The sequence below is a fragment of the Sphingomonas sp. Leaf21 genome (genome assembly GCF_916858675.1).
GTDB lineage: Bacteria > Pseudomonadota > Alphaproteobacteria > Sphingomonadales > Sphingomonadaceae > Sphingomonas.
In genome coordinates, this window is the sequence record NZ_CAKASM010000007.1 from 1 (window position 1) to 115,343 (window position 115,343).

Consider the following 115,343-nt stretch of genomic DNA (forward strand, 5'->3'; position numbering starts at 1 on the left):
CTGTTCGGCAGCCATGCTGGCCGCCTTCAGGCAGAAACTCCACTTAGCAGCCTGTCCAGATTTGCCGAGCCACCTCTGACATTCATGTCCTTCTCGTCACTCCGGACCTGTTCCGGGGGTCTACCCGGCCGCGAACGCTGTCGATAGAAACTCGAACTGCGCCGTTTGCACGACCCGTGCACCCCGGGAACAACACTGGATAGCTTAATGTCGATCCGGTCTAGGCATTGTCTGCATTCAAGCGATTCCGTTTGAATGGAAGATCTGATTCAAGGTTGGCGAAGGGAGCCATGCCTTGAGCAGACGGACATTGACGGACGAACAGTGGCAGCGGATCAGAGGGCATCTGCCTGGGAGGGCAGGGCTGCGTGGGCGCAGCGGGGTGGACAACCGGCTGTTCATGGATGCGATTCCGTGGATGGCGGGCAATGCCGCGCACTGGCGTGATCTACCTGAGGTGTTCGGCAAATGGACGGCGGTGCATGCCCGGTTTCGACGTTGGTGGCATGCTGGAGTCTGGGAGCGGCTGCGATGGCCAACACGCCGGACTTTGAATATGACCTGATCGATAGCACGACTTCGAAAGTCCAGGCCGATGCGACCGGCGCAAAAGGGGGCTGAAGCTGCCGCGAGTGGTCGATGTCGCGGTGGCCCGACGACCAAACTACATGCCGCGTCGATGCCATCGGCCTGCCGATCCGCATCCATCCGACGCCGAGCCAATGGGGCAATCGTCCGCAAGCCGAAGCCCTGCTGGCAGGTGACGTGCTCCCCATTTTCAGGCCGCTGATAAGTTAGCTTCCGTGTCCTCATGCCCGTGGCTGGGGCGGTTCGTAAACTCGGCGGGTGCCATGCCGCCAAGGCTGCTGTGCGGACGCACGGTGTTGTAGTCCGTCCGCCATGCCTCGATGATCCGTCTCGCCGCAGCCAGCGAGGGGAACAGGTGCTCGTTCAGACATTCGTCGCGCAAGCGACCATTGAACGATTCCACGAAGCCGTTCTGCTGCGGCTTGCCGGGCGCAATGTAATGCCACTCGACGCCGGTGTCCTGACACCAGGCGAGCACGGCATGACTGGTCAGTTCGGTGCCGTTGTCGCTGACCACCATGCACGGCAGCCCGCGACGCTCGGCGATGGCGGTGAGCTCGCGCACGACACGCCGGCCTGACAACGAGGTGTCGACGATGCATGCCAGGCATTCCCGGCTGTAGTCGTCGATGACGTTGAGCACGCGGAACCGCCGGCCGCAGGCCAATGCATCCGATACGAAGTCGAGCGACCAGCGCTGGTTGGGACCCTGCGGAATCGCCATCGGCGCCCGCGTGCCCAACGCCCGTTTCCGGCCGCCACGCTTGCGCACCGTCAGCCGCTCCTCACGATACAGCCGGTACACCTTCTTCAGGTTCATCCCCTTGCCTTCGCGCCTGAGCAGGATCGCAAGCCGGCGATAACCGAACCGGCGACGCTCGTTGGCGAGTTCGCGCATCCGCTCGCGGACAGCATCATCCTTTCCGCGAAGCGGCTCATATTGCCACGCCGACCGGTTGACCCCCACCAGCCTGCAGGCGCGACGCTCGGAAAAGCCGTGGTCGGTCATCAGCTTCTCCACCGCAGCGTAGCGATCCACAGACCGGGTCAGTTTTTTCCCAGCAGATCCTTCAGCGCCGACACGTCCAGCATCGATTCCGCCAGCAGCTTCTTCAGCCGCCGGTTCTCGTCCTCCAGCGTTCGTAACCTCGCCGCTTCCGACACGGTCATCCCGCCGTACTTCGACTTCCAGTTGTAGAACGTCGCATCGCTGATGCCGTGCTTCCGGCACAGCTCGGCGGTCTTCACGCCAGCCTCGTGCTCACGCAGCACGCCTATGATCTGATCCTCGGTAAAACGGCCTCGCCGCATCGCTCGTCTCCATCTGACGAGCTAACTTATCAATGGCATGTTTTCCGGGGAGCACGTCAGCGTGGAAGGCGAAGTACGGCGGCATGGATGTGTCGCAGGCACGCAAGCTGAAGGTGCTCGAGGAGGAGAACGGCCGGCTCAAACGGCTGTTGGCGGATGCGATGCTCGACAATGCCGTGCTGAAGGAGGTGGCGGGAAAAAGCTGGTGAAGCCCACCGCTCAGCGGGAGGCTGTCGAGCATGCTCGGCAGCTGTTCGGCATCAGCGAGCGTCGGGCGTGTACCATCTTTGGCGTGGACAGGACGTCGGTACGCTACGCGCCCCGGCGTAGTGATGATAGCGACCTGCGGTCGCGGCTGCGCGAGATCGCGGCCGAACGTCGTCGCTTCGGCTACCGTCGGCTTGGGATCATGCTGGCCCGAGAAGGTCTGGTCATGAACCACAAGAAGCTGCTGCGGCTGTACAGCGAGGAGAACTTGCGGGTCAGGCGCCGGCGTGGCCGCAAGCGAGCGATGGGCACCCGAGCGCCTATGGCGCTGCCGCAGGGTCCGAACCAGCGCTGGAGCCTGGACTTCGTCAGCGACACGCTGATCAGCGGCCGTCGCATCCGCATCCTGGCAGTGGTCGACGACTTCACGCGGGAATGCCTGGCGCTGGTGGCGGGCACCTCGCTGTCAGGCGCACGTGTCGCTCGTGAGCTCGACGCCATCATCGCCGTCGGAGGCGTACCGCCGTTGATGATCGTCAGCGACAACGGCATCGAGCTGACCAGCCTGGCGATCCTCAGGTGGACGCAGGAGCGCCCTGTCGAGTGGCACTACATCGCGCCGGGCAAGCCGCAACAGAACGGCTACGTCGAGAGCTTCAACGGCCGCCTGCGCGACGAATGCCTCAACGAGACGCTGTTCGTGTCGCTCGGCCATGCCCGCGCAGTGCTGCGCCTCTGGCGCGACGACTATAACCATGTGCGCCCGCACAGTGGTGTTGGCGGGCTGACGCCCGCCGATGCTGCCAAGCGGGTTGTGCAACACCGCCCCGAGGGGCACCATACCAACCCCGGACTCCAGTTATGACTCGTAGAGCTTTGGGGAGCACGTCACAGGGCTCAAAGGCGTCGGCCACGTTATCACCGATACCGCTTATGACGGCGATCCGCTACGCAGCTTCATCGCCGATGACCTTGGCGGCACTGCCCATGTCAAGGCCAATCCCAGCCGCACCGCCAGGTCTGCCATCGACTGGTGCCTCCTACAAGGAACGCCATCAGGTCGAGTGCTTCTTCAACAGGCTCAAACGATTCCGTCGCATCGCGCTGCGCTGTGAAAAAACGATCTCCGCCTTCACGGGCTTCGTCCACCTCGCATGCGCCTTGATCTGGCTAAGGTGAATGCAGACAAACCCTAGCGCGATCCAAATCCAGTCAACATCGTCCTGACTGTACGAACAACGACAATCACATCAATCCATAGCGAAAAGTTTTTGATATAATAAAAATCGAAATGAAGTTTTTCACGTACCTGATCAACGTCTGCGACATGCCCCTGATGGACCTGTGCCCATCCCGTTATACCAGGCCGCACAATATGTCGGTAGCGATAGAACGGAATCTCGTTCTCATACCACCGAGACAATATCTCGGCTTCCGGCCTAGGCCCAATCCAGCTCATTTCTCCTTTGATTACATTCAGCAACTGGGGAAGCTCGTCCAGTCTGCTATGACGAAGAAATCGTCCAATGTTGGTAATCCGGTTATCGCCGCTTTTGGTAATCGCGTCGTCGCGGGCCACCTGATCTGTTTCAAGTTGAGCGACGGTCATAGTGCGAAATTTGTAAACCCAAAAGGGTTTTCCCTGGTAGCCAATTCTAATCTGTTTGAATATCACCGGGCCGGTACTATCAATTCTTATTATTAAAGCTATGACAATAAATAAAGGCATCAGCGTTAAAATTGCCAGAAACGCAAATATCCAGTCAATGACGTGCTTGACATTCATGTATGCGTATAAGGGACTTAAAGTACCAAAGCTATTCTCAGAAATTTTTTCAATTTCTACTTTTCCAGTTAAAGACTCTCTTAAATGTTTCGTATGGTATACCGGCACTCCCATCAACGCCAGAGAGGCTAAAAATCTCTCCCACTCGTCGGACAAGTCGCTTCGCAGATCGACACTTACCGAGTCGAGGTCATCAAGGGAATCGGAAGGATTATTCAGAAGCTTCCAATCAACGCCAGATATTTCGATGAGCCTTGCATACTCGCCTGTCGATACTACGCCAATGCGATGTTTCATGTACTTGTGAAGTATAGCACGTATTGAAAAAGACGCAGTTATATTAACAAAAAACACAGTTGTTAACAGTGATCTACTATATGGTATTCTAAATAGAACCAATATGAGCAGCAATAACCCATAAGATACGCAAAATGCTGGAACCTTATAGAAGGACTCTTCGACACCCGGATAGTTTCTTACATTTCGAAGGATATAGACAGCTATGGTTGATGCTATAATGCATCCAATTCCCGTGTAAGCGACTAGATTTAGACTATCAATCATAGGTGGAATAAAGAGAGACAGCATTAGGGAAGTTAGGGCGGTTGTTATCGCCAAATATAGAAATTCAAACCTAGCAATAAAGAAGACGGATTTTCTCCGCGCTCGATCTGTTCTCAGTGCATCCTTATACATCAAGTTTTTCATGTGTTTAACGCCGCAATACAGATGTTAAGCGCAGATGGCCGTTTACCGCTGGCATCAAGCCAAAAATAGCCGACCACGTATTCCGGGCGACGGCAGGATCTTTCCCGACCTGTCGATACTTTTATGGTTTCTTGCCGTCCCGTTATCCCCTATGTGCGAGCAATGTTGCTGCGTCATGGTTCCGCCCGTTGCGAACGCCCTAGCCTTTTCTTTGGCGTGCTGTCGATATTGATGGTCGTCCTTTGTGTCGCCGGGGGGGCGTCGAGGCCGGATGTTCTGGGCCAGGCCCCGGTCCGCATGGCCGCCGGACTTGCATTGTGCGTGGCATTCCTGTTTGGCGACCATCGCCAGATCGACGTTCCCAAACCGGTACTTTTTCTGCTGTTGGCCGCAATCGCTCTTCCGTTGCTGCAACTGCTGCCCCTGTCTCCCGCATTATGGAGCGGTCTTGCAGGACGTGAGCCTTTTCGACAGGCGGTAACCGGCGATCAGCCATGGCGGTCCTTGTCGATCGAACCCGGTGCAACCGTGAACGCGGCCGCATCGCTGTTGATACCGGCTGCCGTGCTCGCCCTGATTTCCGGCGTCCGGCCAACTGAAATGCCGCGCGTGATCGTGATCGTCCTGACCGTCATCGCTATCTCGGCGATCATTGGCCTTATGCAACTGTCCGGAATGGACGTGACCAATCCGTTCGTAAACGATACGCCGGGTGCGGTCAGCGGCCTATTCGCCAATCGTAATCATTTCGCGCTTTTCCTGGCGCTGGGTTGTCTGATCGCTCCGGTCTGGGCATCGCAGAACCGACGGCAGGCATCCTGGCGCATTGCGTTCGCACTGGGATTAGCGGTATTCTTCCTCATGTTGATCCTGGCCAGCGGATCGCGGGCAGGCTTGCTGGCTGGCGTGATCGGAACGTTGATCGGCCTGGGGATGATTCGAAAGGAAGTGTATCGGATATTGCGCCAAGTGCCGCCTTGGGTCGCAGGGGCGATCGTCGCAGCCGTACTGATCGGGGTAGCGACGCTGATCTGGCTGGCCATTGCTTCCGATCGTGCCGCGTCCGTGGACCGGGCGGTTGCCTTGAGTTCCAGTGAGGACATGCGCACCCGCGCCCTCCCCACCGTGATGTCGATGATTGGCACCTATCTTCCATTCGGGACCGGCTTTGGGAGTTTCGATACGGCGTTCAGGATTCATGAGCCGTTCGCTCTCTTGAAGCTAACCTATTTCAATCACGCACATAACGACTTTCTCGAGATCGTTCTCGATGGTGGTGTTCCAGGAGCGATCCTGCTGGCGGCCGGACTTGGCTGGTGGATGTTTGCTAGCGCCCGCGTGTGGCGTGGTCCGCGCGACGACGGCGCAATGCTGGGCCGCCTGGGCTCAGCCGTTTTGTTGCTCATCATCATCGCAAGCGCGTTTGACTATCCGGCGCGTACGCCCTTGATGATGTCGATCATCGTCCTTGCCGCTTTCTGGTTGGGCAGGCGTCCGACCGGTCGGGCATAGGCTGCTTTACCCGGGACTTTCCTGCTTCTATAGCGTCACTGTTTCACGTCGGGATTATCATGCGCTTCTGCGAGATTTGCATCGCCATCAGCCTAGCGGTCGTCATGGGCGGGTGCGCCAAACGCGCTCCACTTCAGTCAACCGCAAGCTTGACCGTCGTACCGGACGCTTCGTCCCTGCCGGCGCCGAAGCGTACCGATCTGGTCGCTGCGGACCGGCCTGCGCTGATTGGCCCGCTCGACACGATCGAGGTCGAGGTCATCAACATCCCGGAATCCAGTCGCGAGATGCAGGTTGATGCGAGTGGTCGCATCGCGATGCCGCTTGCCGGCACCATCTACGCTGGCGGAAAAACAGCCGAGGAACTGGCTCGCGCAATCGAAGAGAGCCTGCGGCGCCACTATGTTCGCGCACCCCAAGTGGTGGTCAACATCAAAAGCTCGGTAAGTCAGGTCGCGACGGTTGATGGACAGGTCCAGGAGCCCGGACTTTACCCCGTCACGAATCAGATGACATTGATGCGTGTAATCGCGTCCGCCAAGGGGCTGACCGAATTCGCACGACAGGACGACGTAGTCATCCTTCGAACCGTCGATGGCCACCGCATGGCTGGCCTTTATAACCTGACCGCTATCCAACGGGGTATGTACACCGACCCGCCGATCTACGCCAATGATGTGATTGTCGTGGGTGACTCACCGCAGCGACGCCTCTTCCGCGATCTTGTCTCGCTTTCGCCGTTGCTCGCCGCGCCATTGATCACGATTTTGCAAAAATAAGGTTCTACAGTGAACGTGATATCCCCGGCCCCGACCGACAATAATGCCCCCTTGGGCGTGCTGAATCCTGCGCGCACGCCATCGGAGTCGGAAACCACTCCACTGCTGCGCTATTATCTTCGTATCGCGATACGTTGGCGTTACGTCATACTTGGCGCAACGGTTGTTTGTGGTCTGCTGGGCCTGATCGTCACGTTGCTGATGACGCCGCAATATACGGCATCGGCGACGATCGAGATTTCGCGTGAGTCGGAAAGAGTAACCAATTTCCAGGGCGTGAACCCGGACACAAGCGTTGCGGATCAGGAATTCTATCAAACGCAATACGGCCTGTTAAAGTCACGGTCGCTTTCCGAGCGCGTAGCACAGCAATTGCGTCTTTCGGAAAGCGCGAACTTTTTCGATACATTTAAGTTTAAAAGCGATAGCCCGGCGTTTGAACAAGTAAATGGCCGTTACAATGCCCAAGGCCGTGCGACTCGCCTGCGAATTGCTGGTGAGATTTTGCGTGGGCACCTGAGGGTGGATCCGGCTCAATTGTCACGATTGGTCGAAATTCAGATCACAAGCCCCAATCCAGCACTATCCGCGCAAGTTGCGAACGCATATGCGGATAACTTCATCCAGACCAATCTAGAGCGGAAGGTCCAGGCTACATCCTACGGCCGCAACCTGTTGCAGCGCCAGATCGCCCAAGCTAAGGAGCGGCTGGACGAATCTCAGCGCCAGCTCGTCGGCTACGCCTCGGCACAACGCATCATCAACCTGCCCGGTCAGTCGAATGCGCAGGGTGCGACATCGGAACGTCCGATCGTAGCCGACGAATTACAGGCTTTGAACAGCGCGCTTTCCCAAGCGATCGCCGACCGGGTCCAAGCAGAAGCTCAATACCGCGAACAGGGGGCCAATGGCGCGTCCAGCGATGCGCTGCGCAACCAGGCGATAAATTCGTTACGTCAGCGTCGCGCCGAACTGGCAGGCGATTATCAGCGGCTGATGGTTCAGTTCGAACCGGAGTATCCGCCAGCTCGAGCTATCAAGGCGCAGATGGACCAGCTCGATCGCAGCATTGCTCGCGAGGAAGCTCGCGTTTCGGGATCGGCTCAGGCCGAGTTCCGATCCGCCGAACGCCGCGAGACAGAATTGCGCGCGCAGGTGGAGCGCTTGAAATCAAACTACCTAGACCTGCGCAATCGCAGTATCCAGTATAATATCTATCAGCAGGAGGTTGATACGAACCGTGCGCTTTACGATGCGCTTTTGCAGCGGTTCAAGGAAATCGGCGTGGCTGGCGGTGTCGGCATCAATAACATCGCCGTCGTGGATTCGGCGAACGTGCCGGAAGTGCCATCCAGTCCCCGGTTATTGCTGAATCTCGCGCTCGCTATCTTGGCTGGCTTAAGCCTCGGTGCGCTGCTCGCATTTGCGCTCGAACAGCTCGACGAAGCCATTGCTGATCCGCAAGAGGTGGAACAGCGGCTTGGCCTGCCCCTGCTCGGCACTGTTCCAAAGATCGAAGGTGTGGCTCCGCGCGAGGCGTTGCTCGATCGCAAGTCGGAACTGGTCGAGGCGTATCTGGCCATCCAAACCAGCCTTACCTTTGCGACCGAACACGGTGTCCCACGTTCGCTTGCCGTCACGTCGACCCGTCCTGCCGAAGGCAAATCCACCACGGCTCTCGCGCTTGCGACGATGATGGCGCGGTCACAGCGGTCGGTCGTTCTGGTGGACGGCGATATGCGATCACCTTCGTTACATGCGCTGGCCAGCATTGGTCACGAAGTCGGCCTGAGTAATTTCCTGGCCGGGCGGGATAATGTCGACGATCTGCTGGTGCGGCTCGATGACCTCGGTTTCACCATCATGACCGCCGGGCCTCTGCCGCCAAACGCGGCAGAGCTTCTGACCGGAAACAGGCTGAATCTGCTGCTCGAACAGTTGCTGGAACGCTTCGATCACGTCATCATCGACTCTCCGCCAGTCATGGGGCTGGCGGACGCGCCTTTGATCGCTAGCCGTGTTGAAGGCGTGATCTATGCGGTCGAGTCCCACCAAATCCGCTCCAGCCTCGTCAAAACAGCGTTGACTCGGCTGCAGACAGCTCATGCGCGGATATTCGGCGGCGTGCTGACAAAGTTCGAAGCGAAAAAGGCGTCATATGGCTACGGCTATGAATATGGTTATGGCTATGGTCGCGACAAGCGCAGCGAGGGGCAGGGCGGTTGAAACGCAGGTCGCGGCGTATTTTTGAATCCGGCAGGTCACGGGTTGAATGGACGGTTCGCGGTACGCTTGCGGCCGTCGCGTTGCTGGCCGGATGCGCGACCGCGAGCTGGAGCTTCGCCGACGCGGTCAGCAGGCAAAATCCAAAGCTGGCAAACATATTATCGCCCTGGGATGGCAGGATCACCGCATGGCACGCGAGTGAGTTGTTCAAGGCGGCACCATCGCCTGACCCGCAGTCGCCAGCGGCACGCCTGGCGCAAACGGCATTGCGACAGGATCCGACAGCAGTAGCCGCGATCAACGTCCTTGGACTTCAGGCACAGTTGCAGGGGAATGTCGACAAGGCGCGGCGCCTGTTCGCCTATTCCCAATTTCTCTCGCGTCGAGATCTGGCTACCCAACTTTGGGCGGTCGAGGACGCGGTTTCGCGCGGTAACGTTGCCAGCGCGCTGCGCCATTATGATACCGCCTTGCGAACATCGAAGTCGGCGTCCGCGCTGCTGTTCCCGGTCCTCTCATCAGCCATGACTGATCCCGCGATCCGGGGCAGCCTGATCGCGACGCTGGCAAAAAAGCCTGCCTGGACCGGCAATTTCATCGCTTATCTCGTCGATAACAACACCAATGCAGAGGCCACCGCGCACCTTTTTGCCGGACTTCGCAGCGCTCAGGTTCCGATATCGGCGGAAGCGGACGCCGCGGTTGTAAAAGGATTGATCGACAGTAACGCCATCGATGATGCATGGCGCTATTACGCGACAGCGCGGAAAGGCGCCGATCGACGTCGATCGAGAGATGCGGGGTTCGACGCCAATCTCTCGACCCCGTCACTGTTTGACTGGACGGCGGGCAGGGATCCCACCTTGGCCGCGTCGCTTCAGCGAAGTGAAAAGGGTGGAATATTCGCCTTTGCCACAACACCGGGCGCGGGGGGCGTTTTGCTGCAACAGACTCAGCTGTTACCGCCGGGCGACTATCGTCTCGACGGGCATAGCAGCTTCCTCGAGCAGCCTGAGCAGACATCGCCCTATTGGGTGCTGAGCTGTCAGGACGGACGCGAGCTCGGTAAGGTCGTGGTCACGAACTCTAGAGAGTCCAACGGCCATTTCAGTGGACGGTTGCGAGTGCCTGCGGAGTGTCCTGTACAGACATTGTATTTGATCGCCCGCCCTTCCGAAGCGGCGGCCGGGGTGGTCGGACAAATCGACCATGTGCTTTTGTCGCCAACTGACGGTGCGATCGCCAGCAAGGGTTGGTCCACGATGACGAACCCGCCCGAGAAGACCCGATGAAGTCGATGTCCGCACGGTTTGTCGTTCTGATCGCTATGGCGTTCGGATCGGCCTCTCCGCTTTCGGCCCAGCAGGCGACGACGTCACGAGATACGCGCACAGCTTATGGCAGACGACTGGATCAACAATCGACTCCTGAACTACAGCGACCGGCTGCCCGACGTCTGGACACGCGAGTCGAAAGTCGGATCAACAATCGATTGGAAACCCGCGTCGAACGCTATTCGGCATTGGCCGATCCGGTAGCATCACTTCGCAAAAGCGAGGCTGACGGTCGGCGACCCATGATCGTTCAGGCTCCGCTGCCTATTCCCGAGTGACTATAGGCGCTGGGCACGGCCCGTGCCCCGCCAAGAAGATACTTCAGGGCGCTCATCGTATGATAACGCATGTGACGGAGGCTTCGCCTGCTTGCGCGCGATGCGTCGTGGATGACAGCCGTCGTTCCGACCCAGATCGATTTGAAGCCGCACCGCTTCAGGTGGCGTGAGATTTCCACGTCCTCGAGATACATGAAGTAACGTTCGTCAAATCCGCCGATCGTGCAATAGATTTGGCTGGGGAAGAGTAGGAACATTCCAGCCAGCCAATCTACGGGCAGCATCGCTTCGTCGAGCCGATAATCGGCGCCGTTGCGGGAAGACAATCGGCGCTTTGCCAATCTCAACATGGTTGGGAAGCGCCGTGCGCTATCCTCAAGGCCACCATCAGGTGCAAGGACCCTTGGTCCGCAAACGCCAGCTTCAGGGTCGGCGAATGCCGCGATTAGACTTCCGGCGTGAAAATTTGCAAGGCGGATGTCAGGGTTGACGACGGCGAAGAATCTGCCTTTGGCGGCCCGGAATGCAGAATTGTGATTGGCGCCGAATCCCTTGGCCGCCTCGTTTCTGATGACCGTGAGTGGATAGACGGGAGATGAGGGCAGCCAGCGCTCGTCCTCGGGAATGTTGATCGTTACAATTACCTCGAACGACAACCCGTCACGCCATTCGTCCCGAGCAAGGTCGTCCAGCAGATTGGCGATGAGCGCGCCTTGCCCGTGACTGACGACCGAAACCGAAATATCGAAATCCAAATCTGGGGTACCCATACGCCTAGAGTCAGCCAAATATCATGAATAACAAAATCCGGGAAAAGCCGATCCTCGGTCTATACCTCGAGATGAACCAAAGTCGACCTATCGCCGAATGTCGGCCCTTCAGGAACCGCTTCAGAATAGTGAGATGATTTTGCGACAGTCTCCCCTGTCCAGTGAGCAGCAATTGATGCGCATGATCGAAACGACTGACTTTAGGCGAATTGAATATCAGTTTATTGATCTTCACGAAAGCCATCGCCAGACCGGTCTTGATCCCGACATGATTGGCCGAATGTTGACGGTATTGAATATGCGGCGTCCGATCATATGCGATCTTGTGGCCGGTAGCGGCCAGGCTGGCCAGCCACCAGTCGTGCATGAGGACCTTACGGCCGTCCTCCGGAAAGAAAATCTGCTGCAGGAATGACCGGTTCATCACGCAGGTGCAACCGGTCGCGAAGTTGCACAGTAGCGTAGCAACGAAAGAACGGTCGCCCGGGTGCGTGTAGCGGCCGATGGACCGAAGATGCTCGTCCACCAACTGCAAACTGGATGTGTAGAGACCCGGTTGGTCGATATCCAGCATCGAGATGGCGCGCGCCAGTTTTTCGGGAAGCCAGACATCGTCCTGATCGCATAACGCAATGAAATCCGCCTCTTCGCGTTGCGCCATCTGCATCAGCGCAAAAAAACTCCCCTGCGCACCCAGATTCTCACCCTGAATGACGCGGATTCGCGGATCATGTCGGCTGTGGAGATACTCCACCGTTCCGTCCGACGAACCGTCATCGCGAACGAGAATGTGCAGGTCGCCGTCGAGCCGTTGCGCCAGCACTGAATCGATCTGCGCTGGCAGGTATTTGGCGCCGTTCCAGGTCGAAAGGAGAACAAGGACCTTCGTCATGCCAGGGTCCGGTCCCTGGCGATCATATCGACCTGCCCGTTACGCTGGCTGTCGACCATCGCACCGAGCGCGATGATGAACGCTAGGATGGTCATGCCGACCAGATTGATGAGATAAGGATTGGTGGATGTCATCATGAATATGGCGGCGATTAGGGTCAGGATGTTCGCCCACTTCCCGGTCGCTTTCATGAGGCGCGTCGACCAGACGACGATTGCTGTCAATACGATGCAGCTGCCCACGATGCCGATTTTGGCCAAGAGCGCCACATAGGTAAGTTCATAGCTGTATGGAGCGTCGATAGATCGGATGACGATGGCGTTGGCACCTAGACCTGCCCCGAAAATCGGATGTTGCCAGAACAGCTGCATGAGTGAGAAATATTGCATGTAGCGTGCCGACGTCGAGGAAAGCTCGCTGCTCAATTCGAACACGCGCAGCTGTTGCATACTACCCATATAAGCAAAGGCTACACCCGAGACGATCGCCAACAGCGGAACGGCCAGAGCGGGGCGTTTTCGAAGCATCGACACGCCTATGATCAACGCCCCTACCCCTAAGAACGCGCGCGTACCGGTCGCAAAGATCGCCAACGCATAAAAGGCCGACCACCTGAAGTCGGTCTTATCCTTGTTGTGATAACACAACATTAGCGGGAACATAATGAAGTTTATCAACATAACGCGAAACGTACCATCCGGCATAGGACCAATATATACGCCAAGATCTGTATCATTCATCGATATGTAGAATGACCGCATGGCCAATCCGACACCTATATTTCCGAACAGGTTCGATGCGGCCCATACCATGATAACAATGGTAGCCATTGGCACCATAGACCATTTTATAATCTTAAAGTAATATTCATAACCATCATAACGAAAAAGTTGATAAAATGGAAGTATTAGTAAAATTGCAACAATAGGCTGAACTTCAGCCATCGACATATTGAGAGAAACGCCATTTAATTGGGGAACAATCCCTCCCCAGACGATGAGAAATAGACCGGCACTCAAAAGGAATACGATCTGCCAAGTTTCGGCGCGTCGTTGTACCAAGGTCGGCACGATCGACATGACGATCAGCGACGCTATCAGTACGCGGCGTACCGGAATATTGGAGACCCGAATGCCCAGTGGTCCCAGGAAAATGATATCGACGATCAACGCGATCGCCACGAACGACATCAGCCGGATCATGTTTATCCCTTCGGACCTCGACATATCGAGAGCGTCCTACCCTGTAGTCGCTTGATACCGTCCCGCAAAGACCGGTATGGAACTCGCTCAGGCATGATTGCCAACGGTCGACGAAAGAAAATCGGCAGGTTGGGTTATTCCCAGCACGTCCAGTGCCCAGGCGCGCAGGCTGTACTGCTGAACGATTTCAGACGGTAGCTTGATCATCGGGCCGGTGAGGAACGCGGGATCAATTGTCGGTTCGAGAGGATCGAGAATGTGGACGTTCGCAGGCCGATAGAAGTTGTATTTCGCAATATCCGCCCCCGTCGTTAGAAGCTTTCTGTTCGCACCGACGGTTTCGATCGCCCGCATGGTCAGGCCCGTCTGGCTGGGATGTGGAAGGTCTAGGATCGCCCGCGAGGCCAAGGTTCTTCCGACATATTCCGCAAAAGGTTGAGGACGTGAGAACACATCGCGTCCACCGTGACCTAGCCTGAGCTTGAGCCGAGTCCATCCGCCGGTTGAAAGATAGAGAAACGTAGACAGGCCGAGCGCCTTTGCTTGCTCGCGAATCCTGTCCACCTGTCGCAACCGTTCGTGATGGAGCCAGCCCACAAAACAAAGGTCGATCGTTGTTTCGACCGGCTGAGCTAGATGCAGTTCCGGCCGATAGAATAGCGGGCGAAGCGTGAAGCCCGGTTGGCTCGCGGCGTCCGCATGATCGAAGGTGAATACCCGGTCGAACAGCGCCTGACGGCGGATGAGATCGGGAAAGCGCGCCATGGAATCCCAATGATACGCCGTAAAACGGGCGTGGGGCTGGATGTCGCGCAAGGCATGGAGGAAGTCGTCGTCGAGTAGAGTCCCCTTGATGACGACGACATGATCGAGCCGCCCAAGCAAGCGTGCGCGTTCCAGCATCGCCGCGCGGTGCCGACGCAACGCGCCCTCTGTATCAGGAGAAAGCCGACGCCGCAGCGGCGCGAGGCGACCGCGCAGTTCGGGCGGCTGCTCGTTTTCAGCCCACACCTCCGCACCCAGCGATCGGAACTCGGCCGCGATCGCTGCTTCATAGTCATAGAAACCTATACCGATCAGCAGAATTTTCTGACTTTGAAGCAATGTCACCGATACAAGCCTTTGGACTTCAGCTCCTCGATCGAACGTTCAAAACCGTCCGCAGTCGGCGCTTGTTGCCGGACCCAGTCGACGAACCGTGCGATGCCGGTTTCGAAATCCACTTCAGGTCGATATCCGAGCACGCGTTCGGCTAGTGTCAAGTCGGCGTAATTGTCTCGGATATCGCCGATCCTGAAATTGCCCGTAATCTCGATCGCGCCGTCCGCGCCCAGCAATGCCTTGATCGTCCGCGCGACCGTTTCAACATCGGTACGTGCCCCGCTGCCAATATTGAGCGCAAGACCCGCCGCGGCGGGGGATTCGAGCGCCTGTACGGTCGCGGCGACGACATCGTTGATATAGACGAAGTCTCGGCTTTCCCGCCCGTCTTCGAAAACCGAAAGACCATGGCCGTTGCGCAATCGCGTCGAGAAGATCGAGAGGATGCCCGTATAGGGATTCTGTAGCGACTGGCCCGGACCATAGACGTTCTGATACCGTAGCGCGACGGCGTGAAGGCCTAGGCTCTTGCCGACCGTCAGGACCAGCTGTTCCTGCACTTGCTTGGTGATACCATAGACCGAAGTCGGATGGATGCGACTTTCCTCATCGGTTGGCAGGCAATCGGTAGACTGGCCGCAAACCGGGCATTTCGCCGCAAAGTCGCCGGCTGCCATGTCGGCTTCGCGTCGCGCCAGCGGATAGACGATCCCGTGTTCGGCGCACCGATGCCTTCCTTCCCCATAGATCGCCCTCGACGAGGCCACAACGATGCGCTCGACGCTGTGCGAGGTGTTGGTCAGCAGATCCAGCAGCTCGGCGGTGCCGCTGATGTTGACGTCGCTGTAGCGCGAGATCTCATACATCGATTGGCCGGTGCCGGTTTCCGCCGCGAGATGGACGATGGCCGTCTGTCCTTCGAGCGCACGCGCTAGGTCCGCGCGCGAGCGGACGTCGCCGGTCAGAACCTTAACTTCCGGTGGCAATATGCTCAGATCCGGCTTGCCGCCATGAATCTGGGGCGAGAAGTTATCCAGTATCGTCACCTGCTGCCCCTTGGCGGTCAGCGCGGCGGCAAGGCGCGAACCGATGAAGCCGGCCCCGCCGGTGATGAGCGTGTGTTGGGTTGTCATCAGAGAAACTCGCCTTCCGCATTTGTCTTGAGCCACTGCCCGCAGCGCACATCGAACCGTTTGATTATCCGGGCTGGCATTCCCGCGACGACGCACGCATCCGGGAACGATCCGCGGACGACGGCATTGGCACCTACAATGCAGTGATCGCCCAGGATCGTTCCAGCGAGGATACGAGCCCCCGCCCCGATGAAGCAGTTGCGCCCTATGCTGGTTTTGCGAACTGTAATGGCCTGATGCTGTACGTTGATACCGAGCGTTTCGTACCGATGATCAATATCGGTAATCATCGCGCCGTAGAGGATCGTCGTATCGTCGCCGATCGTCAGCGTGTCCGCAGCGGTGATGTGGCAGCTTTGCTGGAGGCTGACCCCATCGCCCAATCGGATCGTCGGCTGATATCGGGTGCCGGCATATTCGTCGACCGCTTCGATACGCGAACCGCGCCAGATCAGTACCCGCGCACCCAGCTCGATGAACTCGGGTGTCCAGAACAGCGGTGTCTGGACAATCGTGTCGCCGCCGCATTGCCGCAGCCGCCAGCTTCGAAATGTTGCCGTGATCAGTCGGTCCCGATTGAGCGCCAGCCATTGGAGGCGCCGCGACGGCGACATCCTCATCAGGCTCCGCAATATACGCGCGAGGTTCATCGTGTAGCGGCCGGCGCCAATTTTTCAGCCGAGATCGCGGTGAAGAAGGGCGGACGCATCATCCCCTCAATCCTGTCGAACGGCAACGAACACGTCCCCGTCCATGACAAGATTGCCCGGAGTTTCGAGACGCCGGAAATCAACCTTGAAACCGAGCGCTTCCAACTTGCCGAACAACGATCGACCGAAAACACGATAGGCAAGGATACCTCGGGTCAGCGGATCGCCGTGATAATGCGGCTCGCACAGAAAAACGTCGTCCGCTGTCGTTGTGTCGACCAGTTGCAGATCTTCCGCTCGGTTCTCGTCATAAGGAACGGTGAAGATATATGCGCCGCCGGTCCGCAGCACACGGTGGATTTCGGCATGGGCCGCGTCGCTGTCGCGCACATGCTCCATCACGTCGGACGTGAGCACGATGTCGAAGGACGAATCCTCGAAATCGATCCGCTCCAAATTGATGTTATGGTAATTTGGCTCGATAACGGCACCCCATGGGCGGTCCGGCAGATAGCTGCAGCGGACATATGATCTGTCCCCGCGCAACATGCGACTGATCGCGCTGAAGTTGTCGCTGTCGAGGACGCGCACGTCGCCCAGACCGTCCGCTGCAAGCGCCGCAACCGAATCATGACGGATCGAGGTCCGCCGATGCCAGTCGTCGAGCAGGGCAAGCGCAAGCGTGCGTTCCCGCATCGATGCGAAGCATTCCCGACATTGCAGTGTCTCTCTCATCTCTCCGATCTTGTGCTCGCGCCGAAGCGCCAGATCGGGGAAATCGTACAGGGGCGTCGTTTTTGCACCGCAGACCGGACAGTCAAAGTGCCGTCGGCGATAGCGCAGGAAATTGCCGAGATTGGTGGAGTTCACGCGCTTGGGGATCGTCGTTGGCGATTGGATCACCTGCTTGATGGTGCGCCCAACCAGACGCCGATTGCTCTTCATCGGCATCGCCCATCGGAGCAGGGCGTTGAGGGTCGACTTAGCGGTCATGGTGCTTCTCTGACGTGAGTGGCGCATGGTGCGAGATCGGGTTCTCGGCCATACCCGATTCCGTTCGTTCGGGGCGACAAATGATGCTTCGCAACCAAGGCATTGGGTGAAGCCTGTAACTGATCGCGAAGGTAAGGCACATCACAATAAATGCGGTCATGGCGAATGCCATCGCCGCGCCGTTCGCCCCCCGGATACCGATCAGGAGGTAGGCGATCGCTATATTCATAACCAGATTGAAAACAGTTATCATGGCGAGAATATGTGTTTTCTTCAAATAGAAGAGATAGTCGACCACCGTCATGTAGATGCCGTTGAACAAGAAGCCGAGGCTTAGCCAGAATACGGCGTTCATTGAGCTGTGATACCGTGAGTCGACTAGGAGACGATAGCCAATCGGAGTGACCAAGTTGAACAGTATAAAAAAGCCGAACAACCCCGCCCAGACGAAATAGGTGCTACGGACCACGTTTTCCTGGGAACCAGGTGCCGCGCTCGATAATCTGGAAAATAGGAACGGGACCCACGCTCTATTGAACGCGGTGAGCACCGTCAGCATGATGGTGGTCCACTGGACCGCAACGGCGTAGGTGCCGACTGCCGCCTGACCGATCAGTGTCACGATCAATAGCCGATCGCCTAGTCGAAGCGCATTGCTGGCGAGGTCGTGCGCCACCCCGCCGCCGCCGAAGCGGAATGCCCCGCGGAACTCCTCCGCCCTGAAGCGCCATACGATAAAGCCGCGCCGACGAAACCACATTACCGCGACCACTGACAGGACCGAACTCGAAACGGCAGCGGCAATGATGCGACCTTCCCAGCTCATTCCGAGCATCAGCACCAGCACGATGGTGCCGACGAAGTTGATCAACGCGCCCGAAAGTTCGATTGCGGCAAAACCCAGCGCCCTGTCGCGCATCGCTAGGATGGTTTGCGCCATCTGCGGCAGAAACAGGAGCAATGCCATCAGCGGGATCGCGATTACCCACCTCCTTGGTATGTCCAGCCAATGAGACAGCAAGACGTTCGCCAGCAAAAATAACATCGTCAAAAGGGTAACGTTGATCGCTGGCAGAAGAAGGACCGAAGAAAACATTTCTGAAAATTCGTCAGGCGAAACCTTGAAATACTGAACGCCGACATAGGATGTTGTGGCCCAGTTCAATATCGGCCCGATGAGGGCCACTACTGTGGTGATCGTCACCATGACACCATATTCACTCGGCGCCAGACTGTGCGTCAGGAACGGCATGAGCGCTAGCGGTAGTGCCCCGGCGGCAATGCTCGAACCGAGATAGATGACGAAGTTGCGACCCAGCTTCATGTTTTCCGCCCCAATAACGGATCCAAGAGTTCCCGCACGCGCTCTTGGTCGAAGCGTTGGAAAAAAGCACTGCCTTGAACGCCCGTGGCCGGACGTTCCAACTCGGCGGAGAGCGTATCCGCCGTGCCGACGACAGCAACCCCGGGCAACCCGAAGATGTCAGCGTGAATTTCATGGTCGTATCGAGGTACGATGCAGATTCGCCGCCCATGCTGCAGCGCTTCGTACACAACCGTGCTCTGTATCGCGACCAGATGCGACACGTCCTTCATAAGGCGCGATGCCGGCGTCATCGCGTCGCCGACCTCGACGTTCGGTTGGTCCGCGAAAGCGGCGACGATCGTGGAGGCGTCGGCCGCCTGGTTCGGATGCAGCTTGTAGATAACACGCCGGTGAGACAGCTTTGCCGCGACCTGTCGAGTCAGCTCCAACAGTTCCGTGTGATAGATGTTTGCGGTGATGACCATAATTGCGCCGAGCGGATGTTCAACCGCACCGAAGCCCGTGGCGAAATGATCGGTCCCCACCACCGCCTGTCGGCGAGCTGGATAATGACTGGTCGTTCCCCAGTATGGCGAAAAGGTTAGGAACAGGTCGGGCATCCCCGTTTGCCGACTATAATCGATTTCGCGCGAGTATGAATATGCCGGGTGTCCATGCCCGATCAATCCATGTTGAGCCTCGACGCTGGGCACGCCGGCTTCGCGTGCGACATGGAATAGCGCCTTTTCGATCCCGTTCTGCACCATCAGCAGCCCACGAGGATGCGCGACGTCGAAAAGCCGGCGATAGCCAGCTACCTGCCATGCGTACTGGCTGCGGATGCGGCGGATCAGCTCTTCCAGCATCGGCGCGCGCTGAGCATCCAAGCCAAAGGTGTCGATCAGAGTGGCAACCAGGGCGGATAGCGATCTTGGCACGGTACCAGCCCAACGAGCCGGATCATATTCGGGCAGGTGATAGCGCCGAGGCAAAGTATCGACGACCAGCATCCTTTCCGAGAACGCGGTGGCGATCGGATCGAACACCACGTCGTGCGACCGCCCCGCGACGATATTTCTCGGCACCCGGATCGCCAGCACGCTGCCAGGGTCGAACCTCGCCTTTGCCAAAAGTCCTTGTCGCAGCGCCCATCGGCGCAAGACCCCTAACTTTCGTCCGCGCGCCGGTGGAAGATGCGCAGACGAATATGTCAGGCCGGTGAGGCAACCGTAGAGATAGTAACAAGCTTCGAACCGAACAGAATCCCACCACAGTTCGTCGCCGACATTGTCTTCGAAAAGACCCGCGTCATGCTCGATCGCGTGGAAACGATCCATGAACACATTGATGTTCGTCCAGTTCATGAAAAGTTTTGTCCGAGTAAATTTCGGCGTACCGGTGAGTGGGATTCGCGTAACAATCTTGGGTCGGGTCAGTGGCGCTCTATCACACTGTCCTCAGCTCACGGTTTCACGTAGTTCCCAGCCATTACCCGACTTTTTCCACAAATGAGGCGAGCGGAACGAATCCACCGTTTCCCAGAATTGTGCATCCGTAAGCCCGATATATTCGAGGAATTCAGGATAATACCGCGAAGGAAATTCCTGATCGTACTTTCTAACGAGATGGACCGCCTCTTGACGCGTGATCTTTCCGTTACGCACTTCCTGCGCTGCATCATAAGTCGCACGACCGATACCGAATTTTATGAGCGTCGTAAAATAATGGAACATGTCGATCTTGTCGTCGATGCTCGAATATTTCGAATATGTACCAGGTGTGCGTTCGGGGTTGGCCTGGAAGCCGGTATGCTCGACCGCATAATAATAGCACTCCTGCGGATCCCACGGCAGATAGAAGCCCAGGTAATGAACCTCGACGCCAGCCTCTTCCAGGCTTTCCGCCGTCGGCGGGATATAGGGTGCGAAGTCGTTCAGCTTGTAGTCGTAATCCTTGATGATATTGCCGATGCTGACACCGCCGAGCATCATTTCCAAGGGGTCCTGAGCAGAGAAGAACTTGCGATCCATGGTCGGCTTGTAGTTCTCATTCGGATCATTGCCGTACTCGGCTTGATTCTCACCGTACATCACCAGCTGCACGCCGTATTTTAGCGCGATTGACGGACCGATAATCCGCTGTCCCACGATGAACGGTTGAAAAGGGTGTAGCAAATTCTCGAAGGCAAGCTTCGTCAGAAGCCGGTGCAGACGCCCGTTCGGCGTGAACAGGAGGTTATCGTGACCCCCTTCATGAATCCAGTTGGTAAAGTTCTGCCAACCTATATCAGTATACAGATGCGGCGCCCATGTAACGGTCAGCGGGTTCATGCCATATCGGTACTTCAGCACGTGCGAGGTGTAAGCGCTGTCTTTGCCGCCGCTTCCTGGAACGACCATGTCATAGCTTCCGTCGTTGCGACGAAATTTGTCTAGCGTTGCAACCAGTTGATCTTCGCGATGTTTCCAGTCGATACCCTGCGCCTTGACCTGATGGTAACGACAGGCGTCGCAGATGCCGTCATCGCCGAAGCCAATGGTCTTTTTCTGATCGCTCTTACTATGCTTGAACTCTACGGTCGAACTCGGCCGTTGGTTCGAAATTACGCAGCTGCGGCAGAACTGAACCTTTGGCGAAAGACCAAAAAAAGCTTCGAGCTCTTGGTTGTCGGCCATGATCTTATCGTCCTTTCGATACGAAGTTGCTGAGGAGCTTCAGACCGGCAGGTCCGCTCTTCTCAGGATGAAATTGGGTGCCGATCACGTTGCCATGCGTCATGACGGCAGCGAAAGCCAAGCCGTCATGATCGGCCAACGCCGCGACACCGACCTTTGCGTTCTGCACCGCAAAGGAGTGGATGAAGTAGAAGCGGTCGTCATCTCCGATCCCGTCGAAGAACCAGTCTAGCACGCCGCTCACCCGACGTAGCGGCTTCCATGCGACATGCGGCAGGCGGAGTCGTTCGCCGCCATCCGACCGTTCGAGCCTGGTGACCGTGCCGGCCGTCAAGCCGAGGCCGGGCGTATCGCCGAATTCGAAGCTGCGCGTCGTCAGCATCTGCATGCCAAGGCAGATACCAAGAAGCGGGGTACCGGCCGCCACTGCCTGGTGTACTACCGCAGACAAGCCTCGCGCTTCGAGTTCGGCCATTCCATGCCCGAACGCGCCAACCCCCGGGAGGATCAGTCGGGGACAATCAAGCAACTGAGCCGGGTCGGAGGTGATGAGCGGAATGCCGCCGACCCGTTCAACCGCGCTCTGGACGCTGCGCAGGTTGCCGACCCCATAGTCGATGATTCCGGTAAGCGCATTCGCGGTCATACTGTCATTCCTGGTAAGCGCGGGCGGCCTGACGTAGATCGTCCACGGTGGCGCGCTCATAATGAAGAACCGAGGCAAAGGCGATTGCTGATGGACGGGTACGTGACAACAGGGCATCCAGATGCGCCTGCTTCCCATAGCCGCCGGACACGATCAGCGGTCGGGAAATCGCGACATTCATCTGTTCGATCAAGTCGACATCGAAACCGCGACCCGTTCCTTCCTGATCGACGGAGGTCAGAAGGATTTCGCCGACGCCAGCCCGTTCCAGTTCGTTAGCCCAGCTGATGACGTCGCGATCCGTCGGTTCACGTCCATTGTCGACATATGCCTTCCATGTGCCGTCTCGCTTCTTCGCTTCGATCGAGCCGACCAAACACTGCGAGCCGAACTTTCGCGCGATCTCCTCGATCATGTGGATGTTGCGGAACGCGCCCGTATTGATGACGACCTTGTCGGCGCCAGCGCCCAAGGCCTTCGACACATCCTCTACCGTGCGAAGCCCGCCGCCGACCGCGATTGGGACGAACACGTCGCGACATGCCGCCTCAATGATATGATACAGGTTGTTGCGGTCGTAGAGGCTGGCGACGGCGTCCATGAAGACAATCTCGTCGATCCCCTGTTCGTAATATGCCTTAGCTAGGCGATTGGGATCGCCGACCTTGCGCAAACCTTCAAGGTGAATGCCCTTGATGACGTGCTCGTTCTTGATGTCGAGCCTTGCAATAAGTCTCATCTTATAGGTCAATCCTGGTAGCGGCAGATGATCGTTCCTTGATCATCTGTCCTTCGACGCTTTGAAAATCGGCCTCATTATCAATGTCGAACGACCGGCTCGCTGGCATTTCGAACGCGCCGACGCATTCGCTCGGAAACCCGCCTGTCGCCATGAAACGGGCTGCGGAAAAGATATAGACCGCGCCGTTGGGGCCATATACCGGCGGCAGCGACTGCCGGTTCTGAAAACCATATGCGGTGTTACGGAGCCCGGTGAACCGATCGCCCTCCATCATTCCGTATTTCAGCACGCCTCGGTCGCGCTCGACCACACTCATCACCAGATCGTGCCGACCCTGTTCGAACAGCGCGATCGCGGAATGGACATCCGCATCCGTCCGTAGCGGAGATGTCGCCTGCAGCAGCAAGATATCCTGATGGAAAAGCTTCTGCGATCTGATCAGGTGCGTGATCACCGATGCGATCGGCGTGTCGTCCGCCGCCAGCTCCGAAGGGCGCCGACAAAGGATGCAGCCATCCGGCAGATCGTCTTGGCGGATTTCCGCGATATCCGTCGTCAACAGCACGCGACCGGCGGTACGTAGCCCCTGCCGTACCGCATGCATGTAAAGCGGCATCCCTGCCAGCGGACGAATATTCTTACCCGGCAGCCCCTTGGACCCGGCCCGTACCGGCACGACGGCAATGAGCACATCATTCGCGTCGGAATAGCTCATTCCGCGAAATATTTCTGCAGCGGACGCGACCAGAACGCCTCGCTATCAAGAAGCTCGACGAACCGTTCGGCCGCATTGCCGGACCCGAAACTCTGGCTGCGCGGCAAGCGCCTTCCCCAAGCCTCGGCGAGGAAGCGATTGATGGTCGCGCGATCGGTTGCCGCGGCATTCCATAGCGACGGCGCTTCCCCGCGATTTGCCTGGCGGGTGCCAACGTCAAGTGAGGGGACGCCCAGGAACGGCGCTTCGCGCACACCCATGCTCGAATTGCCGATGATCGCATTCGCATTGCGCATCAGTTCGGAGAAAAAGGCGAAACGCATCGACGGCAGGACACGGAACCGGTCCGTCGGCAGCGTCTCAATCACGCGCAGGATAGCGTCCGATCCCGGATCGTTGTTAGGAAGGATCACGACGAAGTACCGGGACGAGGCGATCAGTGCGTCGAACAACGCTTCGGCCTGGGCGCCGATCGTACTTCGTTCGGACGTTACCGGATGGAAGACGCATATGCCGTAATCGGAGCTTCGTATCTCGTAACGGTCGAGCACTTGGTCGATCGTTACGCCCGACGGCTGATCATGGATATCGAGCTCCGGCGAACCGATTACATGAATCGTCTCCGCCATTTCCCCAAGCCGGGCCACTCGTGCACCGGCTTCGTCGGAACTGACCAGATGCACCGATGCCAGCTTGGTATTGCAATGCCGGAACTGCTCGTCGATTGTGCCCGAAACCTCTCCGCCCTCGACATGCGCGCAGCGGATATAGTTGGTGGCACATACTAGCGAACAGGCCAGCGCCTCCACCCGGTCGCCATGAATGACGACCAGGTCGGGGACGTATTCCTGCAGGAAGTCGGAGAAACCGACGACCGTCTTAGCCAAGATGATGTCTTGGGGATCGCCGTCGCGCTGGTTGGTGAACTCGACGACGTTGAAACGCGACTGACTGTGAACCTCCGCCTTTGTCAGTCCGTATTTCTCCATCATATGCATACCCGTGACGAAAAACGTCACGCTGTGCCCCGCCTCCAGCGATGCCAGCGCCAGCGGCTCAAGCTTGCCGTAATCGGCACGTGTGCCGGTCACGAACAGAAGGTTCCGTCGGGCGGAAGGCGGCCTTTGCACGTCGCTCATCTTGTCTCAGTCCAGATCCGACCAGCGAAGCTGAGTGTTGCGGGACAGGTCGCGGTTGACGCGACGGCCGATCAACTCGTCGAAATGATAGGCCGCGATCTCGCCACTGCCGGGACGCCGCGCCCAAATATGGGCTTCGGTCAATACGGTGCCCGCGCGAAGTTCGCGATCCGCGACGATCGAACCGCGGGCGAACCGGTACACCGCTTCTTCGGGCGCGGTGCGCTGCTTGGGATTGTGGAGAGCCGTATGGATTTCTCGCGAACGATCGATCAGATGGCGCAACTCCGCTGGGTCCATGGAGCATGAGATGTCCGGCCCCTCGCGGTAGCGCGTGTCGGTGAAATGCCGTTCAAGTATCGAAGCGCCCAGCGCAACGGACGCCAACGCCATGTCCGGACCGATCGAATGATCGGAAAACCCTACCACCGCATCGGGAAAGGCCGCGCGAAGATCGGTTACACCCCGCAACGACACAATTTCGGGCGGGGAGGGGTAGAGATTGGTGCATTCCAGCAGGGCAAAGGGAATTCCGGCATCCCTAAGAATCTGCACCGAACGCCCGATCGTTTCGATCGTCTGCATCCCCGTAGACATGATGACGGGCTTGCCGAGACGGGCGATGTGCCGGATGAGGGGCAGGTTATCAGCCTCACCTGAACCGATCTTGAAAGCAGGAACGTTAATTTCGTTCAGGAAATCGGCGGCCTTCCGCGAAAACGGCGTCGACAGATAGATCAGACCCAGCGCTTCGGCATGAGCCTTGAGCGCGATTTCGTCATTCGCAGACAATGCGTTCTGCGCCATGACATCCCAAATAGAAACTTTGGCGTTCGGCGGAAAGATCGCCTTTGCCTCCTCAGTCATCTCGTCTTCGACGAAATGGGTCTGGTGCTTGACGCACTCCACTCCCGCTTTCGCTGCGAGCGTGATCATCGCCTTGGCTACATCCAGATCGCCGCCATGATTGATTCCGATCTCGGCAATCACCAGCGGGGGGAAATCGAAGCCTATCTGTCGATCCTGAATTTTCATGATACAGTCCGCTGGAGATTTACCCTAGATCGCGGATCGGCTCGGCCGTCCGCGTAACGCGCATTAGATGGCCAAGGCGATTTGTCATAGTCCCCCAAGCGCAAATTCCGGACGCCGCCGGATCGATTTCATGCGATCACCGGTCGTCGCGGCTGCCGAGGACCTATTCCCGAGCGCGTCGGGTTGCCCGCTCCGACTTTAAGGGGCACGGTCAAGCGGATGATCGACGATGACACAAGCAATCCGAAGCCTTCGGCAAATGAGAGCAGGCGGCGTGGGGTCACGCGCCGCATGGCGCTGGGCACGGCTGCGGCGCTGACGGCGACGCAAATCCCCGCAAGCACCCCCCCGGGGCGACCCACCCGTCCGATGCCGGACGGTCGTTTCGTAAGTCCGGAACAATATGGCGCGCTCGGTGACGGCATGACGGACGATACGCCTGCGCTGCAAGCTGCACTGAACGCCGGGCGCAGTATCCTCCTGGGCCACGGAAGACATTATCTTGTGCGGTCGACGCTGCGCGTCGCATCCGATGACATTCTCCTGACCGGGGGAGGCAGGATCAAGATCGCGCGAGATTTCAAGCTTGCGGGGATCGTCGGCACGTCCCTCAAAGTCATCGTTGTCGAAGGTGAACAGGCGACTTTCGACGGGATCACTTTCGACGCAAGCGAAGCGCCCCAGGGAAGCGCCGTGGAGAACGGCATTATCTGGAGCGAAAAGTCGTCAACGACGGTCCGAAACTGCCTGTTCCTCAACAATCCTAAGGGGACAGCCGTCTGGATACTCGGCAACTCGCCCTATTCGATCGTGACGAATTGTCGTTTCCTGAACTGTTCCGGCGCAGTGTTCGCAAAGGGGCGAAATCCTGTCATCACTAATAATGTCGTAATCAACGCGACGGACGCCGCGATCGCAATTAATGGCCAATCATGTGTCGGCGCGATCATTACCGGCAATTCGATTAGTAACGAAAAGCTTGTACCGATCCCGTCGATGATCGCCGTAGAGGAATCCGCCAGCAACTGGACCATCACAGGCAACACGCTGACCGGCGTCAACGGTGGCGGGATCATATGCACAAACGTACTGGATTCCACCGTCGTCCGGGGGGGCGTCATCGCCGACAATATCATTGAGGGGCATCGCTTCGATGGCCGTGTCCCCAAAACCGAAAATCCGGCCGCGCTGCTCTATGTGTCACCATCCTATACTGACTGGATCGTCCACGATAACCGAATATCGAACTGCCCGACCGGAAATTCGAATTCTCGGCTCATCATCCTCTCGGCGACCGGCGGCATTTTTCACGATAATATTGTGGATGGTTCGTCGAACGCCGAGCTTTCGGCGATGATCATGATCCTGCCGGGTCGCAACGGCATAACCATATCAGACAATATTACAAAGGCCGCTGACGGCGGCAGGCATTTTCTCTTTTCCCCCGGCGATTACGGTAATGTCGCATGTACCTTCATTCATGGCCGACTATATGGTGGCGCGGAAGGCATCAATGCCGAGTTGGGCTCCAAAGACCATCGCGGTCTTGTCCTGCAGATTCACGACATCGCGGACAGTTCGGTCGGGAGCATCGTCAACGCCGCGACGATCCTCGGCGATCGCGCGGCATTACTGAACGACGGAGGTTGGGCGTGGCCTCACCGGCTCGGTGTCCATACAGTCATGTATGGAAACAAAATTCCCGTGCACGCGGGTAAAATGCCGTTCCAGCCAGGCGATCGATTCCATTTCATAACACCGATACGGGGCAAGCCGGCTGGCGTCATCCGGCTCGCCGACGGATGGGGCGGGCTGGCTACGATTATGTGATCGCGACTTGCCGCAATGGGACCGGTCCATTCATTTCGCCGATCGGGCTTTCGCCATATTTCCGCAGGACGTCGTTGAAAGCCTCTGCCATCGGGGCTTGCAGGCTGCGGTCCTGGCGGCGTGCCAGCATGTGCATAGCGAGCGACATTTCCGGGGCGAAGAAGGGGCCATCGCAAAGGTTCTTTGCGGACGTACGCTAGGTGTTCAGTCCCGGCATCTGGTGGATCGGATTGACGATGAAGCGATCTGGCTCTGACGTCGAGATCTTGGCGATGTATTCGTAGGGCGTGAGGCCGCTGAGCGTCTTGAGTCGGCGGGCGAAATTGTAGGCGGCCATGAAGTCGGCGAGGTGCGTGCGCAGCTGGTCGTGGCTTTCGTAGTGGAAGCGTTTGACGGTCGCGTCTTTGATGGTGCGGTTCATCCGCTCGACCTGTCCGTTGGTCCACGGATGGTTAGGCTTCGTGAGCCGATGCTTGATGTCGTTGGCCTCCCAGATTGTGGATCGGCGTGGAAAAAGGACCCCGGTAGCGGGGTGATCGGCGTCGAAAAAGGACCCCTCATTCCGTTGGTCTAAGGCTGTCCGCTTGGCAGATGTCAGGCGGCGAGATCGGGATGTTGGTATTGGAGACGGTATTGAGGATCCGGCGCGAGCACGCGTCGGGCAAAGCCATCAAGGCGATAATGCGAGACCTGCATTTGTCACGCGGTGTCGTGCGCAGGGCGATCCGGGCGCCGGAGGCGGACACCAAGTACCGGCGAGAAGTACAGCCGTTGCCAAAATTGGGGGCGTTTCAGATGCGTCTCGATGCGCTGTTGGAAGAGGATGAGGCACGACCGCGGCGCGAGAAGCTGCGCATTACGCGTGTCCACGATCTGCTGCTGCGCGAGGGGTTCGACGGCTCGTACGATGCGGTGCGCCGCTACGCTACCCGCTGGCGGCAGGCTCGGCGTCGCGACGTAATGGACGCGCCAGCGTTCATCCCGCTGCTGTTCCGGCCGGGCGAGGCCTACCAGTTCGACTGGAGCCACGAAGACGTCGAGATCGCGGGCAAGCCGATGCGGGTGAAGGTTGCGCATGTGCGGCTGTGCGCATCGCGGGTGATGTACGTGCGAGCCTATCCGCGCGAGACGCAGGAGATGCTGTTCGACGCCCATGCGCGGGCATTCGCCTTCTTCGGTGGCGTGCCGACGCGGGGCATCTACGACAACATGAAGACTGCCGTGACGAGCGTGTTCACAGGCAAGGAACGGGTTTTCAACCGGCGTTTTCTGGTCATGGCGAACCACTACATGGTCGAGCCGACCGCATGCTCGCCGGCAGCCGGCTGGGAGAAAGGCCAGGTCGAAAACCAGGTCCAGACGGCACGCGGTCGGTTCTTCCAACCGCGCCTGCGCTTTGTCAGCCTCCAGGAGCTGAACGGCTGGCTGGAGGCGGAATGTTGCCGCTGGGCCGACCTGCACCAGCATCCTGAGCAGAAGGAACTGACGGTCGCCCAGGCATGGACGGCTGAGCGCGGCGTGCTCCAGCCGGTTGCTGCCTCCTTCGACGGGTTCTACGAGAGTGAGCATGCGGTGAGCGGCACGTGCCTGATAAGCTTCGACCGCAACCGCTATTCCGTCTCGGCCAAAGCAGTGCGGCGCACGGTCCAGGTGCGTGCCTATGCTACCCGCATCGTCGTGCGCCTCGGCGATGAGGTACTCGCCGACCATCCTCGGTTCTTTGGTCGCGACCGCACCATCTACGACCCGTGGCACTATCTGCCGGTGCTCGTGACCAAGCCCGGCGCCTTGCGTAACGGCGCGCCATTCCAGGACTGGGAGTTGCCGCCTGCGCTGTCACGACTGCGGCGCAAGCTCGGCGCTGGCGATGATGCAGACCGGCGGTTCGTGCGCGTGCTTGCAGCGGTGCTCGACGACGGGCTCGATCTCGTCGAGGCGGCCGTCCGTGAAGCATTGCTGGCCGGTATCACCAGCGACGACGTCATTCTCAACATCCTCGCCCGTCGGCGCGAGCCGCCACGACCGTTGGCCATCGCCACACCCGAGGACCTGGCGCTGCGCCATCCACCTCGTGCCGACTGCGGTCGCTACGACAGCCTGCGAGGTTTCCATGCAGCGGCATGAGATGATGACGGCCATGGCCGAGTTAGGGCTCAAGGGCATGGCTGGTGCCTTCGACGAAGCGGTCACCACCGGCCTGCAGCGCAAGCGTATGACGATGGAAATCCTGACCGACCTGCTGCGGGCAGAGACGGCCCATCGCCATGCAGCGTCGGTCCGCTACCGGATGTCAGCCGCCAAGCTGCCGGCGGTGAAGGACCTCGACGCCTTCGTATTTGACGGCACGCCCATCAACGAAGGCCTGGTGCGCTCGCTGCACAGCGGCTCCTTCTTGGCCGGCCAGCGCAACATCGTGCTCGTCGGTGGTACGGGCACTGGCAAGACGCACCTCGCCAGCGCCATTACCGCCAACGTCGTGCGAAACGGCGCCCGCGGCCGCTACTTCAACACGGTCGACCTGGTGAACCGGCTCGAGGAGGAAACTCGCCTCGGCAAGGCCGGCGCGCTTGCAGCTCAGCTGTCACGCCTTGAGGTCGTGGTGCTCGACGAGCTTGGTTATCTGCCGTTCGCCCGCTCGGGCGGCCAGCTGCTCTTCCACCTGGTCAGCAAGCTCTACGAGCGGACCTCGGTCATCGTCACTACGAACCTTGCCTTTGGCGAATGGCCGACTGTCTTCGGCGACCCCAAGATGACCACCGCGCTGCTCGACCGCATTACGCACCACTGCGACATCGTCGAAACCGGCAACGACAGCTGGCGCTTCAAGCACCGCAGCTAGCCCTCGGGAACCCGACAGAGGAACGCTTCGCGCTGGTTACACCTCCGGTCGGGCTACGCCCGCCCTACGCCGCAACCAGCGCGAACGGCGCGTCCGCTACCGTCACGCCGCCCAACGAAGGGGGTCTCTTTTGGACGCCGATAGGGGGTCCTTTTTGGACGCCGATTGACACCCAGATCATGTCGAAGCGCATCTGACGCGACCAGGCGGTGTTGCGATTGCGCGGCGGCTCGGCGAACTGGATGCCATTGTCCGTCAGGATGGTGTGGATGCGGTAAGGCACGGCTTTCAGCAGGTGCTCGAGGAACTCCCATGCTGTCCTGCGATCAGCCTTGTCGACCAGCTGCGTGACCGCGAACTTGCTCGTGCGGTCTATGCCGACGAACAGGTAAAGCTTGCCTTCGGCAGTCTGCACCTCCGCAATATCGACGTGGAAGAAACCAATCGGATAACGCTTGAAGCGCTGCCGCTTCGGCTTGTCGCCTTCGATGTCCGGCAGGCGGGAGATGCCGTGTCGCTGCAGGCAACGATGCAGCGCTGATCGCGTCAGGTGCGGGATCGACGGCTGCAAAGCATAGAGACAGTCGTCGAGCGGCAGCAGCGTGTGGCGCCGGAACGCCACAACAACTGCCTCCTCCGCCTCGGTCAAGGTCGTTGAATGAGGGGCCTTCGGCCCGGTCTTCAGATCATCCACCGACGCCCGCTTGCGCTACTTCGCGACCGTCTTTGGGTTGATCCTCAGCTCTCGGCTCAGCGTCGCGAGCGAAGCTTGCGATCGCTGTATTGCTGCTCGGACGGCGTGCGTGGTCGTGGCGCACCCGTGACGTACCTGTCCCATACGGATTCCTTCCATCCGAACGAAAGGATCGCACCATCAAACCGTGGGATCAAACACCTGGATAAGTGACGAGTCCTGAGCGTGATCAAAGGATCAAATTGGCCGAATCCCGCAGCCGACAGATTCTGTTCCCTAAAAGCACGCCGTCCGGGCGAATCGAGCAAGACTGCGAAGTAGTTTGTGACCGATCCGAATCAGAACGATGCTCGCCATCGAACAATAACTGTAATGGTCAGGCAATACGGTAAGACACAACTGCTTATCTATTGAACAACCCTCGGAACATCATGCCTCACAAAGCGGCAATATTTCGCGGAGTTACCATTTTGTGTTGCAACTTAACCACGCCCCGTCAGCAAAACGGTATACGTTGTAAAAAATGGTATACCTTAACGTCATTCAAGTGACACCCTTTTGTCATCTTCCGTTCAGGGGGTGACGTGGGTGCCGGTCAGGCACCCCATGAAGGGGACAATGACGTGGTCAAAAAGGGATTGCTTTCCAAAGCCTTGTTGCGTCACGGCGCCGCGTTGCACGCGGTCGCCTTGCTTGGCGCGGGCATCGGGGGCGTCGGTTTCGCTTCGGTTGCGGAAGCGCAGGATTTCACCCAGGTCAATGCGACCGGTAAAGTCCAGGGCACCGACGGAAAGCCGCTGGCAGGCGCGACCGTCACGGTCACGTCCAACACGCAGGGCTTTTCGCGCACGGTGACGACCGACCGCGACGGCAGCTACCGCGTGCCCGCCTTGCCCATCGGCGTCTATACCTTCGTCGTATCGGCCAGCGGCTATGACAGCTTCACCGACAATGACGTGAACCTCAACCAGTCCTCGGCCGCCAACCAGTTCACCCTTGGCGAGGTGGGCGCGGGCGGCGAGATCGTCGTGACCGCCGGGCGCGTGCAGGTCGCCGACTTCGATCGCAACACCGTTGGCGCGGTGGTTCAGGTGGGCGAACTGGCCGCGCGCGTGCCGGTCAGCCGCGACCTGACCTCGGTGGTGCTGCTGGCACCGGGCACGGCCGCGGGCGACTCGACCTTCGGCAACCTGCCCGCCGTCGCGGGGTCGTCGGTTTCGGAAAACGCCTTCTTCATCAACGGGCTGAACATCACCAACCAGCGCAACGGGCTGGGCTCGGCGAGCGTGCCGTTCGAATTCTACAGCACCGTCGAGACCAAGGTCGGCTCGATCTCGGCGGAATATGGCCGCTTCACCGGCGCGTTCGTCAACGCGACGACCAAGTCGGGCGGCAACGAATTCCACGGCGGGCTGCTGTTCAACTATCTGCCCGACTCGCTGCGTGAGAATACGCCCAACACGCTCTATGCGTGGAACAAGGACGATGTTCGCGACACCAAGCAGACGATCCTCAGCCTGTCGGGTCCGATCATCAAGGATCACCTGTTCTTCTACGGCTTCTACCAGTCGAGCGATTACAGGGCCGAGGATACCGCACTGGCGGCCAACGCCAATTCCTTCACCGAAATCCGCGACGCGCAAGGCAATCTGACCGGGCGGCAGGCGATCCCGCCGTTCAGCACGGGCACGTTCCGCAACGTCTATCGCATCAGCTCGCCCGCCTATGGCGGCAAGGTCGACGCGGTGATCGTCGATGGCCAGCGGCTGGAGTTCACCTATTTCAACACCAAGGACCGCAGCACCACCACCCAATATAATGTGGTCGATGCACAGGGCGGCCCCTATGACAGCCGCGTCGATACGGCGGGTCCGCGCACCGGCTCCTATGCGGGCCAGTCGGTCAATCTGGGCGGCGGTGAGAGCTATGTCGGCCGCTATACGGGCCAGTTCACCAACTGGCTGACCCTGTCGGGCGCTTACGGCAAGACCAAGAGCCGCGACGTCGGCCTGCCCTTCGACACGGTCAATCCGGGCATCAGCGACCAGAGCGGGTTGTTCACCCCCGTCCTGATCGGCAATCCGTCGACCACGATCGTGACCAACAGCGACGAACGCGAATTCTATCGCGGCGACGTCGACCTCTATGTCAAGCTGCTGGGCGACCACCATATCCGTGGCGGCTATGACCGCGAGAACCTGACCTCGATCGCGCAGACGAACTATACCGGCGACGTCTTCTGGACCTATTACAACTCGGGTCCCTCGGGCGATGCGCGCGTCTCCGATCCCAATGTGCTCTATGTCGGTGGTCGTACCTATGTCACCGGGGGCACGTTCAAGTCGCGCAACGAGGCCTATTACATTCAGGATGCCTGGTCGGCGTTCGACAACCGGCTGAACATCAATGCGGGCCTGCGCAACGATCGGTTCACCAACGACAACGTCAACGGCGAGACCTATTACAAGTCGGGCAACCAATGGGCACCGCGCATCAGCGTGGCGATCGACCCGATCGGCGACCAGCGGACCAAGATCTACGGCTTCTTCGGCCGCTATTACCTGCCGGTGCCGACCAATACCAATATCCGCCTGGCGGGCGCGGAACTGGACTATACCGCCTATTACCGGGCGACCGGCGTCGGCGCGAACAACGTGCCCATCCTCGGCTCGCCGGTGAACTTCGCCGGTGGCGTGCCCTGTCCGGGGCCGACGCCGGGTGCGACCGGGACCGCTACCAATTGCGAGGTCAATCAGGACGGCACCGCCGCCTCGACCGAGTCCACCGTCGCACGCAACCTGAAGTCGCAGTCGATGGACGAATATATCCTCGGCTATGAACAGCGTTTCGGGCGTCGCTGGAGCGTCGGCGCGTTCGGCACCTATCGCAAGCTGAACAACTCGCTCGAGGATATCGCGATCGACGCGGCGGTGAACAATTATTGCGCGCAGAATAATCTGGACTGCACCGTCGCCGCCCCGACCGACGCCAACCCGAACAACCGCGCGCCGATCTGGTCGGGCTTCCACCAATATGTGCTGGCTAATCCCGGCGTGCCCTCGACCATCACGCTGTCCGACCCGGTCAATGGCGAGGCGACCGCGCGGACGGTCAACTTCACCGCGGCCGAGCTTGGCTATCCGCGCGCGCAGCGGGTGTACAAGGCGGTCACGCTCTGGGTGAAGCGCGAGTTCGACGGGGTGTGGAGCTTCGACGCCAACTACACCTACAGCAAGACGATCGGGAATATCGAGGGCGGCGTCCGCTCCGACAATGGACAGTCGGATTCGGGCCTGACCACCGCGTTCGACCAGCCCGGCCTGACCGTCGGCTCCTATGGCTATCTGCCCGGGGATCGCCGCCATAACCTCAAGGCTTACGGCTCGTACCGCTTCTCCGACTGGTTCACCTTCGGCGCCAATTTCAGTGCGTCGTCGCCACGATCCTATGGCTGTCTGGGCCGTGTGCCGGCACGCGTCGACGCGTTCGCGGGGCAATATGGCGCGGCGGGCTTCTACTGCAACGTCGTCAATGGGGAGATCGTGACGAACCCGACGGCCGGTACGGGCACGCCCGCGCAGAGCACGCTGCAACCGGTCCGGCGCGGCACCGCGTTTCAGTCCGACTGGCTGACCGTCACCAACGTGACCTTCCAGTTCCGCCTGCCGATCGACGCCTATGACGCCTTCTTCCGCGTCGATATCTTCAACCTGTTCGCGGAGAAGTCGCGCACCGATTTCAACGAAGTCGGAACGCAGGGCAATGGTTCGCCGCGTGGCGACTATCGCTATGTCACCGATTACCAGGCGCCGCGTTCGGTCCGGCTCCAGCTCGGCATGAATTTCTAATACCCCACGAGGATCGTTCGCGATCCTTGACCTTCGGAGGCGGTCCGTCCGGGCCGCCTCCCTTTTTTGTCCTTCGGCCGGAAATTCGCGGTCGGCGAAGTGACTTAAAACCTTTGCCTTTTGCAAAGATGTTAGCGCTCCTGCTATCGCCGATCCCAACAAGAATATCGGGGAGAGGCGACGACATGAGAGCATTTTTTGGCATGGCGGCGATCGCCGGGGCGATGCTGTGTGGCGCGGCATCGGCGCAGCAGGCGCCGATCGCGGTGACCGTCGCCGCGAACGGGACCGGCCCGCGTATCGATCGCAACATTTTCGGGCAATTCGCCGAGAATCTCGGCACCGGCGTCTATGGCGGCGTCTGGGTGGGGGAGGGCTCGTCCATCCCCAATGTCCGGGGCATTCGCACCGATGTGGTCACCGCGCTGAGGGCGTTGAAGGTGCCGAGCGTCCGCTGGCCGGGGGGATGCTTCGCCGACGAATATCACTGGCGCGACGGCGTCGGTCCGCGTGCGAAACGCGCGGTCACGGTCAATGGAAGCTGGGGCAACGCGCTCGAGAAGAATGATTTCGGCACCGACGAATTCTTCGACTTCCTCGGCCAGATCGGCTCCGAGGCCTATATCTCGGTCAATATGGGGTCGGGCAGCGTCAAGGAGGCTGCCGACTGGATGGCGTATATGACCGCCGATCCCGGCACGACGAGCGGTGCGGAGCGCGCCGCCAACGGTCACCGCGAACCCTACCGCGTCAAGTTCCTGGGCATCGGCAACGAGAGCTGGAGCTGCGGCGGGGCCTACACGCCCGCTTATTATGTCGACGAGATGAAGCGCTATGCCCGCTTCGTGCGCAACCTGAACCTCAAGCAGAACGGGACCGACAATCCGGCGGGCGGGTCGGTCGCGGGAACGGACCCGATGCAGCGCATCGCCGTCGGACCGGGCTCGCCCAGCACCGACTATACCGAAGCCGTCATGCGCGCGTGGAAAAGCCACGACTGGGCCTGGAATATCGAGGGCCTGTCGATGCACAATTACACCTGGGTTTCCTGGCCACCCAAATATGCCAGCACCGGCTTCGGCGAGCGGGAATATGCGACGCTCATCAAGGACACGCTGAAGATGGAGGACATGATCCGTATCCATTCGGCGGTCATGGACAAGTACGATCCCGACAAGAAGGTGCCGCTGGTCATCGACGAATGGGGCGTGTGGCTGGCCAAGTTGCCGGGCAGCCGCGACGGTTTCCTGCATCAGCAGAATTCGATGCGCGACGCGATCATCGCCTCGATCAACCTCAACATGTTCACCCGCCACGCCGACCGCGTCCGCATGACCGCGATCGCGCAGATGGTGAACGTGCTCCAGGCGATGATCCTGACCGACGGGCCGAAGATGGTGCTGACGCCGACCTATCATCTGTTCAAGATGTATGTGCCCTTCCAGGATGCGACCCGGCTGCCGATCAGCTTCGACGCGGGGACGTATCGCTTCGGCGACGTCAGCCTGCCGCGTATCGATGCGATCGCCGCGCGCGGCACCGACGGCAAGCTATGGATCGCGCTGACCAATGTCGATCCCAACCAGCCCGCGCAGGTCAACGCCCGGATCGACGGCATCGCGATGCGGACGGCATCGGGAAGCGTGCTGACCGCCGATCGGGTCGAGGCGATCAACAGCTATGACCAGCCGAACAGCGTCGTCCCGCGTCCGATTGCGGCGCGGGTCGATGGGGGCATGCTTTCCGTCACCCTGCCGCCCAAGTCGGTCACCGTGCTGTCGGTTTCGGAGTAGCCGCGCGCAGGGGAAAGGGGGTATCGTCGGGCGGTGATCCTGCTGTCCTTGCCGCCGTCCTCGCCGACGCCCCGAACCCTGGCGGCGATTGCCGCTGTCGCGCTTGTCGCCGTGCCCGCGAGCGCCGCGCCGGATTATCCGTTCAGCGGCCGCTGGCGGGTGGATACCGCATCGCTCAACGGCGCGGTCAAGCCGCAGGTCTTTCAGGTGCGGGACGGCTATTTCAGCCGCGATTCCGCAAACCCGATCAAGGCCGATGGTCGTCCGCACCATGTCCCATCAGACGACTATGTCGATGAGGTGACGATCACCATTCAAGGCGATCACGCCGTCCGCGAGGTCGACAGGATCCGTGGCAAGCTCGCCTATACCGTCGACTATCGGGTTTCCGCCGACGGCAATGTCCTGACCTCTAGAATCGCGAACTATACCGGTCCGGACGGCAAGCCCGTCACGGGTGAGACGGTGCAGCGCCGGATCGGCCCGGCGCCGAAGGGCGGGCATCTGCTTTCCGGCACGTGGAAGCGCGTCAGCATGTCGGTCGACGCCAAAGACGACTGGCTGCTGACGCTGAAGGGCGATCGCTTTAGTTGGCGGCGCGAAAGCGGTGCAGGCTATGACGCGGTCATCGGCGGCCCCCCGGTCAAGCTCGATGGCGACAATGCCGGGATACGCGCACAGGTCACGCGTCCGCGCCCCGATACCATCGTCGAAACCGATCTGAAGACGGACGACACCGTCGCCGACACGCTGTCCATGCAGGTGATGCCCGATGGGAGAACGATCACCGCGACCGGGGTCTACGACTCGGGCAAGCAGACCTCGGTCTTCACGCTGAACCGCGTCGGCGACTGAGCGGCGCTGGGCACGCGCCCTTAGGGCAAGGACGACATGCCGATCGGGCGGGGCCTTGCCGCGTCGGCAGCGTGGCTGATCGGCATGGTCCGTGATATTTGGACCACAGGCCGCCAGGAAATTCGGGGCAGGGCAGGGCTCGCCTATTTGTCGGATTTTCATAAGAGCGGAAATGATCCGCTACTTTGATATCCCCCCAATCTGCACATGAAGGGGTGTGTCCAAAGAGGTAAACACCTACCAATGTGACGTAACCATGAAACTTTTGTTCGTTGACCGCCTCTTCCGGCAGCGACACTAAGTCAGACAAATAAGCGGCCTTGGAAAGGCTCGCGTCATGAGGAGGGGGTCTATGAAGCGTATTGCGCTGATGCTGTCTGTTGCGCCTTTGGCACTGGCGACCGCCGCCCAGGCACAGACCCAGGCTGAGACCGGGACACCGGATCGGACGGCGGACCGCGCCGCCACCAAAACCCACAAAAAGGCCGCCGTCACCGATCAGGTGGTCGAAGGCCAGACCGAGGAAGCGGCCGCCGTTAGCCCCGGCGCGCCGAGCGGCCCGGTCGCCGATGCGGCGGGCGGCTCGTCCGATGGCGACATCATCGTCACCGGCCTTCGCCAGAGCCTGGCCACCGCCGCGTCGATCAAGCGCAATTCCGACGCGATCCTCGACGCGATCGTCGCGCAGGATATCGGCAAGCTGCCTGACGACACGGCCGCCGAAAGCCTGGCGCGCGTCGCGGGCGTGCAGGTCAACCGCTATGGCGACGAGGTCAGCGGCGTCCTGATCCGCGGCCTTCCCGACGTCGCCACCACCTATAACGGGCGCGAATTCTTCACCGCCGAACTGCGCCGCAGCCAGTTGCAGGACTTCCCGGCCCAGGCGCTGGCGGGGATCGAGATCTACAAGTCGGGCACCGCCGACCTGATCGAGCCGGGCCTGGCGGGCCTGGTCAATGTCCGCACGCGGCGTCCGTTCGATTTCAAGGGGTTGGTCGTCGCGGGGGGCGTGCGCGGCACCTATAACGACCAGAGCCGCAAATATGACCCCAACGGCAACATCCTGATCTCCGACCGGTGGAACACCGGCATCGGCGAGATCGGCCTGCTGTTGAATGCCAGCTATGCGCAGTCGCAATATCACAATGCGATCCGCTACAATGATACCAACATCACCGATTCAAGCCCGGCTTCGGTCATCACCCCGACCCCATCGGGGACGATCCGCTATCCCTACAGCGTCGGCCTCTACAATCCGGCGGGCAAGCGCTGGCGCCCCTCGGCCAACTTCGCGCTGCAATGGGCGCCGAACAGCGACACCCAGGTCTATCTGGAGGGCATCTACCAAGGCTATCGCGGCCAGGGCTATACCGACAATTGGTCCGATGACCTGCGGGGATTGGACCCGAAGCTTAGCGACGTCGTGCTGGTCAACGGCACCAACGACGTGCGCAGCCTGACCAAGACCGGCGGCAATCGCGAGCAGGCCTATCGCTCGACCGACCGGGCGCAGACCAACACCTACCAGATCGCCACCGGCGCGCGGTGGGAGACGGGGCGCGCCACGCTGTCGACCGACTTCGCCTATACGACCAGCTTCTACTCGGACTATACGCACAGTCTGGATTCGGCGTTGAAGGGGCCGCAGACGGTCAAGGCCGACTTCCTCAGCGACGGCGGTGCGGCGTTCAGCCTGCCCGGCTTCACCGTAACCGACCCGTCGCAATATGTCTGGCGCGGCTATTACGAGGCCTATTACCGGACCTCGGGCAGCGGCTTCCAGTGGCGAGGCGACGTGTCGCTCGACACCGATCCGCTGCCGTTCCTGAAGAAGATCCAGATGGGCTACCGGCTGACCACGCGTCTGGCCGATTACGCCTCGTCCAACCGCTATGCCTATACCGAGAATCTGCAGATTCCGTTCAGCAGTCTGGGGATCGGCCAGCTCGGCCTGACCGGCAACCCGTTCCGTGGCGGCGATCAGGGCTTCACCCAATATCTCAGCTATCCTTACGGCGACATCGATGGCGGCCAGGCGCAGCTCCGCGCGCTGTCGCGCCAGGCGCTGGCACAGCTCGTCGCGCTCAATCCCAACGACAGCGGATACAAGAATGCGCAGACGCTCTTCGCCAGCGACCAGGTGCCGGTCGACCCCTCGGGCACGTTCCACGCCAACGAGAAGACCTACACCGCCTATGCGCAGGGCAAATACGGCTTCAACATCGGCTCGCTCGAGGTCGACGGGCTGGCGGGCGTCCGCGCGGTCATCACCAACGGGCTCTATTCGGGCGTGTCGCAGATCTACAATAACGGCGTCCGCACGCTGACGCCGCAGGCGCTGCATCAGGACTATCTCGACATCCTGCCCAATGCCAGCATGCGGGTGAAGTTCACCGACAAGCTGCAACTGCGGCTTGGCTATACCTTCACCCGGACAAAGCCCGATTTCGGCCAGCTCAATCCGGCGGTCAACATCACCACCGTCGTCCGCGATCCCAGCCAGCCGCTCGACCCGAACAATCCGTTCAACCGGATCACGGCGAACGGCTCGGGCGGCAACCCCAATCTGAAGCCGCTGACCTCGCACAATTACGATGCCAGCCTGGAATGGTATTTCTCGCGCAGCGGCTTCGTCAGCGGCGCGGTCTTCTACCGCGACCTGTCGGGCTTCATCAGCAACTATACCCGGTTCGTGCAGGATCCGCGCTACGGCTTCATCCAGCTCAACCGGCCGGAAAATGCGGGCCAGGGCCATATCCTCGGCGCGGAGGCCAATTTCCAGACCTTCCTGGATTTTCTTCCCGGCGACCTGAAGGGCTTCGGCTTCCAGGGCAACGTGACCTATCTCGACGGCACCAACCGCACGCCCAATTTCACCGAGAACAGCAACAGCTTCACCTATGGCCCGTTCGTGCCGATCACCGGCCTGTCGAAATGGACCTACAACGCCTCGCTTTTCTACGAGCGCAACGGCATCACCAGCCGCCTGTCCTACAATCGCCGGTCCGAGTTCGTGAACTACTATGGCACCGACATCAACAACCGCCAGACGGTGAACGGCACCCTGCCGATCAGCCGCCTCGACTTCTCGCTGAGCTATGACGTCAACAAGCAGTTCACGCTGAGCGTCGACGGCACCAACCTGCTCGCCAAGCCTTTCCGCGACTTCACGACCGATTTCTACGGCTTCCGCTACACCCAGGATATCCGCGACGAGGGCCGCTATTACGGCGTGGGCTTCCGCTTCCGCTTCGGCGAGTGATCGGTGAGGGGCCCGCTCTCCTCGGGAACGGGCCCCTCACCATCGACCTGTCGTTCGAGTTCGGCGTTCAGCTCCGCGCCTAGCAGGAAGACATAGGCGCTCAGCCACAGCCAGGTCAGGGTGACGATCACAGCGCTCAGCGAGCCATAGGTCGCGCCGTAATTGCCGAAACGGGATACGTAGAATCCGAACGCCGCTGTCCCCGCCAGCCACAGCAGCGTCGCGCCGATCGCGCCGGGTGACAGCCAGACCCAGCGCGGATGCCGGTGATCGGGGCCGTAGCGGAACAGGACCGCGGCCGCCGTCACCACCACCAGCGCCAGCAGCAGATAGCCGCCCAGCCGGATCGCGGTCAGGACGATGCCCGGCGCACCGGGGATCAACCCGTTGAGGAAGGCCAGCAGCATCGTCGTCCCCATCGCCAGGAAGATGGTCAGCACACCCCCCGCGACGATGGCGAACTGCAACAGGTTCAACCGGACGAAGCCACGCGTTTCCGGCGTATCATAGGCGACGTTCAGGCCCGTGACGATCGCCGACGACCCTTTGGTCGCGCCGTATAAGGCGAGGATCAGCGCGACGGCCAGCCCGATGCCTTGTTTGTCCTTGGCGCTCTCCACCACGGTCAGCAACTGGTCGGTGATGATCGAGGCGGCGTCGCGCGGCAGCGACGCGAACACCGCCTGGACATTCTGGCGGACGGTTTCGCCATCCGCGAACAGGCCGTAGCTCAGGACGACGGCGGCCAGCGTCGGGACGATCGCGGCGAAGACATAGAAGGCGATGCCCGCCGCGATGATGCCGATATTGTCACGACCGACCTCCCGCCAGACACGCTGGCCGACCGCGAGCCAGCCTCGGGCAGGAACCTGGATCGGCGAATGGGCGCCCTCGCCAGCCTGATGATCCGCGACCGTCACGCAGGCACCTGCCCGTCGGTGGTGATCCGGCAGATTGCCCCTATCCCCTGCCCCATTTCCGTAGCCATTTGCTTTCCCTTCGAAAAACAAACTCATGCTCGCCGGGATCGGTCCATGCCGAACGCCGCCAGGCTGGCGCGGTGCGTTTCCCGGGGAAACACTCGCGTAGCCGAGCGGTCCTGTGTGCGTCCGGGACCGGGCATCCCCGGCAGCGGGCAATGGAGGGAAGCGGGCCTGACCAGCTTTCGTCCGAAATCTCTGAGGCTTGCAGCATTTATGCTATTGCGAGCTGTTATCACGATATGTAGGGGGACCGGGACAGCCGTTCGCGTGGCGGGCGACGAACGACCGGGGGAATCATCTTGCATTTTAGAACTTCGCTTCTTGTCGGACCGGCGCTGATCGCCCTGACCGCGCCTGCCATCGGACAGACGGTGACGGCCGATCGCGACGATGCCGCACTCCGGAAGACGGCGGAGGAGCGCGCGGGCCACGAACAGGAAATCCTGGTGCGCGGCCGCTATACCCTGCCCGACCGTATCGACACCGCGACGGGGCTTGGCCTGACGATCCGCGAGACGCCGCAGTCGGTCAGCGTGGTCACCGCGCAGCGTATCATCGACCAGAATCTGACCAGCGTCCGCGACGTGATCGAGAATGGCGTCGGCGTTGCGGTCAACGAGACCGACGACGTGCGCAACTCCTTCTTCGCGCGGGGTTTCGAGATCCGCAACACGCAGATCGACGGGGTCCCGACCGCCTGGGCGCTGGGCGGGGATCGGGGCGAGACGATCGCCGATGTCTCGATCTACGACCGGGTGGAGATCGTGCGCGGCGCGACCGGATTGCTCAGCGGCGCGGGCGATCCCTCGGCGTCGATCAACCTGGTGCGCAAGCATGCCGACAAGCGGACATGGGGTGGCTATCTCGAGGCGGCCGGTGGAAGTTGGGACACCTGGCGCCTGTCAGGCGATGTCGGCGGGGCGGTCACCGCCGATGGCCGTCTGCGCGTGCGCGGGGTCGGGCGCTATGAGGAGGGGAATAGCTTCACCGACTTCTACAGCAACAAGAAACTGGCCCTGTACGGCGTCATGGACGCCGACGTCACCGACGACACGCTGCTGCGGATCGGGTTCAGCCACCAGCGCAACGAACCGCATGGCGCCTTCTGGGGCAGCCTGCCCACCTTCTACAGCGATGGCAGCATCGCGATCTGGGACCGCTCGAAGAGCACCGCGCAGCCCTGGACCACCTGGACGACGGTCAACCAGAATTTCTTCGTGACGCTCGCGCATGATTTCGGCGGAGGCTGGAGCCTGACGGGCAATTACAACCGGTTCCGCAACACGCAGTTCACGCGGATCCTCTATCTCTACGGCAATGTCGATCGCACGACAGGCCTGGGACTGGCCAGCAATCCCTATTCGGCCAATGGCGAGAGCATCCAGAACAGCTACGACGCGCAGTTGAAGGGCAAGCTGTCGCTGTTCGGCCGCGACCATGATCTGGTGCTCGGCTATCTGAACAGCGAGCTAAACCGGCAGACGGTGAGCTATGCGCCGCTCAACGAACTGGGGGCGCCCGGCTCCTTCCTCTTCCCACCCGCCGGAGACTTCATCAACTGGAACGCCAATTCCTATCCCTTCCCCGGCTTCGCGCAGACCGGGGCGGTCAATGAGCAGGAGCGTATCCGCCAGATCGGCTATTATGGCGCGCTGCGGCTCAACCCGACCGACTGGCTGAAGCTGATCGGCGGGGGGCGCGTCGCGACCTATCGCCAGAGTGGCGAGGCTTACGGCGTGCAGCAGAATTACGGCAATGGGAACGTCGTCATTCCCTATGTCGGCGCGCTCGCCGACATCACGTCGAACCACCGGCTCTATGCCAGCTATACGACGATCTTCCAGCCGCAGAACGCGCGCGATCGGGATTTCGTCCAGCTCGATCCGATCCGGGGCAAGGCCTATGAAATCGGTCTGAAAAGCGCCTTCTTCCACGAGGCGCTACAGACCTCGGTCGCGCTGTTCCGCATCGAGCAGGACAATCTCGCGCAGATCGACGGCGCCCCGATCACCCGGCCCGGTACGCCCTTGCCCTTCCAGCCCTATCGCGCGGCGGACGGCGTGGTCAGCAAGGGGTTCGAGGTCGAAGCTACCGGAAGCCCGCTGCCCAACTGGAACATCAATGTCGGCTATAGCCAGTTCACCGCGCGCGACGCCGCGGGCGTCGACGCCAATACCGACCAGCCGCGCCGGTTGTTGAAGGCGTTCACCACCTATACCGTGCCGCAGGTCATGGGGGGCCTGACCTTCGGAGGCGGCGTCAACTATCGCAGTGCGGCCTATTCGCTAGGCACCGTTCCCGGCACCACGACGCCGTTCCGGTTCGAGCAGGGCGGCTTCGCGGTGGTCAACCTGATGGCGCGGCTTGCCGTCAGCGACCATCTCAACCTCCAGGCCAATGTCGAGAACGTCCTCGACAAGACCTATTTCAGCCAGGTCGGTTCGTTCAGCCAATATCGGTACGGACAGCCGCGCAACTTCACGGTCAGCGCGAGCTATCGGTTCTGACCGGCGGGGCGCACCCTGTGCCCGATCGACATTCACGCCATTCCTCCCCTTGCAGGGGAGGTGGCAGGCCGAAGGCCTGACGGAGGGGTGTCCCGCTCGGCGATGTCAGGATGGAACCACCACCGGGGACACCCCTCCACCAGCTTCGCTGGTCCCCCTCCCCTTGCAGGGGAGGAATAAGGGCCGGTCAGCCTGAATGTCGTTCGGCCCTACAGAAAGCCTTCCCCCGCATGTTCGCGGAAGCGTTCGTGATCGCGGACATATTCGGCGACCATGTCGATCGAGGCATGGCGGCTATGTTCGCGCATCTTGAACAGGTTAGCGTTCTGCCGCCCCGCCTCGGTCAGGAATCCGGCGCGTAGCGAATGGCCGGAGAAGAGCGCGGGGGGATAGCCCGCCGCGCTGGCGGCCGCCTTGACCACCAGCGCCACGCCCTGCGCGCTCATCGCCTGGTTGGTCAGCCGTCCCTGCGGGGTCAGCTTGCGGAAGACCGGGCCATGGTCGATCCCCGCACGCTCCAGCCAGGCGCAGTAATGGCGTACCGGCTCGAGGCGACGGCCGTCGGGGATGGCGACGCTATGCCCCTTGCCCTCCTGATCGGTCTTCGAGGTCGGGACGCGGATCAGCAGGCCGCGCGCATCCTCGGTGACGCGCCCGACCGTGATCGCGACCAGCTCGGAGCGGCGAAAGGCACCCGCCATGCCGATCGCGAGCAGCGCCCGGTCGCGATGCGCGCGCAGATCTTCGCCCTGGATCGACCGGAGCATGTCGCGCAGCACGTCGCCATCGGCCGCACGCTTCCGCGCGGTGGGGTCGTCGCGCTTCTCGCGCCGGATCGCGCGCATCGCCTTTTCGAGCCGGGCGGCATCGGGTTGCTGGGTGGGTGGGTCGATCCCCGCCGCGCGGTGCGCGAAGACGATCGCGGCCAGTCGCCGACTGATGGTCGATCGGCCGAGCGGTTTGGCCTCGGGACCGCGCCCGCCGCGCATCGATTCCTGCCCGCGCGGCGCGAAGCCCGTCTCGGCGAGCAACGTGACGAACGCCGCGACGGTCGCCGGGCTGGCGGGGAGCGACCGATAGCCGCGCTCGTCGCACCAGGCACAGAACAGCCGCCAGTCGGAGCGATAGGCGCGAAGCGTCGCCTCCGACGACGCGCGTGCGACATAGCCGTCGACGCGCTCGCGGTCATCGGGGGCGAGTTCGGGCAGATAGGGCGCGATCGATCCGGCGTGATCGACCGTCACGACCGGGCCATTCAATATCCCGTCAATTTCGTCGCTCGCCATGATCGCCCGATCCACCGCCAGCGCCGCCCATCGACGCTTCGCAATGGGTAATCCAGTCCCGCGCGGATCTTCAAGCCTTTCTAGCGGGAAATACAATTATCGCTATTAAGGTATATGGCTCGTATCGGGTGTAATGGTCCGTTGGTGAGGCCTGTCCATAGATACCTACGAATGCCACGTTGAAATCCGTGAGCCATTCGGCTTAACGAGAGCCATATGACGATACAGGTAAACATTACCGCGAACGGCCGCATGAGTCTGCCCGTCGGCATTCGCAAGCGACTGGGGCTCGAAGGCGGCGGAGCGGTGCTGGTCGAGGAAACCGACGACGGCGTGATCCTACGTACCGTTGATCAGGCGGTGGCGAAGGCGCAGGCCATTGCCAGGCGCTACGCCGAGCATCCCGATGCCTCGGTCGAGGCCTTCCTTGCCAATCGCCACGGCGACAGCGGCGAATGACCCACGTCGTCCTCGATGCGTCGGCAATCCTGGCGCTGCTCAAGGGAGAATGGGGCGCGGCCAAAGTCGCCAGCATCATCGCCGACGCGTCGGTCTCCGCGATCAACCAGGCCGAGATCGTCGGCCACTTCGTCCGTCTCGGCGCGCCGCTCGACGAGATACGCACCATGCTCGGCGCGTTACCCTATGAGGTCGTTCCCGTCGACGAGGCGCTGGCCTGGGAAGCGGGCGGTTTGCGCGCCGCGACCGCCATGGCGGGTCTGTCGCTGGGCGATCGCGTCTGTCTGGTGCTGGCCAGGAGGCTGGGCGTCGCCGCCTATACCGCCGACCCGACATGGCGGGAGATCGCCGCGGATGTCGGCGCCAAGGTGGTGCTGATCCGCTAGGGGCGGGCGACGTTCCATCTTCTCCTCCCCCGGTACGCGGAGGTGGCAGGTCGCAGGCCGGACGGAGGGGGGATTCCCCAAAGGTTACCCCGAGTGGCGGTCCCCCGTGTGATACTGTAACTTTCCGCTTTACCCCGACCTGATTTGGGTTAGACGCGCGCGGACATGCCTTTATGGAGCGTCCATGGTTTCGGAACAGCCCGATGTCGCACGTCTCGAAGCGGTCGTAGAATCGCTCCGCGCCGCCCTGACCGTCCTCGACGAGACTGGTCTGCCCGTCGCGGCCGCGCATCTGGACGGCGTCATCCAGCAGGTCGAGGCCGAGTCAGTCCGACTCCGGAACGTCAAACGCGGACGCTAGCATCCGCTCCATCTTGGACATGCCGAGATGGGTGAACTGGACATTGGCGTCGCGGTTCGGCCCGGTTTCGAATATGCCCTGATCGCCGAGATGCTTGAGCCAGCGCGAGACGATGGCGGGGGACAACTCGCTCTCGCGCGCGATCTCGGCGAGCCCGACGACCCGGCCCTCGGCCTCCGCCAGATAGACGCTGTTCAATATGTCGCCGAGCGGGCTGATCGCCTCGTGCACGCCGAATTCCTCGCGTCGCACCTGACGCAGCCGCCGCACGCGAAGCGCCATTTCCCATAGCCTGGCGGGTGGCAGGTCGCGCCCGACCTCGTTCCAGAACAGCGTGCTGACCAGTCGGTCGGGATCGGCGAACCGGGTGACGTAGAGATTGGCCGTGACCGCCGACCCATCGGGCCGGATATAGCGCTTCTGCAACCGGACCGGCGCCGCGCGCTTGATCAGCGAGGCGAGCATCGCGCCGCTGCGGTCGAGATCGTCCGGATGGGTGATCTCCTTGTACGACAGACCGGCGATCTCGTGATGCTGACGCCCGATCAGTTCGAGAAAGGCGCTGTCGGCCTCGAGGATGAACCCGTCGAGCGTGGAAACGCAATGTGCTGTCGGCATATCCCGCGTTCCCCCTCTACCAGCTCCGCCTTGTCGGATGGCGTGATGTCTGGCGATCTGATTAGCATACGCACTAAGCAGCGGTGCTTTAATATACCGCATCATGCCTCGTGATGTCCCTTACGGGAACGAATTTTTCGCAATGCGAGGACGGGACACAGCCCCCCGCCAGCGTACAGTCCAGGCGGCCAAAATGTCACATTTAGCGGCATTCCGAGAGGCATGTTGACAAGTTACGGCAAACGATATCGTATACCAAATATTACAGGGAGTCGGACGATCCGCTGAGAGGTCGCCGGGGGCAGGCAGTAGGAACAGGAGTTCGAACGGACCAGATAAGGGGGAAAGATCATGGCATATCTATCGAGCCACGTGCGGCGATGGGCGCTGACCGGCGCGGCGGCCAGCGCGCTCGTTCTGGCGGCGCAAGCCCATGCCCAAAGCGATCCTGGGACGAGCAGTGGCGCGGCGGGACCGATGGCAAGCGAGGGCGCGACGTCCACCGACGACACCATCGTCGTGACGGGATCGCGCATCCGCCGCAACCCGTTGGACCAGAGTGCACCACTGACGGCCATCGACAGCGCGGATATCGCGCGTACCGGTCTTTCCTCCATCGGCGACGTGCTGCAGCGGTTGCCGGGTGCGGCGGGCGGCCTGAACTCGCGCTTCAATCGGTCGGGCAATAACGGCAATCCGCCCGATGGCGGCGGGGTTGGTGCGGGATCGGCAGAGATCGACCTGCGCTATCTCGGCAGTCGCCGTACACTGGTGCTGGTTGATGGCCTGCGCTTCATTAACGGTAGTGCGGCGAGCGGCATTCCCGGTGCGGTCGACCTGAACGCCATTCCCGATGGCATGATCGAGCGCGTCGATGTGCTGCGCGACGGTGCCTCGACCATTTACGGCTCGGACGCGATCGCAGGCGTTGTCAACGTCATCACCAAGAAGCGCCAGAACGGCTTTCTCGCGACGGCGCAGCTCGGTGGATATGACAAGGGGGACGGCGTCACGCAGAATTACCAGCTGAGCTGGGGCCATCGCACGCAGGACGATCGCGTCTCGATCGTCGCGGGTGCCAATTACATCAACCAGGGTTCCGTCTTCGCGGGCGACCGCCCTTATTATGCCTTCCCCGATCCGGGCGCGACCGCCTGCACCTCCAGTTGCAGTTCGGGCACGCCGAATGGCCGGTTCATCATCAATAATCCCGTAACCGGAGAGGGGATGAACCTGACGCTGAAAAGTAATCCGCTCACCCGGCCGCGCTTCGATCCAACGGATCCCACCGGCGCGAACAGCGACTTCAAGTCGTTCACAGTCGCCGACCGGTTTAACTTCCGACCCTATAATTATCTTTTGACGCCGCAGGAGCGGGTCGGTGCCTTTGTCAACTTCACCGGTCAGCTTGCCGACAATGTCCGGTTGAGCACCAAGCTGATCTATAACCGACGCACTTCGGACAATCAGGCCGCGCCGCTGCCGCTGTTCGTCGGGCCCGATGCGGGCAACGGCAATCTGCTCGACACCATCTCGATCGATCGGACCAACCCGTTCAACCCGTTCGGCGTCACGCTCAGCGCGGGCAATAACGGCACGCCCGCCAATTATGGTTTCATCGGGCGTCGCTTCGTTGAAAACGGCCCCCGCCATTATAGCCAGCGGGTCGACACCATGTACATGTCGGCGACCATCGATGGGCAGTTCGCGATTGGCCGGGGCGCCTGGTATTGGGATGCTAATCTCATCTACGCCGAAAACCATGCCAAGCAGGAGGCGCATGGCAATGTGAATGCCGCCAATCTGGCGCTGGCGCTGGGGCCGGTGGCGAATTGCACGGGTTCCTGTGTGCCGTTCAACATTTTCGGTGGTGCGGGATCGATCACCCCGGCAATGATCAACTACGTCACCTTCACCCAACGCGACCGGTCCGAACAGACGATGACCGACGCCACGCTCAACCTGACCGGTACGCTTCTGGAATTGCCCGCCGGGCCGCTCGGCCTGGCGACCGGCTACGAGTTCCGCCGCCAGACGGGATCGTTTCAACCCGACGCCATCGTCGCAGCGGGGCTGGGCTCCGACATTCCCGCGCAGCCCAGCGCCGGTGCGTTCGATGTCAACGAAGTCTACGGTGAGCTCAGCATCCCGGTGTTGAAGGACGTGCCGTTCTTCCGACTGCTCGAAGGGTCGTTCGCCGCGCGCTATTCGGACTATTCGACCAGCGGCAACCGTACCGTGATGAAGGGCGGGCTCAGCTGGAAGCCGTTCGAGGATCTGCGCCTTCGTGGCACTTGGGCACAGGGCTTCCGCGCGCCCAGCATTGGCGAGTTGTTCGGCACCCCATCGCGCTTCGACGGCGGTGTCATCGATCCCTGCTCTGGCCTGGCCAGCCTGCCTGCGAGCAGCACGGTGCGGCAGAACTGCATCGCGCTGGGCGTGCCCGTCAACTATGTGCAGAACGGATTGCAACTGCCGATCCTGACCGGCGGCAACCGCGCGTTGAAGCCGGAAAAGTCGAAAAGCTGGGTGCTGGGCGGCGTCTATAGCCCGAGCTGGGCGCGCGACGCCGGGTTCGCGAGCCAGCTCAGCCTCGAGGCGGATTACTATACGATCAAGGTGGACGACGCGATCGCGTCGATCGGGGCGGACGTGCTGCTGGCCAATTGCATCAATCAGCGCGATGCGGTCAGTTGCGGTGCCATCACCCGGTCGTCGACCGGTAGCGGCCAGATAACCCAAATCCGTGGCCTGCTTCAGAACATCGCTTCGCTGAAAAGCGAAGGGATCGACATCACGCTCATCTACCGCAGCCCGCGCGTGGGGGCGGGCACGTTCGGAATGAACTGGGCGAGCAATTTCCTGTTCGAATATTCGACCACATTGCCCACCGCGACCGGCAGCAGCACGTTGGAACGCCAGGGCACCGAGCGCGGCGATCAGGCCTATCCGCGCTTCAAGAGCGTCGCGACGATCGACTGGTCGAGCGAAACCTTCCTTGCCTCGCTGACCGGGCGCTATATCGGCAAGGTCATCGAACCGGCCTATGACAATCGCGAGATGAAGCCGATCCTGTATTTCGACGCACAGTTCGGCTGGACGATGCCCTGGCTGTCGCAGCGGCTAACGCTGACCTTGGGCGTCAACAACATCCTGGGCCAGCGGGCGCCCGACTGTCTGAGCTGCGGCGGGTTCGACCCCACCACCTACGACCTGCCAGGCCAGTTCGGTTATGCGCGACTGGGGTTCAAGTTCTGATCGGAATGCGGCCGGGACGATCTCCCGGCCGCAAGTCGTGTCCCGCCTTTCGGCTTACGACAGCAGCGGCCGACACGCGTCCCACTTGCGCGCGAACAGTGTGGCGCAGTCTTGGTCGGACAGGTCCTGCCAATAGGATTCGCGACTTACCCCCTCGACCATGTCGTGAAGCAGCTTCGCCAGCGTCGTGATCTTTTCCTCCGACCAGTCGGGCCCGGCGAGGTTTGCGACATGGTGGCGATAGAAGGCGAAATGCTTGTCGCGCCACGATCCCAGCCAGTGGCGCATCGCGCCGTCGTTCAGCGCCTCCGCCATCAGGATCGTCATGCTCCGCTCGCGCACGCCGCCATCGGGCAGGCACATGCGCCAGGACACTTCCCTCAGCGCGGCGACCGGGTCGGCGGGCAGGTCGTCGCCGAGGTTGCGATGGATCTGCGCCATCACCCGGTCCATCACGTCCATCAGCAGCAGGATCTTGCTCGGCCAGCGGCGATAGACCGCCTGCTTGCTGACCCCGACCGACTGGGCGATCTGCTCGATCGAGATGTCGAGACCCTGCTCGACAAAGGCGATGATCGCCGCCTCGACGACCCGTTGGCCGATCTCCGCCGCGCGCTCGACACTGGGTCGGCCGCGCGACGCGATCGGCATGGCCGGACCGCGACCGCCCTCGGGGGAGATCGACAGATCGCCCATCGGGTCAGTTCAGCCCGCCGCCCAGCGAGCGGTACAGCTCGACCATGTTGCTCTCGCGGTTGAGCCGCGTGGTGACGAGCAACTGTTGCGCCGAATAGGCGGTACGCTGCGAATCGAGCGTCGTCAGGAAGGACTCGACGCCGGTGCGATAGCGCGCGTCGGAGATCTTCAGCGCGACGTTCGCCGCCTCGACCCGCCCGGTCTGCGCCGCGATCTGCTCGTCGATCGTGCCGCGCTGCGCCAGCGCGTCGGCGACCTCGCGGAACGCGGTCTGGACGGTCTTCTCATAGGTCGAGACCGCCGCCTGCTGCTGCGCGCGCGCGACGTCGAGATTGCCGCGAAGCCGCCCGCCGTCGAACAGCGGCAGCGAGATCGAGGGCGCGCCGGTATAGGTGAAGCTGCCGCCCGCGAAGAGCCCGCTCAGCGCGGTGCTGATCGTACCCAGCGTCGCGGTCAGCGAGATGCGCGGGAACATCGCCGCGCGCGCCGCGCCGATATTGGCGTTCTGCGCGATCAGCTGATGCTCGGCCTGCAACACGTCGGGGCGACGCAGCAGGATATCGGAGGACAGGCCGGTCGGCAGCAGCGGCAGTGACGCGCCGCCATTGCCAAGACCCTGGGGCAGCAGTTCGTTGACCACCGGCGCGCCGACCAGCAGGTTGAGCGCGTTCTTGTCCTGCGCCACCCGCGTCTTGAGTACGGCGATGTCGTTGCGCGCGCCCTGATAGGTCGTCTCGGCCTGCCGCGCCTCCAGCTCGGAGGCGACGCCGATCCGGAACTGCGCGCGGGTCAGTTCGAGCGACTTGCCGAAGGATTCGAGCGATTCCTGCGACAGGCGAAGCTGGTCCTGATCCGACGCATAGGTCAGCCAGGCGGTCGCGATCTCGGCGATCAGGCTGATCCGCGTCGTGCGCTGGGCTTCCTCGGTCGCGAAATATTGCTCGAGCGCGGCGCGGTTGAGGTTGCGGACGCGCCCGAACAGGTCGAGCTCGAACGCCGAGAAGCCGGCATTGACCGAGTAGAATTGCAGATTGGGCGACGAAGACCCGACCCCGACGCCAAGGCCGCCGCCCCCCGCGCCAGCGCCAGCCCCCGTTCCGGTCCCGGTGCCCGTACCGGCACCGGTGCCGCCCCCGGCCGCGCCGCCCAGCGCGCCCGTGGCCCCCTGGATATTGTTGGTATAGGTCGCCGAGCCCGACAGGTTGGTCGAGGGGACGAGGTCCGCCCGCTGGATCCGGTATTGCGCCCGCGCCTGCAGCACATTGGCCGCCGCGATGCGCAGGTCGCGATTATTCTCCAGCCCCAGCGCGATCGTCCGGCGCAGCCGGTCGTCGGTGAAGAAGGACTGCCACCCGATCCTGGTGACATCGGGGGCGTCTGACGCCGCGGCGGGATAGATGCCGTCCTGGGGCAGCGTCGCCGGGACGGCGCCGACCGGGCGGACATATTTGGGGGCGAGATTGCACCCGGCGAGTGCGCTGGCCGCCAGCAGGGCGAGCGCGGACTTGGAACGGATCATCGATCAAACTCCCTGCGGCGCGGTCGGCGAAGCCTGTTCGCCATGATCGGGCCGCCCATCATCGGGGTGACGCGTGTCGTCCGTGGGCTTCTCCCCCTGGCTGCGACCGAACAGCCGCATGACGACGACGAAGAACATCGGCACGAAGAAGATCGCCAGGATCGTCGCGGACAACATGCCGCCCACCACCGCGCGGCCGATCGCGTTCTGCCCGCCCGCGCCCGCGCCATTGGCGATAGCCAGCGGGAACACGCCGAACACAAAGGCGAGGCTGGTCATCAGGATCGGGCGGAGACGAAGTTTGGCAGCCTCGATCGCCGCGTCGAAGGCGTTATAACCCTCGCGCATCCGTTCCTCGGCGAATTCGACGATCAGAATCGCGTTCTTCGCCGACACGCCGATCGTGGTGATCAGGCCGACCTGCAGATAGATGTCGTTGTTCAGCCCGGTCAGCATGGCGGCGAGCAGCGCACCGACCACGCCCAGCGGCACGACCAGCATGACCGAGATCGGCACCGACCAGCTTTCATACAGCGCGGCGAGGCACAGGAAGACGATCAGCAGCGACAGGCCATAGAGCGCGGGCGCCTGACCGCCGGAAAGCTGTTCCTCATAGCTGAGGCCGGTCCAGTCGAGCCGGGTGCCGGGCGGCAGCTTGGCCTGCATCTCCTCCATCGCCTTGATCGCGGCGCCCGACGACACGCCGGGTGCGGGCTGGCCCAGGATTTCCATCGAGGGCTGGCCGTTATAGCGGGTGAGCTGCATCGGCCCCTGCTTCCACGAGACGTTGGAGAAGGCGGTGAACGGCGCCATCGTCCCGGTCGCGCCGCGCACATAGAGGTCGCCGATATCCTCGGGCGCCATGCGATAGGCGGCATCGGCCTGGATGTAGACGCGCTTCACGCGGCCACGGTCGATGAAGTCGTTGACGTAGGAGCCGCCCCAGGCGGTCGCGATCGTGCTGTTGACGGTCGACAGGTCGAGGCCGAGTGCGCCCGCCTTGTCCTGGTCGACATCGACCTTGAGTTGCGGCGCATCGTCGAGCGCGTTGGGACGCACGCCGACCAGCGCCTTGTTCTGCGACGCCATGCCGAGCAGCATGTTGCGCGCCGCGAGCAGCCGCTCGTGCCCGATCCCGGCTTCGTCGACCAGCTGCATGTCGAAGCCGGTGGCGTTGCCCAGTTCCTGCACGGCGGGCGGGATGACCGCGAAGATCAGGCCGTCGCTGTAGCGCGAGAAGGCCCCCATCGCGCGGCCGATGATCGCCTGCGCCTTGTTCTGCGCGCCGGGGCGATCCTTCCATTCCTTCATCGGGATGAAGGCGATGCCGCTATTCTGACCCTGTCCCGCGAAGCTGAACCCGTTGATCGTGTAGACGCCGCGAATGGCATCGCCCGCATCGCTCAGGAAATGGTCGCGGACGAGGTCGAGGCCCTTCTGGGTCCGCGCCGAGGTCGCCCCCGGCGGGCCCTGGACGAGCGCGATCATCACGCCCTGGTCCTCGTCGGGCAGGAAGCCGCTGGGCAGCCGCATGAACAGGAAGGTCATGCCCGCGAGGATCAGCGCATAGGCGATCAGCGACCGTCCCCAGCGCCGCGCCGTCGTGCGCGCACCCTTTTCATAGCGGTCGCGACCCCGGTCGAACCGGTCGTTGAACCAGCGGAAGAAGCGCGCCAGCGGGCCATGGCCCTGCCCCTTGTTGGGGTCGTGCGGCTTCAGGATGGTGGCGCAGAGCGCGGGCGTCAGGATCAGCGCGACCGCGACCGACAGCACCATGGCCGAGACGATGGTGATCGAGAACTGGCGATAGATGACGCCGGTCGATCCGCCGAAGAACGCCATCGGCAGGAACACCGCCGACAGGACCGCCGCGATGCCGATCAGCGCGCCGGTGATCTCGTCCATCGACTTTCGCGCCGCCTCCTTCGGCGACAGATGCTCGGTGGTGATGAGCCGCTCGACATTCTCGACGACGACGATCGCGTCGTCGACCAGCAGGCCGATGGCCAGCACCATGCCGAACAGGGTCAGCGTGTTGATCGAATAGCCGAACGCCGCGAGCACCGCGAACGTCCCCGTCAGCACCACCGGCACCGCGATCGTCGGGATCAGCGTGGCGCGGAAATTCTGAAGGAACAGGAACATCACGAGGAAGACGAGCACGACCGCCTCGACCAGCGTCTCGATCACCTGCTCGATCGACAGCCGCACGAAGGGCGAGGTGTCGTAGGGGAAGATGACCTTGACGTCGGACGGGAATTCCTTGGCCAGCGCGTTCACCCGCGCCTTGACCGCGACGACGGTGTCGAGCGCGTTGGCGCCGGGCGCGAGCTTGATGCCGATGCCCGACGCGGGCTTGCCGTTCCACTGTGCCGAGAAGGCGTAGTTCTCCGCGCCGATCTCGACCCGCGCGACGTCGCTCAGCCGGACGATCGAGCCGTCGGTGTTGCTCTTCAGGCGGATCTTGGCGAACTGCTCAGGGGAGGTCAGGCGCGACGACACCGAGACGGTGGCGTTGAGCATCTGTTCCTTGGGCGCGGGCTGCGCGCCGATCTGGCCCGCCGAAACCTGCGCGTTCTGCGCCGTGACCGCATTGGTCACGTCCGCCATGGTCAGCGCATAGTTGTTGAGCTTGATCGGATCGACCCAGATCCGCATCGCATATTGCGAGCCGAAGATCTGGGTATCGCCGACGCCGGTGACGCGCGACAGCGGATCGGAGATGCGCGAGGCGACGATGTCGGCGAGATCGTCGGCGTTATGCTTGCCGTTCTCGGAGTAGAGACCGACGAACAGCAGGAAATTCTGCGTCGCCTTGGCGACGATGATGCCCTGGCGCTGGACCTCCTGCGGCAGCAGCGGGGTCGCCGCCTGCAGCTTGTTCTGGACCTGCACCTGCGCGATGTCGGGATCGGTCCCCTGTTCGAAGGTCAGCGTGATCGTCACGCTGCCCGCCGAGGAGGAGGAGGACGAGAAGTAGCGAAGGTGGTCGATCCCCTTCATCTGCTGCTCGATGATCTGGGTGGTCGTGTTCTCCAGCGTCTGGGCGTCGGCGCCCGGATAGGTGGCCGTGATCGACACCGCGGGCGGCGCGATCGCCGGGAACTGCGCGATCGGCAGCGTGCGCAGCGACAACAGGCCGGCGATGACGACCAGCACCGCCAGCACATAGGCGAAGATCGGGCGATCGATGAAATAGCGTGACATGGCTGGTTACTTCGCCTGTGTCTGGGCCGCACCCGCTTGCGGTTGCGGGGCTGCGGGCTTGGCATTGGGATCCCAGGGCTTGCCCTGCACCGGCATTCCGGGGCGCAGCATCATGCCGCCCTCGACGATGATCTTGTCGCCGGGCTTCAGGCCGCTGGTGACGATCCAGTTCTCGCCGACCGAGCGACCGGTCTGCAGCGTGCGCGGCTCGACCTTGTTGCCCGCGCCGATCACCATCACCGTCGCCTGCCCCTTTTCGTCGCGGCTGACCGCACGCTGCGGCACCAGGAAGGCGTTGGACTGGGTCCCCTCGACCAGCGACGCGCGCACGAACATGCCGGGCAGCAACAGGCCGTTGGGATTGGGGAACAGCGCGCGGATCACCTGCGACCCGGTGGTCGGATCGACGGTCACGTCGGCGAAGCGCAGCGTCCCCTGCGGTCCGTACTCGCTGCCATCCTCCAGCGTCAGCTTGACACGGGCATTGCCGTCGCGGGTCAACTGGCCGCTCATGATCTGCCGCCGCAGTTTCAACAGCTCCGCGCTCGGCTCCTGAATGTCGACATAGATGGGGTCGAGCCGCTGGATGGTGGCCAGCGCCCCGGTCTGCGAGGCGGAGACGAGCGCCCCCGTCGTGAAGACCGAGCGACCGATCTGGCCGGTGATCGGCGCGCGGATGGTGGTCCGCGCCAGGTCGATCTGCGCGGTGCGGAGCGCGGCCTGCTGCGCGGCGACGTCGGCCCGCGCCTGCGCCGCGCTGGTCTGCGCATTCTCATAGTCCTGGCGGGCGATGGCGTTGATCTTGATCAGCTCGCCATAGCGGCGCGCCAATGCGGCGGTCGACGCGATGCCCGACTGCGCACGGGTCAGCGCGGCACGGGCACTGGCCACCTGCGCCTGGTATGGCGCCGGATCGATATGGTATAGCGGCTGCCCCTGACGGACCATGTCGCCCTCGACGAACAACCGCTGGGTGATCAGGCCGTTGACCTGCGGACGCACGTCGGAGGTTTCGAACGCGGTCGTCCGGCCGGGCAATTCGGTGGTCAGGGTGACGGGCTGCTCGCTTGCCACCACATAGCCGACTGGCGCCGGTCCCTGCGCCGCCTGCTGCTGCTGTTGCTTGCCACCGGCACCACATGCGGCCAGTGCGAGCAAGGCGGCAGATGCCAACACACGACCCATAAGCCGATTGGAAGACATATCATTTCCCGCTTGAAAAATTGTTTGAGAGCGATCACTCACAAAAAGCGCCGTTAGACCCGCCAATCGAGCGCGTCAACCGATTAGAAGAGGCCGTAACGTGACCAAAATCGATTGCCCGTCCCCCACCCGCGCAGAATTGCGGCGGGACAAGATCAAGGAGGTGGCGCGGCGCCTGTTCGTGGAAAACGGCTTTCACGCCACGGGGATTGCCGCGATCGCCAAGGAGTCCGGGGTCGCGGTCCAGCAACTGTACCGCGACTTTCCCGCCAAGGAGGACATCATCGCCGCGATCGTCGCGGCGGATTGCGAGCGGATCGCGGATCAGGACACGCTCAACACCGCGCTCGCCAACCGCGATCGCGCCGGGATCATCGGCTGGCTGACGACCATGCCCTGTCGCAAGGACGAGTCGGGCGACCGGATGTTCCTGGAGATCGCGGCGGAGGCGGCGCGCAACGAGCGGATCCGGTCGATCTTCCTCGACGTGCGCGAGCAGGCCTTCGCCAATATCAGCCGCGCCTTTGCCGGGCTGATGGGCAGCGACAAGGTGGAGGACGAGCATCGCACCCTGGCGCAGGCCTTCACGATCATCTCGCTGGGGTCGATCTGCGCGAGGACGCTGCATCACGAGGTGGTGAAGCCCGCCAGCGACAAGCTGATCCAGTGCTTGATCGAGGGCGCGAGATAACGCGATCCCGTTGAATCGGAAGGGGTCCTTTTCCCGAATGCCTCGTTGACCAACGCCGGCACGGGCCGGTGTGGGAAAGGACCCAAGCGATGGCTGTCAAATTTGCCGGAACGATGAACGCGATCAACCGCGGGCTGGACAATACCAAGGGTGCCAAGGGCGCGACGATGGTGGAAGACTGGGAAGCCGCGCTGGCCGAGGTCGACACGCCGGGCGCCAAGGGCATCCTCCGCGACCTCGCCTCGCTGCGCAAGCAGCTCGAAAAGGACGCGCCCGACGCCGACCGGATCCACGACCTGCTGCACCGGCTGGGTGCCGCCACGACCAAGATCGCCGACAAGGCCGACAAGTCGCAGGATAAGCTCAAGGCGCTGGGCCAGGCGCTGACCGAGGCGGGTGAGGAACAGGCCGACGAAGAGGAAGACGTCGAAGCCGCCGCGGCACCGAAGCGGGCCCGAACGAAGAAATGACCGATGCCGGGGCGGCGGTTCGTCCGTCGCCCCGGTCACGGGACCGGACCGGTCGGATAGACCACGGCGATCCGCCGCCACCGCGCTTGCCACACGGAACAGTTGGTCATGGCCTCATCAACCGGGTTTCGACGGGATCAATGCCAGGATCCGGCAGGAGAAACCGCGCCCCCCCAACTAAGTATCGACAGACACGACAGAAAACTGATGTCCAAACCTTTGGCATGACCAAAGCTTGTCGAGCCATACCAATTTGTCAGTTAACCCCCTTACATTCATAAAATGACATTTTTTAAATATTCGATTTAGAATTTCCGTGACGCTAACACACTCAAGCAAATAGCGTTTTCGCGAAACTCCTGCCGGAACGCGTTATCGCCAATGGTATCGTACCATTGAAAGTCGGTTCGCAGTCTGCAAGCATCCCGTTCACCGTTAAGAGGTGAAATCAGGGGGCCGCTATACCGGGACCATCTGGCGCGCGACTTCGCTTGCGGAGCGAATGCGTCGAGGTCCGAGAACCGGGCAATGATTGGGCAACGCAATCGACCGGGACGGAATGGCGGAGCGTGTCATCAAAGGGGGGTCTATGAAAAATATTGGATTTTTGTTCGCCACGAGCGCGATGATGACGATCTGCGCGGTGCCGGCCGCGGCGCAATCGACGCAGTCGGACCAGACGACCGTCGGCGCGACCGACACGGATTCCGCCAAGAGTGAAAGCCGTAAGAATGCCGAGCGCGAGGATCTGCGCGGGAACGCGCGCGATCAGTCGCGCGACGGCGATACGGCCGCAGGCGATGTGATCGTCACCGGCTCGCGCATTGTCAATCCGAACCTCGCCTCGGCCGCGCCGGTACAGGCCGTGTCCGCGCAGGAGATCAAGCTCAGCGGTGCGGTCAATATCGAGGACGTGCTGAACCGCCTGCCGCAGGTCGTGCCCTATGCTCCGCAGGCCGACGACGAGGGCAACGGCACCGGGCGTATCAACCTGCGCAATATCGGCGGTTCGGGCGGCGCGGCGCTGATCCTGCTCGACGGCCAGCGTCTGGGTGGCCAGGTGGCGGCCGATATCAACTCGATCCCGCCCGCGCTCGTCCAGCGGGTCGACGTGCTGACCGGCGGTGCCGCGGCGGTCTATGGTCCCGACGCGCTGACCGGCGTGGTCAACTTCATCCTCAAGAAGAATTTCAAGGGCGTGCAGGTCGACGCCAATTACGGCTTCTTCAATCACCTCAACCGCGCCAACATCGTGACCGATACCGCCAAGACGCGTGGCTTCCCCACGCCGCTGGGCTGGGCCAATGACGGTGGTCGCGCGACGGTCAACGTGGCGGCCGGGACGCAATTGTTCGACGACCGGCTGTCGGTCTCGGGCTATTTCACCTATCGCCACACCGACAACCTGCCGTACAATTCGCGCTCGTCGCAGGCGTGCCACCTGTTGCAGGCGGGAATCGACGGCGCGCTGAGCTGCGACAGCACGCTCTATTCGCGCTACGGCTATATCTACAATCTGAACGGCGGTACGCCGCAGATCAACGCGAGCGACGGCAGCCGCGTCTTCCGCCCCTATCGCAACACGCAGGATGCGACCACCGATCGCCAGAATCGCATGGACGACAGCTATCAAATGCTGCGCGCCAACGAGCGGTACAATGCGGGTGGCTTCCTGTCGTTCAAGGCGACCGACTGGGCCGAAATCTACGGCAGCTACATGTACACCCGCAACACCAGCCAGGGGACGTACCTGCCCGCCACGATCGGCGAGGGCACCAACGGCGATGGCGGCTACCAGCTCAATTGCAACAATCCGCTCATGTCCGCGCAGCAGGCGCAGGTGCTGTGCGGCGCGCAGGCGGGCACGTCCGCGACCGTGCCGATCGACTTCGGCTATCGGTTCCAGCACTATCCGACCCGCTCGATCGACTATCAGCAGATCTACAACCGCGCGACGCTTGGCGTGCGCGGCGACTTTGGCGGCGCGTGGCATTATGATGTCGGCGGGGTCTGGGCCAAGAGCCTGGTCAAGAGCGCGATCAACCGCAACTGGGCGCCCTCTGGCGACAACATCGCCAAGGCGCTGAACGTCGTTAACGTCAACGGCGTGCCGACCTGTGTGTCCAAGGTGAACGGCACCGACCCGAACTGCGTACCGCTCGACATCTTCCGCGGCGATTCGGACGATCCCGCCGCCTATAACTATATCTTCGCCTATGCGCCCAACGGGCCGACCCGCAATGTCGGCTATTTCTTCGACGTGCAGGCCAATATCAGCGGCGATCTGGGCCGTTACGGCATCCGCTCGCCGCTCGCGACCGATGGCGCGCAGATCAGCCTGGGCGCCGAGCTGCGTCGCGACATCGCGAGCAACTTCACCAGCGCCGACTATAACACCATCATCCAGGGCACGCCGAACCCGTCCTCCTCGTCGCGCGGCACCCAGACCGCCAAGGAACTGGCCGTCGAGCTTCAGCTTCCGCTGATCCAGGACCAGTCCTGGACGCATTTGCTGGGCTTCAGCGGCGGCTATCGCGCATCCAACTACGACACCTCGTCGCGCACCTTCTTCAGCACCTGGAAGCTGGAGGGGACCTGGGCACCGATCCGCGACATCCGCTTCCGCGTGGCGCGCAACTTCGCGTCGCGGGCACCGAACGTGTTCGAGGCGACGGAGAACATCAACTTCGCGCGCAGCCTGAACTTCGTCGACATCTGCGGTGCGTCGACCGCAGCGGGCGGCGCCCCGCTCGCCAGCCTGGCGGCGTGCCAGTTGCAGCCGGGCTTCAATCCGGCAACCTATGGCAGCACGACCATCCGCTGCCCGGAGGCCGGCTGCATCTATCGCAACGGTGCGGTCGATCCGGCACTGGGGCCCCAGACCGCCAATACCCTGACCTATGGTCTGGTGCTGACGCCCAGCTTCCTGCCGCGCTTCAGCTTCTCGGTGGACCATTACGAGATCCGCTACACCAACCAGATCGTCGGGCTGGATCAGGACACGATCGTCAACAACTGCGTCAACTACGCAACCGATCCGACCGAGCTGAACCGCATCTCGTGCCAGCAGTTCGTGCGCAACGGCAACGGCACGTTGTTCGGCAACATCAACAATCCGAGCTCGGGCTATCTCAGTTCGCTGGTGCTCAACGTGCCCAACCAGATCGGCACGACCGGCTACGACTTCCAGGCGCATTATGACCTGCCGATCGGCAGCGGCACCTTCGCCAGCGACTTCAACGGCGGCCTCGTGACCAGCGCGGCCTCGGTCAGCAACCAGTCGGGCAGCGTCGGCTATTTCGGTGACGGCGTCGGCAATCCCATCCCGAAGTGGCGTCACAACCTGCGCGGCACCTTCACCGGCGCGGAGGGGCTGTTCCAGGTCTCGCTGAACTGGCGCTATATCTCGGCGACGCAGAGCGGCACGCTGCGCCGGACGGTGCAGAACACCTTCGCGCGTATCCCCAACTACAGCTATTTCGATCTGGCGGCGAACGTGAACATCGCCAAGCGGATGACGCTGGGCGTGACGATCAACAACCTGCTCGACAAGGACCCGCCGATCATCCCGGCACGCGGCGGCAACAACACCTACTCGATCAACGGGTGGCAGAATTCGCCGGTCAATTTCTACGACATCTACGGGCGTTATATCCAGTTCTCGGTGACGACCAACTTCTGACGCCCATTCAATCGCCGAAAGCCTGTGATCCCCGCCGACCCTGTCGGCGGGGATTTTTCATGGCATCGCCGCCAGCGCGCTGGCGCTGGGGCAGGATGCGGGCACCGGTCCGGGCCCCGGCCGATAGACCAGCCGCACCCGGCTCGGGCCCGTCGGGACGCAGGCGGCGAGGTGATAGTCCCGCGCGAGCGCCTCGCGCAGTACCGCACGGGTGGCGGGGTTGCCGAAGGCGAAGCGGGGATAGTCGTCGACGATCGCGCCGGGGTGACGCGCCAGGATGCGGCGGATCTCGGCGACCGGATCGGTGCCCAGCGCGGCCGCGCTCGCCTCGTCCTGCGTATTGAGATGGCCGGGGAACACCCATTTGGACGGCAGGCAGCTATGGGTGAGCATGTAGAGCGCCGGATAACCGTCATAGACATAGAGGCAGCCGCGCCCCGGCGTCGCCGCGCGCGCGACCGCGCGTGCTTCGTCCGCGCCGCCCTTGGCGCGTTCGCTGAGCGCCAGCACGACTTGCCCGGCCAGCGCGATCACCGCGATCAGCGCCAGCAGCCAGCCGCGCCGCCAGCGCGCCAGCGCGGGCGCGGCGACGATCGTCGCGGGCAGCACGATCGGCATGGCGTAATGCGGGCTGCCGAACCGTCCGTAGAGCAGTACCGCGACCACCGTCACCGCCAGCCAGACGAGGAGGAAGCCGAACCCGTCGCGCCGCTCGGGCGCGACATGCCGCCAGGGTCGCCCCAGCGCGATGACCAGTCCGAGCGGCGCCAGGATGCCGATACAGGCGGCCAGCCCCTCCAGCTCGGTCGCCAGCGGCCGCGCCGCCTGTCCGCCGAGCGAAAGGAAGTTGGCGAAGATCCACGCCTCGCTCTGTCCCATCGCCGCATAGGCGCCCCAGGCGACAAGTGTCGGCAGCAGCGCGAGCGCGACCCAGACCAGCGCCATCCCCGCCAGCCGGACCAGCGGCGCGCGCGCGCGATAGCCAAGCCATAACAGGATGCAGCCGAACGCGAATCCCTCGGGCAGCACCGCATATTTGATCTGGAGCGCGACGCCGATCGCCGCCATCGCGCCCGCGCCGCACGCGAACAGCCCGCCGCGCCGCTCGACCGCGCACAGCACCAGGCTCGCCGCGACCAGCACCAGCGCATTGTAGAAGACGGGCGACTGCCCCCCTTCCCCCTCCATCAGGTTCAGCCAGAGGATGTACAGGATCGCCGCCCCCAGCGCGGCGACCGGCCCGGCGAAGCGCCGCGCAATGCGCTGGATGCCGTAAGCGGTGGCGACGACGAAGCCGGTCGCGACCAGCTTATAGGCGAGGAACCCGTCCCCGCCCAGCGACCGTGCCCCGGCGTAAAGGAGGAACAGGCCGATCGGCTTGCGGTCGAAAATATCGACATAGGGCAAGGCACCCTGCAGCATCCGGTCGCCGACCAGCAGGTAGAATTGCTCGTCGAACCCGGTCACCGGATTGCCGAAACCCTGCGCCCGGACGAGCAGCGCCACCAGGGCGAGCAGCCCCAGGCTGGCGATCGGTCCTGCCCCGCGATCCTGTCTCTTCGCGTCGTTCATGCCCGGCGGGTGGGTCGCTTCGCCGACAAAGGCAAGCGGGAATTCGTCGCCGAAATCGGGACCATGCGCGGCGCCAGCGAACATGACATAGCTGTCACGAACAATTATAGGCCGGAATATCGACCATTTTCGCTGGCCGATCTATGGGTGAGGTGATGGGGCGATTTCCGCAACGATTGGACTCTTGGGTGGAGCGGGCGGTCTTTTGCGCGTTCTGACCTTCCTGCACAGCTTCGAACCCGGCGGGGTCGAGCGGATCGCGCTGCGCCTCGTCCGCCGCTGGCGGGAATCGGGGATCGACGCGCCGCTCTTCCTGGGGCGGACCGATGGCGCGATGGCGGAGGACGTCGGCGCGGGGCTCGACTATGTGACGCCGCCCCGCCGCTGGCCGGGCATCGCGCATTGGGAAACGCTCTGGATGGTCCTGACCCTGCCGCGCGTCGTCCGCGCGGTGCGGCCCGACATGCTGTTCTGCGCGGGCAATACCTATGCCTTCGTCGCGGTGATGCTGAAGCTGGTGCTGGGCCGCGATTGCCCGCCGGTGGTCGCCAAGATCAGCAACAATCTCGACCGGACCGACGCATCCTTGCTCTACCGGATCTTCTATCGCATCTGGCTGCGTATCCAAGGGCTGGCGATCGATCACTTCGTCGGCATGGAAAAGCCGATGCGCGCCGAGATCGTGCAGGGCGTTCGCGTATCGCCATCGCGCGTCGCGATCATCCCCGACCCCGCCTTGTCCGAGGCGCAGATCATGGCGCTGCGCGAACCCGTCGCCACGACGCCCACGCACGGACGCCGTTTCGTCACCATCGCGCGGCTGGCCCCGCAGAAGAACCTCGCGCTGATGCTGCGCGGGTTCGCGCGGGGCAGCCGTCCGGCCGACACGCTGACGCTGTTCGGCGAGGGGCCCGAGCGCGGCCAGCTCGAGGCGCTGGCGGTGACGCTGGGCATCGCCGACCGGGTCGAATTCCGCGGCTATGTCACCAACCCCGCCGCACTGCTCGCGCAATACGACATGCTGTTGCTGTCCTCGCAATATGAGGGGGTGCCCGCGGTGATCCTGGAGGGGCTGGCCGCCAATATCGGCATCATCGCCACCGATTGCAGCCGCTCGATGGGCACGCTGCTCCAGCAGGGGGCGCTGGGCACGCTGGTCCCGGTGGGCGACGAAACCGCCTTCGCCACCGCGATCGCCGACGCCCGCGCCCACACCCAGGACCCGCGCCGCACGCTGCACCAGGCGCGACGCTTCACCATCGAGCATGGCGGCGACCATTATCTGCGCGTGATGCGCGGCGTCCTGCGCGGGAAGAGGGCGTCGGCCCCACTGGTCGCCGAGCCGGTGGTCCCGCTGAGCTGACGCCCCCAACCCTCTCCCCTCTATGAGGGGCGAGGGGAAAAATTGTTGTCCGCGACAGGCTGTTTTCGAAGCACGTCAAGATCACTCTCAAAAAAAGCCGTAATTGTGACATGATCGCCACAGTATCTATCGCCTTCACGTCGGCGATGGGAGTGGCTGAACGATGCGATTGGGGGAAAGCGCGCGCGTCAGGCGCGGCGCGTTATGGTCGGCGGTCGTCCTGGGGGCGTCGGCCCCGACACCTTTAGCGGCACAGACCGAAGCCGCCCCGACGCCGCAGACGGACGCCCCGCCTGCCGAGGTCACCGTTACCGGCAAGCGCATCCCCGGCTCGATCATCGGCGCGGTCGAGCCGGTCGCGGTGCTCGATGCCACCACGCTCGACGGGCTCGGCGCCCCCAGCCTGAGCGAGCTGCTCAAGCGGGTGAAGGCGCTGACCAGTTCGTCGAGCGGAGGCGAACCGGTGATGCTGCTCAACGGCCGCCGGACCTCGGGTTTCGCCGAGTTCCAGAACCTGCCCTATGAGGCGATGGAGCGCATAGAGATCCTGCCCGAACAGGAAGCGGCGCGGTTCGGCTATCCGCCCACCGTGCGGGTGATGAACTTCATCACCAAGAAAAAGTTCGAGGCGATCACCGTCAACGTCCTGCCCGGCGTCGCGACCGATGGCGGTGGCGAGACCAACATGACCGAGATCACCTCGACCCGGATCGACGGCCCCCGGCGCGTGACCTTCAACCTGTCGCATTTCCGGCAGAATCCGGTGCTGCAGAGCCAGCGCGCCATCGTCCCCGATCCCGACACGCTGTTCGCCACCGGCGGCAATGTGACGGGGGTGAACGGCGCAAGCCTGGACCCCAGGCTCGATGCGCTGGCGGGGCGGGCGGTGACACAGGCGGGGGTGCCGATCGACCCGGCCGCGCGCGACGCGCTCGCCGCCTATGCCGACAGCCCCGTCGCGGTCACCGATATCGGGCCCTATCGCACGCTGATCCCGCGCACCGACACCATCCATGCCGAGGCCGGGCTCGCCTCGCCACTGGGCAAGTCGGTGTCGGGATCGCTGACGCTGTCGATGGATGCCAATCGGAGCAAGGGGCTGAACGGCCTCGCGCCCGCGCTGCTGCGGGTGCCGGGCGGGCTGGGGGCGTTTCCCTTCGCCGACGACACGCTCCTCTATCGCTATCTGCCGGGCAGCGTGCTGCACCAGCGGACCACCAGCATGGCGCTGCATGCAGGCGGCTCGCTGACTGGGGATGTGCGCCGCTGGAACTGGGCGGTGACGGGCAGCTATGACCGGCTGGTGTCGCGCAACGCCTCCGAGACGGGGGTGCCGCTCGGCGCGCTTCAGGCCGCGATCGGCGCGGGCGGCGATCCGATGGCCCCGGTCGATCCCGCCACGGCCATGGCGCGGACCGTCAACCGCAGCCGCGCCGCGTCGGACACGCTGGCTGTCAAGGCGACCGCCAACGGCCCGGTCGTCCATCTGCCCGCTGGCGACGCGCTCATCACCGTCACCACCGACTATGCCCGTGTCGACAGCCGCGCGACGACCAGCCTGGCGCTGCCCGACGACGCCATCGGCCGCACCACGCGCGGTGCGAGCGTCAACGCCACCCTGCCGCTCGCCTCCGCGCGCGAGGGGTCGCTGGGCTTTCTCGGCGAACTGCAATTGAGCGGCATGGCGGGGGTGTCGCAGGTGTCGGACTTCGGTCGGCTGAGCAATTCGAACCTCGGGCTCAACTGGATCCCGTTCCGCCCGGTGCAGCTCAGCGCCTCGATCAACGTCGCGCAGGCGGCGCCCGCCGTCACGCAACTCGTCGCGCCGGTGCTGACCTCCCCCAACACGCCGTTCTTCGACTTCGTCACCGGACAGAGCACGCTCGTCACCACGCTGACCGGCGGAAACCCCGCTCTGGCGCCCGAGAGGCGGCGGATCACCAGCCTGGGCATCGCGGTGACGCCGGTCCGCGACAAGGACATCCGCGTCGCGCTCGACTATCTCGACACGCGGATCGACGATCAGGCGGCGTCGATCGGCAGCGCGACCCCGGCGTTCCAGCGGGTCTTTCCCGACCTGTTCCGCCGCGATTCGCTGGGCCAGCTGGTCAGCGTCGATTTGCGCCCGGTCAACCTGGCCTATGAACGCGAACGCAAGCTGCGGCTGACCAGCAGCCTTCAGGCCAAGCTGGGCAAGTCCCCGCCACCTCCCGCCGCGCCACCCGCGCCCGATGCGGCGAAGACCGCGCCACCGCCGCGACCGCGCAAGGAGCCGCCCATGCTCTTCCTGTCGGCGACGACCAATTACCGGCTGGAGGACCGGCTGACCCTGCGCGACGGCGGGCCGGTGCTCGACCTGCTCGACGGCGCGACGCTGGACGGCACGGGCGGCCGCCCGCGCTGGGACGTCCAGCTCAACGGTTATTTCGGATACGGGCTGTTCAACCTGGGGGTCTATGGCCGCATCCAGGGGCCGACGCGGATCCAGAGCGACATCGCCGCATCCGATCTGCGCTTTTCGGGGCGGACCTGGCTGGTCCTCTACAGCTCGCTGGAGGCGGACAAAATCTACGACCGCCCATGGACCAGGAAGCTGCGGATCAATTTCACGATCGAGAATCTGCTGAACGACCGGATCAACGTCACCGATCGCAACGGCGATACGCCGAACCGATTCCAGCCCGCCTATATCGATCCGATCGGCCGCTCGGTCCGGATCGGCGTGCGCAAGCTGTTCTGATAAGGGGTCAAGTCGCCCCGCTTCCGTAGTGAATAAGCGGGGCGACCTGCTGTCCGTCGGCCGGATGGCCTGACCAGATGGCTGATAGGGCAAGATGGTTACGCAAGTCTGAACGAAATGGGGCCCGCCGAAAAATCGGCAGGCCCCGTCCGTAGTGTCAGCTACCAAGGGGATGGCCTGACACATCGAAATCTGACCCAAGCCCGCGCGCTGTGCAATCGGGCATGGCGGGGTTCCATCCCGGAAAGGGATCGTTCCGGCCGAAGCGGACCGCGCATCCATGTCGCTTGACTCTTATTTCTACATATGTCGTTATGAACCATGGTTCGAAACAGGCGCCCCTCCCGGCAGATGCATCTGGTGCTCGCGGCACTGTCGCGGCAGCGGATCGAATGGCGGCACGGCTACGAGCTGATGAAGGAGACGGGTCTGGCGTCAGGTACGCTCTATCCGCTGCTGATGCGGATGACCTACAACGGGCTGGTCGAGGCGGAGTGGCGTGAGCCGGCACAGGTCGGTCGGCCGCCCCGGCATGTCTATCGCCTGACCGCGACCGGCTTCGCGCTGGCGCTCGAGGCGATTGGCGAAGCGGGTTCGGGAACCGGCAAGGAGGTGCTGACATGACGACCCCGGTGTCGCGCGCGATCATGGCGCTGGCGACGGCCTGGATGGGCGATCACCGCCGATCCTGGTCGCTGGCGATGCAGGCCGAATATGCGGTCGCGGCGGAAGACGGCCGCGCCTTGTCCTTCGCGATCGGCTGTCTGCTGGCGGCGGGGCGTGAGATGGTCGCGAGCGCACAGGGGCGCCTGCGCCTGGGCGGCTATGCGCTGGCCGTGGCGGTCATGTTGCCGATGGCGACGTTGCAGATCGGCTGCGCGCTGCTCGGCTTCCCGTTCCTCTTTCCCGGTGAGCATGGCCTTCCCAGCGCGATGCTGGTGGGCGGCGCGCATGAGGACTTGTTGCGCGGCGTCTATCAGGGTGCCGTTCCATCGCTCGCGCTGATCCAGCTCGCCACGGGGATCGGCCATGCCCGGCTCGCCTGCCTGGCGGTCGAGCGCGACTGGTCCGCCGCCTTCCGCTGGTCTGTCTGGACGCTGTCGGCGATGATCGCGCTGGTGCTCCTCATGACCGTGCTGTTCCTCGATAGCCGCCAGGCGGTGATGCAGGTGGCGATCGTCGGGCTCGAGCTTGCGATACTGGCGATGCTGGCACGCCGACATGGCGAGCTTAGCCCCCCGCCCGACGAGACCGAAGCGGGTTTCTGACCAGCCCGGCCGCTGGCCGGATGTCGAATGTCATGTCCTCGGAGCCCCCCAAGGCCCGGAGCGGGCCGGGTCATGCCCGCCCCTCCCCTGTCCAACCAAGGAGAAGATGCATGTCCCGTTCCTTACGCCAATGGCCGATCATCCTCGCGGCCGTCGCCACGATCGCGAGCCCGACCGCCGCCCAAACCGCCGAATCGCCCGCGCCGTCGCCGTTCCTGGGCCAATGGGAACTCGATCTGACCCGTATGCCCGCCACCTATGGCGCGCCGCCCAAGCGTGTCCTCTACCGCTTCCGCGACATCGGTAATGGCCAGTGGCGCACCGATGTCGATATCACCGCGCCCGACGACAGCGTCCGGCATATGAGCGTCGCCTATCGCCCGGACGGTCGCATGGCGCGCGGCGACGGCGATACCAGCGAGGCGGACAGCGCCGCGATCCTGCTTCCCGCGCCCAACGTGCTGGTCATGAACCTGGCCCGCAACAAGATGCCCGGCTCGGTCCGCGTCTATACGATCGCACCCGACGGCCGGACGATGACCGAAGCCGCCGCCAATATCGACGATAAGGGCGAACCCTTCGTCCGCACCTTCCACTACCGGCGCCTGCCCTGACGCAGGGCGGTGCCCGTATCAGGGCGCCACGACGACCTCATGCTCGCCGGATTGGACGTCCAGGCCATAAGCGGAGTGGAGCAGGTCGAGGAACCCGGCGCTGTTGCCGATCCGGAACGATCCGCCGATCCGAATATTGGCGACCGCCGGGTCGGCGATGCGGATCGGGCGGTCGGTATAGCGGTTGAAGTCCGCCACCGCATCGGCCAGCCGCTGGTTGTCGAAGACCAGGACGCCGTCGCGCCACCCGGTCATCGCGTTGACACGTGCGGGTGCCGCCATCGCCACCAGCGTGCCGTGCGATTGCGCATAGGCGATATCGCCCTGTCCGATCACCGCGGCCCGCGCGCTCTGCCCTGCGGTCGCGTCCTCGACCCGAACCCGGCCGGACAGGACCGCGACGGTGACCTTCTCCCCGTCGCGGCGGACGGTGAAGCGCGTGCCCAGCACGGTCACCGTGCGCGGCCCGGCATGGACGACAAAGGGGTGATCCGGCCGGTGCGCGATGTCGAAATAGGCCTCACCCCTGTCGAGCCAGACCTCGCGCGTGTCCCCGGCGGACGCGGTGCGGACCGACGTCGCGGTATTCAGCTCGACCCGACTGCCGTCGGGCAGCGCGATCGTCCGCTGGGCGCCTTTGGATGTCTGCACGACGCGTTGCGGAGCGGCGGGTGCCGCATCGTCCGAGGGGTAGAGTCGATAGGTGCCGACCCCGATCATCAGCGCCAGCGATGCGGCGATGGCGCCGCCCGCCCTGGTCCGGGCGGCCACCTGGCGCCAGGCCGACCAGGGTCCCCGCCGCAACGCACGCGGCCGGGTGGTCTGGAAGCCGAGTGCGCCGACCCGGTCCGCCTCCGCCCAGCCATGGCGGAGACGCCAATAGGCGGCCTTGTGCGCCATCGATTCGTCGAGCCAGCGCGCCAGTTCGGCCTCGTTTTCCGCCGTCCAGTCCTCGCTGTCCCGCCGGACGAGCCAGCGCGCGGCCGTCTCCTCGATCTGTATCGCGCGGCTCATCGGCTGCGCGCCTTGCCCAGTCGGTTGTCGGCGCCGCGCCGGATCCTGCCCGTCCCCCCCAGCATGGTATCCGCCATTGCGCGGATGCCCAGGACGAGCTGCCGCTCGATCGTGTCTACCCCCACGCCCATCCGCGCGGCGGCTTCGCGGGCGGTCAGTCCCTCGATCTTGCGCAGGCGGACGACCTCGCGGCATCGCGGGGGCAGACGATCGATACCGTCCTGCGCGCGCCGGAGCGCGTCGCGGGCGTCGAGGTGACGATCGGTCGCGGACAGGTCGACGCCCTGGTCGAGGCTTTCGAGGTCGGCGAATTGTTCGAACTGCACGATGCGTTCGAGCTTCGACCGGTTGATGAGGATGTTGCGCGCGATGGTGAAGACGAAGCCCGCCGTATTGGCGGGCAAGTCCTGCCGCCCGCCGTTCAGCGCCGCCTCGTAGATATCCTGCCTGATGTCCATGACCTGCTCGGCGGTCCGCCAGTTTCGGCGCAGATAGCGGGTCAGCGACGCTTCCAGCGGAAGCACCTCGTCGCAAAACCAGCGCTCCAACTGCGCCTCCTCTACCATTGGCGGTCCATAGCCCTTCCCTGTCAAAGCCATCCTGATCGTGATGACAATCGGCGCGGCGAAAGCCGTAACACGAAAACAAACCGAACACCGGTTGCCTGTTTTGACCTAAAATTCTGCGCTGCCACACTTTTTTGTAATTCGACGTTACGGTTTTACCGCTCCCGACTGTCGACATTACCGAGCGACGCGAAAGCGCGCCGGAAATGGGGGCAGCAGATGAGAAGAAAATTCGTGATGATCGCGCTTGGCGCAACGGCGTTGACCTCGGTCATGCCCAGCCTCGCGGCCGCGCAGGCCGCCCAGAGCGCCCGCACGACCCAGCGCTTCGATATCCGCGCCGGGGGGCTGCTGGAGGCGCTGCAGAGCTGGAGCAAGACGACCGGACGCCAGATCGTCTACCGCATGGAGGATGTCGGCGGAAAGCAGACGAGCGGTATCCGCGGCGAATATTCCTCGATGCTCGCCCTCCAGGGCTTGCTGCTCGGCACCGGCCTGAAGACTGTGACGACGGAGGACGGCGCGGTGGCCCTCCGCCCTTTGGCCAGCGACGAGATCGACACCAGCGCCACCCCTGACATCCTGGGGTCGGTTCCGGTTGAGGGCGAAATGACACCCTAAGCGTCGGCATCCTTCGGCCAGAGGTATTCGCCGGTGAGCAGGATGTGCGCCCACCCCAGCGGAGAGACGTGGGCAAGAAGATGGTCGGGCGTGTCCAGCCCTTCGCGACGCCGGGCCTCGACGGCATGGCCGAGATGCAGCGTGTTCCAGTAGACGATGATGGCGGTGAGCAGGTTGAGGCCCGCGATCCGGTAGTGCTGGCCCTCGGTGGTGCGGTCGCGGATCTCGCCCTGTCGACCGATGCGCAGCGCGTTCTTCAGCGCGTGGTGCGCCTCGCCCTTGTTGAGGCCAACCTGGGCGCGGCGCTGCATGCCGGTGTTGAGAATCCATTCGATGATGAACAGCGTACGCTCGATCCGGCCGACCTCGCGCAGGGCTGCGGCTAGGTCGTTCTGGCGCGGATAGGCGGCAAGCTTGCGCAGGATGCGGCTCGGCGCGACCTGTCCAGCGCTCATGGTGGCGGCGCAGCGGAACAAGTCGGGCCAGTTGGAGACGATCAGCGCCTCACGCGCCTTGCCGCCCACCAGCGGGCGCAGTTCGCTCGGCGTCGCGGCAGGGTCGAAAACGTACAGCCGTTTGGAGGGCAGGTCGCGGATGCGCAGCACGAGGCGATAGCCGAGCATGGCACTGATCCCGAACAGGTGGTCGGTGAACCCGCCGGTGTCGGCATATTGCTCCTCGATCCGCCGGCCCGCCTCGTTCATCGTCAGCCCGTCGAGCAGATAGGGGGCCTCGCTGACGGTCGCAGGGATGGACTGCGACGCGAATGGCGCGAAGCGGTCGTTGACGTGGGTATAGGCCTTGATGCCGGGGTCGTTGCCGTAGCGGGCGTTGACCGTGTTCATCGCCTCGCCCTGTCGCGCGGCGGGGTAGAACTGGCCATCGGCGGACGCGGTGGTGCCCATGCCCCAGACCCGCGCCATCGGCAGGTCGCCCTGCGCCGCGACCACGACGGCCAGCGCCTGGTCGATCGCCTCGCTCTCGACATGCCAGCGTGCGAGGCGGGAGAGCTGCCAATAGTCGTGGGTGTTGCACGCGTCGGCCATCTTGCGCAGACCGAGGTTCAGCCCTTCCGCGAGCAGGACGTTGAGCAGACCGATCCGGTCGCCGCACGGCACGCCGGTGCGCAGGTGCGTGAAGGCATCGGTGAAGCCGAGCGCGGCATCGACTTCGAGCAGCAGGTCCGTGATGCGGACGGGCGGCAGGCGACGGTACAGGTCGAGCACCAGCTCCTCGATCCCGTCCGGCGGGTCGGCGGTGAGGCGGTCGATGCGCAGCGCGCCGTCCTCGATACTGCCGTGCGGGATCGTGCCGTTCCGCGCGGCGCAACCGAGCCGGGTAAGGCCATCGGCAAGCCGCGCCTTGCGATCGGCCAGCCAGACCTGCGGGTCGGACGGGACCGCCAGCTTCATGGTACGGGCGACGGTTATCGGCACCAGGACATGGCGGAGGTCGCCGTAGCGGTGCGAGCGATCGAGCCAGATGTCGCCCGACCGCAGAGCGTCGCGCAGGTGGAACATTACCGCGACCTCGCGGAGACGCGCATCGTCACCACCCTTCACCCGCAACTGACGCCGCCATTTGGAATGCGGACGCAGGAAGTCGTCGGTCGCCGGCAATTCGCTCCTGGCGGCGATGGTCATCAAGGCATCAAACAGTGGCCGGGCGACCGGTGCGGCTGCAAGGTCGAGGCAGCGCAGCATACGCGGCGCATAGCGGCGGAAGCGGTGATAGCCCCGATCGACATGCGCCAGCGGATCGTCGCCCAGCGTGTCGGTCAGCGTCCTTGCCGTCGCGACGAGGCGGTCGAGCCGGTCCCATCCCGCCGCGTGCGCGACCGCATCGTCCAGCGACGCGCCGTCGCCATGCGCATCGAGCAGCGATCGGCCGAGCATGGCGAACCCGTTCAGCGTCGCAGTGACCGCACCTCTGGTTTCCGCAGCACGCGCATCGTGCAGCTGCTTCGCCTCGCGCCAGGTGCGGCCGACGATCCGGTCATGCGTCTCGATTACTGCGTCGGCGGTCGCCGCAGCCCATTCGATGACACAGACCGCAAGGATGGCGCGGCGCCGATCGGCGCTCAGATCGCGCAGGCCATCGGCGAAATAGCGTTCGCCCTGCCGGCGCAGACGGGCGACGCGATGCGGCGGGACGCCGGCGAGCAGGTCAGCGCCGAGGTTCATCGCGCGCAGGAACTCCAACCGGTCGAGCAGCCGGTTCGCCGCGGCGGAATTGCTGCCCGGCTCGATCCGGCGCAGCCAGATGAAGCGGCTGATCGCGCCCGGCAGCATCTCGGTCGTCAGCTGGTCGAGCCGAGTGCAGGCGACGCGATCGAGGCGCGTGGCGATCCGCTTCTCTATCGCGCGCTCGGCCGCGACCAGCGCGTCGGCGCACAGCCGCTCGATGGTGGTGATCGCCGGCAGGATGGTCATGGTGTCGCGGCAGCGGGCGATAAAGCGCCGCGCAAGATCGTCGTTCGAACGGGTCTGTTCGGCTTCGGCGAGCAGCCAGTCGCGGAACGCGCGTGCCGCTGCGCCCTGACCGGGGAACGTCCTGTAGCCGTAGGTCCGGCGCAGCACCTCCATGTGCTGCTGGCGGGTCTGGCGGCGAACGGCGTAGCGGACGAGCGTGTCGCCGGTGATGCCGAGTTGGGCACCGAGGAAGGCGGACACCGCGAGTGGGATCACCTCACCTGGTGCCAGCATACGGCCGGGATAGCGCAGCGCGCACAGTTGGAGCGCGAAGCCGATCCGGTTCTCGGGGCGACGTCGCCGGTCGATATGGATCAGGTCATCATCGGCGAGGATGTAGTGACGGAGCAGCGATGCCTCGTCGGTCGGCAGGTCGAGCAACGCCGACCGCTGCCGGGCGCTCAGGATATGGCGTCGCGGCATGCGGCAGTGTCCCTGTTGAACAGAAGTCTGTTTTGGACAACACTGACCCCGCGCAAATCAAGGGTTTTCGGGGCCGGTTTTCGGGAAGGTTCAATTGGGACAACGCGCCGCCATCTACGCCCGCGTCTCGACCGCCGACCAGTCGTGCGAGCGGCAGTTGCGCGATCTTGCCGGTTTTGCCGAACGTGGCGGCTATGAGGTGATCGAGGTCTTCCGCGAAACCGCCTCGGGCATGAAGGCCAACCGCTCGGCACGCGGCGAAGTGATGAAGCTGGCCCAGGCGCGCCACATCGATGCGATCCTCGTTACCGAACTCAGTCGCTGGGGACGCTCGACGCAGGACCTGCTCGACACACTCAACCGGCTGTCGGGCTGGCGGGTGTCGGTTGTCGCGATGAGCGGCATGACGTTCGAGGTCGACACGCCGCATGGGCGGATGATGGCGACGATGCTCGCCGGCATCGCGCAGTTCGAGCGCGACATGCTGAGCGAGCGGGTTCGCTCTGGACTGGCTGCCGCGCAAGCGCGGGGCCGGAAGCTCGGACGGCAGGTTGGCGACCGCCCCAAGTCCGACCGCTTGGCGCCCAAAGTGCTGGCGCTCGTCGCCGAGGGCCGCAGCTATCGCTGGATCGCCCGCGATCTCTGTCTCAGCAAGAACACCGTCGCTGCGATCGTCGGGCGGGCGCGGGTGGAAACGGCTTCAGACATATAGATAGCGGCGTGAGATTGCGGTCCCAGCGCGGCCGTCGCCCAAGGGTGGACGTCAGAAGGCCGGATGATTCAGAGGCGTCAGCTTCAGCCTTGCACGCTCTTGTGCGACGACTTCATTCACCTTGCTCCGGAAGGCGTCGGGGTGGGCTATGAGCGGCAACAAAGGTGCTGCACGCCCAATGACCCGCTCGTCAGATAGGCCGTTCAAAAAGCGGCTCGCTTCTTCGAAGTCGCCGATTAGACCTGAGGCGATGGCTGCTTCGTAACCCCACCAGCTTGGTCCCATCCGATCAGGACTGCTGCGGGCGCGTTCGACAACGAAGTCGGCGATGGTCCCAAAGGATGAGAACCGTTCCTTGATGGCCACAGCATTGGCACGAGCGGTCCTGGCGATCTCGCAAGCGGCACCCCTGAACTGATCTTCTGTTTCAAACTCCGCATGACACTTGGAGGGGACGGCCTCATTAAAGCTCATGAAGCCAGCGCCGACCCAAAGCCAATGAGCCGCATTCATCAGGGATACGCTTTTCGACCACCTGCTCGGTGTGAACTCCACCACATTGAGCCACGAACCGTGATCGGCGAACCATAGGCGAGATCGGCCCTTCTGCTGAAAACCGATCGGGGCCAGCTCGGCTTTTGCAGCAGCCGCGATGATCCTACTGTGAATGTCGCTCATGAACGCGACGCTACCCCCTACGTCGGCTTTCACCAAACTCGACAATCCCGCTTAGGGTGTCATTTCGCCCTCAGCCGGAACTGACCCCATCCTGGTCACGGGTCGGCTGAACTGGACGCTGAACACCGGCATCGAGCGTACCCAGAACGACAGTCAGCCCTTCATCGTGATGGGCCGCAAGGAGATCGAGCGGAGCGGCGCGCCGAACCTCGAGGCCTTTTTACGCAACCAGTTGAACGTCAACACCTCGCCGATCGTCGGGGACCAGACCGTCGCTGGCCTGGGCGCGGCGGATCGGCCCGTCGGGATCAGCAACATCAACCTGCGCGGCCTCGGCTCGCGCGACACGCTGATCCTGATCGACGGGCGTCGCCAGCCCGGTATCAATATCGGCAACGGCGATATCGGCCAGCCATCGATCACCGGCATCCCTATCGCGGCGGTCGAGCGGATCGAGGTTCTCGCCTCCTCGGCATCGGGCATCTATGGCAGCGGCGCCTCGGGCGGCGTCATCAACATCGTGCTGCGCCGCGACTTCAAGGGCGGCGAGCTGGCGCTCAACTACGACAACACCACCGACTTCGCGCAGGGGCGCGCGACGATCGACCTGACCGGAGGACTGCCGATCGAGGGCGGTCGGACGCGCATCTCGGTGACGGGCAACTGGACCAAGTCGGATCCGCTCCGTTACGGCGACCGAGAGGATCTGCGCCAGCGCGGGCTGACCGCGCTGCTGGCGAACAGCCCCGGCGACTTCTACGGCACCTTCGTCGCCCCGCCGCAGGGCACGATGAGCAATTTCAAGGCGACCAACGGGCGTCCGCTGGTGCTGAAAAGTGCCTATGGCGGCCAAACCCTGTCGAGCAGCTACGGCACCATCCCGGCGGGCTATGGCGGGTTGCAGGCGGCGGGGGTGGCGCCGCTGCTCGCGACGATCGGCACCTACAATCTCGACCAGCCCAACACCGCCAACGGGTCGGGCGCACGCGCGCCGCTGATCTACGGCCTCGACCAGTATAGCGGATCGCTGGCCGTGCGCCGCGAATTCAACCGCTGGCTGACCGCCTATACCGAGGTGGGGATCACCCACAGCTCGGGCGTCAACGTTTTCTCGAACACGGTCAAGACGTTCACGCTGGCCGCCAACGCGCCGAACAACCCGTTCACCAGCGCGCTCAACGTCACGCTGCCGGGCGACGCGCGCTACGATGCCGCGATCAGGAGCTCGACATCGACGCTGCGAGCCCTGGGTGGCGCGATCATCCGTTTGCCCGGCAACTGGCAGGCGGTGGCCGAACTGTCCTACTCCCGGTCCAACTACGCGTTGCAGAACACGCCCGCCGCGCCGTCGGGCACCGCCTCGGCGCTGCTTCGCGCGGGGAGCGTCGATGGCCTGCGCGATCTGTCGGCCAACCCGTTCAGCCTGCCCTATGATCCGACGCCCTATTATTCCCGGCGCCAGAACGGCCAGGCGTCGAACCTGGCCCCGTCGCTGCGCATCGCCGGTCCGCTGCCCTTCTCCTTGCCCGGCGGCAAACCGCAGATGACGGTCAATACCGAGATCAACACGCAGCGGATCGAGTCGGTCCTCGCGACGATCCTCAACCCCCTGACCCCGCTGACCAACTATACGCCGACCGCGATTCAGACGACCAAGTCCGTCTATGCGGAGATCGTCTTCCCGCTGCTCGGCGGCCAGCATCAGCTTCCGCTTTTCAAGCTGCTGGAACTGCGCGTATCGGCCCGTCACGAGGCCTTCAAGGGCAGCGGCGCCGATATCTATCCCTGCTATCAGCCCTATGTCCCGGGCCAGTACGACTATTTCGCTGGCTGCCCCGGGCAGGACGCCGTCATCGAGCGCGCGGTCAGCCGCAATGCGCACACCGATCCCAGCATCAGCATGCGCTGGCAACCGACGAACGGCGTCACGTTGCGCGGCTCCTACTCGACCGGTTACCTGCCGCCCCAGCTGAACCAGCTGGTGCGGCAGCCCAGTCCGTCGATCATCGTCACCGTGGGCGACCCGGCCCGGGGCGGCGAGCTGATCGGGGACCAGAGCCTCGGGCTCGGCATGGTCAGCGGCTTCATCGGCGGCAACCCGAACCTGAAGCCCGAGGTCTCACAGACCTGGACCGCCGGGGTGATCCTGGAGCCTCATTTCGTCGAGGGTCTGCGCTTCTCGGTCGACTGGACGCGACTTCACAAGAAGGACATTTATTTCGACCCGTCCTTCCTGACCTCATCCTTCTTCGGGGGCACCCAGGCGCAGTTCGACCAGTTCCTCAAGGAATATCCGGATCGCGTCACCCGGGGACCGGCATCCGACGGCTTCGCGGTCGGGCCGATCACCTCGCTGGACGTGTCGCTGGTCAATCTCAAGTCGCTGACGACGCAGGCTTTCGACTTCACCCTCAACTATGATTCGATGCTGTTCGGCGGAAACCTCGCGGCGGTGGGCCGGGCGACCTATACCGACACGCTGACCATCCAGCCCTTCGGGGACTCGCCCGCGGTCGATTATGCCGGTGTCGTCACGCGCGATTTCGCCGCGGCGCTCGGTGCATCGGGCTCGCTGCGCTGGCGTGGCAGCGGCTCGCTGCAATGGAGCAAGGACGCCATCAGCTTCGGCTGGCAGACGCGCTATATGAGCGGCTATTTCCTGATGACGGATCACTCGGTCGTGCCTCAGCAGGGATCGGCCAAGGTGGCAGGCCAGATGTATCATGACGTCAACCTGACCTATAAATTCCCGTTCAAGATGACGCTCCGTCTCGGGATCAACAACCTCTTCAACAAGCTTCCGCCGCTCGATGCGTCGCAGTCGCCGCTTTACTACAGCGCGTATGGCGATCCGCGACTGCGCAGCTTCTATCTCGGCGTCAGCAAGTCCTTCTGACCGATCGACGGCGCGGGCGGATGCCCGCGCCGAACTTCCCCCATGCCATGACGGGACGCACGTTCGCCCCCCGTCGTTCTAGGATAAGCCGATGACTTTGCGTATGTTCCTGCTGGCCGGTGCGGCCATGGCGCTGGCCCCCGGCCTGGCGACCGCGAAAGACCTTTCCCCGCCCCCTCCCGCCGACGGGCCCGCGAGCAGCAACGCGGCGGAACTGGCCCGGCTGGTCCACGACTTCGTGATCCCGTTCCAGACCTTCACCCTGCCCAATGGCCTCAAGGTCATCGTGCTCACCGATCGCCGGGTCCCGATGGTCTATACCAGCATCACCTACGATGTCGGCTCGACCTTCGAGCCCGCCGGGCGGAGCGGCTTCGCGCATCTGTTCGAGCATCTCATGTTCAACGGCAGCGAGAATGTGCCGGGCGATTATTTCGAGCATCTGCGCGACGCCGGGCTGATCGGGATCAATGGCGGCACCAGCTACGACTTCACCAATTATTACGAGGCGGTGCCGACCGGCAGCCTCGACCGCGTGCTGTTCATGGAAAGCGACCGGATGGGCCATCTGCTCGGTGCCGTCACGCAGGCCGTGCTCGACGAGCAACGCGGGGTGGTGCAGAACGAGAAGCGCAACGGCGACAACAATCCGGGCAGCATCCTCGGCTATAGCCGCCGCGCCGCCATCTACCCCGCATCGCATCCTTACGGTCACAGCATCATCGGGTCGATGAAGGACCTGAACGCGGCATCGCTCGCCGACGTGCATCAGTGGTTCAAGGACTATTACGGGCCCAACAACGCGACTTTGCTGCTGGCAGGCGACATCGACGTGGCGACCGCCAGGGCCAAGGCGATCCGGTATTTCGGCGACATCCCGCGCAGCCGCGAGAACGCCTTGCCGGTGTCGCCGGTGCCGGTCCTGAAAGCGCCGATTATCCAGTCGCTGACCGGCCCGGTCGCCACCGCCGCCATCGCCCGCACCTGGCCGGTGCCGGGTGCCAGCGATCCGGCCAATTTCGCCCTGGACGCCGCATCCAGCCTGATGACCGGCATCGACAGCGCGCCGCTGACCGACCAGCTCGTCCGCAAGGAGAAGCTCTTCAACTATCTCGGCGCGACCAACGCGACCTATCGCGGGGTCGGCGAGTTCACCATGTATGGCTCGGTCCGCAAGGGCGTCGATCCCGATCTCGCCGCCAGGGCGCTCGATGCGGCGATCGCCGCATTCCTGGCAAGCACGCCGTCCGCCGAAGCGCTCGAGCGGTGGAAGGCGACGCGGATCATTCCCGCGATCCGCAACAACGAACTGGTCGAGGCGCGCGGCGGGCTGCTGATGCAGGCGAACACCGTCCTGGGCTCGCCGGGTCATTATAAGGACGACCTGAACGCCTATGTGGCGCTGACCCCAGCGCAGGTGATGGCGACGGCGCGCGAATGGCTGAACCGTCCCGGCTACCGCGCGACGCTGCGCCCCGGTCCGCGCATGATCGCGCCGGGGGACGAGAGCGTCGCGGGGACCGGGACGCCCGACGCGCCCAAGGCCGCGATCGTCCCGCCGCGCCCGGCGCGATGCACTTTCCGGCGATCCAGCAGGCGAAGCTCGCAAACGGTATCCCCGTCCTCTACGTCCACCACGACACCATTCCGTTCACTTCGGCCACGCTCGCATTCGATGTCGGGGGGGTCGACGATCCCGCTGGCAAGCGCGGCGCGATCCGCTGGATGTTCCAGATGCTCGACGAAGGCGCGGGCGGCCATGACGATCACTGGTTCAAGCAGCAGTCGGAGCGTACCGGCGCACAGATCCAGGGGGGCGCGCGCAGTACCGAGGCCTCGGTCTACCTCGCGACACCCAGTGCCGGTATGGACAAGACGCTGGCCAATGTGATGCTGATGCTCACCCGCACCGACTTCCCGCAGGACCGGCTGGAGGAGCTTCGGCGCGCCGAAATGGCCCGCGTGACCTCCGCGCCGGAAAACCCCGGCGCCCTGCTCAACCAGGCCTTCACCGCGGCCGAGGCGCCGGGCACCTTGCTGGCGAAGAACGCGATGGTCCCGACCGCGGCGGACGTGGAGTCGATCACCCGTGCCGATCTCCAGACGGCGTTCACCCGCTGGGTCCGTCCGGAAAAGGCCCGGCTGGTCATCGTCTCGGATGAGCCGCTCGCGACCCTGATGCCCCGGCTCAACGCCTCGCTCGGACGCTGGACCACGGCGGATCGCGGGCCGGTGCCGACCTCGCTCGCGGTCAGGCCCGCGCTCGTGACCGGCCCGCCGCGCATCGTCCTGATCGACATGCCGGGTCAGGTGCAGGCGAGCATCATGGGCGGCCAGCTGATCGATCTGCCGACCACGGACGAGGCGCTCGCGCCGCAGATCGCCAATATCGCGCTCGGCGGTGGTTTCCTGTCGCGGATCAACATGAACCTGCGCGAGGACAAGCATTGGAGCTACGGCGCCAGCGGGCGCTTCGACGCCGACGATCTCGGGTCCAGCTATCAGGTCGAGACCCAGGTACAGCCCGACAAGGTCGGCCCGGCCATCCGCGAGATCCAGGGCGAACTGAACGCGATCCTGACCGACAAGCCGATCACGCCCAAGGAATTCGAGGAAGGCGTCGCCAACATCCTGCGCCAGGCGACGGCCAGTTACCGCATGGGTGGGCAGATACAAGGACTGGTATCGCGGCTTCAGCGCAACGGCTGGCCGATCGATTTCTATGACGGTTACAGCCAGCGTCTCCAGGCGCTGACCATCGCCGACGCACAGGCCGCGCTGCGCCGCCATCTCCAGCCTTCGCGCTGGGTATGGGCGGTGACGGGCGACGCCAAGTTGATCCGCCCGCAGCTCGAAGGGCTCGGTGTGCCCGTCGATGTCATCACGCCGACGAAGCTGCTGGGGAGCCAGTAATCGACCGACCGCCCCCGTTCCTTCCTCTATAGGGCAAGGAATGGGGGTGGAGTGGGCGACACTAAGGGTTTGATTACAAACACAGTTTATAGTTAATACTGCGCGACTTTCCCGCCTGTGAGAGGTAAGACCGCCCATTCGCTCGGGGGAGGGATGGGAATGATTCAGGACGAGGTATCCGTGGCGATGGCCACGTATAATGGCGAGCGATATATCGGCGAGCAACTACGATCCATTGCCATGCAAAGGCTTCTGCCGAGCGAACTCGTCGTCTGCGACGACCAGTCGACCGATTCGACGCTGGAGATCGTCGAGGATTTCGCCCGCACGGCCCCTTTCCCGGTCCGCGTCTATCGCAACGCCGAGCGCCTGCGATTCTCCGAAAACTTCATGAAGGCCGCTCGGCTGTGTCGCGGTCGCTATATCGCCTTCAGCGACCAGGATGACGTCTGGCATCCGCACAAGATCGAACGCTCGATCGTAGAGCTCGAGCGGACCGGGGCGCTGATGTGCACCCACCCCGTCGATCTCATCGATCAACGCGGCGAACGGGTCGGCATGACGATCAACCACTCGCGTCATCCGTTGCTTTCGGGCGATACGTTCAACCCCTGGGGCGTCTTCCTGGGCTTCACATGCACGATCGACCGGCGATTGCTGGAGATGGTCGATCCCGGCACGCGACCGAACGATCTGCTCGAATATGATCAGCGCATGGCGCATGACCGGTGGTTCTATCTGGTCGCCGGTCTGTTCGGCAGCCTTTGCTATGTCGATACGCCGCTCGCGCTATACCGGCAGCATGATGGTAACGTCTTCGGTCGAACCCGCAGCACGATGGTCCAGCGAATCGCCAAGGCGACCAGGAAATATCCGACCTATATCAGCCATCGTCAGCGCATCGCCGCGTCCATCGCCCGCATGCTGGCCGAACGCCGCGATCCCGATCCCGCACCCGGCCTGGCCGCCGCGACCAGGCGCTGGACCGAACTCGCGACCTTTTACGCCATGCGCCATGCCGCCTTTTCGCGCCCGAAGCGCCTTGCGCGATTGATGCGACTGGTTTCGGCCTATCGCCATCAGGCCTATCGCCCGGGCTGGGGTCGCGGCGGCCGAGCACTGTTCATGCAGGATGCGATCGCCGCGCTCATCGCCCGATAATGCCATACCCTCCGGATTTTCAGCAGCGCACGAGTCGAAGCGGGGTGGCGGCCTTGATCGACCGGTCCTCGCCATGGATCCGCCCGGTGCCCCGCTGCGCGCGCTTCGCTTCGTAGAGCGCCAGGTCCGCGTGGTGGGTCAGGTCGACCGGGGAGGCGATGCTGTCGTCCAGGAACGCCGCGCCCACCGTCGCCGATACGCCGCGCCGTTCCCCGCCACGATCGACGACGTGGCGCAGCGACAGCAGCAGCGACAGGATGATCTCCTCGATCCGCGCGCAGTCGCGCGGACGGGTGAGGAGCACGACGAACTCGTCCCCGCCAAGCCGCGCCGCAAAGCCGTGCGGCCCCGCCACGCGCGCCAGCCGGTCGGCCATGGTGCGCAGCACCTCGTCCCCCGCCGCATGGCCGAACGTGTCGTTGACGCCCTTGAACCCGTCCAGATCGATCAGCAACAGGCATAGCGGCTTGTGCGACTTGCGCGCCTTGCCGAAGGCTTCGCCCAGTCGCGCCTCGAAACAGGCACGGTTGGGCAGCCCGGTCAGCCCGTCGGTATCGGCGCTCTGCCGCAGCGTCTGCTCGCGCACATGGCGGTCGGTGATGTCCTGGAACACGCCGATCAGCGCGACCGGACGGCCATCGACCATCTGCGCCTCACCCATCGAACGGACGCGGCGGTGGCGACCGTCGGCGGTCCGGAAGTCGCTCTCGAAATCGAACGACTCGCCGGTGTTCGCGGCGCGCTCGACCAGCTCCCTGATCTCCGCCTGCTGGTCGTCGGGATAGAAGCGCAGCCCCTGTTCGATCGAGGGCATCTCACCCGGCGGCAGGCCATAGATGGCATAGACCTGATCCGACCAGTGGAGGCTCATATCGTCAAGCTCCAGCCGCCAGGAGCCGATCTCGGCCATGCGCTCGGCCTGGCGCAGCTGAACCTGTTGCCGCTCGAGCAGCTCGGCGTGGCGCCGCGATTCCTGCGACAGCCGTAGCGCCGTGGCGGCGCTCGAACGCGCGCTGATCAACGATGTGACCAGCGCCGCCAATTGGCGCAGCACCACGCGATCCGACTCGGCGAAGGGGCGCGGCTTGGTATCGATCACGCACAAGGTGCCGATCCCCGCCAGATCCTCCGAGTATCCGGCCGCGGGTGGACGAAGCGGAACGCCGGCGTAGAATCGGATATGCGGCGCGCCGGTTACCAGCGGATTGGTCGCGAATCGGGGGTCGAGATACGTGTCCTCGACCACCATCATGTCCTCGACATGGATGGCGTGCGAGCAGAACGCGTCACCGCGCCCCATCTCGGTCGCGTCGATCCCGCATCGCGCCTTGAACCATTGCCGGTGATCGTCGAGCAGCGACACGACGGCGATCGGTACGCCCAACAGCCGCTGCGCCAGCAGCACGATCGCGTCGAACTCCTGCTCGTGCGGCGTGTCGAGGAGCGCGAAGCTCGCCAGCTTCTCCAGCCGCTCTGCTTCACGGGCCCGGGCCATCGGGGTGGTGATATCCATCCGACGATCTTGACCTGCGACGGTTAACGCTTGGTAACAATGATGACGATCGTCTTCACCGTTTGTCGCATAATTGGTTGTATTACATCGATTTAATGCGTGGTGATCGGAAGGTATCGCGGTTGCTTCGCACACGGCTCGGCGTGCCGTAACGGCGATATCACCACCGATTCCGCAAGCGGCCCTGCCCCATTTCGAGAAACGAAGCGGCATTTCGCCTATGGAAAACCGGCACGGCTGCGCCGATTATGATCGCCATAAAGGTGAGGATGCAGGCGTGCTCCCGTGGCCGATCGGCCCGGTACGCATCGCCATTACATGGGGCCGCCACGCGCGGCCGGATGACGAGAACGGAAGCGCGAGTCGCGTTTCCGTACCGATGCCGCGTACCTTAAAAAAGTAGTTAAAGGGTCTTTAACGTATCGTGGAACGCGCTACATTAACCATACAAGCAATAAAAAATGCTGGAGAGGTTGATATGCGCATCTTTCATTACCCGAATGCCGATCGGCACCCCTACGGCGCCCATGGCATCCTGCTCGCCCTGCCGCTCGCGGCCGCGCTGTGGGCAATGATCATCGCCCTGATCTGATCGCGATTTCATGACAGAAACGGCGCGATTTCGAGGAAAATCGCGCCGTTCCGAATATGTATTCCCGCGTTCGAACGCGGCGGATCAGGACGCCTTGTAGAGCTTGATCCGATAGGCGGTCGTGTCCGTGCCCTGGGCATTCTTGTTGGGGCCGACGACGATCGACACGATGTCGCCCTGTTTCAGGTTGATCCCCTTCACATTCCCATCCCAATGCCCGGTGAAGGTGTTGGACGCGACGGTCTGGCTGTTGACCTGGATGGTCACGTCGATGCCGTCGGCCGAATTGGCATTCACATCCCAGGTCGAGACCAGGTCGAACCGCCCGGTATAGGGCGAGGTGTAGCGCAGGATCGCCTTGTACGCGTCGGGTGACCCGCCGGTGTTATAGTCGACCGGGCCGACCGTATTGGCGTTGATGTTGAACGGGCGCAGCCAGTCGATGCCGATATAGGGCATCCAGTCCGAGCTCTGAACCTCTCCACCGCCCTGGGTATAGGCCATGGTCGTGTTGCCCGAGCGCACGCCATAGGCGAAGTAGCTCCACGGCCCCTCGAAGCTCGTCGGGCTGCCATTGGGCGAATTGGTGAAGTCGAACTGGTCGTAGCTGTCCGCGACGAGCAGGCTGTCGCCCAGCGTCACGTTGCCGCCCAGCGTCAGCGCGCTGTCGCTGACGATGATCAGCGGCGACTTGGCGTCCAGCGTCGCGGGCTTGGAGATCTGCTGCCCCTGCGAATTATAATAGCGCGCCGAGGCATTGACCGTCAGGGTGCGGGGATCGCCCCAGATCACCATCGCGCTCTGCCCGAACTGATAGGCGTAGACGAAGGGATCGGTCGCGACGCGATGCCCGGCCCCGCGCGCCAGGACCTGGGTCGCCATGACCTGGAACCCCTGGCCCGGTGGCAGGATCGCACCACTGAACGAGGCGAGCGCGACATTCTTGTACCAGATGTTCGACGGACGGCCCTGCTGGCGAAGCGCGTACCAGTCGGCCTCGGCCACCCCGGCGCTGGACATCGCGGCGATCGCCTTGACCAGATAGTCGGCGGTGTCGGGGATGCTGTCGACTTCCTTGGCGAATTCGGTGACGTGGATCGGCTTGACGTTCGATCCCATCGCCGCGCGCAGCACGCCCAGTTGCTTTTCGAGCTGCTCCGGGTCGGTCGTATAGGGGTGGACGACCAGCCCATCCATATAGTCGAGCGCGCCCAGCGCGAAGAGCGGTTTGAAATAGCCGACCGGGATCGCCATGCCCGCGCCGCCCAGCACCTTCACGTCCGGATGGCTCGCCTTGACCGCCGTGTAGACCGCCTTCAGCGTCGCGAAATAATATTTCTGGCGCGCGCCATAGCCGTCGTTGAGCACCGGGCCGGTAACGAAGTTGCCCGCATTATATTCGTTGCCGATCTCGATCGTCTTGACCTTGGGGAAGCGATCGAGCGACGCGACGATGAACTTGGCATAGGCCGCGCGTCCGGCGTCGGTATAGGGCGTGTTGCCCCCGTCATAGAGCTTGTTGGTATCGTCGAACAGCAGCGTCACCGGGAAGCCGTTGTTGACCACCGTGTCGATCCAGCTGACCTTGGGCGAGCTGAACTGATAGACGCCCGCCGTCTGCTCGACCTGGCTCCACGCGATACCGTCGCGAACCGCCTGCGATCCCAGCGTCTTGGCGGTCTGCAGGATCGAGAAATCCCAGGTCTGCTGGCCGAACGCCGTCGCCGTGCCCAGGATCATCGTGTTGGGCGTCGTCGGCACCGGGGTGGGCGTCGGTGTCGGCGTGGGGGTCGGAGTCGGCGCAGGGGTGACGATCACCGCGGCCGACTCCGCATAGGGTGGCGTGGTGCTGCCACCATCGCCTCCCCCGCAGCCCGAAAGGGCCAAAACACCGATAGCCGCGAATATCGTCTGGAATTTACGCATGACAATTCCAATTGGAACCTATTGTCAGCGGTTTAGTCGTGCTTGGTTAAAAAGCGGTTGCCAGCGGCGCGCGTTGGTGGTTGGAGCCGCGCCGAGAATGCGGAAAAAGGACCGCGGTCGTTCCTTGTGGAACCCGCGTCCCCCGACGCCGCGAATGTCCAGTATCGCTTCGCAGTTTTCCGGCGCGTGTGAATGAGGCGCACGTTCCGGCCTGTCTCGGTTGGGTCCGTTTCGGTTGGGTTGACGAACAATGGTATTTCGACGCCGCCCCATGCCGGTCGCCACCCTCCCCGCCGGGCGACGCGTCTATGCGATCGGCGATATCCACGGCGAGGCCGACCTGCTGGTCGAGCTGCTCCACGCGATCCGCCAGGATTCGCTGGCACGCGGGGGGACGGCGGTCACCCTGGTGTTCCTGGGCGACTTCATCGATCGTGGCCGCGAATCCGCGACCCTGCTCAAGGTGATGTACAACGCGCCCGAGGCGGACGTGATGATCCTGAAGGGCAATCACGAGGCCGCGCTGGTCGACGTCTATCGCGGCGACGAGGAGGCGCTCGCCTTCTGGCTCAGATTTGGCGGGCGGCCGACGCTCGAGGGGCTGGGCGTCGCGCTCGGCGACGGCGCGGCGATCGATACCGGCGACATATTGGCGCGGCTGCGCGACGCGCTCGATCCCGCGATCATCGACTGGCTCGACGCATTGCCGCATAGCTGGACGCTGGGCGATTATTTCTTCGCCCATGCGGGCGTCCGCCCGCGCGTGCGGCTCTCGCGCCAGAACCCCGACGACCTGTTGTGGATCCGCGAGCCCTTCCTGTCGAGCGGGCGCAACCATGGCAAGGTCGTCGTCCACGGCCACACGATCGAACCGGGTCGCCCCCGGCTGGGCGGCAACCGTATCGGGATCGACACCGGCGCGCACGAACATGGCTGCCTGACGGCGCTGGGGCTGGAGGGCAATCTGCAATGGCTGATCCAGGTCTCCGACGACCGCGACCAGCAGATTGGTGAGGAACTGGGCTAGGGACCCGCTTACTTCCGTCTCCCCTCTGCGAGCGGCGAGGGAAGAAGGGCTAAAATTCAGGCGCTACGAATGCCGTACCATTGCGAGGGATCGCTCGTCGATTGCGCGCCGATCCACTGATAGGGCGTCTCGCGCCATGCATGGATGTCCGCCTCGCGACTGTCGAGCACTAGGTCGCCCGAGTCGGTCCGCGCCATCAGCACCACGTGGAGCCCGATGCGACGGCCATAGCCGACCGCCAGGAACAGCCGGTCGGCGGGGTAGCCCGCCTGGACCAGCTCGATCCGCTTCTGGAGCGCGATGTCCTCGCAATCGCCGGTCGCGCCCATGCGCGCGCCCGAGGGGGTCCATACATCGTCGCGGCCATAGGTCCGCCGGTCCTCGCGCTGCCGGACGACATGGTTGACCGAGCGGTTGACGCGGTCGAGCAGACGCAGGTCGTTGGAGAGATCCGCCTTGCCCGGCGCGGGGTCGGCAACGCAGAGGTCGGGCTGCGCGGCGCACATGCTGGTATAGCCACGGGGCGGCGTGATCTGGCTGGTGAAGGCGACGAACATGTCCTGCGGGTGATAGCCCGCCATCGCCGCGCCGGGCAGCGCGAACAACCCGACGAGCAGCGCCAGCAGGGCCCCCGTCCGGACGGAGAGGCGCTTCGCGCCGGAGCGCGCGGGCGGTGCGGCAGGGCTGGTCATCACGAGCGCGAACCTAAACGCGCAAAGGTTACCAAACCCCTTTCGTCTCACCGAAGGACAGTCGGCCCCGAATCGCGCACGTCGAACAGGTGACAGCGATGACATTGTACACTATTTTTTGCGCCTCCAGCGCCGAGGTTCGACCGCCTCGGACAGGCTCAGCAGGCAAAATGGGCATCGCCCGCCGCTCGCTAAGTCTGAGTTCAGGTCATGGGTGGGATAAGCGACGCATGAAGATTCTGATGACCTTGGCCGCGGCGATCGCTTTTGCCGGTGGCATTCCCGCCATTGCCGCCCCCATCGGGGGACAGGCGACCACCGGCGCCCCCGCCGCGACCGCGACCGCGACCACGACCACCACGGCCCAGGCCGGTGGCCAGGCGACGGGTTCGGCGACATCCTCGGCTCAGGCGGGCCCGGCGGGCGTCACCGCCTCGACCGACGACTATCGCCTCGGCGCGGCGGACAAGGTCCGTATCCTGATCTTCGACGAACCCTCGCTGTCGGGCGAATTCTTCGTCAACGCCAATGGCAAGCTGTCGCTGCCGCTGATCGGTGACGTTCAGGCGGCGGGCGTGACCACCACCGCGCTGGCGGGCAATATCCAGCGCAAGCTGGCCGACGGCTATCTGAAGGAGCCTCGCGTCAGCATCGACGTGCTGACCTTCCGCCCCTTCTATATTCTGGGCGAGGTCAACAAGCCGGGCGAATATCCCTATTCCTCGGGCCTGACCGTGCTCAACGCGGTCGCCACCGCTGAGGGCTTCACCTACCGCGCCAGCAAGAAGACGGTGATCATCAAGCACGCCGGTGAGGCCGAAGAGGAAAAGGTCTCGCTGACCCCCGACCTGCGCGTCCGCCCGGGCGACACGATCCGCATCCGCGAGCGCCTGTTCTAAGGGCGAACGAGCCCCGACCACGCACCACCCCGCCGACGCCCCCGCACGGGATATCCCGGCATCGCGGCGCGTTTCCTGATTGTCTTGAAATTGGACGTCCCCGACATGCGGCGCGAATCCGCGTGATTGTGGGGCGGCCTGTTGTGTGACACAGGTTTTAACAAATGGGGAATTGGATATGCGACTGCTTTCCATCGGCATAGCGGCATTGGTGGCAACGGCGGGCGTGAGCGGCAGCGCACAGCTTCCGGTCGCGCCGCTATCGCCCAACGATCCCAATGTGGTCGCATTGTACGGCGAACTGCTCCGCACCATCGCGGGCGTGCCCGCCAATGTCGGGCGCGACCAGGCGCAGGCGCAGATCGCCTATACCGTCGACCAGAGCCAGGAGAGCTGCCCCGTCGTCATCGCGGCGCTGAGCGAGACGCTGCGCGCGCCGCGCTTCAGCAAGCCGGTGGTGATGGCGTTGCAGGACGTGCTGGCCAACGCCAAGCGCTGCGATCCGCGCGGCACCGCCGCGATCGGCGGTCCGGGCGGCGTCCTGTCGCAGGGTCCGGCGATCGGTGTCGGCGGTGGCTCCTCCAACTATTCGTCGTTCTGATTTTGGCGTTCATGATAGGGTATTCGATGCGGCGGCCACTTCTTGCCCTGGCGGGCATGCTCACCATGCCCCTGGCGGCCGGAACCGTGCAGGCCCAGTCGGTCGGCGACAATCTGGTCCTGCCCAATCTTCCGCTCGATTTCGATCGCGGCAAGAATACCAGCGTGCTGCAGCGCGATCGTCCGGAATATCAGGCGCAGGGCATCCGCGCCGGATCGTTCCTGGTCTATCCCAAGCTGGAGCTGGGCGGGGGCTTCACCGACAACGCCTATCAGGTTCAGGACAACAAGCAGAGCGACGTATACGCGCTGGTCGCGCCGTCTGTGTCGGCCAACAGCAACTGGTCGACCAACGAGCTGAACTTCAACGCCGGGGCGCAGCTTCGTCGCTATGCCAGCGAGACGCCGCGCAACGAGACCAACTATAATCTCGACGCCAGCGGACGGCTCGACGTCACGCGCGCGCTGAGCTTCAACACGCTGCTGCGCACCGCGCGTGCGACCGAGCCGCGCTTCTCGGGCGCCGCGCCGCAGGACGCGGCCGACTCGGTGCAGTTCCAGCACAGCACTGCGAGCTTCGGCACCACCTATGCCGGTGGCCGGATCCGGGGCCAGCTCGCCGCGACCGTCGACGAGTTCAACTTCTCCGACATCCGCTCCTTCTCGGGCGCGACGATCAGCCAGGCGGGCCGCGACCAGACGCTGTTCCGGCTGACCGGCCGCGCCGAATATGGCGTGTCGCCCGACACCTCGCTGTTCGTCCAGGGCGGCTATACCGACACCAGCTACAAGCGTCAGTTGTCGCCGGGCGTGGCCAATCGCGACTCCAAGGAATTCAACGTGATCGGCGGGGCGAGCTTCGACCTGTCGGCGCTGATCCGGGGCGGAATCGGTGTCGGCTATGTCGACCGCCGCTACAACTCGCCGCTGTACCGGGATATTTCGGGCATCGCGGCCGAGGCGCGGATCGAGTATTTCCCGACCCAGCTCACCACCGTCGGCCTGAACGTCCGCCGCACCGTGCAGGACAGCGCCTTCGGTACGACGAGCGGCTTCTTCGCGACCGCCGCGGCGGTGCGCGTCGACCACGAACTCCTCCGCAACCTGCTGCTCAACGCGCAGGTCGGTTATGAGCAGGACGACTTCGTCGGCAGCGACGGCAAGTCCAAGATCTTCCGCTACAGCGCTGGCGGCCGCTATCTGCTGAACCGCAATCTCGGACTCGGCGTGGTCGTCGGACGGGATAATCGGTCGGCCAGCGGCAATGTCGGGTTACGGGCTTTCGACGAAACCCGTGCGATGCTATCAATCGTTATACAGCGGTAACGCTGTCGTTCCCCGAGGGAAATCGCGACCGAATGAATATGATGCCCCCGCAGGCCGCGCCTGACGAGACCAGCCGTTTTGACCAGTCGCGGCACGTCGGCCGTCGCACCATCACGCTCCGTTCGGTCGGCGATGCCATTCGCCGTCGATGGATCGTGGTCGTCGCGACCGCGCTGATCGTCTTTGCCCTGGCGCTGATCGGGTCGCTGATGCTGACCCCGAAATACGACGCCTTCGCCAAGGTCCGGATCACCCCCAACGAGTCCTCGCCGCTCGACTTCGGCAACACCAACGAGCAGCCGGCGGACCAGACCGCGGTCAATACCGAGGTGCAGGTGATCGGCTCGCGCGGGACCGCGCGCAAGGTCGTGACCGAGCTGGGGCTTCAGAAGGACCCCGAATTCGCTGGCAAGGGCCCCGCCGGGACCGCGATCGAGCGGGCGACGAGCGGCGTGCTCGATCACCTGAAGATCAGCCGCGACGACAAGAGCTATCTGGTCGTGATCGGCATTCGTTCGATCGACGGGACCAAGGCGGCACGGATCGCCAACACCTATGCGGCGACCTATGTCGCGGGCACCGCCGACAATCTGATGGGCACCGCCGCGCGCCAGTCGAGCTCGATCCAGAACCGCCTGCGCGAGCTGGGCGCCGAGGTGCAGGCCGCCGACGCGCGCCTCGCCTCCTATCGCGCGCGCAGCGGCATCAGCCAGAGCGGCCAGGGCGGCACCATCACCGACCAGCAGATCGCACCGCTGTCGATGCAGCTCGCGACCGCCGAGTCGGAGGCCGCTGCGGCGCGCTCGGCGCTGTCGGTCGCCGAACGGCAGAACGCCTCGGGCGGCACCGACGCGATCTCGGCGGTGCTGTCGTCGGGCGTCATCGCCGATCTCCGTCGCCAGCGCACCGAAGCGGAAAAGCGCCGTGCCGAGCTCAGCTCGCGCTACGGCCCGCGCTATCCGCTGTCGATCCAGGTCGCCGAGCAGATCGAATCGCTCGATCAGCAGATCAAGCAGGAGGCGCAGCGCGTCGTCGGCGGCCTTCGCAGCCAGGCGCTGTCGGCCGAGGCGCGCGCCAACAGCCTGCGCAGCCGTCTCGACGTGTTGCAGCGGGGCGTCGCGCGCGACGACCAGGCCTCGGTGATGGCGGGCAGCCTCGAGCGTGATGCCGAGGCCAAACGCACCGCCTATACCCGCCTCGCCCAGGCAGCGCAGCAGTCGTCGCAGGCGCAGCGCCTGTCGACGCCGCAGGCCAATATCGTCGAGAACGCGACCATCCCGACCAAGCCGACCTTCCCGCGCGTCAAGGCATTCGCCGCGGCGGGCCTGCTGATCGGTCTGGTCTTCGGTCTGGGCGCGGTGCTGCTGCTCGAGGGGCTTAGCTCGTCGATCCGCAAGCCCGAGGATATCGAGACGCTGCTCGACCTGTCGTTCATCGCCTCGGTCCCGCGCGTCAAGACGCCGTGGCGGCCGTTCGGACGGCGCAGCGTCAATCCAGCCAAGATGCTCGCCAGCAAGCCGATGACCATCTATGCCGAGGCTTACCGGGCGGTCCGCGCCTTCATCGCGATGCGCAACCAGACCCGGCCGACCAAGGTCATCGCGCTCGCCTCGACTCTGCCGGGCGAAGGCAAGACGACCAGCGCATTGTCGCTGGCGCGGGTGATGGCGATGAGCGGCGACCGCGTGCTGCTGATCGACTGCGACGTGCGTCGCGCGGGCGTGATGCGGGCGCTGGGCCGCACGGTCGATACCGGCCTCGCCGACGTGCTCGAGGGTCGCGCCTCGATGCAGCAGGCGGTGATCGCCGACGAGGTCGACGGCCTCGACCTGCTGCTCGTCCAGGGTTCGCTGTTCACCCCGCTCGACCTGTTCGGCGGTGGCCGGATGGACGCGATGCTCGCGACCGCGCGTGCGCAGTATGACTATGTCATCCTCGACACGCCTCCGCTGCTCGGCATCGCCGACTCGCGGACGCTGGTCGGGCTGGCCGATGCCGCGCTGCTGATGATCAAGTGGAACACCACGCCGATGGCCGCAGTCGACGCGGCGCTTGCCGGGCTCGAGCAGGGCCATGGCGAGGTGATGGGCGCGGTGCTGACCATGGTCGATCACCGGTCCGAGGCGATGGGCGGCCTGTATTACTCGGCGCGCTACTCGTCCTATTACAACGAATAAGCGTGGGCGCGTCGCCGATCCGCTACCTCTGGCTGGGGGCGTCGGCGCTGACGCTGATGCTGGGGGCGTGGTCGGCGCGGGATGAGATGCGGGTCGCGGCGGTCGCGGGTGTCGACGGCACCGACCCCGCCGCCCGCGACGCGCTGCTGGCCGAGGCGAGCGACTGGCCGCAGGACGCCATACCCCCGCGCGCCGCGCTCGGCCTCGCCTCGCTCTGGCTGCACCAGGCGGCGCAGGCCCCCTCCCCCCGGACGGCACTGGCGGCGCGCGAGGAGGCGCGGGATCTGCTTCAGGTTGCCGCGCGTGGCCGTCCACAAGCTGCCGCAACGCTGATCCTGGCCAGCCAGCTCGCGCTTCCGCGTTCGGGCGCACCGACGCCCGCCGCGCTGCGCGCCTTCGCCGCCAGCTATGCCGCCGCGCCCTTCCTGACCGCCGAGGGCTTCTGGCGCGCCGCCTTCGCCGCGCGCTACTGGTCCTCGCTGCCGCGCGGCACGCAGGATGCGGCGGTCGAGGAAGCCGTCTGGCTGGCGGGGCTAGACGGCCGTTTCCACGACCGGCTGATCGACATCATGGGCGGATCGCCGATGTCGGTGCGCTTTGCGCTTCGGCTTGATACGCCGCGTCATTGACATCGCGCCGGGCGCCATCGCCGCGCCCCACACGCTGCCGAGCAGCACCGCGAAGAGCCCCGCGACCGCGGGCACGTTGAGCGCGATATCGACCATCGCGCTCCCCGCGATCGCCCCGGCCCCGCACAGGGCGGGCACCGCCCACCAGTCCCGCCGCGCCCGCGCGATCCGCCATAGAAGCGCCGCGAACCCCGCGAGCAACAGCGCGAGCCCGACCCAGCCCGTCTCCAGCGCCACTTGAACGGGCGCGTTATGCGCCGCGCCGAAATTCCAGTAGAGCGGCGCGGTATCGGGGTTGAGCGTATGCTGGTTCACGTCGAAGAAGCTGCCCAGCCCATGGCCCCATAGCGGCTGCTGCGACGCGATCGCCGCGAAGTGGACGATCACCGCCCAGCGCGATCCCGCATCCTCGGGCAGATAGGCCGATCGGTCGCCGACCGGCGTCAGGAACGCGATCGTCGCCGCGACCGCGACCAGCACCACGACGCCGGGAACCAGCCGACGCAGCGACGGCCGCCCGTCCTGCCAGCGGCGAAGACGGCGGAACAGCATCATGCCGCCGAGGATCAGCGCAAGCAGCATCGCGCTGCGGCTGCCGGTCATCGCCCCCAGGATCAGCGCGGCCGCCGCGCCCGCCATGCCGACCAGCCGCATCGCGAACGACTCCGCGCCGGGCGGCGCCAGGGTCAGCCCGCCGGTCAGCAGCGCGATCACCGCGAAGGTGATCCCCGCCGCATTGGGATTGCCGATCGTCCCGCCATAGCGCGCGTTGCGCGCGCTGTCGTACAGCCAGTCCACCGCATCCGCCGCGGCATAGAGGAGCAGCAGCAGCGCCGCGAACGCCAGCCACCGTGTGATGACCGCCGCGCTCCCGCCGCTATAGGCGAGCAGAGCGGCGGTGATCAGCAGCAGGGTCGTACCCAGCGCCTTGGCCAGCGCCAGCACCGCCATGTCGGCCGCCGGATTGACCGGTATGTCGAGCGCACGCGCCAGCCCGTCGGGCAACAGGATCGGCAGCGCACCCCAGACCAGGGCGGCCACGAACCAGCCCACCGGCACCCGCGCCTGATGCCAGAAGCGCGACGCGGCGGGGCTGGTGCCGATCACCACGATCGCGAGCAGCGCGTCGGCACAGGCGGCCAGCGCGCTCGATACTCCCTGATTGGCGCCGCCCCAGCCGATCTGCGCGAAGATCAGCAGCGCGAGCAGCGGGGGCGCCCATTCCGGCATACGCCGCCCGCGCCCCGCTTGGGATGGGGCGCGATCGCTCTCCGGATCGGCGGATCGATGGGGGATCTGGGCCATGGCATCATGGCTTGCGGTCCGTCGACCCGTCCGTCAAGCGCACCGTCATGGGACAGTCGCCCTGTTGGGTCCACCCCGGCATCAACTTGCAAATCCTGTGGAAACATAGGATGCCCGCCGCCAGACCCGTCCGCCCTTCCGCCCAAGTCTCCGCCGGCCGGTCATCGACCATCGGCGGGGCCGCCCAGCCATTTCGAGGACCGCTCTTGCCGCTTTCCCAATCCCGCAGATCGACGATAGGGGGACTGGTGGCGTTGGTCGTCGTGATCGGCCTGGTCGTGGCGCTGTTCACCATGGACGACGACAGCGACTTCTTCGACGCCATCCCCTTCGCCTCGGTGATCCGCCCCCACGCCCAGACACCGGACGCGCAAGCGGAGCAGGCGGACGATATCCCGCTCGACACGCTGGTGCCGAGCGCGGTGCTCGAACTCTCGCCGCAGGACGCGCTGGCGCGCAACATGGCGCTGCCGCTCAGCCGCGTCGCCAACCCGATCGCGCCGCCCTTCGTCGGGAGCTGGCTGGGCGCGGATCGCGAGAAGTCGGCGACGTGCCTCGCCAACGCCGTCTATTACGAGGCGAATGGCGAGCCGCTGGCGGGCCAGCGCGCGGTCGCGCAGGTGGTGCTGAACCGGCTCCGCCACCCTCGTTTCCCCAAGACGGTCTGCGAGGTCGTCTATCAGGGGTCGGAGCGTCCGACCGGATGCCAGTTCAGCTTCACCTGCGACGGTTCGCTGGCGCGCGCGCCCAATCCGGCGCGCTACAAGATCGCGATGGGCGTCGCCAATGCCGCGCTCGACGGCTGGGTCTCGGTCGCGGCGGGGCAGGCGACGCATTACCATACGCTCTACGTCTTTCCGAAATGGGCGCCGGAGCTGCTCAAGCTGGGGGTGGTGGGGCATCACATCTTCTACCGCCTGCCCGGCCGCTTCTATGATTACGAGGCGTTCCGCAGCGCGGCCGCGGCCCTTCCGGTCGATCCGACCCTGCCGCTGCTGACCGGCGACGCGCCGGTTCCCGCGGCCGCCACCGCGGCGGGCGGGCTGACCATGCCCCCGGCAACCGCGCCGGACGCCGGCCTGCGCATGTCCGCGCCTCCGACGGGGGCTACCACCACGGCCGCCCCGCCCACCGCCGCGACGCTGTCGCCGACCGGTCCCGTCACCACGACCGCGCGCACGCCGCAGGGCGTCACTCCCGCGCCCGCCCCCTCGCCCACGCCGGAAGGCTATTTCCCCAGCCGCCGCAACAACAACCGGCCGCGCCTGCCCATGGCGCAGCAGTGACCGCCCCTTTCGACAGGATATCCGCCCCATGACCCCCGCCATCACTCCTGAAACCCGGCCGACAGGCAAGCCCCGCAAGGTCGCGATCATCCATTACTGGCTGGTCACGATGCGCGGCGGGGAGCGCGTGCTCGAGCGGATCTGCGAGCTTTATCCCGAGGCCGACATCTACACCCATGTCGTCGACGAGAATGCGCTGTCGGCGACGCTCAAGCGCCACCGCATCTTCACCACCTCGATCGCCAAGCTGCCGCTGGCGAAGAAGCAGTATCAGAAATACCTCCCGCTGATGCCCGCCGCGCTGGAGGCGCTCGACCTCAGCGCCTATGACCTGGTCATCAGTTGTGAGGCGGGTCCGGCCAAGGGCGTCATCACCCGCCCCGATGCGGTCCATGTCACCTATTGCCACTCGCCGATGCGCTATCTCTGGGATCAATATCACGCCTATCGCGCGGCGAGCGGCAAGCTGGCGGGCCTCTACCTCAAGCTCGTCGCGCCACGGATGCGCGCCTGGGACCGGTCGAGCGCGTCGCGCCCCGACCTCATCATGGCGAACAGCCAGTTCGTCCGGCGCCGTATCGCCAAATTCTGGGGACGCGAGGCGAGCGTCGTCTATCCGCCGGTCGATGTCGACATCTTCCACCGCACCGACGATGTCAGCGACGAGTGCGTCTGGATCAGCCAGCTCGTCCCCTATAAGCGCCCCGACATCGCGGTCGACGCCTTCACCCGCACGGGTCGCAAGCTGCACGTCATCGGCGACGGCCCGATGCTGGAAACGCTGAAGGCGCGCGCCGGGCCCAATGTCCGCTTCACCACGCGGATGAAGTTCGACGAACTCCGCGCCGCCTATGCCAAAGCGCGCGCGCTGATCTTCACCGCCGAGGAGGATTTCGGCATCATCCCGGTCGAGTCGCAGGCGGCGGGGCGCCCGGTCGTCGTGTTCGGGCGCGGGGGCGGCACCGAAACGGTGATCGACGGCAAGACCGGCATCCATTTCCACGAACAGACCGCCGAGTCGCTGATCGAAGCGCTCGACCGGTTCGACGCGTGGTTGCCGAGCTTCGACCCCGAAGACGCGATCGCCAACGCACAACGCTTCGCCCGCTCGCACTTCCTGCGCGACTTCGCGGCCGAAGTCGCCCGCGCCGAAGCCATGGTCGCAGCCGACACCGCGCTGGCAAACGCGCCGGGGGCCTAAACGCTATTCCTCCCCTGCAAGGGGAGGGGGACCATGCGAAGCATGGTGGAGGGGGGCGTGCCGCAAGGGATAACCTTCGTGGCACGCCCCCTCTGTCAGGCCTGTCGGCCCGCCACCTCCCCGTACCGGGGAGGATTGAGCGTCAGCCAACCGGCAAACCAACGAAAAGGGTCGGCCACCACGCGGTGACCGACCCTTTTCATGTCAACCCGCGGGTCGCCCCGGCTCAGGCCAGCGCGAAATACAGTCCCGTCGCCACCGCCCAGGCCCCCAGCCCCGCCACGACCGCGATCGTGACCTTGGCCGCACCCGAATAGGGCTCGACATAGGGTTCGGGCACCGGCTCGCTGAGCAGCATTTCCTGGTTCGGGAACGCCAGCGGATCGGACGGCGCCGACACCAGCGCCTTGTTCAGCATCTCGGCGTTCAGCGGCGTGACGAATTCGCAGCCATAGGTCATGCCTTCCTGGCGGATGACCCGCACCGGATGGACCCCGATCCCGGCAAAGCCGATCGAAGCCACCGCCCCGGTCGTCAGCGCAGGCCCGCCCGACAGGCGGAAACCCGTCGCCGACAGATCCTCGATGACCACGTCATAGGGCTGTGCAACCCGGTCGCGCAGCGTCGCGTCGAGATCGACCGCATAGCGTTCCGAACCGCGATCATCGCTGATCATCTGAGCAGTTATGGCCATGTCGCAACTTATCCTTCCACGGTCACCTTTGCCACGCACCCGTAAAACTATCGTAAATGGGCGGAAGATTGTGGGCGAGCGTCGAATGGTCCGTTCCGGGCGCTGCATCGCGAAGCGCCGAATTCGTTCCCGTCCGCATGACGAAATTTATGCGTCTTCACCGCCATACTCCTGTCGTTTTTGGTACATGACCGGGCGGATAATCCGGGTGACAGGCGGGCGGGCAACGGATAGTCGGGCAAGGCTGTGCCCGGATGCCGACAATCGGTTATTCTGGTTAAGCCGGTTCATTGTCGTCGGAGCAGAAAGATTTGGCGTCGCGTCGCGGTAACCGCCTTCGCTTTGGGCCCCTTCCCCATATGGAAACCCGTCGATGAGCGCTGCGATCGCGCCGGGCGCGGGCGCGGGTAACGCGGGCGGCAAGACCGCCGCGGCGTCGCATCGCACCGCGCTCGCCTCCATGCTGGCGGTCGGCGGGCGGCTGTCCTCGCGGCTGATCGATCTGGTCGCGCTGGTGGTGCTGGCGCGTCTCCTCCATCCGGCCGATTTCGGTCTGATCGGGATCGCGATGAGCCTGATCCTGATCGTCGAGGCGGTCATGGAACTGCCCGTGTCGCAGGTCCTGCTGGTCGAGCGCGAGGTGACGCGGTCGATGATGGACACCGCCTTCACGCTCAGCATCCTGCGCGGCGTGTTCCTGGCGCTGGTCATCGGCGCGGCGGCCTGGCCCTTCGCTCATGCCTATGGCGACATGCGGCTGATGCCGCTGATCGCCGCGCTGGCACTGGCGCCCGCCTTTCGCGGGATCAACAATCCGCGCCTGTCGCTCTACAATCGCGACCTCGACTTCCGCCGCACCGTCGCGACCGAGATCGCGGGCAAGCTCGCCTCGCTGGTGGCATCGACCGGCGTCGCCTGGGCGACGGGCAGCTATTGGGCGCTGGCGCTCGGCACGATCCTGTCGCCCGTCACCTCCTCGCTGCTGTCCTTCGCGCTCGCGCCCTACATGCCCCGGCTGACGCTGCGCGACTGGCGGCTGTTCAGCGGCTTCCTGAGCTGGCTGAGCGGCGCGCAGCTCTTCTCGGCCTTTGCCTGGCAGATGGACCGGCTGGTGCTCGGGCGGCTCGCGCCGACCGCGACGGTCGGGCGCTTCACCATGGCGGACAGCCTGGCCTCGATCCCCGGACAGGTGCTGCTGACCCCGATCCTGGGGCCGCTCTCCGCCGGGCTGGTCGCGGTGCGCGACGACATGGCGCGGTTGCGCCAGGCCTATCTCAAGACCTTCGGCGCGGTCGCGCTGCTCGGCTTTCCGATCCTGACCGGCACCTCGCTGCTCGCCAAGCCGATCGTCGCGCTGGCGCTCGGGCCAACCTGGTCCAGCGCCGCGCCGATCCTGCAATGGCTCGCGCTGGCGGGGATACCGGGGCTGCTCTGGACGCCGCTCAACGCGCTGGCGCTGGCGCTCCGGCGGTCGGCGCTGATCTTCAACCGTCAGCTTACGGACTTCCTGATCAAGGTGCCGCTGGTGATCGCAGGGGCCTGGTTCTTCCTGATCCCCGGCATCGCGGCCGCGCGCGCGCTTGCCGCGCTGCTGCTGGCGGGCATGGCGATCCGCGCCGCCAAGCAGGCGATCGACCTGCCGGTCTGGGCGCAGTTCAAGGTTCTCATCCGCCCGATCCTGGGGTGCCTGGTGATGGCGGCTGTCGTCTATCCGGCGAGCCTCTGGCTGCCGCTCGACATCCCCAAGCCGCTCGAGATCGGTGGCCTGCTGATCCTCGCGGCGCTGGGGGCCGGGACCTTTGTCGGCGTGGTCATGCTGCTCTGGCACCTCAGCGGCCGTCCCGAGGGCGGCGAGTCGATGGTCCTCGGGCTGGTCGGCAAGATCCTGCGCCGGGGCAAGAACGCCCCCGCCGCGACTCCGGCCAGCGCGACGACGCCGCGCCCGGCCAGCGATCCGCGCGACCAGGCCTTCGCGCTGGCGGCCGCGGGTCGCGAAGCGGCGAGCCCAGCCGCGATGAGCGTCTATCGCATCCTCGATATCCTGATGCAGGCCAATCTCGTCCAGCCCGGCACCGATCCGCTGCTGCCCGGCGCACGCAGCGAGCCGCTGGCGATGTTCGTCTGCGAAAGCTGCGGCCGGACGACCCCGATCAAGGGGCATACCGTCTCCAACGTGCTGGGGATCGCCGCGCACGGCGCGGGCTTCGCGATGACGACCAAGCCGATCGCCATTCCCGGACAATGCTCGCGCTGTCGCGTGGCGCCCCGTTCGCTCGCGCGCCCCTATCAAAAGCGATGAAGGACAGGGCGACGACAGTTCCGTTAACCACCTTTCCCATTGCAGGACAGGGGTATGGGCCGGGTTTGACGTTGCATCGCACCAATGACCATTGTTACATACGCACTACTCGCTCACGAGGGGGCTGTTGATTACTGTGAGCCTGTCATTTCCGATCCTGATCACCCTGGCCGCGATTGCCGGACTGGTGTTGATCCTGCTGCTATTTCGCCGTGCCAAGCGCAGGCGGCGCCGGGCCTATCGCAACTATTATCGGGACTAATCATCGGCTTTCCGCTAGGTGATGACGACCGGTCCTGGCACCGGCGACGCGCATCCCGGCGAGTGATCCGATCCACCCGGCATTGAGGCCGGGACATATGGGCCGCTTTCCGCATCGCGCCACACGGACGGACCGTGGGCGCAGGAAAGGACCTGGCCATTTCGCTGTCCCCCAGCCCCTCCGCAACGTTCGCCACCGCCGAACCCGCGAGCGTCGTCGCCCCGCGAATCGACCGGATCGACGGTATCGACCTGATGCGGCTGGTCGCCTTCGCGGGCGTGGTGCTGATCCACGCGGTCGCCAACGGGTCGTTCGACCATCCCGTGGCGGCCGACGTCATCGCCCTGTGCGCGCGGTTCGCGGTGCCCTTCTTCTTCATCGCCTTCGGCTATCTGCTCGCCCGGCGCGCGTCGTCCGCCACCGCCGGGCGCCTCCTGCTCCGGCTCGCGCCGCCCTTCCTGTTCTGGTCGCTCGCCTATGTCCTGTATTTCGAGCACAGCCTGCGCGGGCTGCTGTCGCCCGCGGCGATCGTCCGGCTGCTGATTACCGGACTGGACGGCTATCACCTGTGGTTTCTGCCCGCGCTGGGCGTGGCGGGGGTGATCTTCGCGATCGTGCAGGGGCGCTTCGGCTGGCGCGCGGTGCTGGCGCTTGGCGTCCTCTTCTATGCGCTGGCGCTGGCCTTCGGGCCGCTGAGACTGCTGCTCGGCCTGCCCCGCCCGCCGTTCAACACGCGCAACGGGCCGTTCTTCGGGCTGTTGTTCGTCACGGCGGGGGCGTGGCTGCGCCATCGTGACTGGCGCCCGACGCTGCCGTTCGCGCTCGCCCTATGGGGTGTCACGGCTTTGCTGCAACTCGCCGAGGTGGCGCTGTGGGTTCGGATGGGGACGATCGAATATCCCCGCTTCACCGACGATGTCGTGATGACGATCCCCTTCGGCGTCGCCAGCTTCCTGGTCGCACTGGCCATGCCGCGTGATTTCCATCTGCCGCCGCTCTTCGCGCATCTCGCCCGGCTGAGCCTGGGGCTGTACGTGATCCATGCGCTGTTCCTCGACCTGGCGGAGCGCTGGCTGGGCCAGGCCACGCTGCTCGGGTCGCTGCGCAATGCGGGGCTGGCGATCATCGCCTCCGCGCTGTCGGTCCTGATCCTCGACCGCTGGTCGGTCACGCGTCGCCTGATACGCTGACCCGCCCAGCGGCGTGGGGTCGATTAGGTCTCGAACCGGCGGGTCAGTTGCAGCGCGGCCTGCCAGAAGCGCGACCGTTGGGTCTGGGTCCGCGCCTTGCGCACCTGGCGCTCGACAACCGACTTTGGCGCGAAGCCGATGAACACCAGCCACCCGGCGCGCGCGATGCTGCCCGGCCAGCCAAAGGGATGGAGCTCGATCAGCCACTGTGCGGTGTCGCGCATCACGCCGATCCGCCCGCCTTCGGGACGCCGTTCGGGCGGGGCGAAGCGAAGCGCCTGCATCCGGTATTCGAGCGACTGGAACGAACGAAGCAGCGGCTTGCGGATCGCCACGCCGCGCTTGTCGGCGGCGGTGATGAAGGCATGTTCGAGCGCCCGGTCGAAATCGAGCCAGCGCAGCGCGACATCGGCGGTCCAGCTCGTCCCCGAGCTCGCCCAGGCATTCTTGCCATGGACGCGGTAGCAGCCGAGCACCTGCCGAATGGAACGCACTGCACCATAGAGCGGCGCCACCTTGCACAGATAGCCGTCGGGCGAACGGTAGATGCTCTTGGAATCGATCGGCATCACCTGGTCGAGGAACGTCCGGCTGAACAGGTTGCCGGTCGACACGGTCCAGGGATACCAGCCCGAACGCGAGGAGTCGTGCAGCACGTCGGCGGGGGTGAAGCGCGCAGGGAAATGCGGGAAGACCATCGCCTGGTCGGCGCCGCAACGGTCGATGGTGGACAGGCGGAACTGAACCTTGGCATCGCCCGGCTGGAGCGCGGCGGTCGCCTCGCGCAGACAGGTCGGTAGCAGGCAGTCGTCGGCGTCGAGGAACAGCACCGCGTCGCCGGTCGCGACGGCATAGCCCGCATTCACCGCCTCGACATGGCCGCCCTTCTCCTTGAGGACGGTGCGGATGCGGTCGCCATATTCGGCGATGATCGCATGCGATCCGTCGGTCGATCCGTCGTCGACCACGACGACCTCGACCGCCGGATATTCCTGGTTCAGCGCACTATCGATGGCGGTGCGCAGGAATTCGCCGTAATTGTGATTGATGACAATGATTGTCGCACGAAGGATTGTCGTCATATCGTTCATGATCGACGTCTCGGTCTATGGTCTTCGATGCTACCCGGTTTGCGATCTTCTATCATAAGTTGAATGTCACCCGGATAACGCGCCAATTGTAACGCAATGTTTCTACGACGAAAACTTTCCGTCACGAAGCGCTTTCGTCTGGCACGATCTTCGGAATCCACGCAATCGGGATGATTGCGGCCGAATCGATACAGTCCCAAATGGGAGCAATTGGGACGGTCGACCGACAGGTCTATGACCGGCTCGCTGTCCTGTGCCTGAACATCACGCCATTGCCGCGTGGCGGACCCGCGATCGCTGCCGCCGCGTCGACTGCACCGGGATCAGCGCGGGCAGCGCCGTGGTGATCGCGAACAGCGTGGCGTTGAACGCACCGAAATCGACCAGCGTGCCCGCCACCGCGCCGGGCACGATGCAGATGACGATGCTGTAGCGCGCGCCGGTCACGATGCGGCGGATCTCGTCGCTCGCGCCCTTCAGGCTGAGCGTGGCGATCCGCAGCAGGAACAGCGCCATGAACAGGCCGCCGATCACCCCGGTACTGCTGAGTACCGCGACCGGCCAGGACGAGGCGCGGGTCGAGCCGATGCCGACGCCATAGCCACCGGTCGCGACCAGCCCCTCGAGGCTGACGATGTTCCAGCTGCTTCGTTCGGAATAGGAGCTGCTCGAGGTCTTGGTTAGGATCAGCTTGTCGACCAGATCGACGACGCCGTTGAACACCTGCGGGTTGAGGAACAGCATCGCGATGCCGACGACGATCGCCGCGGCGATGACCAGCAGGTGGATCATCGCACGCTTCTCGTCGGCGGGATGGCGCAGCGCCAGCACATTGGCGCCCACCGCGAACACGCCGAATACGCCCAGGCCGAGGAAGGCCGCCGACGAGGTGGAGAGCACGGTGAACCCGACCAGCCCCAGCGCGAGCGGCATCTGCACCTTGGCATAGAAGCCGCCCAGCGCATCGCCCATCCGCGTGAAATAGATGATCGCGGCGAAGGACAGGACCAGCGTGCCATAGGCCGACGCCTCGGTATTGAAGCCGATGACGCGGCGCATGCTGCCGACGCTGTCGCCGTCCATGATGACATAGGTGGCGGTACGCAGCGGCGCGAGGATGCCCGACCCCGCCGTCGCCATGTCGGCCATGCCCGCGAGCATCGCGATCGCTCCGCCGAAGAAGATCGCGCGGTAGACCATGTGGCGCGTCTCGGTCTGGAGCAGGAGCTGGTAGAGCGAGATGGTGATCGCGAAGGCCGACATCAGATAGAGCGGCTGGGTGATGTTGCCCGAACCGAAGGCCAGGCTGCTGCGCGTGATGTTGTTCAGCCCCATGACCGGCGCGCCCGCGAACAGGAACGGCGCGCTATAGGTGACGAGCAGCCCGAAGACGATGAACGCGGTGAGCAGGCCGAGCTTGTTATAGTCGATCAACCCGTCGACCAGCAGATGCGGCTTGCGGCACGCGATGAACGACCGGACGCAGAGCAGGGCCGAACAGGCGGTATGCGGCAGGAAGGTGGTGCCGCCCGTCAGGTTGGTCGGCAGGATCGCCAGCGACCCGAAGGCCAGGCTGGCGAAGAACAGCAGCAGCGTCCAGCGTATGCCGGACAGCGCCGCGGCGAAGAACAGCAACCAGAAAATCGCAAGTACGACCATGACAGACCCTTATCGGGGTTCATGTCCCCATCGATACCGGGCGTTACGCACCGGATGAGAATAAGCTCCCAAAACGGACGCATCCCCTTCCGGCACAATTCGCCCCGGCTAGGGGAATTGCGTAGCAGCACCGGCCGTGTAAAGCCATCGTGTCAACGCCGCGAAGCGTTTCATATCGAACGCTTACGAACTGTTGACCAAATCAGATTACACGTCACCCATGAAAATGGACGTGGAGAGGATAATACCCTTCATGCGGCGTTATGAACGCAGCGTGACCAAGGCCGATGTTCGCCGATGGTCAGACCAAGCAGGAGGGCGATCCGTGAAAATGCTGCGTATGGGTACACCGGACTATCGTCGACCGGGCATTACGCGCGTCATCACGTTCGTCAGTGACCGGGGCTATGTCGGGCAGGCGCTGATCGCCGCATCGCAGCTCGCGGCACAACCCGATGTCGTCGCGATCGCGGACATCATCATCTATCTGATCGACATTCCCCCCGACGAACAGGTCGAGATCCAGGCGGCGCTGGGATCGGCGCACTTCAACTTCATGTTCCTCGACAGCCGTCGCTTCCTGACCGACAGCGCCGATCGGCTGCCCGAGATCCATTGCCCGCGCTCGACCCTGGGTCGCCTGGTCGTGGATGCGGAGATCCCCGCGCAATATGACACGGTCATCTATATGGACGGCGATATCCAGATCATCGGCCCCGTGGCGCCGCTGATCGCGCGCGAATGCGAGGACGGCATGGTCTATGCCGGGATCGACCGCCTCGACAATGGCGGCAGATACGCCAATCCCCCCTCCTATCTTCAGGGGATCGGGATCGCGCATGTCAGCCAGTATTTCAACGCGGGCATCATGATGGCGAACCGCGCCACCTGGCGGCGAGTGACCGAAAAGGCGCTGCGTTTCCTCGCGGAGAACCCCGAGCGGTGCAAGCATCTCGACCAGAGCGCGCTCAACGCAGTGGTCGGGCCGCATCGCCGTATCCTGTCGCCCGAATATAACTACACGACCTGGTTCCGCCATGCGGATCGCCGACGGCAGATCACGCCGCGGATCATCCATTTCACCGGGCCGCTCAAGCCGTGGAACACGACCAAGGGGCCTTGGAACCCGAAATGCCGCCAGGTCTATGTCGATTTCCTGGCGCAATATCCCTATTTCTCACGTTATCTCACGATCGACACCAGCCGGGACGTCGACCCGAAATATGCCCAGCCGACGCTGAGCCTGCGCGCGCGCTACTGGATGAAAAAGGTCAAGCAGGCCGCCGAACACCAATGGCATTCGCTGCTCCTCGGCCGCTTCCTGAACAACGCCCGCTTCTAAGCCCGCTCCACTCCGCATCCTTTTCGATCGCGCGGCGGACCGACAGGGGCTAGCGGTACGGCCGCATCCGGGCCATGGCTTCCCCATGACACAAGCGACGACGGACAAGCCGGGGGTGGGCGGCCGAACCGCCGGGAGCGTGGCGCTGCTGATGGCGTCGCGGTTGATGGCGCGCGGTATCGACTTCGTCACGCTCATCGTGCTCGCACGGACGCTGTCGCCGCAGGATTTCGGCCTGATCTCGGTCGCCATGACGCTGATCTTCGTGGTCGAGGCGGTGTCCGAGCTGCCCATCGTCCAGTCGCTGGTCCGGCTCGACCGGGTGGGGCGCAGCCATCTCGACACCGCCTTCACCATCGGGCTGATGCGCGGCGGCATCCTGGCGTCGGTGCTGGCGCTGGCCGCCTGGCCCTTCGCCATCGTCTATCACGACATGCGGCTGATCCCGCTGATCCTGTTCCTGGCGCTGTCGCCGGTCACGCGCGGGTTGCAGAGCCCCGCCATGGTGCAGTTCGCCCGCCGGATCGATTTCCGCCGCGACCTGGTGATCGAGCTGGTCAGCAAGCTGTGCGGCTTCACCGTCGCGACCGTGCTGGCGGTGACCACCCATTCCTATTGGGCGATTGCCGCCGGGACCGTCGCGACGCCGGTGATGAGCATGGTCCAGTCCTATCTCTTCGCCCCCTTCCGTCCGCGCATCAGCCTGAAGCGATGGCGCAACTTTGCCGGGTTCCTCGGCTGGGCGAGCCTGGCGCAGGCGCTGGCGGCGCTGAGCTGGCAGTCGGACAAGCTGATCCTGGGCCGGTTCATCGGCAAGGCGGACCTGGGCCGTTTCTCGATGGCGGCGGACCTGTCCTCGGTGCCCGAACAGGTGCTGGTGGTGCCCGCGATGCGCCCGCTGATGGCGGGGTTCGTCACCATGCGCGCCTCGCGCGAACGGGTCGCCAACGCCTATCAGCGGATCGTGCTGACCCTCCTGTCCTTCGCGGTGCCGGGCATGGTCGGGCTGAGCCTGGTCGCCGAGCAGCTCGTGCCCGTGGTGCTCGGCGAGAAATGGGTCGCCGCCATCCCGATGCTCCGCCTGCTCGCGCTGGCGCCGATCTTCGTCGTCTGGGTCTCGCCGCTCGACCCCATGGCGATGGCGATGGACCGCACCTCGATCTTCCTGCGCCAGCGCCTGATCGAGATCGTCATCAAGATCCCGATCCTCGTCACGCTGATCTGGCATTTCGGGGTGATGGGCGCGGTGGTCGGCCGGGTCGTGACCAACATGATCATGATGGTGGTGACGATGGGCTTCGTCCGCCAGCTTTGCGGACTGGGGATCCTCCGGCAGATCGTCGCGCCGTGGCGGATCGCGCTGTCCGTCGCGGCGATGGCGGGGGTCATCGGGCTGCTGCCCGACGAGATACGCCATGCGCCGTCGCTGTTCGGGGTCATCGCCACCGTCGCGGTCGGCGGGCTGACCTATGCCGCCGTCCTGTTCGCATCCTGGCGGCTGGTCGGCCGACCCGAGGGGATGGAGACGATGCTGCTCGGGCGGGTCATGGCGCTGATCCGGCGCTGAGCCTCGCCCCAAGTCGAACAACGTCCGCAATCGATACGATCGCGCAAATCGGCAGAATTAGTCACGAAAACGTAATATACTGCGCGATCCGAATTGGGCTGGATAGCATGAATACGCGGTGGTGGGGCATGGAGATATTGTCATCACCGTCTCGCTCCCCCGATTAACCATAATTGACCCTTCCCTTTCTTTACGCCATCAGGGCCTTGATCTGGGGGAAGGGATCAAAATGGGGCATCATGATCTGAATTGGCGCAATCTCGTCGGCGAGGGGACGGCGGGCAAGACAATCCTCGTCTTCTCGAAGATTCCGATCGCCCCGGCCTTTGGCGGCAATCGCCAGCGCATCCTGACCATGCTCGACGAGCTTCGACATCGACACCGCGTCGATTTCGTCCTGATCCCGTCACGACAGATGCGGGATATCGATCTCGACGCGCATCGTGCCTTTTTCGGCGATGGTCATTTCCATGTCATGACTCGCGGAAAAGTGGCGGAGCTTCGCTTCACCGCGCGCATCCTGCTGCGACGTCTGAAAGCCAGGATCTTCGGCAAGCGCCTGTCCACCGATGTCGACGCGCTGTTCGACCGGTCGCTGGAAAAGCAATGCCGCGGGCTCATCAAGACCATCGCACCCGATGTGGTGCTGGTCGAATATGTCCATTTCTCGAAGATCTTCGAATGGGTGCCCGTCGGCACACGCAAGCTGCTCGACACGCATGACAGCTTCTCGCACGAGTTCACCGCCGAGGCCGAGCGCAAGGGACTGGCGCGGGCCGATGCCCTGTTGGCGATCCAGGAGCGCGAAGCCCGGCTATTCCGCGACATGCTGGGCGCCGAGAGCGGCACCGAGATCGCGATGGTCAGCCATATCATCGCCGATCAGCCGATGATCGGGGCGCCGTCCTGCGAGGGGGCGTCGTTCCTGGGCTCCAAGTTCGAGGCGAACAACCTGTCGCTCGCCGCACTGGTCGAGAATGTCATGCCGCTGGTCCTCGCGCAGCGGCCCGACTTCAAGCTGCACGTCATCGGCAATGTCGGCGAATCGGTCCCGGACCAGCCCTTCATCGTCAAGCATGGCCGGGTCGAGGTGGTGGCGCAGGCCCTCGTCCATGCGCCGGTGCTCGCGAACTACATCGTCAAGGGAAGCGGTATCAAGATCAAGATGCTCGACGCGATGGGCATGGGTATTCCCTATGTCAGCACGCCCCTGGGTGCCGATGGCGTACCAGCCGATTTCGCCCATGGCGGCGTGGTCGCGCAGGACGATCAGGCCTTCGCCGACGCGCTGGTCGCGCTTTACGACGATTCGGGCAAGCGGGCCGCGATGGGCAAAGCGGGGCTGGAATGCGCGGGGCGGTGGAATGCCGCGCAGCGCCGCGCGCTTCACGCCGTCGTCACCGGATTCGATCCGCTACATGACGGCGGTTCGGTGACGACCACCGCCCACCACCGGCAGGTAAAGGCCGCCTGACCCCACGGGGTCAGGCCAGGCCGTTCAGAAGTCGAGGATCCGGTCGGGGCGCATCCGACCGGTGAGCAGGTCGCGCACCGCGCGCCAGTTGCCGACCACGCGGCCCTTGCGGTCGACCCAGGGTTCGGGGCGGAACGCCTTGACGTGGTTGCTGCCGACGTTGCGCGTCATCAGCCACAGCGCCTTGCCGATCGGCATCGTGCCCTTGCGCATCAGATAGAGCGGGTTGGCGACCTGCGAATAGCCGAGCTTATGGCCCATCGTCCGGCCGCTCTTGGCGCCCTGATGCACGCCCGCAAAGGCCGAGGTGCGCGCCATCCGGCCCTTCAGCCGACGCGAGAAATCGACGTCCTCCTGCCAGGCGTAGAGCGGCAGATGTTCGTCGAAGCGCACATCGCCGATCGCCGAGCGGCGGAACGCCATGTTGCAGCCATAGGTATCCCCGGCGGGGTCGAGCGTCGTGTCGATGTCCGTCTGCTCGGCATCGAACCGGTCGACCATCGCGCGCGCGGAAGGATAGTCGATGCCCGCATTGTGGATACCATCGGCCAGCAAATGGCCCGAGGTGCCCGCCAGGTCGGCATGATCGGCGAAGACCCGCGCGATCCCCTCGATACAGCGCGCGCCGGGAACGTAATCGTCGTCGAAGAAGGCGACGATATCGGGCGCGGTGGTCAGCGCCTCGATCCCCGAATTACGCTGGTGGCACGAACCCTTGGGTCCGCGGATCACCCTGACCATCGGATCCGCGAAATCGGCGGGCAGGTCGCTGTCCGACGCGATCGAGAAGATGACCTCGCTGGGCGCGATCGATTGACGGCGGACATGTTCGCTCCACCGCGCCAATTCGATCGGACGCCCGACGCTGGCAATGACAATCGCGACCTTCATCTCATCTGCTCATATGCTGGCGTCGGACCCGTGACCGACCGGTCATGGGAAACCCCCTGCGCCAATGCCCCCGGGATGGTCGCTTCTCTAGAGAAGCGCGTGTTCATTGGCCAGACGGGGCGGGTCACGCCGCGAAGCGCCGCAGCACGTCGACCAGCAGATCGCCCGCACGGGCCCAGGTGAACTTGGCCGCCTGCTCCCCGCCCCTGGCGATCATCGTGTCGCGCAACCCCGGATCGTCGCGCAAGTCCGCGATCCGCGTCCGCCACGCGTCCGGGCTGTCGGGGTCGGCATAGAGCGCCGCCTCGCCACATGCCTCGGGCAAGGCGCCGCAGGGTGCGACCACCGCGGGCGTTCCGAGAAACATCGCCTCGAGCGGGGGCAGGCCGAACCCTTCGGTCCGCGACGGCATCGCGAAGCACAAGGCCTGTTCGAGCAGCCCGCGAAGCTCGGCATCGTCGATCATGCCGGTGAACAGCACGTCGTCGGACAGCGCGGGGTAGATCGCCCGCATGTCCGCCGCGCTGGCCTTGCCGACCAGCACCAGCCGGGTATCGCCCATCGCCCCGTCGGCGAAGGCGCGCAGCAGCACCGCGATATTCTTGTGCGGCTGCGTCGAGGCGAGCGCGACGACATAGCCGCGCGGGCGAAGGCCCAGCCGCGTGATCGCGCCCGGCGCGCTATCGAACGACAGGATATGGTCGGCGCCATTGGGGATGACGGTGATCTTGTCCGCCGTGGCGACGCCATGCTCGACAAGCTGCTGCTTCGAGAAGTGCGAGACGGTCAGGATCTGGAGGTTCCGACGGCCGAGGCGCGGCAGCATGAACCGATACCAGCGGACAAAGGCGGAGGAATAGGATTCGGGCGCGGTATAGGCCTGCGCATCGTGGATCATCGTGATCCCGCGCGAGGCGGCCAGCGGTGCGGCATTGGACAGCGACAGGATGACGGCGCCCTTGCCCTGGCGCGGCAGGGTGAACTGTTCCCAGAGCTGGCCGCCACGCCGCCCCGACTTGTGGACGCGCAAACCCGCGACCGTGTCCGGTGCGTCGCCCGGAGGCGCCTCGACCTGCACCCCGGCGGGGAACAGCGCTTCGAGCGTATCCCGCCGCTCGCCGAGCTGGTGGAGCAGCGCGGTCGCGACCCGCTGCACCCCGGTGGCGCGCGCATAGAGGAAGCGTCCGTTGACGAGCAGGCGGCGCCCGGCCGCGTTCGATGTACGTTGTCCCGCCACCCCTGGTCCCCCTTCCGCCGGAGCCCGAAGGCTCAGCGGCTGCCCTTGGCCGCGAGGACAGCGGGGACGGTCATCATCATGATCTTGATGTTCAGGCCCAGCGAGCGATGCCGCGAATAGGTGACGTCCAGCGCGACGCGACGCCGATAGGTGGTGTCGCTGCGCCCGCTGACCTGCCACAGGCCGGTAATGCCCGGACGGACCCGGCAATAATCGTTGAACCGGCGGCCATAGCGGACCACCTCGGCGCTGACGATCGGGCGCGGGCCGACGATGCTCATCGTGCCGTTGATCAGGTTGAAGAACTGCGGCAGCTCGTCGAGGCTGCTCTTGCGGAGGAAGCGGCCCAGCGGCGTGATGCGCGGGTCGTTGCGCAGCTTGTGATCGCGCGCCCATTCGGCGCGTGCGGCGGGATCGGTGGCGAGCAGATGCTCCAGCCGCTCGGTCGCGTCGACCACCATGGTGCGGAACTTCAGGCAGCGGAACACGCGCCCGTTGCGGCCGATTCGCGGTTGGGCGAAGATCAGCGGGCCGGGGCTGGTGATATAGATCGCAATGCCAAGCGCGATAAGCAATGGCGCGAACAAGATCAGCGCGACGACGCCGACGATGATGTCGAGCGATCGCAAAATGATCTCGTTGACGTGACTGGCAGGTCGACGGGTCGGGACACGAATCCCCCCGTTCAGTTGCTGAGCTCGATACATAACGCTAGCCCTCTTTGCCGTCCCATTCACACCGCGGCGGTTGCGGCCGGGTTAATTTCCACGATTGTCGCGTTCGTCTCGCATCGCATGAGCCACAGTGGTGCTCAATTCGACCTTGGCGACGTGCTCCAGGTTAAACAATGCTGCAGGCGGTCGGCCTATCTTGTAGTTGTACCATTTTCAGCCATTTGGTCGCGAAGCCGCGCGGACCGTCTCAGCGACGCGGCACCTCGTTCAGCAACTCGCGCGAAATTTCGACATGGCGCCGGGCGAAAGCCTCGGAACTGAGTCCCTCGGGTCCCATCCGCGCCTGCGCGGCGCAGGCCTGGTTATAGCGACGATCCGGATCGCCGAGCAGCGCGCCGATGACCCGCGCCAGGTCCTCGGAGTCGCCGCTTCGGGCATAGGCGACCTGGCTGTCGTCGAAATAGTCGCGCAGACCGCCGACATCGCTCGCGACCATCGGGATTCCCGCCAGCGCCGCTTCCTGCAACGCGGTGATTCCCGAGGCATGGTTGTTGGGAACCAGCGGCACGATGGCGAGCGTCGCATTGGCGTAGAGCGCCTTCAGATCGTCATTGGTCGACACGCCCGCGATCTCGACATTGGGGATCCCTTCCGCCAGCGTCGGCGGGCATTTGGTCGAAACGATCCGCAGATGCCATTCCGGATGCGCCGCCACCGCCGCGATCAGCGTCGGCCAGTCGCGGTGCACGTCGTTCCCGACCGCGATGATCCGCGGCGGCCGGTTGCTGGTGTCGCGGACCGGCGGATGCATCTCGGTCGCGTTGATCCCGAACGGGACCATCTCGCAGCGCGCCTGCGGCATCTCCTTCTTCAACATCGCGAGGTTCAGCCGCGAGTGGACGGTCAGCACGTCCGCCTGCCGCATCAGGCGCCGGTAATAGGCGCGGCGCAGCCCCGAGAAGCCGCCCCACCGATCCAACAGCCACACGCTCTGCGCCAGCAGCTTGGGGCGATCCTGGCGCCTGCCCCCCTGCGCCGCGAACAACTGGCTGATCGCCAGATGCTGCGATTCGGTATGCGTCCAGACGACATCGGCCGCGCGGATCGCAGCACGGTTGCGCCAGGCATGGACGAAGTCGAAGCCCAGCGCCCAGCGGATGCCGAGCCGTGCCAGCTTCGCCAACCGGCCCTCGTCATGCTCGATCGAGGAGGTCATGCTGGTCACCAGCGGTTCGGCACGGCGATAGCCATAGGGGTCGCGCTCGTTGATGCCGATCATCCGGCCTTCGTCGAACATGCGCCGCCACCGGGCTTCGCTGGCGCCATAATTGAGGTGGACATGGACTTTCATCGATCGCGATCCCGTTCGCACCATGGCCGCGTGGGCCGATGGTGCAGTTCTCCGCTCAGCGTTCCGAGCGCCGGACATAGGCCCGGACATAGTCGACCTTCATCTCCCGATCGTCGGGCATCCCGTCGATCGGCCAGCCCCCGCCCGCGCCCAGGTTGATGAGCAGCATCTTGGGTTGCAGATAGGCCGGACTCGACGGGAAGCACGCGACCGAGCGGCCATCGAGGAAGATGTTGATGACATCGGCCTCGACGCTGACGCCGTAGCGATGCATCGCTTGGTACAGCGAGCCGGGCGGCACGCGCACGACCACCGGCCCCTGATCCTTGCTCTTGCCGTCGGTCCACAAATGGGTGGTCGACAGGAAGGTGCCCGGCGCGCGGCCATAATGTTCGAGCACGTCGATCTCGGGCGACGGCTTGCCCGGCGTGCCGATCGACCCCAGCCAGAAGGCGGGCCAGACCCCCTTCCCCTCGGGCAGTTGCGCGCGCATCTCGAAATAGCCGGTGCGCTGCATGAAGCCCTGGCCCTTGGAGTCGCTCGACGACAACAGCCCCGAGCGCCACTTGCCCTGGGCGTCGCGCTTCATGTGGATGGTAAGCAGGCCGCCCGCGGTCGAGAAGGGGAAGCCCGGTTCGGGATCGACGAACTTCGATTCGCCGAAATCGCCGTTCCACGGCGTATGCGCGGTCCAGCGCGTGCCGGGACCGCGCGCGGACACGTCGAGCGTGTCGAACGGCTCGTCGAACGTCTTGTCATAGCGACGCAGGTCGATCGTCGGCGCGCATTTGGGCGGCGCGGCCGAACAGGCGGCGGTGCCGGTCAGCGCGACCAGCAGCACCCCGGCCGGGGCGGCGGACACGACGGACCGAAAGCCGCGCCCTATGCATCCTTGATATCGGATCATGCCAGTTCGCCTTCGTCGTCATGGCCAAGCCACGGTCGGACCAGATCGTCCGTCATCAGCTCGCCAACCGAATCTTATGGTTAATGAAGCGGATACGCTGGGCGGCTATACCGCATTGCAGCAAATTGCCAGCCATTATCACGGGGGAGCGTCCCTTTCAGGAACGGCGTGCGCTCCAAATTCGGTGGTCAAGCGAGGCCGATCGGCTATCCTCAGCCGTCTATAATGCGCCGTGGCCGTTGCGGTTTCGAAAGGCGGGGGGATGAAGAGCTTGTAATCGTCGCATTAGCGACAGGACATGGCGCGAAAGGGTTGGAACGTCGCGACCTGTCCGGCATATCCATG

The 115,343-nt window shown here is 64.0% G+C and carries 84 protein-coding genes and 6 pseudogenes; 46 read left to right on the top strand and 44 right to left on the bottom strand.

Translation table 11 applies throughout. The features are described from left to right. Positions 1–295 precede the first annotated feature (295 nt). Positions 296–762 (top strand): annotated as a pseudogene (locus LRP66_RS08140) (IS5 family transposase); the annotation flags it as partial. Positions 763–778: 16 nt separating this feature from the next. On the opposite strand, the gene LRP66_RS08145 reads toward LRP66_RS08140, so the two are convergent. Beyond that, a protein-coding gene (locus LRP66_RS08145) for an IS3 family transposase (protein WP_443026671.1) occupies positions 779–1,899 on the bottom strand; the annotation gives its coding sequence in 2 pieces (ribosomal slippage) (positions 779–1,650 and positions 1,650–1,899; 1,122 coding nt in all). Between the two features lie 62 nt (positions 1,900–1,961). Here LRP66_RS08145 and LRP66_RS08150 point away from each other — a divergent pair. Further along, a pseudogene (locus tag LRP66_RS08150) lies at positions 1,962–2,971 on the top strand (IS3 family transposase); the annotation flags it as partial. A gap of 22 nt (positions 2,972–2,993) precedes the next feature. Next, positions 2,994–3,285 (top strand): annotated as a pseudogene (locus LRP66_RS18330) (transposase); the annotation flags it as partial. A 13-nt stretch (positions 3,286–3,298) separates the two neighbouring features. On the opposite strand, the gene LRP66_RS08160 reads toward LRP66_RS18330, so the two are convergent. Then, entirely contained in the window at positions 3,299–4,189 is an 891-nt protein-coding gene (locus LRP66_RS08160) for a sugar transferase (RefSeq protein WP_230482002.1), read from the bottom strand. A gap of 573 nt (positions 4,190–4,762) precedes the next feature. On the opposite strand from LRP66_RS08160, the gene LRP66_RS08165 reads away from it, so the two are divergent. From LRP66_RS08165 to LRP66_RS08180, 4 genes are read left to right on the top strand one after another with little or no spacing between them, the layout of a single operon-like run. After that, on the top strand, positions 4,763–6,112 hold the full coding sequence (locus LRP66_RS08165) for an O-antigen ligase family protein (protein ID WP_230482003.1): 1,350 nt from the start codon (positions 4,763–4,765) through the stop codon (positions 6,110–6,112). A gap of 59 nt (positions 6,113–6,171) precedes the next feature. Further along, positions 6,172–6,891 carry a polysaccharide biosynthesis/export family protein gene (locus LRP66_RS08170; RefSeq protein ID WP_230482004.1) on the top strand — a complete coding sequence of 240 codons (720 nt, stop codon included), beginning with the start codon at positions 6,172–6,174 and terminating at the stop codon, positions 6,889–6,891. Positions 6,892–6,900: 9 nt separating this feature from the next. Then, positions 6,901–9,117 carry a GumC family protein gene (locus LRP66_RS08175; RefSeq protein WP_230482005.1) on the top strand — a complete coding sequence of 739 codons (2,217 nt, stop codon included), beginning with the start codon at positions 6,901–6,903 and terminating at the stop codon, positions 9,115–9,117. After that, entirely contained in the window at positions 9,114–10,409 is a 1,296-nt protein-coding gene (locus tag LRP66_RS08180) for a hypothetical protein (protein ID WP_230482006.1), read from the top strand. Before LRP66_RS08175 ends, LRP66_RS08180 begins: the two co-directional genes overlap by 4 nt. Positions 10,410–10,701: 292 nt before the next feature. On the opposite strand, the gene LRP66_RS08185 is transcribed toward LRP66_RS08180, so the two are convergent. The 15 genes from LRP66_RS08185 to LRP66_RS08255 form a co-directional block, all read right to left on the bottom strand. Further along, on the bottom strand, positions 10,702–11,484 hold the full coding sequence (locus LRP66_RS08185) for a glycosyltransferase (protein WP_230482007.1): 783 nt from the start codon (positions 11,482–11,484) through the stop codon (positions 10,702–10,704). A 25-nt stretch (positions 11,485–11,509) separates the two neighbouring features. Then, a complete protein-coding gene (locus LRP66_RS08190; RefSeq protein WP_230482008.1) occupies positions 11,510–12,391 on the bottom strand; it encodes a glycosyltransferase family 2 protein in 882 nt (293 codons plus the stop codon). Further along, complete coding sequence (locus LRP66_RS08195) at positions 12,388–13,593, bottom strand: hypothetical protein (RefSeq protein WP_230482009.1); 1,206 nt, start codon at positions 13,591–13,593, stop codon at positions 12,388–12,390. Before LRP66_RS08195 ends, LRP66_RS08190 begins: the two co-directional genes overlap by 4 nt. Positions 13,594–13,680: 87 nt before the next feature. Then, a complete protein-coding gene (locus tag LRP66_RS08200; RefSeq protein WP_230482010.1) occupies positions 13,681–14,703 on the bottom strand; it encodes a hypothetical protein in 1,023 nt (340 codons plus the stop codon). Next, positions 14,700–15,827, bottom strand: coding sequence for an NAD-dependent epimerase/dehydratase family protein (locus tag LRP66_RS08205; RefSeq protein WP_230482011.1), 1,128 nt, complete (start codon positions 15,825–15,827; stop codon positions 14,700–14,702). Before LRP66_RS08205 ends, LRP66_RS08200 begins: the two co-directional genes overlap by 4 nt. Beyond that, complete coding sequence (locus LRP66_RS08210; RefSeq protein WP_230482012.1) at positions 15,827–16,447, bottom strand: acyltransferase; 621 nt, start codon at positions 16,445–16,447, stop codon at positions 15,827–15,829. The genes LRP66_RS08205 and LRP66_RS08210 overlap by 1 nt, the downstream gene beginning before the upstream one ends. A gap of 96 nt (positions 16,448–16,543) precedes the next feature. Further along, on the bottom strand, positions 16,544–17,470 hold the full coding sequence (locus LRP66_RS08215) for a class I SAM-dependent methyltransferase (RefSeq protein ID WP_230482013.1): 927 nt from the start codon (positions 17,468–17,470) through the stop codon (positions 16,544–16,546). After that, positions 17,460–18,794 carry a lipopolysaccharide biosynthesis protein gene (locus LRP66_RS08220; protein WP_230482014.1) on the bottom strand — a complete coding sequence of 445 codons (1,335 nt, stop codon included), beginning with the start codon at positions 18,792–18,794 and terminating at the stop codon, positions 17,460–17,462. Before LRP66_RS08220 ends, LRP66_RS08215 begins: the two co-directional genes overlap by 11 nt. After that, positions 18,791–20,140 carry a hypothetical protein gene (locus tag LRP66_RS08225; RefSeq protein ID WP_230482015.1) on the bottom strand — a complete coding sequence of 450 codons (1,350 nt, stop codon included), beginning with the start codon at positions 20,138–20,140 and terminating at the stop codon, positions 18,791–18,793. Before LRP66_RS08225 ends, LRP66_RS08220 begins: the two co-directional genes overlap by 4 nt. Before the next feature lie 93 nt (positions 20,141–20,233). After that, complete coding sequence (locus LRP66_RS08230) at positions 20,234–21,451, bottom strand: N-acetyl sugar amidotransferase (protein WP_230482016.1); 1,218 nt, start codon at positions 21,449–21,451, stop codon at positions 20,234–20,236. Positions 21,452–21,455: 4 nt separating this feature from the next. Next, on the bottom strand, positions 21,456–22,097 hold the full coding sequence (hisH, locus tag LRP66_RS08235; RefSeq protein ID WP_230482017.1) for an imidazole glycerol phosphate synthase subunit HisH: 642 nt from the start codon (positions 22,095–22,097) through the stop codon (positions 21,456–21,458). 4 nt (positions 22,098–22,101) lie between these two features. After that, the gene (gene hisF, locus LRP66_RS08240; protein WP_230482018.1) at positions 22,102–22,836 is read right to left on the bottom strand and encodes an imidazole glycerol phosphate synthase subunit HisF; all 735 of its coding nucleotides are present in this window, start codon (positions 22,834–22,836) and stop codon (positions 22,102–22,104) included. A gap of 1 nt (position 22,837) precedes the next feature. Continuing rightward, a complete protein-coding gene (locus LRP66_RS08245; protein WP_230482019.1) occupies positions 22,838–23,554 on the bottom strand; it encodes an acylneuraminate cytidylyltransferase family protein in 717 nt (238 codons plus the stop codon). Continuing rightward, positions 23,551–24,693, bottom strand: a complete 1,143-nt coding sequence (neuC, locus tag LRP66_RS08250; RefSeq protein WP_230482020.1) for a UDP-N-acetylglucosamine 2-epimerase — start codon at positions 24,691–24,693, stop codon at positions 23,551–23,553. The genes LRP66_RS08245 and neuC overlap by 4 nt, the downstream gene beginning before the upstream one ends. Positions 24,694–24,699: 6 nt before the next feature. Beyond that, a complete protein-coding gene (locus tag LRP66_RS08255; RefSeq protein WP_230482021.1) occupies positions 24,700–25,728 on the bottom strand; it encodes an N-acetylneuraminate synthase family protein in 1,029 nt (342 codons plus the stop codon). Between the two features lie 219 nt (positions 25,729–25,947). Here LRP66_RS08255 and LRP66_RS08260 point away from each other — a divergent pair, with 219 nt between their 5' ends. Next, on the top strand, positions 25,948–27,558 hold the full coding sequence (locus LRP66_RS08260; RefSeq protein ID WP_230482022.1) for a right-handed parallel beta-helix repeat-containing protein: 1,611 nt from the start codon (positions 25,948–25,950) through the stop codon (positions 27,556–27,558). Here LRP66_RS08260 and LRP66_RS18305 read toward each other — a convergent pair. Further along, positions 27,551–27,709: pseudogene (locus LRP66_RS18305) on the bottom strand (ribbon-helix-helix domain-containing protein); the annotation flags it as partial. The gene LRP66_RS08260 and the pseudogene LRP66_RS18305 overlap by 8 nt on opposite strands. Positions 27,710–27,754: 45 nt before the next feature. Further along, positions 27,755–28,042 (bottom strand): annotated as a pseudogene (locus LRP66_RS08265) (integrase core domain-containing protein); the annotation flags it as partial. Positions 28,043–28,170: 128 nt separating this feature from the next. On the opposite strand from LRP66_RS08265, the gene istA reads away from it, so the two are divergent. Both istA and istB read left to right on the top strand, forming a co-directional pair. Further along, positions 28,171–29,682: an IS21 family transposase gene (istA, locus tag LRP66_RS08270; protein WP_230482023.1), complete on the top strand. Its 1,512-nt coding sequence runs from the start codon at positions 28,171–28,173 to the stop codon at positions 29,680–29,682. Then, positions 29,669–30,397 (top strand): IS21-like element helper ATPase IstB, encoded by a 729-nt coding sequence (gene istB / locus LRP66_RS08275; RefSeq protein WP_133032303.1) that lies wholly within the window; start codon positions 29,669–29,671, stop codon positions 30,395–30,397. Before istA ends, istB begins: the two co-directional genes overlap by 14 nt. Positions 30,398–30,611: 214 nt before the next feature. Here the strand turns inward: istB and LRP66_RS08280 are convergent. Then, a pseudogene (locus LRP66_RS08280) lies at positions 30,612–31,235 on the bottom strand (IS481 family transposase); the annotation flags it as partial. Between the two features lie 509 nt (positions 31,236–31,744). Between LRP66_RS08280 and LRP66_RS08285 the strand changes: the two are divergent. From LRP66_RS08285 to LRP66_RS08300, 4 genes are all read left to right on the top strand, one after another. After that, positions 31,745–34,939: a TonB-dependent receptor gene (locus tag LRP66_RS08285; RefSeq protein ID WP_230482024.1), complete on the top strand. Its 3,195-nt coding sequence runs from the start codon at positions 31,745–31,747 to the stop codon at positions 34,937–34,939. Positions 34,940–35,124: 185 nt separating this feature from the next. Beyond that, a complete protein-coding gene (locus tag LRP66_RS08290) occupies positions 35,125–36,732 on the top strand; it encodes an alpha-N-arabinofuranosidase (RefSeq protein ID WP_230482025.1) in 1,608 nt (535 codons plus the stop codon). A gap of 33 nt (positions 36,733–36,765) precedes the next feature. Beyond that, a complete protein-coding gene (locus LRP66_RS08295) occupies positions 36,766–37,587 on the top strand; it encodes a hypothetical protein (protein WP_230482026.1) in 822 nt (273 codons plus the stop codon). A gap of 352 nt (positions 37,588–37,939) precedes the next feature. Beyond that, a complete protein-coding gene (locus LRP66_RS08300) occupies positions 37,940–40,849 on the top strand; it encodes a TonB-dependent receptor (protein ID WP_230482027.1) in 2,910 nt (969 codons plus the stop codon). On the opposite strand, the gene LRP66_RS08305 is transcribed toward LRP66_RS08300, so the two are convergent. Further along, entirely contained in the window at positions 40,813–41,769 is a 957-nt protein-coding gene (locus tag LRP66_RS08305) for a YihY/virulence factor BrkB family protein (RefSeq protein ID WP_230482028.1), read from the bottom strand. The genes LRP66_RS08300 and LRP66_RS08305 overlap by 37 nt on opposite strands. Positions 41,770–42,131: 362 nt before the next feature. Between LRP66_RS08305 and LRP66_RS08310 the strand changes: the two genes are divergently transcribed. Continuing rightward, the gene (locus LRP66_RS08310; RefSeq protein ID WP_230482029.1) at positions 42,132–44,339 is read left to right on the top strand and encodes a TonB-dependent siderophore receptor; all 2,208 of its coding nucleotides are present in this window, start codon (positions 42,132–42,134) and stop codon (positions 44,337–44,339) included. Between the two features lie 209 nt (positions 44,340–44,548). Here LRP66_RS08310 and LRP66_RS08315 read toward each other — a convergent pair whose 3' ends face one another. Then, positions 44,549–45,625 (bottom strand): tyrosine-type recombinase/integrase, encoded by a 1,077-nt coding sequence (locus LRP66_RS08315; RefSeq protein WP_230482030.1) that lies wholly within the window; start codon positions 45,623–45,625, stop codon positions 44,549–44,551. 216 nt (positions 45,626–45,841) lie between these two features. Between LRP66_RS08315 and LRP66_RS08320 the strand changes: the two genes are divergently transcribed. Both LRP66_RS08320 and LRP66_RS08325 read left to right on the top strand, forming a co-directional pair. Further along, entirely contained in the window at positions 45,842–46,084 is a 243-nt protein-coding gene (locus LRP66_RS08320; protein ID WP_230482031.1) for an AbrB/MazE/SpoVT family DNA-binding domain-containing protein, read from the top strand. Then, positions 46,081–46,470, top strand: coding sequence for a type II toxin-antitoxin system VapC family toxin (locus tag LRP66_RS08325; protein ID WP_230482032.1), 390 nt, complete (start codon positions 46,081–46,083; stop codon positions 46,468–46,470). Before LRP66_RS08320 ends, LRP66_RS08325 begins: the two co-directional genes overlap by 4 nt. A 325-nt stretch (positions 46,471–46,795) precedes the next feature. On the opposite strand, the gene LRP66_RS08330 is transcribed toward LRP66_RS08325, so the two are convergent. Further along, entirely contained in the window at positions 46,796–47,449 is a 654-nt protein-coding gene (locus LRP66_RS08330) for a PAS domain-containing protein (RefSeq protein WP_230482033.1), read from the bottom strand. Positions 47,450–47,800: 351 nt separating this feature from the next. On the opposite strand from LRP66_RS08330, the gene LRP66_RS08335 reads away from it, so the two are divergent. Next, positions 47,801–50,707, top strand: coding sequence for a TonB-dependent receptor domain-containing protein (locus LRP66_RS08335; RefSeq protein WP_230482034.1), 2,907 nt, complete (start codon positions 47,801–47,803; stop codon positions 50,705–50,707). 54 nt (positions 50,708–50,761) lie between these two features. Here LRP66_RS08335 and LRP66_RS08340 read toward each other — a convergent pair whose 3' ends face one another. From LRP66_RS08340 to LRP66_RS08355, 4 genes are read right to left on the bottom strand one after another with little or no spacing between them, the layout of a single operon-like run. Beyond that, a complete protein-coding gene (locus LRP66_RS08340) occupies positions 50,762–51,403 on the bottom strand; it encodes a TetR/AcrR family transcriptional regulator (protein ID WP_230482035.1) in 642 nt (213 codons plus the stop codon). Between the two features lie 4 nt (positions 51,404–51,407). Next, the gene (locus LRP66_RS08345) at positions 51,408–52,922 is read right to left on the bottom strand and encodes an efflux transporter outer membrane subunit (protein ID WP_230482036.1); all 1,515 of its coding nucleotides are present in this window, start codon (positions 52,920–52,922) and stop codon (positions 51,408–51,410) included. A gap of 3 nt (positions 52,923–52,925) precedes the next feature. Next, positions 52,926–56,129: an efflux RND transporter permease subunit gene (locus tag LRP66_RS08350; RefSeq protein ID WP_230482037.1), complete on the bottom strand. Its 3,204-nt coding sequence runs from the start codon at positions 56,127–56,129 to the stop codon at positions 52,926–52,928. Between the two features lie 6 nt (positions 56,130–56,135). Continuing rightward, entirely contained in the window at positions 56,136–57,332 is a 1,197-nt protein-coding gene (locus LRP66_RS08355; RefSeq protein WP_230482038.1) for an efflux RND transporter periplasmic adaptor subunit, read from the bottom strand. A 100-nt stretch (positions 57,333–57,432) separates the two neighbouring features. Between LRP66_RS08355 and LRP66_RS08360 the strand changes: the two genes are divergently transcribed. The 3 genes from LRP66_RS08360 (at position 57,433) to LRP66_RS08370 (ending at position 62,175) form a co-directional block, all read left to right on the top strand. Beyond that, the gene (locus tag LRP66_RS08360; protein WP_230482039.1) at positions 57,433–58,023 is read left to right on the top strand and encodes a TetR/AcrR family transcriptional regulator; all 591 of its coding nucleotides are present in this window, start codon (positions 57,433–57,435) and stop codon (positions 58,021–58,023) included. An 89-nt stretch (positions 58,024–58,112) separates the two neighbouring features. After that, positions 58,113–58,493: a hypothetical protein gene (locus LRP66_RS08365; RefSeq protein WP_230482040.1), complete on the top strand. Its 381-nt coding sequence runs from the start codon at positions 58,113–58,115 to the stop codon at positions 58,491–58,493. 589 nt (positions 58,494–59,082) lie between these two features. Then, positions 59,083–62,175, top strand: a complete 3,093-nt coding sequence (locus tag LRP66_RS08370; protein ID WP_230482041.1) for a TonB-dependent receptor domain-containing protein — start codon at positions 59,083–59,085, stop codon at positions 62,173–62,175. A 57-nt stretch (positions 62,176–62,232) separates the two neighbouring features. Here LRP66_RS08370 and LRP66_RS08375 read toward each other — a convergent pair whose 3' ends face one another. Next, entirely contained in the window at positions 62,233–63,831 is a 1,599-nt protein-coding gene (locus tag LRP66_RS08375) for an ArnT family glycosyltransferase (RefSeq protein WP_230482042.1), read from the bottom strand. A 121-nt stretch (positions 63,832–63,952) separates the two neighbouring features. On the opposite strand from LRP66_RS08375, the gene LRP66_RS08380 reads away from it, so the two are divergent. From LRP66_RS08380 to LRP66_RS08400, 5 genes are all read left to right on the top strand, one after another. Next, a complete protein-coding gene (locus tag LRP66_RS08380) occupies positions 63,953–65,110 on the top strand; it encodes a glycosyltransferase (RefSeq protein WP_230482043.1) in 1,158 nt (385 codons plus the stop codon). Between the two features lie 163 nt (positions 65,111–65,273). Next, a complete protein-coding gene (locus LRP66_RS08385; protein ID WP_230482044.1) occupies positions 65,274–67,850 on the top strand; it encodes a TonB-dependent receptor in 2,577 nt (858 codons plus the stop codon). Positions 67,851–68,201: 351 nt separating this feature from the next. Next, on the top strand, positions 68,202–68,474 hold the full coding sequence (locus LRP66_RS08390; protein ID WP_230482045.1) for a PadR family transcriptional regulator: 273 nt from the start codon (positions 68,202–68,204) through the stop codon (positions 68,472–68,474). Next, complete coding sequence (locus LRP66_RS08395; RefSeq protein ID WP_230482046.1) at positions 68,471–69,118, top strand: hypothetical protein; 648 nt, start codon at positions 68,471–68,473, stop codon at positions 69,116–69,118. The genes LRP66_RS08390 and LRP66_RS08395 overlap by 4 nt, the downstream gene beginning before the upstream one ends. 110 nt (positions 69,119–69,228) lie before the next feature. After that, complete coding sequence (locus tag LRP66_RS08400; RefSeq protein WP_230482047.1) at positions 69,229–69,732, top strand: hypothetical protein; 504 nt, start codon at positions 69,229–69,231, stop codon at positions 69,730–69,732. Positions 69,733–69,750: 18 nt separating this feature from the next. Here the strand turns inward: LRP66_RS08400 and LRP66_RS08405 are convergent, their stop codons facing one another. Continuing rightward, a complete protein-coding gene (locus LRP66_RS08405; protein ID WP_230482048.1) occupies positions 69,751–70,746 on the bottom strand; it encodes a FecR family protein in 996 nt (331 codons plus the stop codon). Then, positions 70,743–71,294, bottom strand: a complete 552-nt coding sequence (locus LRP66_RS08410) for an RNA polymerase sigma factor (protein WP_230482049.1) — start codon at positions 71,292–71,294, stop codon at positions 70,743–70,745. Before LRP66_RS08410 ends, LRP66_RS08405 begins: the two co-directional genes overlap by 4 nt. Before the next feature lie 252 nt (positions 71,295–71,546). On the opposite strand from LRP66_RS08410, the gene LRP66_RS08415 reads away from it, so the two are divergent. Next, the gene (locus LRP66_RS08415) at positions 71,547–71,933 is read left to right on the top strand and encodes a hypothetical protein (protein ID WP_230482050.1); all 387 of its coding nucleotides are present in this window, start codon (positions 71,547–71,549) and stop codon (positions 71,931–71,933) included. On the opposite strand, the gene LRP66_RS08420 is transcribed toward LRP66_RS08415, so the two are convergent. Continuing rightward, positions 71,930–74,827, bottom strand: a complete 2,898-nt coding sequence (locus LRP66_RS08420) for a Tn3 family transposase (protein ID WP_230482051.1) — start codon at positions 74,825–74,827, stop codon at positions 71,930–71,932. The two genes, LRP66_RS08415 and LRP66_RS08420, sit on opposite strands and share 4 nt — an antisense overlap. A gap of 94 nt (positions 74,828–74,921) precedes the next feature. On the opposite strand from LRP66_RS08420, the gene LRP66_RS08425 reads away from it, so the two are divergent. Beyond that, positions 74,922–75,539 (top strand): recombinase family protein, encoded by a 618-nt coding sequence (locus LRP66_RS08425; protein ID WP_230482052.1) that lies wholly within the window; start codon positions 74,922–74,924, stop codon positions 75,537–75,539. Positions 75,540–75,590: 51 nt separating this feature from the next. On the opposite strand, the gene LRP66_RS08430 is transcribed toward LRP66_RS08425, so the two are convergent. Continuing rightward, positions 75,591–76,217, bottom strand: coding sequence for a hypothetical protein (locus LRP66_RS08430; protein WP_230482053.1), 627 nt, complete (start codon positions 76,215–76,217; stop codon positions 75,591–75,593). A gap of 163 nt (positions 76,218–76,380) precedes the next feature. On the opposite strand from LRP66_RS08430, the gene LRP66_RS08440 reads away from it, so the two are divergent. The 4 genes from LRP66_RS08440 to LRP66_RS08455 all read left to right on the top strand — a co-directional run bounded on the left by LRP66_RS08440 (position 76,381) and on the right by LRP66_RS08455 (position 83,187). After that, complete coding sequence (locus LRP66_RS08440) at positions 76,381–79,113, top strand: TonB-dependent receptor domain-containing protein (RefSeq protein ID WP_329959251.1); 2,733 nt, start codon at positions 76,381–76,383, stop codon at positions 79,111–79,113. Between the two features lie 91 nt (positions 79,114–79,204). Then, on the top strand, positions 79,205–81,004 hold the full coding sequence (locus LRP66_RS08445; protein WP_230482054.1) for a M16 family metallopeptidase: 1,800 nt from the start codon (positions 79,205–79,207) through the stop codon (positions 81,002–81,004). 161 nt (positions 81,005–81,165) lie between these two features. Then, on the top strand, positions 81,166–82,026 hold the full coding sequence (locus tag LRP66_RS08450) for a M16 family metallopeptidase (protein WP_230482110.1): 861 nt from the start codon (positions 81,166–81,168) through the stop codon (positions 82,024–82,026). A 186-nt stretch (positions 82,027–82,212) separates the two neighbouring features. Next, positions 82,213–83,187 carry a glycosyltransferase gene (locus tag LRP66_RS08455; RefSeq protein WP_230482111.1) on the top strand — a complete coding sequence of 325 codons (975 nt, stop codon included), beginning with the start codon at positions 82,213–82,215 and terminating at the stop codon, positions 83,185–83,187. Between the two features lie 19 nt (positions 83,188–83,206). Here the strand turns inward: LRP66_RS08455 and LRP66_RS08460 are convergent, their stop codons facing one another. Both LRP66_RS08460 and LRP66_RS08465 read right to left on the bottom strand, forming a co-directional pair. Then, the gene (locus LRP66_RS08460; RefSeq protein ID WP_230482055.1) at positions 83,207–84,700 is read right to left on the bottom strand and encodes a sensor domain-containing diguanylate cyclase; all 1,494 of its coding nucleotides are present in this window, start codon (positions 84,698–84,700) and stop codon (positions 83,207–83,209) included. Positions 84,701–85,376: 676 nt separating this feature from the next. Continuing rightward, positions 85,377–87,218, bottom strand: coding sequence for a hypothetical protein (locus LRP66_RS08465; protein ID WP_230482056.1), 1,842 nt, complete (start codon positions 87,216–87,218; stop codon positions 85,377–85,379). Between the two features lie 271 nt (positions 87,219–87,489). Between LRP66_RS08465 and LRP66_RS08470 the strand changes: the two genes are divergently transcribed. Continuing rightward, a complete protein-coding gene (locus LRP66_RS08470) occupies positions 87,490–88,245 on the top strand; it encodes a metallophosphoesterase family protein (protein WP_230482057.1) in 756 nt (251 codons plus the stop codon). 56 nt (positions 88,246–88,301) lie between these two features. On the opposite strand, the gene LRP66_RS08475 is transcribed toward LRP66_RS08470, so the two are convergent. Next, complete coding sequence (locus LRP66_RS08475; protein ID WP_230482112.1) at positions 88,302–88,937, bottom strand: transglutaminase-like cysteine peptidase; 636 nt, start codon at positions 88,935–88,937, stop codon at positions 88,302–88,304. Between the two features lie 230 nt (positions 88,938–89,167). Here LRP66_RS08475 and LRP66_RS08480 point away from each other — a divergent pair, with 230 nt between their 5' ends. From LRP66_RS08480 to LRP66_RS08500, 5 genes are all read left to right on the top strand, one after another. After that, positions 89,168–89,836, top strand: a complete 669-nt coding sequence (locus LRP66_RS08480) for a polysaccharide biosynthesis/export family protein (RefSeq protein ID WP_230482058.1) — start codon at positions 89,168–89,170, stop codon at positions 89,834–89,836. A 178-nt stretch (positions 89,837–90,014) separates the two neighbouring features. Beyond that, a complete protein-coding gene (locus tag LRP66_RS08485; protein ID WP_230482059.1) occupies positions 90,015–90,437 on the top strand; it encodes a hypothetical protein in 423 nt (140 codons plus the stop codon). Positions 90,438–90,493: 56 nt separating this feature from the next. Further along, the gene (locus LRP66_RS08490; RefSeq protein WP_230482060.1) at positions 90,494–91,762 is read left to right on the top strand and encodes an outer membrane beta-barrel protein; all 1,269 of its coding nucleotides are present in this window, start codon (positions 90,494–90,496) and stop codon (positions 91,760–91,762) included. A 32-nt stretch (positions 91,763–91,794) separates the two neighbouring features. Continuing rightward, positions 91,795–93,939: a GumC family protein gene (locus LRP66_RS08495; protein ID WP_230482061.1), complete on the top strand. Its 2,145-nt coding sequence runs from the start codon at positions 91,795–91,797 to the stop codon at positions 93,937–93,939. 2 nt (positions 93,940–93,941) lie between these two features. After that, positions 93,942–94,568 carry a hypothetical protein gene (locus tag LRP66_RS08500; protein WP_230482062.1) on the top strand — a complete coding sequence of 209 codons (627 nt, stop codon included), beginning with the start codon at positions 93,942–93,944 and terminating at the stop codon, positions 94,566–94,568. On the opposite strand, the gene LRP66_RS08505 is transcribed toward LRP66_RS08500, so the two are convergent. Then, positions 94,473–95,873 (bottom strand): O-antigen ligase family protein, encoded by a 1,401-nt coding sequence (locus tag LRP66_RS08505; protein WP_230482063.1) that lies wholly within the window; start codon positions 95,871–95,873, stop codon positions 94,473–94,475. The genes LRP66_RS08500 and LRP66_RS08505 overlap by 96 nt on opposite strands. A gap of 248 nt (positions 95,874–96,121) precedes the next feature. On the opposite strand from LRP66_RS08505, the gene LRP66_RS08510 reads away from it, so the two are divergent. Further along, a complete protein-coding gene (locus LRP66_RS08510) occupies positions 96,122–97,159 on the top strand; it encodes a cell wall hydrolase (RefSeq protein WP_230482064.1) in 1,038 nt (345 codons plus the stop codon). A gap of 28 nt (positions 97,160–97,187) precedes the next feature. Further along, a complete protein-coding gene (locus tag LRP66_RS08515) occupies positions 97,188–98,360 on the top strand; it encodes a glycosyltransferase (RefSeq protein ID WP_230482065.1) in 1,173 nt (390 codons plus the stop codon). Between the two features lie 226 nt (positions 98,361–98,586). Here the strand turns inward: LRP66_RS08515 and LRP66_RS08520 are convergent, their stop codons facing one another. Beyond that, a complete protein-coding gene (locus LRP66_RS08520; protein WP_230482066.1) occupies positions 98,587–99,054 on the bottom strand; it encodes a PilZ domain-containing protein in 468 nt (155 codons plus the stop codon). 373 nt (positions 99,055–99,427) lie between these two features. Here LRP66_RS08520 and LRP66_RS08525 point away from each other — a divergent pair, with 373 nt between their 5' ends. The 3 genes from LRP66_RS08525 (at position 99,428) to LRP66_RS08530 (ending at position 102,805) form a co-directional block, all read left to right on the top strand. Next, positions 99,428–101,353 carry an oligosaccharide flippase family protein gene (locus tag LRP66_RS08525; RefSeq protein ID WP_230482067.1) on the top strand — a complete coding sequence of 642 codons (1,926 nt, stop codon included), beginning with the start codon at positions 99,428–99,430 and terminating at the stop codon, positions 101,351–101,353. A 136-nt stretch (positions 101,354–101,489) separates the two neighbouring features. Then, positions 101,490–101,615 carry a hypothetical protein gene (locus tag LRP66_RS18255; protein ID WP_268992443.1) on the top strand — a complete coding sequence of 42 codons (126 nt, stop codon included), beginning with the start codon at positions 101,490–101,492 and terminating at the stop codon, positions 101,613–101,615. Positions 101,616–101,749: 134 nt separating this feature from the next. Next, a complete protein-coding gene (locus LRP66_RS08530) occupies positions 101,750–102,805 on the top strand; it encodes an acyltransferase (RefSeq protein ID WP_230482068.1) in 1,056 nt (351 codons plus the stop codon). Between the two features lie 23 nt (positions 102,806–102,828). On the opposite strand, the gene LRP66_RS08535 is transcribed toward LRP66_RS08530, so the two are convergent. Then, on the bottom strand, positions 102,829–103,896 hold the full coding sequence (locus tag LRP66_RS08535; protein WP_230482069.1) for a glycosyltransferase family 2 protein: 1,068 nt from the start codon (positions 103,894–103,896) through the stop codon (positions 102,829–102,831). A gap of 264 nt (positions 103,897–104,160) precedes the next feature. After that, a complete protein-coding gene (locus LRP66_RS08540; protein WP_230482070.1) occupies positions 104,161–105,555 on the bottom strand; it encodes a nitrous oxide reductase accessory protein NosL in 1,395 nt (464 codons plus the stop codon). A gap of 331 nt (positions 105,556–105,886) precedes the next feature. Between LRP66_RS08540 and LRP66_RS08545 the strand changes: the two genes are divergently transcribed. The 3 genes from LRP66_RS08545 to LRP66_RS08555 all read left to right on the top strand — a co-directional run bounded on the left by LRP66_RS08545 (position 105,887) and on the right by LRP66_RS08555 (position 109,938). Beyond that, on the top strand, positions 105,887–106,897 hold the full coding sequence (locus LRP66_RS08545; RefSeq protein ID WP_230482113.1) for a glycosyltransferase family 8 protein: 1,011 nt from the start codon (positions 105,887–105,889) through the stop codon (positions 106,895–106,897). Between the two features lie 85 nt (positions 106,898–106,982). Further along, a complete protein-coding gene (locus LRP66_RS08550) occupies positions 106,983–108,464 on the top strand; it encodes a lipopolysaccharide biosynthesis protein (RefSeq protein WP_230482071.1) in 1,482 nt (493 codons plus the stop codon). Between the two features lie 229 nt (positions 108,465–108,693). Further along, positions 108,694–109,938: a glycosyltransferase gene (locus LRP66_RS08555; protein WP_230482072.1), complete on the top strand. Its 1,245-nt coding sequence runs from the start codon at positions 108,694–108,696 to the stop codon at positions 109,936–109,938. Positions 109,939–109,962: 24 nt separating this feature from the next. On the opposite strand, the gene LRP66_RS08560 is transcribed toward LRP66_RS08555, so the two are convergent. From LRP66_RS08560 to LRP66_RS08580, 5 genes are all read right to left on the bottom strand, one after another. Then, on the bottom strand, positions 109,963–110,829 hold the full coding sequence (locus tag LRP66_RS08560; RefSeq protein WP_230482073.1) for a glycosyltransferase family 2 protein: 867 nt from the start codon (positions 110,827–110,829) through the stop codon (positions 109,963–109,965). A 124-nt stretch (positions 110,830–110,953) separates the two neighbouring features. Further along, positions 110,954–112,066, bottom strand: coding sequence for a glycosyltransferase family 4 protein (locus LRP66_RS08565; protein WP_230482074.1), 1,113 nt, complete (start codon positions 112,064–112,066; stop codon positions 110,954–110,956). Positions 112,067–112,098: 32 nt separating this feature from the next. Further along, on the bottom strand, positions 112,099–112,695 hold the full coding sequence (locus LRP66_RS08570; protein ID WP_230482075.1) for a sugar transferase: 597 nt from the start codon (positions 112,693–112,695) through the stop codon (positions 112,099–112,101). Positions 112,696–112,987: 292 nt separating this feature from the next. Next, entirely contained in the window at positions 112,988–114,091 is a 1,104-nt protein-coding gene (locus tag LRP66_RS08575) for a glycosyltransferase family 4 protein (protein ID WP_230482076.1), read from the bottom strand. A gap of 55 nt (positions 114,092–114,146) precedes the next feature. After that, entirely contained in the window at positions 114,147–114,998 is an 852-nt protein-coding gene (locus LRP66_RS08580) for a glycoside hydrolase family 16 protein (protein WP_230482077.1), read from the bottom strand. Positions 114,999–115,343: the final 345 nt, after the last annotated feature.

What these genes read in the sequence shown, in the direction of transcription:
- LRP66_RS08160 (WP_230482002.1), bottom strand. Translation starts at nt 4,189, where the DNA reads ATGAAACATCGCATTGGCGTAGTATCGACAGGCGAGTATGCAAGGCTC.
- LRP66_RS08165 (WP_230482003.1), top strand. Translation starts at nt 4,763, where the DNA reads ATGTTGCTGCGTCATGGTTCCGCCCGTTGCGAACGCCCTAGCCTTTTC.
- LRP66_RS08170 (WP_230482004.1), top strand. Translation starts at nt 6,172, where the DNA reads ATGCGCTTCTGCGAGATTTGCATCGCCATCAGCCTAGCGGTCGTCATG.
- LRP66_RS08190 (WP_230482008.1), bottom strand. Translation starts at nt 12,391, where the DNA reads ATGACGAAGGTCCTTGTTCTCCTTTCGACCTGGAACGGCGCCAAATAC.
- LRP66_RS08195 (WP_230482009.1), bottom strand. Translation starts at nt 13,593, where the DNA reads ATGATCCGGCTGATGTCGTTCGTGGCGATCGCGTTGATCGTCGATATC.
- LRP66_RS08205 (WP_230482011.1), bottom strand. Translation starts at nt 15,827, where the DNA reads ATGACAACCCAACACACGCTCATCACCGGCGGGGCCGGCTTCATCGGT.
- LRP66_RS08210 (WP_230482012.1), bottom strand. Translation starts at nt 16,447, where the DNA reads ATGAGGATGTCGCCGTCGCGGCGCCTCCAATGGCTGGCGCTCAATCGG.
- LRP66_RS08215 (WP_230482013.1), bottom strand. Translation starts at nt 17,470, where the DNA reads ATGACCGCTAAGTCGACCCTCAACGCCCTGCTCCGATGGGCGATGCCG.
- LRP66_RS08220 (WP_230482014.1), bottom strand. Translation starts at nt 18,794, where the DNA reads ATGAAGCTGGGTCGCAACTTCGTCATCTATCTCGGTTCGAGCATTGCC.
- LRP66_RS08225 (WP_230482015.1), bottom strand. Translation starts at nt 20,140, where the DNA reads ATGAACTGGACGAACATCAATGTGTTCATGGATCGTTTCCACGCGATC.
- LRP66_RS08230 (WP_230482016.1), bottom strand. Translation starts at nt 21,451, where the DNA reads ATGGCCGACAACCAAGAGCTCGAAGCTTTTTTTGGTCTTTCGCCAAAG.
- hisH (WP_230482017.1), bottom strand. Translation starts at nt 22,097, where the DNA reads ATGACCGCGAATGCGCTTACCGGAATCATCGACTATGGGGTCGGCAAC.
- hisF (WP_230482018.1), bottom strand. Translation starts at nt 22,836, where the DNA reads ATGAGACTTATTGCAAGGCTCGACATCAAGAACGAGCACGTCATCAAG.
- LRP66_RS08245 (WP_230482019.1), bottom strand. Translation starts at nt 23,554, where the DNA reads ATGAGCTATTCCGACGCGAATGATGTGCTCATTGCCGTCGTGCCGGTA.
- neuC (WP_230482020.1), bottom strand. Translation starts at nt 24,693, where the DNA reads ATGAGCGACGTGCAAAGGCCGCCTTCCGCCCGACGGAACCTTCTGTTC.
- LRP66_RS08255 (WP_230482021.1), bottom strand. Translation starts at nt 25,728, where the DNA reads ATGAAAATTCAGGATCGACAGATAGGCTTCGATTTCCCCCCGCTGGTG.
- LRP66_RS08260 (WP_230482022.1), top strand. Translation starts at nt 25,948, where the DNA reads ATGATCGACGATGACACAAGCAATCCGAAGCCTTCGGCAAATGAGAGC.
- istA (WP_230482023.1), top strand. Translation starts at nt 28,171, where the DNA reads ATGTTGGTATTGGAGACGGTATTGAGGATCCGGCGCGAGCACGCGTCG.
- istB (WP_133032303.1), top strand. Translation starts at nt 29,669, where the DNA reads ATGCAGCGGCATGAGATGATGACGGCCATGGCCGAGTTAGGGCTCAAG.
- LRP66_RS08290 (WP_230482025.1), top strand. Translation starts at nt 35,125, where the DNA reads ATGAGAGCATTTTTTGGCATGGCGGCGATCGCCGGGGCGATGCTGTGT.
- LRP66_RS08300 (WP_230482027.1), top strand. Translation starts at nt 37,940, where the DNA reads ATGAAGCGTATTGCGCTGATGCTGTCTGTTGCGCCTTTGGCACTGGCG.
- LRP66_RS08315 (WP_230482030.1), bottom strand. Translation starts at nt 45,625, where the DNA reads ATGGCGAGCGACGAAATTGACGGGATATTGAATGGCCCGGTCGTGACG.
- LRP66_RS08320 (WP_230482031.1), top strand. Translation starts at nt 45,842, where the DNA reads ATGACGATACAGGTAAACATTACCGCGAACGGCCGCATGAGTCTGCCC.
- LRP66_RS08325 (WP_230482032.1), top strand. Translation starts at nt 46,081, where the DNA reads ATGACCCACGTCGTCCTCGATGCGTCGGCAATCCTGGCGCTGCTCAAG.
- LRP66_RS08330 (WP_230482033.1), bottom strand. Translation starts at nt 47,449, where the DNA reads ATGCCGACAGCACATTGCGTTTCCACGCTCGACGGGTTCATCCTCGAG.
- LRP66_RS08335 (WP_230482034.1), top strand. Translation starts at nt 47,801, where the DNA reads ATGGCATATCTATCGAGCCACGTGCGGCGATGGGCGCTGACCGGCGCG.
- LRP66_RS08340 (WP_230482035.1), bottom strand. Translation starts at nt 51,403, where the DNA reads ATGGGCGATCTGTCGATCTCCCCCGAGGGCGGTCGCGGTCCGGCCATG.
- LRP66_RS08345 (WP_230482036.1), bottom strand. Translation starts at nt 52,922, where the DNA reads ATGATCCGTTCCAAGTCCGCGCTCGCCCTGCTGGCGGCCAGCGCACTC.
- LRP66_RS08350 (WP_230482037.1), bottom strand. Translation starts at nt 56,129, where the DNA reads ATGTCACGCTATTTCATCGATCGCCCGATCTTCGCCTATGTGCTGGCG.
- LRP66_RS08355 (WP_230482038.1), bottom strand. Translation starts at nt 57,332, where the DNA reads ATGTCTTCCAATCGGCTTATGGGTCGTGTGTTGGCATCTGCCGCCTTG.
- LRP66_RS08365 (WP_230482040.1), top strand. Translation starts at nt 58,113, where the DNA reads ATGGCTGTCAAATTTGCCGGAACGATGAACGCGATCAACCGCGGGCTG.
- LRP66_RS08370 (WP_230482041.1), top strand. Translation starts at nt 59,083, where the DNA reads ATGAAAAATATTGGATTTTTGTTCGCCACGAGCGCGATGATGACGATC.
- LRP66_RS08375 (WP_230482042.1), bottom strand. Translation starts at nt 63,831, where the DNA reads ATGTTCGCTGGCGCCGCGCATGGTCCCGATTTCGGCGACGAATTCCCG.
- LRP66_RS08385 (WP_230482044.1), top strand. Translation starts at nt 65,274, where the DNA reads ATGCGATTGGGGGAAAGCGCGCGCGTCAGGCGCGGCGCGTTATGGTCG.
- LRP66_RS08390 (WP_230482045.1), top strand. Translation starts at nt 68,202, where the DNA reads ATGCATCTGGTGCTCGCGGCACTGTCGCGGCAGCGGATCGAATGGCGG.
- LRP66_RS08395 (WP_230482046.1), top strand. Translation starts at nt 68,471, where the DNA reads ATGACGACCCCGGTGTCGCGCGCGATCATGGCGCTGGCGACGGCCTGG.
- LRP66_RS08400 (WP_230482047.1), top strand. Translation starts at nt 69,229, where the DNA reads ATGTCCCGTTCCTTACGCCAATGGCCGATCATCCTCGCGGCCGTCGCC.
- LRP66_RS08405 (WP_230482048.1), bottom strand. Translation starts at nt 70,746, where the DNA reads ATGAGCCGCGCGATACAGATCGAGGAGACGGCCGCGCGCTGGCTCGTC.
- LRP66_RS08420 (WP_230482051.1), bottom strand. Translation starts at nt 74,827, where the DNA reads ATGCCGCGACGCCATATCCTGAGCGCCCGGCAGCGGTCGGCGTTGCTC.
- LRP66_RS08430 (WP_230482053.1), bottom strand. Translation starts at nt 76,217, where the DNA reads ATGAGCGACATTCACAGTAGGATCATCGCGGCTGCTGCAAAAGCCGAG.
- LRP66_RS08445 (WP_230482054.1), top strand. Translation starts at nt 79,205, where the DNA reads ATGACTTTGCGTATGTTCCTGCTGGCCGGTGCGGCCATGGCGCTGGCC.
- LRP66_RS08450 (WP_230482110.1), top strand. Translation starts at nt 81,166, where the DNA reads ATGGTCCCGACCGCGGCGGACGTGGAGTCGATCACCCGTGCCGATCTC.
- LRP66_RS08455 (WP_230482111.1), top strand. Translation starts at nt 82,213, where the DNA reads ATGGCCACGTATAATGGCGAGCGATATATCGGCGAGCAACTACGATCC.
- LRP66_RS08460 (WP_230482055.1), bottom strand. Translation starts at nt 84,700, where the DNA reads ATGGATATCACCACCCCGATGGCCCGGGCCCGTGAAGCAGAGCGGCTG.
- LRP66_RS08465 (WP_230482056.1), bottom strand. Translation starts at nt 87,218, where the DNA reads ATGCGTAAATTCCAGACGATATTCGCGGCTATCGGTGTTTTGGCCCTT.
- LRP66_RS08470 (WP_230482057.1), top strand. Translation starts at nt 87,490, where the DNA reads ATGCCGGTCGCCACCCTCCCCGCCGGGCGACGCGTCTATGCGATCGGC.
- LRP66_RS08475 (WP_230482112.1), bottom strand. Translation starts at nt 88,937, where the DNA reads ATGACCAGCCCTGCCGCACCGCCCGCGCGCTCCGGCGCGAAGCGCCTC.
- LRP66_RS08480 (WP_230482058.1), top strand. Translation starts at nt 89,168, where the DNA reads ATGAAGATTCTGATGACCTTGGCCGCGGCGATCGCTTTTGCCGGTGGC.
- LRP66_RS08485 (WP_230482059.1), top strand. Translation starts at nt 90,015, where the DNA reads ATGCGACTGCTTTCCATCGGCATAGCGGCATTGGTGGCAACGGCGGGC.
- LRP66_RS08490 (WP_230482060.1), top strand. Translation starts at nt 90,494, where the DNA reads ATGCTCACCATGCCCCTGGCGGCCGGAACCGTGCAGGCCCAGTCGGTC.
- LRP66_RS08495 (WP_230482061.1), top strand. Translation starts at nt 91,795, where the DNA reads ATGAATATGATGCCCCCGCAGGCCGCGCCTGACGAGACCAGCCGTTTT.
- LRP66_RS08505 (WP_230482063.1), bottom strand. Translation starts at nt 95,873, where the DNA reads ATGGCCCAGATCCCCCATCGATCCGCCGATCCGGAGAGCGATCGCGCC.
- LRP66_RS08515 (WP_230482065.1), top strand. Translation starts at nt 97,188, where the DNA reads ATGACCCCCGCCATCACTCCTGAAACCCGGCCGACAGGCAAGCCCCGC.
- LRP66_RS08520 (WP_230482066.1), bottom strand. Translation starts at nt 99,054, where the DNA reads ATGGCCATAACTGCTCAGATGATCAGCGATGATCGCGGTTCGGAACGC.
- LRP66_RS08525 (WP_230482067.1), top strand. Translation starts at nt 99,428, where the DNA reads ATGAGCGCTGCGATCGCGCCGGGCGCGGGCGCGGGTAACGCGGGCGGC.
- LRP66_RS08535 (WP_230482069.1), bottom strand. Translation starts at nt 103,896, where the DNA reads ATGAACGATATGACGACAATCCTTCGTGCGACAATCATTGTCATCAAT.
- LRP66_RS08540 (WP_230482070.1), bottom strand. Translation starts at nt 105,555, where the DNA reads ATGGTCGTACTTGCGATTTTCTGGTTGCTGTTCTTCGCCGCGGCGCTG.
- LRP66_RS08545 (WP_230482113.1), top strand. Translation starts at nt 105,887, where the DNA reads ATGCTGCGTATGGGTACACCGGACTATCGTCGACCGGGCATTACGCGC.
- LRP66_RS08550 (WP_230482071.1), top strand. Translation starts at nt 106,983, where the DNA reads ATGACACAAGCGACGACGGACAAGCCGGGGGTGGGCGGCCGAACCGCC.
- LRP66_RS08555 (WP_230482072.1), top strand. Translation starts at nt 108,694, where the DNA reads ATGGGGCATCATGATCTGAATTGGCGCAATCTCGTCGGCGAGGGGACG.
- LRP66_RS08560 (WP_230482073.1), bottom strand. Translation starts at nt 110,829, where the DNA reads ATGAAGGTCGCGATTGTCATTGCCAGCGTCGGGCGTCCGATCGAATTG.
- LRP66_RS08575 (WP_230482076.1), bottom strand. Translation starts at nt 114,091, where the DNA reads ATGAAAGTCCATGTCCACCTCAATTATGGCGCCAGCGAAGCCCGGTGG.
- LRP66_RS08580 (WP_230482077.1), bottom strand. Translation starts at nt 114,998, where the DNA reads ATGATCCGATATCAAGGATGCATAGGGCGCGGCTTTCGGTCCGTCGTG.